This window comes from Borborobacter xinjiangensis, assembly GCF_047739745.1.
Taxonomy (GTDB): domain Bacteria; phylum Pseudomonadota; class Alphaproteobacteria; order Rhizobiales; family Rhizobiaceae; genus Pseudaminobacter.
Map to the genome: position 1 here is coordinate 1 of NZ_JBLLVA010000013.1, position 112,278 is coordinate 112,278.

The following is a 112,278-nucleotide window of genomic DNA, read 5'->3' on the forward strand; positions in this document are numbered from 1 at the left end:
GCGAGGCGTGATCGCCGTCGAATGGTCGAGGACGGGTGACGACAAGTCGCGCCTGCGGCTGACGTGGAAGGAAAGCGGCGGCCCGGCCGTGAAAGAGCCGTCGCGCAGAGGCTTTGGTCGCGTCGTCCTGGAAAGGGTGACGCCGGCCTCGGTGGATGGCGTCGGCCATGTCAGCTATGAGCCGAACGGCATCACATGGACGCTGGATGCGCCCTTGAGCGCACTCACCGAGACGAAGGTCGACTAGTTTCCCGTCAGAAGTGAAGGCCGCCGTAGGTTCCCCTGACCACCCGCGGCTCACGGGGAACGTTTCCGATTTCGGTTTGTTCTAACCATTCGACCCTTCCGGATGGCAGTCGTTTCCATACGCCCGGACGAAAGCGAATTGTTGAGCGCATCGAGACTCAAGGAGAATTCCTATGCCCGCAAGATCACGATTCACAGTTCTCGCCCCCTTTGTCGCCGCGAGCATGACCGTCGTCGGCGCCACGGCACCGGCAATCGCCTTCGAACAACCCGGCATTGCTCTCGCACAGGCGGCTCCGTCGCCAGCACCCGAGGACATGCAGGACGATGGGGACGACGCCCAGTCCGATCAGCCCGATCAACCGGATATGATGCATTCCGGCAAGAGGGGCGATCGCATGAGACGCGGCATGCCGATGATGCGAGGACATATGATGAAGATGATGTTCGTCATCGCCGATACCGACGGAGATCGTGCGCTGTCCTTCGAGGAAGTGTCGGCCATCCACAAGCGGATTTTCGACGCAATCGATGCCGACAAGGACGGCAAGATGACCAGGGAAGAGCTTCAGACTTTCATGCGGGAGTAGCCAGGTTCGGCAAGCGTGGACGTTCTTGTTCGTCGTCGGCTTTTCACGGCTTCCTTGCGACGCACCACGCCTTGTGACATTGCTGATGAGGCAAAATCAGGAGTCTCGGGCGTCGAATGCGGTCGGCCATTCTGTTTCTAGCCGCGCTGGTTCTCTACGGCTGCGGCGCTGGAAAAGCGGTCCGGGACACCGGGCAGCTCTTCGACAAATATGGCTGCATTGCTCGTGATTTTAAGGGTGAGCCGCCATGCGCCCAGCCGGGGCCTTAGGCACGCTCGCTAAGAATTAGAGCGTCCTTGTGCGTCCGATCGGACGCACGGCGCTTTAGCTGCGTTGGATTGCACGCATAGAGCCGCCGCGCCCGCGGCGGCTCTCATATCTTCGGCTCTCATGTCTTCGGCCATTCAAACCGTGCGGAAGCCATAATAGTCGTTGATGGCCCGACCGTTCTCGGTCGACCAGTCATAGTCCTCATCTCTGCTGTAGCGTGGCACTCCCTCGACCTGCTCTTTGGAGATGTCGACGCGAAAGCCGCCAAGACTTTCATCATAGGTAAGCTTTTCCCATGGAAGCGGATAATAGTCTTCGCCCATGCCGAGAAAACCGCCTAAGCTTAGAACCGCGTAGGAGACGCGGCCGCTGCGCTTTTCCAGTATGAGCCTTTCGACTTCGCCTATGTGCTCGCCCCGAGCGTCATATACATTCGTGCCGACGACATCGTCGCTGGCCACCAGATCGCGTGTCCGACGGATGTTTGGGTCCATTGAATGATCCTCCTGTTAGTGGAGGAACAAAACGTCCCTGATCAATGCCGGTTCCGCAAAAGATGAAACCTGTCGGCCGGTGTCGCGTTGACCAACGCTGCGGGCCGTGTCAACCGGGCCAGACGGTACGGTGAACAGGAAGTCTTTTTCCCGGTTTCTCTTCTTGGCCAACGAAATGGCAGACGAGCACCTGTCCCGTCCGGCTCGCAGCGCTCCCCGCGCCTCTCCTCGCCCGCTCGGTGAAAAGCACGTCGCATCTGCATCAGCCATAAGGATGACCACCCTCTTATTGATGAGTTGAGACCCCTGAAGCGAGAACGGAAAATGGCTGGAGGTTTAATGGAACCTGTCGCCTTTCGGCGCATTAGACCGACTCAAGGGAGGACGTTAGCAATGCGATCCAGGCAGTTCCGAAGTGTCATCCGAATCCAGGACCAGGGCTCCGATGCAACTCGCGAGGTGGCCACGATTCAAGATGCACGCGAAGTGCTGACACATTGGCCCCGCGAACGCCGCGGCCCTCGCTACAGAAGAGCACGGGAGATCGTGGAAGCAGCGCTCCGGGGGGAAGCCACCAGCGCTCATGCCCAGGAATCGTTCATGTCGCTCTGCGCTCATTTCCACATTGTTGCGCCTCGCTAGCGCAGTTCCTGCAGTCCGTCGGTCTTAATTCGGGCCCAACGGAGTGAGTGGGCAAAACATGTACACTTGAGCTCGGCGGGCCCGGACAGGAAATGTCCGACCCTCTGGAGTCTGTTGCCTGCTGGAAGGTAGCCAGCGACGGTGCTCGCACAGCGCGACGCCGGAAGGCATCGTATACCTTGGCCGTCACAGAACTCCTTTGCGGGTTATCTGGCGGAGAGAGCGTCCGCCGCAACTGATGGTCTAGAATAGTCCGGACTTGCTTGTCTCATAGGCCAACGCCCTGACATTCCTATACAATATCGAAAGGATAGTCACCCACGTCCATTGCAATTCATCCGCTACCGCCATAATGCATTATGGTTGCGTTTATGGTTTTAGGGGGAAAATGCAGGTGGCAGGGAGTGGAACTGTCGTCAAGATCACGACAGACCGGGCAATGGCTCAACTAGCTGAACCGGGCAAAACATATTCTGACAGCATCAAGGGTACCGGCCTTTATTTGCTCGTCACGAAAGCCGGAACCCGCCGTTGGCTGTTCATCTACAGCCGAAATGGCAAGCGCCGCGAAATGGGGTTGGGGCTTGTCGATGGGCCGAAGGCGGTTTCGCTAAAGCGTGCAAGGGATCAGGCTCGCGCATATCAGCAGATGCTTGCCAGCGGCGCCGACCCGTGGACCGAAAGCCGCCTTGCAAAAGAGCGCGAGGCAAAGGTGCAAACGTTCGGGGACTTCGCCGACGCGTACATTGCCGAGCAAGCGCGGGGGTTCCGCAACGCCAAGCATATCGCCCAATGGAAAATGACTATGAAGGTTTACGCAAAGCGCCTTCGCCCCCTCCCCATCGACAAGATAAAAACCGACGACGTTCTAGCGGTCCTGAAACCGATTTGGCTGACAAGACCCGAAACAGCGAAGCGAACGCAAGGGCGCATTGAACGAATTATGGACGCTGCGAAAGCGCAGGGTTTGCGTACAGGAGAAAACCCGGCACGTTGGCGAGGGCACCTTGATATGTTGCTCGCCCGTCAGAGCAGCCTATCACGCGGCCACCATGCTGCGCTTCCCTATCCCGATCTCCCAAAATTCATGGCGACATTGCGCGCCGCCGATGGCATGTCGGCTCGCGCGCTGGAATTCCTTATCCTGACAGCCGCGCGCACAGGTGAGGTAATCGGCGCGTCGTGGGATGAAATAGACCTCAAAAACGCGCTGTGGACCGTTCCACCTGCTCGCATGAAAGCCGGGCGCGAACACCGCGTGCCCTTGTCGCCCCGAGCGCTGGAAGTCCTCAACGAGGTTTCGCCGTCGCGTGGTCTGCCGGGCGCGTTCGTGTTTCCGGGCGGAAGGGAGGGAGAGGGCCTTTCGCAAATGGCGATGACAATGGCGCTCCGCCGCTGCGGCAAGGGAGAATATACCGTCCACGGCTTCCGCTCCGCTTTCCGAGAGTGGGCGGCGGAAGAAACCAACACGCCTCGCGAAGTCGCGGAAGCGGCACTTGCGCACGTTGTAGGGGATAAGACCGAACAGGCTTATCGCCGGGGAGATGCCCTTCAGAAGCGCCGCGACCTAATGGACGCGTGGGCAATCTTTTGCACGCCGGACGCGTCCGACCCTGCCGGTGCGACGAGTAGTTTGGTGTCACAAACGGCCAAAAATCAAAGGGGAGTGTGTAGCAAGTAACGCGATTGTTACAGATTTTAACAATCCGTGAGTTCACGAAACCGTGATCTGCTACACAAAACCCCCGAAAAGGGCCTTTAGTCTACCAATTTAGTAGACTTAACGTGTAGCGCCTCGAAGCCTTGCGTGGAAAGGGTTTCAGGCTTCCTGCTACATACCGTTACACTGATACATACCCTTTAACCGTTTTTATAATGAAATAGAAAAAAGAGAGAGTATTAGAAAAGAAATAGGGAACGGTGTATCGGCGTAACAGCATGTAGCAGGCTCCCGCCAACCGGTGCGCGTCTTCAACAAAACTTCGCGTATTTTGTGTCTTATATACAAGACACTAGTTCCACCTTTAAAAATGCTATCGTGTATGCCTACACTGTTGCTTATCCACTTCTATCCGAGGACGGCAACGAATGTTTGCACATGGCGAAGCATATGCCCTAACAATTCCCGATTTCGCCCGGCGTTTCGGCGTGGGGCGCTCCAAGGTTTATCTTGAAATTCAGGCCGGGCGTCTGAAACCCCGCAAAGTCGGCACGCGCACCATTATTCCCGTTGAAGAGGCGCGGCGCTGGCTTGAAGCGCTCCCTAAGATGGGGGCGACCTCCCATGGAAAATAGCCAGCACAAGGCACTTCCGTGGGCTAAGGTGGTCCAGAAGCCCGCGTTCCAAGCTCTTTCCGCGCAAGATAAATACGCCGCGCGTGAAGAGTATTTTGACGAGGTTGTCCGCCCGCAACTACTCGAATTTTATCCCGACGTTGATCCGGACCTCGTAAAGGAGGAATTTTACACTGACACGCAGGGGCAGTCGTTCGGGACGGTGGACGAAATCGGCCTTGCTGTCAGCGATATGGGGCGCATTCTAGCCAACGCAGCAACGTTCAATCTTGCCGACAAAGCCGTAGCGGCTGGCCGCGCCGCCTTTGACGGCGAATTGGACTATGCGCAGGCGCTTGAACAAGAGCGTGCCGAAACTCATCGCGGGCGGGAGCGCGCGGGTTGGGCGGGCACCGCTGGCGACGTGATCGGCGGCGGCGTGACAGGCGTGGGGCTGGCGAACAAGGGTCTTACGCTGGTCGGACAAAAGGCAATCCAGAACAGCGGCCCGGTCGGAAAAGCCGTTCTTGGAACGCTCGCAGGAGCAGCAGAAGGTGCGGCCTACGGGGGCGCTTACGCAATAGGCAATGCTGACCAAGGGCTTGACCCTCTTGCCAACGGCGCGGCGTTCGCCGCAGGCGCGATCCCGGGCGCGCTTGGCGGCGCGGTTGCGGCTCCGGCTGCTTCCATCCTTTCGAACACCATGCAGCGGCTGGCAGGGCGCGGCGGCGCGCGTGCTCGCCTTTCAGACGGTACGGCGCTGGCGCCGAACGTACAATCTAGCGCCGAGCGCGCGTTGACAGGCGCGAACAAAAATCAGGTGCTTTCGCGTCTTGACGATATGGGAGCCGACGCGATGGCGCTTAACGCCACTCCCGATATGAAAGGCGCGGCATTGGGCATTGTTGCGAAAGGTGGTCACGGTGGCGAAGTGATCGAGCGCGCGCTGGAGGATCAATTCGCACGGCGTTCCGGTCGTTTGTTTGCTGGCGTTGATGACGCGATTGGCCCCACCGGGCGGGATGCTCGCACCATACAAGACGACTTCGCCATTGGGCGCCGGGCGCTAGCCAGTGATTACGATACCGTCCTTGGTGGCGTGTCTGTCGCTCCTATTCACCGGCAACACATTGCCGAGACCGCCGCGCGCGCGGCGGCGGCGTGGGATGCTAAGTCGCCCGTGGGGAAATTCCTGAAACAGCGTTTTGCAAGCCTTAAATCCTTGCCGGAAAGCGCGGTGCAACTCCGCAATATGAAAATCGAGGTAAACGCCTTCGCGAAGGCAAACCCCGACGCGAAAAGTACCCTCTATCGGCTCAACGGCGCGATTGACGCCGCGTTGGATCGTGCTACCGGCGGCGATTATGGAAAGCTGCAAAAGCAGTTCGCCACCAATCGTTCGTCGGCGGAACAAGCAGCGCGCGGGCACGCCTTCCTGACAGGAAGAAAGACCCGGCAAGGCGGCGTAAAGGAAGTCACGCTTGCCGATATCCGTGCGGACATGGCTCAAAACCCAACACTGACACGGGAGGCGGCGCGCGCTGGCGTGGACGACGTTATGAGGAGCAAGACCAACGAACTGTCAGCAATCCAAAACGTCGTCGGGCGCACCAACAATGCCAAGAACCGCGAAAGCCTCGCGGCGATCTTTGGCGAAAACGCCCGTGACCGGCTCGCCAAGACCGTGGAAGCGGAGGTTCGGAAATCACAGGATTATGCCGACATTCTCCGCAACTCCAATACCGCCCGCAAACAGGCCGCAATGCAGGCCCTCGACGGCGGCGGCTTCGCCGACTTCATTCCCGAAAACCGCACCGCCTTCGGCGCGTTGAGCAGCTTGGGCGCGATCGCATTGCGTAAGTTCGGCGAAGCGTTCGGCAGTCGGAATTCAGCGGCGCGCCGGGTTCTTATGGCCCGTATCGCGACCATGCAGAAACCCGAACTCGTGGAACTCATTCGTGAGTTGGACCGTGCTGCCCGCTCGCGGCGTGTCAACGGGCTTGTCAGCACCGGTGCAGTTGCGGGCGCGGCGAATTCGGGCGGCGAAGCGTTCCGGGGGCGCTGACATGCCTGACAAGAACGCAAGGGCCGAACGCGGGCGCACGCTGGAAATGCTGCGCTCCTATCTTGCGCAGCCGTTGCCCGCCGATGTTTTGCACGAAATCAACGGCACCGCGCCCAAAGCGGTTCTCGAATACCGTGCAGAACGTGGACAGGGAATGTTCACGTTGGAGGATATCGCGACGATGGCGGGCCTTCGCGTCGACGTTCTCTATAGGCGCTTTCGCGAAACCGGCGTGGACCTCCCGCCGCCTTTGGATGGCCCCGTCGCGGCGACAATGGCCCTTGTCTATGGCGGACTTTTTGAACCGACCCGCAACGCCTCTGACTGCCGGTGACTGCCGTCGGGCGATGACAACTCGTTTTCGTAGGAACTACGCCATGCAAACCGCAGCAACGAACGTCCCATATTCAGCCAAGCGCCAGACGCTTCGCGAAATCCGCGACGAACATATTGAGTGCCTAATGTCCACCGACGCGGACATTACCTTTCGCGACGTAATGATTTTAATGTGCAAGCGCCCCGAGGACCATGAGACAATCGCCAAGGCGGTGGGTGTCGACCTCGACGCACCGTTGATGCCTGTGACCGCTTACCTAGAACACCTTGCTAACCAGATACAGCAGCGTATTCATGAGGATCGCGATAGGCTCGACACCGACCGCACGCGGCGTGTTTGCGAGCTTTGGGGCGACTACGCATATAACGCGATCAACGAGCGCGGCAACGTGCGTATTGCCCCCTTCGCTGGTTCCGATTGTTGGGGCATTTACGTCATCAACGGCCCGTTCGATCCCGCCGAGCGCGAATGGCTTCCTGTCGGGCCGTTTAAAACCGCTTACGAAGCGGCGGCATACCTTGCGGAAATAGTCTTACGGGATTTTCTCTATGAGACATTCGGCACTACCTGCCCCGATTTGGACAAAGCACCAAAGCCCGTCCGCACTGTCGTCGGCGGCATCCTTAAGGCGGCAACGGAATTCGATTATCCGCCCGAGGAGCCGGGCGTCCGGAACGCGTTGCCGCACGAGGTTGCGGCGCGGCTGTTGAAAGAACTTCATAAATATCGCCCATCATTCACGTTGCCCTATTGGGCGTTTGCGGAACGCAATGACGGGCTAGCTGTAGCTGCACGCCGCCATATCGCCGAAGAACGGCGCGCCGGGCGCAATCCTTTCACATACCCCCGCAGGAATATCGGGAAAGAGGAAACGCCGTTCTGGCGTGCCGTGCGGGCGGAAGAACGTCGGTTGGCCGGGCGGGGCGGCATTCTTCATCCCTCCGGGCGTCGTTTCGACTAGCGACCGCGCGGCTTCCAACCGTACGAAAAGCGCTGCCATTTGGCGGTGCTGGTCTTCTGTTCTCAAATTTTGGCCCGAACCCGATGATAAACCAAATTCCTGACAGCGCTGACAGCCTGACAATTCTCACTGACAAGCACAAAAGGCGGCTGGCGAAGCGCCATGTGTTTTCGCCCGGTTCCGGCAAATGGGTAACGGAAGGCTACCCCGACAAGCTTGCGTTTTTTGACGTGGAGCAGCACCCCGTACGCTCCCTTGCGGATTTGGAACGGGTGTTGCGGGAAACCGCCGTCGATCCTTCTCGCGTTGTCATCCGCGCGGAGCCGAATGCCAGCGCCTTCGCCGCAATTGCCGAAACCGGGTTCACCCGTCGCAATAAAGAATGCTTCGCCGCGACCCCGCGCCGTTGGGTTTGTGTCGACGTTGACAGCGTGACAGCGCCCGGATTTGACATTCGCACGGACCCGGCGGGCGTGGTCGCATGGCTTGTCAAAACTCAATTCCCGCCAGAATTCCAAAACACTCGCATCCTTTGGCAATTGTCATCCAGCGCGGGGTTGCGCGACCCTGAAGCGGTGAAAGTGCATTTGTGGTGCTGGCTTTCGCGTCCGTTGGGCTTTCAGGAATTGAAGGCTTGGCGGCTGCAAGGCGGTTTTCCTGCCGACGACGCCATGTTTCGCGACGTGCAAATCCACTACGTCGCCGATCCGTCGTTTCAAGGTGCTCCCGATCCCTGTGCCCGTCGCTGGGGGGTCTTGGAAGGGGAGCATGGTGAAATCCATGTTCCTGAAATCGACCTTACCCAAGCACGCCAGAAAGCCGCAGACCGGGGCGAAAGTCTGACAGGATTGGTTTCAGGGAAAGACGTGGCCGAAATCCTGTCAAAGATGGGCGATGGCGACGGCGGACACGGTTTCCACGCGGTCATTATCTCTGCGCAAATGAAATGGGCGCGCACCACGCCGCCAGCGTTTTACGACCGCCAGCGCGCGGCTTTGAAGCAGGCAATCCGCGAAGCCGCCCGCAACGCTCAACGGCGTCCGGGGCGTTCCCTTGCGGACGTAGAGCGCGACTACCTAACTGACGACGTTTTGGACCGTGGCATTGACGGCGCGATCAAACGGGCAAAGGAGCGCCAAGTAGAAGCCGCCGCTGATTTCCCGCCTTTTGTGCCTCTTCGAGAAGCGCAGACCGCGATTTACGCCGCCGCGCGCCAGTTCTTTAAGGAGGCGTTGCGGTGACTGTTCACGAAGGCAGTTTGCGTATCACGGCACGCTCGCGCATGGCGCCAATTAAGGCTCCGCTGCAAGCGGCGGTGCTCGCCACGCCCGGCACCGGCAAAACGGAATTGATGCTTCTCGCGGCGGCTGATTTCGGTGCGGCGCTCGCGGAAAAGCGCGTCCATATTCTCGTCCCCGACAACACCCTTTCGCGTGAGCTTTTGGAGCGTGCCCGCAAGATTTTGCCGCCAGAAGCCAATCCCCGCCTCCATCGCGGGCGGATGGATACCGTGGTGCGCGACGAGCCGCCCTGTCACCCGTCCATGCACGCCACCGTGCAGTTGGTCGAGGCTCTAGGGGCAAGCGCCGCCGAACTGGTTTGCCCCACATGCCCTTTCGCCGAGACGTGCGAATGGCACGCGCAAAACCGCGACGACGCCCCCGGCGTGGTCATCATGCCCCATGCGTACGCCACGCTCCCGGCGGGCGGTCGGTGCGATGCGGCGGTTATTGACGAGGATATAGTGCTCTCGCTTCACCGTGCCGTGCCGGTGCTCGTCAGCCGCCTTGACCCCTCCGAGCATCCGAAGCTGCTCACCGGCCCGCGCGGTTGGGCGTTGGGGAATACGCTGGAATTGAATGCACGCTTCGATTTGCACGACGCGGGGCGCAAGCTTTGGGATGCTTCCCACGGCGGCACGCGTGTTCCTACGCTGCCCGCCTTGCGCGCGGCGGGGCTGACGCCGCAGGCGGCAAAGCTGGCAAAGAGTATCGAATACGGGCGCGCCGAAGGGATCAAAGCCGCGCTAGAAGTCGCCTTTAAGGAAAGCCGCGACCTCGATCAAATCCGGAAACTCACAGCGAAGGCCGTCCGCGATTATGGGGACGCGTGGAAGCACGCCAAGCTGTGGCAATCGCTGGAAGTGCAATTGCAGCTTCCCGACGACGCCCGCGAGACGTTGAATGGCTGGCGGATAGAGGAGAGGCCGAACGAACACGGCGGGAGTGACCGCCTGTTTGTTGTCGGTTATCGCGCGCGGCTGAAATTCGAAGACAAGCCCGTGCTGGCACTAGATGCGACTGGCGACCGGAGTTTGTTGACACTGGCGTTGCCCTATTTCTCGCGTGTCGTCCAGGTTGCCGCCGACGCTCCGCATGCCCATGTCATTCAAGCGATAGATACCAAGAACGGTAAACGCGCATTGGTCGGCAACGGCACAGACGACGACCGCCGTGAGGGCGAAAGCGCGGCGCGCAGGCGCCGTGTCGTGGAAGTCGCGGAAGCTTTGGCGGTGGGGCGCGAGACCGGGCTGATTTCCTACAAGGGCGTTGAAGAAAGTCCCGAGGTACGCAATGCGCCAGAGCATATCATACCGGGGCACTACGGCCTTTTGCGGGGGCAGAACAAGTGGAAAGGCGTTGACGTGCTGCTGGTGGCGGGGCGGATGATGCCACGGGGGGCGGACGTGGAAGATATCGCCGGGGGGCTGTTCTTCGACCAGCCGGAGGCGATTGTGCAGGGCGGTTTCATTGGTGACGGCGAGGGGTCTTACCTCATGCGGAGCGGGGAGCATGTTCCCGCCCGTGTGGAAATGCATTCCTCGCCGGTAGCGGAGAAAATCAGAAGGCAGATTACCGAGGCGGAGCTTGTGCAAGCGGTCGGACGGGCAAGGGGTGTACAACGCACGGCGGAGGAGCCGGTGCTTGTCGCGGTCTTAACGTCGACGCCCGTGCCGGGGCTATTGGTGGATGAAATCGTAGAGTTTGACGACCTCGTGCCGAATAGCATCGAATTGAATTTCGCGCGGACGGGCGTCTACCTCAACAACGCGCGGCACGCGTTCTCCGCCTTTGACGGGCTTTTCAAAACCGAACATGCCGCGAAGCAGGCTTATAAACGGGAGAGGTTGGGTACATTTCCCTATAAGAAGTATATAAAGGGAAATGTACCCAACCTCGCACGCGTTGAATATCAATGCGCGGGCGTCGGCAACAAAAAAGCATCAGCGCTATTTGACCTCTCACGCGTCACAGACCCACGCGCTTGGCTGACACAACGGCTCGGCCCTGTCGCGCATTTCGAAATCAATTCGAGCACGCCTGAAGCCGAAAACGACAATGTGCCGCTAACGCAAACGGCAAAGCCCAACAAAGCCGAATTGCTCCTCGCTGAATTGATCCCGGCCAACCAACGCGCCGAACTTCGCACATTGGCGGCGAACACCTCACCCGACTTGCTTGCAAAACTCACGCCTCATGATTTCGCCTCGTGGCGGCGTTTCGCAAAGAAGTCCGGGCTTGTGTCCGCCGCCGATCTAAAAGAAGCGCGCACATTTTGGGAACGTCACGGGATGCACCCTGATCGCGAGCGCCGGGCGGTTACCCACTTCCTCAACAAGCATCCTCGCGTCCGCGCACTGGCTGCGCTGATATTCGAAACCAAACCGCCTGCTATCAATTGTTTATCAGGCGTAGACAAAGATCACAGCACCGAGCAAGCAGCATGAACACTCGCATCAAAGGGCGTTTCGCCCCCGGCCAATCCGGAAATCCTTCCGGTCGCCCCAAGACGCCAGAGCACGTCAAAGCAATGTTGGACGGGCTGACAGAAAAGGCGGTGCAGGCGCTCGGCGAGGCGCTTGACGGCGATGACCTAAAACTTAAGCTTATGGCCGCGCAAGAGGTCTTGAACCGCTCGCTTGGAAAGCCGCACGCCACTGCGTCACTGGACGTAAATCACAAGAGCGACGGCCCGGCGCATCTTTTGGCCTTAGCTGCGCTCGCTCGTAATGCTGTAACCCTCCCCAAGCCGGGCGATATGATTACGATTGATCCCGAGCCGCACCCCGCGCCGTTGGTATTGCAACGCCCGCTGGAACCGGAATGAGCCGATAAAAAACCCGCCACGCGGCGGGTTTGTTGTTTTTGGCTTCGCTAGTTATGCCGTTGTCAGCCGCTTTGATAGTCGGCTCAACGTCGACCTTGAGCAACCCGTCGCCGCAACAATGCTGCTCCAACTTTGCCCCGATTGGAGCATTTTCAAAATCGCGTTGTTCCGTTCAGTATCTTCGGGCCTTCCCCGGAAAAGTCCTGCCTCTTTGGCTTTGATGATGCCTTGCGCTTGCCGCCGTCGCCTGTCGTCGTAATCTTTGCGCGCAATGGCCGCTAGCATATCGAGCAGCATGCTATTGATCGCGCCGAACATACGCCCGGTAAATTCATCATCGGTTTTCGTCATCATCATGTGCGAGGTCGGGAGGTCGAGTGCCACCACGCGCACTTTGCGGTCCTCCAACTCGCGTTTCAAGCGATCCCAATCCACCGCGTTCAGTCGGCTCAAACGGTCGACCTGTTCGATTAGTAGAATGTCCCCCGGTTTGCAGTCCGCAAGCAGGCGGAACAGTTCGGGGCGGGCAAGGGATGCTCCGCTTTCGTTTTCAACATAGGTGGCAGCAATCGACAATCCTCTGTCCTTCGCAAACGCCTCCAAATCACCTCTCGCGCGATTGGCGTCTTGTTCCTTAGTGGATGCCCGCAAATAAGCCCGAACGAACATGGCCTAATCCCCTTCAGTTCGATTTAACTAGTTCGATTATTGGCAGTTCGTTTTGAGTTGTCAACCGGTATTTATAGAACCGGTCTAGCGCTGGTTCTCTTGGGGTACACCTAAAACGAACGCACGCCTCCAAGCACAACGCCCCTGAATGGAGCGGAACTTGACGTGGATCGGGAATGTACGGAAGATCAAGCCACGCTGTGCTTGGGGGCATTAATTACATGCAAGAATTCAAGCGTACCGAACCGCGCGCAAACGCGGAGCCGATAGAGCGGGCACTGCATTCGTTCTTTGATGTGGTCGGCTACGTTTTTGGAAACGGCGTTTCCATCGCCGGTTACGTATTTGTTCGCCTACTTCTGTGGTGCGCATTCTTCTGGCTGGTTTCACTGATCTTCCCGACGTTCGGTATGATGATGCTCTACCTTCCATTCCTAGCGGTGGAAATGGTGTTCAACTGGCTCGGGAGCATGTTTGCGGGGGCTTAGGGGTTGATTTACCCCCCGCCCCTACCCCAACCCGAGGGGCTAGCTCTAGATCAGCAGGGTATTTCGCTACACAGCGGCACGCCAAAAAATAAAAAATAGAAATTACGGATTGCGTTTCAAAAACCACGCCTTGTTGACGCTGTAGATTGACTTATTCTGGCAAGCGCGAGACTTTCCGGCCCAACCAAAAAATCACAACCGGAAACGCCGAAATGACCCCATCTGCAAAAGCGGTTCAGCACGCCCAGACGGCTTTGGCAGAAGCGCTGCAATTGATGCAGCTAGAGAACGGCAAAGAAATCGCCATTGAAAAACTGGCTTACAGCGTGCCGGAAGCTGCCTACGCTCTATCGCTTTCCATCGACTACGTATGGAAGCTGGTTGCGATGGGAACTATTCCGTCTGTGAAGGTCGGCAAGCGGCGTTTGGTGCCAGCCGCCGCATTAAAAGAGTTTTTCGAGAGCCGCTAGGCTTCGACGCACTTACTGGACATTTTCGGTAGAAGATTTGTGTTTTAAACGCAATTACTTACAGTTAATCTGCGGTTGACTATCTTGCTTGCCCAAGTAAAAGCTTGGCGGTGCTTTGTACAACAAAGCGGCCCGGCTGAAGGTTGCCTCCTTCAGACCGAGCCTAACCACAAACGATCAAGGAAGGATCGAGTTATGGCTTCTGATACCGATATCATGACATCCGACAATTTAAACTCAATTTCTAAAGCGTCCTCGCACCCTCGCCCGCTGGCGGAGATCATTAAAAGGCACCAAAACGCCTACGCCGCTTTCAACGACCATTGCACCAAGATGGCCGAATTTCCTCGCCCCACGGCAGCGATAGAGGCGGAGAACGGAACGCTGGACCGCGCCGAGCGCGATGCAAAACGCGAATTCCTGTGCTACCGCCCCCGCACGCTCGCCGAAGTCAAGGCGAAAGCCGCCTATACTGTGCTCGCCGCCGAAGCGTTCACAGAGGCTGACCACCAAAGCGTGCTGCGCTCATTCCTTTAGGCAACCCAAGGCAGGGCGGCGCTTAGCCGCCCTCTAGCCCCTAAGTGCAGGTCTTCGCGCCGCCCGCCTTCACAAGCGCCTGCCAATCCGGCCCCAAAGCGCCGCGCGCGGAAATCGCCCGCCCGGCGCCCGGATCGGTATCCTTAAACATTTTGATTGCGAACGATTGGCTGTGCCCTCCGGAAACAATCGTCGGGCCGGGCCGGTAGGTAGTGTTCGCGTTTAGGAAACCTCCACCGTATGTTCCGGAAGTCTGGTAACTCCCCGGCATCTGCGTCACACGCACGTCGTTCGCGCTAGCCGCCTCGACAATGATGTAACGGTCGTAACCCGCCTTCAGCGTTTCAATGGCGGCTTGTTTTTGCGCGACATTCGCGGCTCCTACTCCACCGCAAACGGGCGCCGCCCGCGCTTGAATTATCGCTGTGTCGTTTGATGTTCGAATAGCGTTTGATGCCGCGCATCCGACCAACGCCAGACACGGCAACGCGCACAATGCGGCCCTTATCATGTAACCCCCAATTCAATGCCCAAGGCGAGTAACATCACGGGCGCCGGGGCCAGTCAATTGCGGCGTCACGGAAGGCGTTCCGCGTTGGTATGAGCAACACAGATTTCGGGGGGGAACCACGAGCGAAAAGAACCACGCCATGCGCGTTCTTACACTGTGTTACGAGCGCGCCGACTGGGGACATAAGCCCGCCGACGCGCTCGCACTATTACGAGATGCTACGCCGCTATGTCTACGCGCCGCCAAGGCAATTGAGACGGATGCACATTTCGCAGGAAACGAACAATGTCCGACCGGCCATATGTTCGGTGCTGTCGTGCCCCTATGAGCACAACAGGTTGACCAAGCCGGAGGCCGAGGGCCGCAACCAAGCCATCAGCCTGACCGCGATTGTTAATGACGTGATCTTGGACGGAAGCGACCGCGAAGTTCACACCCTGCTCTCTGACAAGAGCTATCTGCCATTGTGCCATTATGCAGCCCTCCGTTTCGCGGCGGCTGTCTGTTCACTTCCGGGGTGTTTCCGCCCTTTCAGAACGTCGTTCACCCTGCCGGGATTTACCCCGTAGGTAGCAGCAATGTGGTGCTGGTATTCACCGGCCAAATGGCGAAGCCAAATATCAACGGCATCGTCATAGGTAAGCTGGTATGGTGGTTCTTGCTCGATAGACATGGGTCGTCAGCCTTATTGAAGGCTTGGGCGACTTGACAGCGAGTCGATTGCGCGTATGTATGCGCGTGTTGTCTAACGACTAGCCGCAAGCCGACCAAGCTACTGCGGTTACCGATACGGAGCCGGGGTTGCAGCCCCGGCTTTGTCGCATCAGGCGACAGAAATTAGTTTCTATCGCAACGATGATATGTGATGACTCGGTCTAGGGTGTCAATAGAAAGCCCCTCGCGTCCCCGCTGAATCACAGGAAGGCGCAGAATTCCTTTATATTCAATGGCTTGCTTGGTTCCTCCCAGAAGCCGAGTTCGGCCTTTATGCCGAACTTCTCTATTGATAACGCGATTCGAGTCGCCCCGTCTAGATTGTGCGCCGCACAAAAGCACAACCATTGATTCGCATTAGGCAAATCGAACCCCACAGCGCTTACTTTATGGCTGTCGTTATGGTTTTCAGCAAATAATCCGAAAAAGACAATTAAATCAGATGGTTCTGGCGGAGAGAGCGGGATTCGAACCCGCGATACGGTTCCCCGTATACACACTTTCCAGGCGTGCGCCTTCAACCACTCGGCCACCTCTCCGCATGCGCGCGCCCAAGGGCACTGCACGCCGGGCTCATCTAGTCGATCCTGCGGCGAATGCCAAGGCCTCGCAAGCCGCATTGTGTGCTGGTTTTTGCTGGAGAGCGCGGTAGTCGCAATTCTCCACCAAAATTCCCAAGCACGATTGCCGAGTCCGCCATCGCACCATATGTGTCTTGCCCGGATCGGCGATCGGAGAGGATGATGCTGCGTTTCCTGTTCAGGCTCGTTGGCATGTTTGCGCTTGCGGTAGCCGTCATCATGTCGGTGCTCGACGCCACCCGTACGGTTGCCGCCTCGCGTCTGGTGATGACGCCACTGAATACAAGCTGGATAACGGTGTCGCCCGACTCGCTGGCGGCCGCGCAGCAATTTGTACAAACCAGGCTTCACCCGCTGCTTTGGGACCCCGTTATAGTCGCAGTTCTGAACCTTCCAGGCTTCGTCGTTTTCGGCATCGCGGCGTTCCTGTTTTTCGCACTCGGCCGCAGGCGGCGGCGCCCCGGTCATTTCGCGATCGAGAGCTGAACGGCTCGTTCCCTCGCCGACATTGCGGTTGCACTGCTGATTTGGCTTGCCTATGCTCGGGCGATGGAACAGTCGACGCTGAACGCAACGCAGACGTCACCTGCGCTGACAATCCGGCGGACCTGCTCCATCAAATTTCGCTAGGGGCGGCCTCGTGCGATGCCAAGGCCCGGTGGGCAGCCTTTCTCCCTCAAGCTCCAGTTCGCCGCGGCCGGCGATCTCGACGTCGCAAAAAGAGTGGTCGAAGCCGCCATTGCCGTATCATCCTGACAGATCGCCGCGAATAATGGCGTTGAGGGAGATGCCGGACCATCGTCGCGGGAGGCGACGGCCGGGCAACAGGGGGATCATCGATAGCGATCGCGTCGGGAATGCGCACGCGCGACCCGCGGGGGGCCATTGCCGTTCCGGCGTCGCGATCAGGAAAACAGGTTTGAGCGCAAGGGTGGCGGTCGGCGCGGTGCTATCGGCCATCCGGGTTTCATCCAACACCGCAAGCAAGGGAAGAGGATATGAAGAAACTACTCGCATCGACGGTTCTCGCGATGGGCGTGTTCGCGTGGGCTGGGCCGGCATCCGCCGAATGCGGAAACGTCACCATCTCCAACATGAACTGGCAGTCCGCCGAGGTTTTGGCCAGCATCGACAAAATCATTCTCGACGCTGGATATGGGTGCAGTTCTGAACTCGTCGTCGGCGACACGGTGCCGACGCTCACCTCGATGACGGAGAAAGGCCAGCCCGACATCGCGCCGGAGGGCTGGGTCGACCTTTTGCCGGACGTGGTGGAGCGCGGCATCAAGGAAGGCAAGCTGGTCTCGACCGTTGAGGCGCTCTCGGACGGCGCGGTGCAGGGCTGGTGGATCCCGAAATATCTCGCCGAAGCTCATCCCGACATCAAGACGATCGCCGACGCGCTGAAGCATCCCGACCTGTTCCCCGCGCCCGAAGACCCCTCCAAGGGTGCTGTGTTCAACGGACCGCAGGGCTGGGGCGGAACGCTGGTGACGACGCAGTTCTTCAAGGCATATGACGCCGAGAAGGCGGGGTTCACCCTGGTCGATACCGGCTCGGCAGCGGGCCTCGACGGCTCGATCGCCAAGGCTTATGAGCGCAAGGAAGGCTGGATGGGCTACTACTGGGCACCGACCGCCATCCTCGGCAAGTACGAGATGGTGAAGCTCGACTACGGCGTTCCCTATGACGAGGCCGAATGGAAGCGCTGCAACACCGTCGCCGACTGCGCCGATCCCAAGCCGAACGAATGGCCGAAGGACAGCGTGCAGACGCTGGTGACGACGGCCTTCGCCGAACGCGCCGGCCCGGCGATGGACTACCTCAAGGCGCGTTCATGGTCGAACGAAACGGTGAACAAGCTGCTCGCCTGGATGACCGACAATCAGGCCACCGGCGAGGAAGGCGCAAAATATTTCCTCGAGAACAATGAGGATATCTGGACCAAGTGGGTGTCGCCCGAGGTCGCCGAGAAGGTCAAGGCTGCGCTTTGACCTTCTGATCGGTGGCGCGCCTGGCGCGCCGCCATTTTGTTCCGGGACGGTCGCCGTGACCATTGCAGCGACCGTCCTGCTCTTTTGGGGAGAAACCCTATGGATTGGCTGACCAGCTTTCCGCATCTCAACGATGATTTCCTGCGTGCCTTGAAGAAGGCCATCGATGAAGGCTTTCGCGCTTTCACGCGCGCCTATGGCGATCTGATCGAAGCCTTTTTCGATCCCCTTCAATATTTCCTGATCCAGTCCGAGCGGTTCATGACCAACACGCCCTGGCCGATCATCATGCTTCTGGTCGCAGCCCTTGCCTGGTTCGGCAGCCGAAGCCTCAAGATCGTCATCGGCTCGCTGCTGACGCTGTTCGTCATCGGCCTGTTCGACATGTGGGACGACACGATGAAGACCATTTCGATGATCTTCGTCTGCACGGTGCTCGCCATCGTGCTCGGCATCCCGATCGGCATATTGATGTCGCGCTCGGACCGCTTCCAGAACATGATCAATCCGGTGCTGGATGTCATGCAGACGATGCCGAGCTTCGTCTATCTCATCCCGGTGGTGATGCTTCTGGGCATCGGCAAGGTGCCGGGCCTGATCGCGGTGGTCATCTACGCCATTCCGCCGATGATCCGGCTGACCAATCTGGGGATAAGACTGGTCGACAAGGATGTGCTGGAGGCCGCCGACGCGTTCGGCTCGTCGAGCTGGCAACGCCTGAAGAACGTACAGATGCCGCTGGCGCTGCCCACAATCATGGCCGGCATCAACCAGACCATCATGATGGCGCTTGCCATGGTCGTCATCGCTTCGATGATCGGGGTCCAGGGGCTCGGCCAGCCGGTGCTGAAGGCCATCAACAACCAGTATTTCACGCTCGGCGTCTTCAATGGCCTGGCCATCGTCGGCATCGCCATCATCTTCGACCGCATCAGCCAGGCCTATGGCAAGCGGCTGCAGAAACATTTGGAGATCGTGCATGGCTGAGCAGCAGGCCGCCGGCCAAGACACCGGCATCCGTATCCGCAACCTTTACAAGATCTTCGGCCACGACCCCGCGGCCTATGTCGACCTCGTGCGGCAGGGGATGAGCAAGGCCGAGCTCAATGAGCGCTATGGCCACGTTCTGGGTCTGAAGGACATCAACATCGAGATGCCTTCCGGCGGAATCCAGGTCATCATGGGCCTGTCCGGCTCCGGCAAGTCGACACTGATCCGCCACATCAACCGGCTGATCGATCCGACCGCCGGCGAGGTGCTGGTCGGCGGCAGCGACGTGGTGAAGATGGACGCGCGGGAATTGCGCCAGTTCCGCCGCAACAAAACGGCGATGGTGTTCCAGAAATTTGCGCTGCTGCCACACCGCAGCGTGCTCGACAACGCCGTCTACGGCTTGGAAGTCCAAGGCCTGCCACGTGCCGCCCAGGTGGACGCGGCGATGCGCTGGATCGAGCGGGTCGGCCTGAAGGGGTTCGAGGACCGCTATCCGAACCAGCTCTCCGGCGGCATGCAGCAGCGGGTCGGGCTGGCGCGCGCGCTCACCAACGACGCGCCGATTCTGCTGATGGACGAGGCCTTCTCCGCGCTCGACCCGCTGATCCGCATGGATATGCAGGGCGTGCTCCTCGACCTCCAGAAGGAAATCAGGAAGACTATCGTCTTCATCACCCACGATCTCGACGAGGCGCTCAGGCTCGGCGACCGCATTGCCATCCTGCGCGACGGCGAGGTGATCCAGCAGGGCACCGGCCAGGAGATTGTGCTGAAGCCCGCCGATGACTATATCAGCAAATTCGTCAAGGAAGTGAACCGAGGGCGCGTCATCAAGGTAGACGCCATCATGAGCAGTCTTAAGACCACAGCCGGCCAGCCGCCGGTGATCGTGCCGTCAGGTACGGTGATCGAGGATGCCGCCCGCCTGCTGACCGAGGCCGACAGGCAAGAAGCGGCCGTCGCCAACGGTTCCGGCGAGATCGTCGGCAGCCTGCGCATGCATGATATCGTCTCGGCCATGTTCTCCACCGACCCGGACAATGCCCGCAAGCTGGAGGTTTCATAACCTCAACCATCTCGGGAGACTGCGATGTTTTTTCTGAGCGACATGCTGAACAAGAAGCTGAACCTGCCAAAACCGGGCGAAGCGTTGCCCGGACGTGACACGCCGATCGCGACTGCCGTCCGGCATTTCGTCAACAAGCGCCCGCTGAAGGGGCCATACCCGGAAGGATTGGAAACGGCGCTGTTCGGGCTCGGCTGCTTCTGGGGAGCGGAGCGCATGTTCTGGCAGATGGAAGGCGTCTGGATAACGGCGGCCGGCTATTCGGGTGGTCTGACACCCAATCCGACCTACCAGGAGACCTGCACCGGCCTTACCGGACATGCAGAAGTCGTTCTCGTGGTTTTCGATCCGAAGATCGTCTCCTACGCCGACCTGCTCAAGGCGTTCTGGGAAAACCACGACCCGACGCAGGGCATGCGCCAGGGAAATGATGTCGGCACCACTTATCGCTCGGCCATCTATACGTTTTCGGACGCGCAGTACGACGCGGCGATCGCCTCGCGCGATGCCTATGAGGCGTCGTTGCGCGGCAAGGGTCTCGGAAAGATCACGACCGAGATCGCGCCGGCTAGCGTGTTCTACTTCGCCGAGGAAGACCATCAGCAATATCTGGCCAAGAACCCGCATGGCTATTGCGCGCTGAAAGGCACCGGGGTCGCCTGCGCCGTGCCGCAACCGGCTGGCACCGGCGCCTGACAGAAGACGTCAATCCCACCCAAGGCCTTCCGATTTGCCGGGATCCAATCCCGGCAAATCGGATCGTTTTCCAATCGGTCAAAATTCCACGTGAGTTTTGCCCTTCGGCGTGCAAGACTTCGCGCCATGTGCCGTCGAGCGCCGGGGCATAGGCCGCCGGTCGGCACGCGGGTGAAGCAAACCGACAGGGGTGGACTCACATGAAGCGCATTGTTCTCGGTCTTCTGGCAGCAGCCGCATTGGCATTTCCAGCTCTTGCCGCCGACATCAAGCCGGCGATCATCTACGATCTTGGCGGAAAGTTCGACAAATCCTTCAACGAAGCCGCATATAACGGCGCCGAGAAATTCAAGCAGGAAACCGGCATCGCCTATCGCGATTTCGAGATCCAGAACGACGCCCAACGCGAACAGGCGCTCCGCAAATTTGCCGAAGATGGCAACAATCCGATCGTTATGGCAGGCTTCTCCTGGGCTGCGGCCCTTGAGAAGATCGCCCCTGAGTTTCCCGATACGAAGTTCACCATCATCGACATGGTTGTCGACAAGCCAAATGTGCGTTCGGTCGTGTTCAAAGACAATGAGGGCTCCTACATTGTCGGCATCCTTGCGGCGATGGCTTCCAAGACCAAGAAGGTCGGGTTCGTCGGCGGCATGGATATTCCGCTGATCCGCAAATTCGGCTGCGGCTATGTCGGCGGCGCAAAGTCGGCCGGCGCGACCGAAGTCATCTACAACATGACCGGCGATACGCCGGCGGCGTGGAACGACCCGACCAAGGGCGGCGAGATCGCCAAGGCGCAGATTTCACAAGGCGCGGACGTCATATATGCGGCGGCCGGCGGCACCGGTGTCGGCGTGCTGCAGGCGGCGGCGGATGCCGGCAAGCTCAGCATCGGGGTCGATTCCAACCAGAACGGCCTGCAGCCGGGCAAGGTGCTTACCTCGATGCTCAAGCGCGTCGATGTCGCCGTCTATAACGCCTTCATGGACACCAAGAACGACAAGTTCACGCCCGGCTTCAACAATCTCGGGCTCAAGGAAGGCGGCGTCGACTACGCGATGGACGAGCACAACAAGGATCTGGTGACCGAGGAGATGAAGGCGGCCGTGGAGAAAGCCAAGGCCGACATCGCTTCCGGCAAGATCGTGGTCCACGACTATATGGCGGACAACTCCTGCCCGTATTGACCACCGGCAGCGGCTGAGGGCATCTGCCCGGCGCAGGCGCCCTCTTCCCGCAGATTTTTCCGGTCACCAGTGCGGCGGCTTGGTAATCTCATGGCCAGGCGCCGTCTGCCCCTCCAATGTCAGGAACCGCTCGGTCAGCGCGTCGAGCTTCTTTTGCAGCCTGTCGATCACCTTCCACTGTTCGACGAGTTGGGAAGACAATTCCTCGATGGTCTTCTCCTGCTCGGCCGAGCGGATTTCGAGCGTGGTGAGGCGGTCGGCGGTTTGTGTCATGTCGAGAACCTTGGTCATGCCGTTCGTGGGAACAGCTACTGCATCGGAAGGCACAATGCTTCGTGCGTCTGATCCTGGAAATTGACAAGCGCGCCGGCTTTTGTCGAGACTGGGAGGATCGGCCCACAGCCGTCAGGAGGTGAATTCGTCACATGACGGAACCGGCAATCGAGCTCATCGGCATCAGCAAGAGCTTTGGCGCGGTGCGGGCCAATCGCGACATAGACCTCAAGGTCGCGCGCGGCACCATCCATGGCATTGTCGGCGAGAACGGCGCCGGCAAGTCCACGCTCATGTCGATCCTCTACGGCTTCTATCAGGCCGATGCCGGCGAGATTCGCGTGGGCAGCGTGCCAACGGCGATCCGAACGCCCAACGACGCCATCGCCGTGGGCATCGGCATGGTGCACCAGCATTTCATGCTGGTCGAGAATTTCTCGGTGCTGGAAAACGTCATCCTCGGAGCGGAAGGCGAGCCGCTCCTGAAAAACAGCATTGCCAAGGCGCGTTCGGAATTGCAGCGGCTCGAGCGCGAATACGGGCTCGAGGTCGATCCCGACGCCATCATCGAGGACCTGCCGGTCGGTTTGCAGCAGCGCGTCGAAATCCTCAAGGCGCTCTATCGCGGCGCCGAAATCCTCATACTGGACGAACCCACCGGCGTGCTGACGCCGGCCGAGGCCGACCATCTTTTCCGCATCCTCAGACAGCTGAAGGAACAGGGCAAGACCGTGGTCCTGATCACGCACAAGCTGCGCGAGATCATGGCGATCACCGACACGGTTTCGGTGATGCGCCAGGGGACCATGGTGGCGACGCGTGAGACCGCCAGCACCACGGTCGAGGAACTGGCCGAGCTGATGGTCGGCCGTCGCGTGCTGTTGCGGGTTGAGAAAGGCGCTTCCAGTCCGGGCGAGGTCAAGCTTTCGGTGAAGAACCTTACAGTGAGGGATTCGCGCGGCGTCACCATGGTCGATAACGTATCCTTCGACGTGCGGGCCGGCGAGATCGTCGGCATTGCCGGTGTCGCCGGCAACGGCCAGTCGGAACTGATGGAGGCGATCTGCGGCGTGCGCAGCGCGGTTTCCGGCAGCGTTTCGCTCGACGGCGGCGCCATCGACGTGATTGGCGTGGCCGACCCGGGCGAGTTGCGCGACCGTGGCCTCGCCCATGTGCCGGAGGACCGCCACCACGTCGGGCTGGTGCTTGCCTTCGAGGAGAACGAGAATTCCATTCTCGGCTACCACGACGAGGAACAATACAGCAAAGGCCCGTTGCTCGACATCGACGCGATCCGCGCCGACGCGAAGGCGAAGATCGAGAAATACGACATCCGCCCCTCCGACTGCCGGCTGAAGACCGCCAATTTTTCCGGCGGCAACCAACAGAAGATCGTGCTGGCGCGTGAGATGGAGCAGGACCCCGGCGTGCTGGTCGTTGGCCAGCCAACGCGCGGCGTAGATGTCGGCGCCATCGAATTCATCCACAAGCGCCTCATTGCCATGCGCGACCAGGGCAAGGCGGTACTTCTGGTTTCTGTCGAACTCGACGAAATCCGCTCGCTGGCCGACCGGATTCTGGTGATGTTTGCCGGCCGCGTCGTCGGCGAGCGCAGTCCCGATGCGACGGAGGGCGAACTCGGGCTCCTGATGGCCGGCGTCGAGCCCCGTCAAGCGGCGGAGTGAGCACGCCGCCCGGCAAAAGCCACATTGTCCGCTATTCCCATCTCCGACTTTTGGGAATCGAAGGGACCGACGTGGCCAGAGCACGACGTGGCGCCGCCCGGCGCATTGCAAATCTCGCGGGCCTCTGCCTGCTTCTTGTTACCGCTGCATGCCGCTCTACCCTGCCGGTCGGCGAGGGTGCCATCGCTTCAGCTGCGGGATCGAACCATCTGGCCGAGATTCGCGCCTCTCACGGTCTCGGCCGGCTGAGCGCCGACCCGAAACTGGAGCGGGCAGCCTTGCAGCAGGCCGGCTACATGGCACGCGCCGGGCGCATGGCGCACAACACCGGGCGCGGCAGGGATTTCGCCTCGCGCATGAATGGCGACGGCATCGCCGCGCCGGCCGCGGAAAATCTGGCGCATGGCCGGATTGACCCGGACCGGCTGTTCGCCATGTGGATGGATTCGCCCGGACATCGCCGCAATATCCTCGACGAGCGCATGAACCGTTTCGGCCTTGCCTATGTCAATGAGGGCGGCAATGGTGGTCAGCGCTATTGGGCGCTGGTGCTGGCGAAATAGGACGCATCGTTCCTGCCGCCGGCGCGTTATGCCGAAGCGGCTGGTTTATCTTCCGGCGCAGAACCTCTATGACCAGGCCCGGAGGGCTAAGCCGATGATGCCGAAAGCCGTATTTTGGGACATGGACGGGACGCTGATCGACAGCGAGCCGCTTCACGAGCAGGCGATGGTCGCCGTGCTCAAGAGCCTTGGCATCACGCCACCCGCCGATCTGCACGACCGCATCATCGGCATCTCGGCCCGGCCGATCTATGACATGCTGCATGAGATGTTCGGCCTCAATCTGTCGTTCGACGACTGGATCGTGCGTAAATACGTCTACTACATGGAGCATGTCGGCCGGCTTAAGCCGCGTGCCGGCGCGGTCGAGATTTTTCGCGACCTGCGAGCGCTGGGAGTGCCGCAAGCAATCGTGTCGAATTCGGACCGGCTGATCGTCGAGGCGAACATGCGCGTCCTCGGCATCGATCGCCCCGGAATGAAGTCGGTCACCCGCAACGATGTGCGCTTCGGCAAGCCGGACCCCGAGCCCTATCTGCGCGCCGCCTGGTTGACCGGGGTCGATCCGGCCGAAAGCGTCGTCGTCGAGGACACCCAGACCGGTTCGTTGGCCGGCATCGCCGCCGGCATGCAAACGCTGTTCTGGCCGCAGCAGCCGATGGAGACGCCGGATGGCGCCATCAGGATAGACAGCGCCGACGAGCTGCGCGATCGTCTCGGCCTCAATGACGATTGAGGGGCATGACAGTGACGATCGACTGGAGCGACCTCACCAAGGACGAGCAGACGGCGCTCAAGCGCTTGAATCGCGGGCCTTATCCGGAGCTGTCGAAAGACATGGCCGAGCGCCTGATCGCGCTCGGGCTGGCGCAGGAACGGCCCGCCGGCGTCGGCATCAACCGGCAGGGACGGGAACTCGTCATCAACGCTTTGCTTGACCCCAGCCATACCTGATGAGCGGCCGTCTACGGCGATCGCCCCCGCGCTGCGGAACGGCACATCGGCACCCTGTCTTGACTTCGCAGCCGGCATCCCCAACTATGGCTGCATGAGTACCGTAGTCAAAATCCTTGGCGATTCCTTTTTCCGGGTTTGCCCCATCGCGGGATCCTAACCCCCGGCTCGGTTGCTTTGCGCCCCCGAGCCGAGGGGGTGAACATGTAGATTTCACATGTGATTTGTGCAGGATTTGATCGCCTGCAATTCGGCGCTTCCAACAAAAACCTCCGCCAGATCGGTGAGCGCTTTCGTCGCTGCCGTTTGCCACGCGCGGACGAAAGTACGGGAATTGACATGCAAGGCAACACGAAGGCCCGGCGCAAGCCGAACATAAAGGTCTCCAAGACCGACCACGGGCGGCTGCTGACGCTCGCCAACGGCGCCGTCGACCGGCTGCCGGAGGTTTCGAACGAATTGCTCAACGAACTCGACCGGGCACGAGTCGTCGATGATGGCGGCGTGCCCGCCGACACCGTACAGATGGGCTCGACGGTCACTTTCAAGCCGGATACCGGCGAAGCAAAGACCGTTACGCTGGTGTTTCCGGGCGAGGCCGACATCTCCCAGGGCAAGGTGTCGATCCTGACGCCGATCGGTACGGCGCTGCTCGGTCTTTCGACAGGCCAGTCGATCAGCTGGACGGCGCGCGACGGACGCCAGCACGAACTTTCCGTGCTCGAAGTCACCCAGACGGCGGCACCGGACGCGAATGGCGCTGCCGGGATAACCTCGGCGCTGGCGGGGTCGTAGGCATGCCTGCCTCGACATCCTCGCGACTTCTCAACCGTGCGGGAAGCCTCGTCACCGGAGATTGACCCCTGCGCCGATGAAGCCGCAAGTGCGTTCCGGCCCAGGGGAGCCTTCCGATTTCAGGTTCAACGGTTGATTCCGGCACCCGCTTCCACGTGGTCCGGTTGGAGATGCGCGATGTCAGACAGCGATTTCTGTCAGCTTACGACGAAGGATTACACCACGATCGAGGTGATGCTGGAGCGGTATGCGGGGCTAGACGACACGATGACGGCTATCCTGCGCCAGAAGATCGCCAAGGCCGTCGTGATGTTCCGCGACGACATTCCCGCGAATGTCGTCACCCTGGACAGCCGCGTGACATTTCGCGTCGATGGCGGTCCGGCCGAGACGCGAATCATCGCCAATGACGAGACGCGCGGCGTGGTCGGCATGGTTCTGGCGATCACCACGCCGCGCGGCGTGGCCCTGCTCGGACTTGCCGAGGGCGATTGCGTGACCATCACCAAGGAGGACGGAAGCCGCGAAACGCTCTCGGTGCAGGAGGTCGTCTATCAGCCGGAGGCTGCTGCCCGCGATGCGGGAAAGCTCGGGCAAGGAGGCGCGCCGGGCGCTGCACGCCGGCCCTTCTTGCGGGTCGTGCACAGCTCCGACGATCTGCCGCAGAAGCCGGCGCCTGCCGGCAGGGCCGCGTTCAGGACCAGCTTCGAGGATCCAGACTACGACCCCGATCCGACGGCGGCGTAAGCCTAGAGCCTTTCGGGGTTCCTGAAAGGCTCTAGCACCTAGATCAGGCGGGCAAGGTGACCCGGCGCAATGTCAGGTTGATCCGCCCGCCCTTCTTCAAAAGCGTCGATGTCGATGGATAGATGCGGTCGACGCCATGGAAACAGAGCCGACCCTCGCCGCCGAGGATCACCACGTCGCCGCTCTCCAGCCTGAAGGAAACCGTGCGGCCTTCCCGCGTCGTCTCACCGACGCGGAACAGGCAGGCATCGCCAAGCGAGACGGAGACGACTGGCGCTGCCAGATCAGTCTCGTCGCGATCCTGATGCAGCCCCATCCTGGCGGTTTCGGTATAGAAATTGACGAGGCAGGCTTCCGGCGGATGCGGATAGCCGGAAACCTCGCGCCAAAGCTCATGCAGCATCTCCGGGATCGGCGGCCAGGGCGCGCCGGTCACCGGGTGCGTCGGCTGGTAGCGGTAGCCGCGATCCCTGTCGGTGACCCAGCCCAGCGCGCCGCAATTGGTCATCCGAACGCTCATCGGCTTGCCGCTGCGCGGCATCGTCGGCACGTAGAGCGGCGCCTTGGCGACGACGTCGCGGATATGCTCGACCAGCGCTTCCTGCGCGACACGGTCGAAGTGACCGGGGATATGGCGCACGCCTCTGGGCAGAACCAGCATGATGTCCAGTCTATAGGTTGAATGTGAAACGGCGGGCTCGCCCGCCGTTTCACATTCTTATCTGCACGTCAGGCCGTTTCCAGATCGGGGATGCGCAGCACCTGGCCGGGATAGATCTTGTCGGGATGGGTCAGCATCGGCTTGTTGGCCTCGAAGATCAGCGTGTGCTTCGCACCCTTGCCTTTGCCATATTGCGCTTCGGCGATCTTCCAGAGGTTGTCGCCCTTCTTCACCGTGTAGAAGACCGGCTTCTTGGCGGGGGTGGCCGCCGCCACAATGGCGGTCATGTCGGCGTTCGCATCGAGCTTCAGCCCGCTTTCGGGCGCCACGACCTTCAGTTCGCCGGCCTCCACCTTGGAAACGCCAAGCGTGTTGCCGATGGCGATGACCGCTTTTTCGAAGATCGACTGATCGGCGACCACGCCCTTGAGAACCGCCTTGTCGCCCTGAACCTCGACTTCGACCTTTTCGGTGCCGAGCTTGTGGGAATCGAGTTCCTTCTTCAGCGTTTCGGCCGAAGCGGGCTCTGCCTCGTCGCCGCCAAACCCCAGTTTCTTGCCGACGTTCTTCACGAAATCGAACATGCTCATGGTCCGGAATCTCCTTGCTGCCGCACTTGTTCGGGCATGCGAACTTCGCATCCACAATTGGCAAATGGAAGGGCGGAATGTTTCCGCAGCGTCAGCGGCACCTTCACTCGCTGTCGACCTTGCCGCGCAGCTTCTTGACGACGGAACGACCCGCCTTGCTCTTGAGCCGCCGTTCCACCGAGCCTTTCGTCGGTTTGGTCTTGCGGCGCGGCTTGGGCGGCGGTTCGGCCGCCTTTGTGACAAGCTCCGCCAGGCGGGCGCGCGCATCCGCCCGGTTCTGCTCCTGGGTGCGGAAGCGTGCGGCCTCGATGACGACCACGCCATCCTTGGTGGCGCGCTGGCCGGCAAGCGCGATCGTGCGCTCTCGTACGCGCTCGGGCAGTCCGGGCGCGTTCCTGGCATCGAACCGCAATTGTACGGCGGTCGCCACCTTGTTGACGTTCTGCCCGCCCGGACCGGAGGAACGGATGAAATTCTCCTCCAGATCATCCGGATAGATCACGACCTCGTCAGTCACGATGATTTTTTCGTCGGCGCTCATCGCCCAGTGATGCCGCGCGAAGGGCAAAAAGAAAAGGCCCGGCACCGGAGTGTCGGGCCTTTCATGCTGGAACGAAATTATTCCGCGGCTGCCTGGATGCGCGGCGCAGCACCGCGCACATTGGCGTCGACATGGGGTTCGAACTTTCCGAAATTGTCGACGAACATGCCGACCAACCGCCCCGCCTGCCGGTCATAGGCGGCTTTGTCCGCCCAGGTCGAGCGCGGATCGAGGATGGCGCTATCGACGCCTGCGACCGCCTCCGGTACCGAGAAGCCGAAATTCGCATCGGTGCGGAACTGCGCGCCATTGAGGGAACCGTCAAGCGCCGCGGCAAGCAGGGCACGCGTCGCCTTGATCGGCATGCGCCTGCCCGTTCCATAGGCGCCGCCGGTCCAGCCGGTATTAACCAGCCAGCAGTCTACGCCGTGCTCGGCGATCAACTGGCGCAGCAAATTGCCGTATTCCGACGGATGGCGCGGCATGAAAGGGGCACCGAAACAGGTCGAGAAGGTCGCCTCCGGCTCGGTCACGCCCTTTTCGGTGCCGGCCACCTTCGCGGTGTAGCCCGACAGGAAATGGTACATGGCCTGCGCCGGCGTCAGCTTGGCGATGGGCGGCAGCACGCCGAATGCATCGGCGGTCAGCATGATGATGTTCTTCGGATGGCCGGCCCGGCCGGTCGCACTGGCATTCGGGATGAAATGCAGCGGATAGGCACAGCGCGTGTTTTCGGTCAGGCTCCCATCGTCGAAGTCCGGAACGCGGTTCTCGTCGAGGACGACGTTTTCCAGAACGGTGCCGAAACGTTGCGTCGTCGAGAAGATCTCCGGCTCGGCTTCCGCCGAGAGGCGGATGGTCTTGGCGTAGCAGCCACCCTCGAAATTGAAGATGCCGTCAGGACCCCAGCCATGCTCGTCATCGCCGATCAGCGTGCGTGACGGGTCGGCCGACAGCGTGGTCTTGCCGGTGCCCGAAAGCCCGAAGAAAACCGCCGCATCCCCATCGGGACCCTCATTGGCCGAGCAGTGCATCGGCATTACGCCGCGTTCGGGCAACAGATAGTTCAGGGCGGTGAAAACCGACTTCTTCATCTCGCCGGCATATGACGTGCCGCCGATCAACACGATCATTCGCGTCAGATCGACCGCGATCACCGTCTCGGTGCGGCAGCCGTGGCGCGCCGGATCGGCCCGGAAAGACGGCAGGTCGACGATCGTCATCTTCGGCAGGAAACCGTCGAGTTGCTCGGGCTGCGGGCGGATCAGGAGGTTACGGATGAACAGGGAGTGCCAGGCATATTCGGTGATGACGCGCGTCGGCAGGTTCTGCGCCGCGTCGGCGCCGCCGATCAGGTCCTGGACGAACAACTCCTTGTCGCCCGCGTGGGCGGCAAAATCGGCCAACAGCAGTTCGAAGCGCTCAGGCGACATGGGCTTGTTGTTGTCCCACCAGACATGCGGCTCGGTTCGCGCATCGCGCACGACGAACTTGTCCTTGGCGGAGCGCCCGGTGTGCTGACCAGTCTCGGCGACCAAGGCGCCATGGGCCGTCAATCGCGCCTCCCCGCGCCCGATCGCTTCCTCATAAAGCGCCGCTTCGCCGAGATTGTAATGAACCGTCCGCGAACTTGAGAAACCTGATTCCTTCACCCCGCAGGCGGGATTGCGTCTGCCAGTTTCGGTCACTTGCGTTCTCCACATCCATGATCCTGCGACTACCCGCGAAACGCAAGCGCCGCATCACCACTATCTAGCGGCGAAACTGGTCAGAACCAGAAATACCAAATGATTTCAAATCATTAATCGATTTAAAAATTTAAATCGTTTATATCCGTTTAAAACTTCATCCTTTCGGGTAGCCGCTTAGCACAACCCTACATAAATGCGCTTAGCCGGCCCTGTGACATTGATGGGATTATGTGCCACATTTTGTACTCAATTTGTCCGCCAATAGCCCCTTCCACGCAGGAAAGGGACCCAAGCTCATGAGGGAGTCGCTTGAAATGGCAACGATCGCGCTTGTCGATGACGACCGCAATATTCTGACCTCCGTATCGATTGCGCTGGAATCCGAAGGCTATCGCGTGGAGACCTACACAGACGGCGCCTCGGCGCTGGAAGGACTTGCGGCGCGGCCGCCGAACCTTGCCATACTCGACATCAAGATGCCCCGCATGGACGGCATGGAGCTGCTGCGGCGCTTGCGTCAGAAGAGCGACCTGCCGGTGATCTTTCTCACCTCCAAAGACGACGAGATCGATGAGCTGTTCGGCCTCAAGATGGGCGCCGACGACTTCATCCGCAAACCGTTCTCGCAGCGCCTGCTGGTCGAACGGGTCAAGGCGGTGCTGCGCCGCGCCAGTGCGCGCGAGGCCGCGGCCAAGACGCCAAACCAGCAGTCGCGGTCGCTTGAACGCGGCCAACTCGTCATGGACCAGGAACGCCACACCTGCACCTGGAAGGGCGAACCGGTAACGCTGACGGTCACCGAATTCCTCATCCTGCATTCGCTGGCGCAACGCCCCGGCGTGGTGAAAAGCCGCGATGCGCTGATGGATTCGGCCTATGACGAGCAGGTCTATGTCGACGACCGCACCATAGACAGCCATATCAAGCGGCTTCGCAAGAAGTTCAAGGCTGTCGATGACGACTTCGAGATGATAGAAACTCTGTACGGCGTCGGCTATCGCTTCCGCGAAGCGTAGTCGCGAGCGATCGGGGCGGCTTCCTTGATACGTGATTGGCCAACGGAGCCGTGACGGCCTATTCGGTTGCGTTCGCCCGTGCCGGGCGTCGAGAGGCTGTATAAGAGACTGTATGCATGGCGATGGAGGGTGAGCTCAGGAAACCGGTGACGGTTGCCAACAGGTCGGGCACCGTTTCGCCCTCGCTGTTGTCCCGGATCACGGTTCCGATGCGCCGCTTTCTCGGGCACCATGTCTTTTCCAGCCTGACGCGGCGCATCCTGTTCCTCAACCTCGCCGGTCTTGCCGTGCTGGTCGTCGGCATCCTCTATCTGAACACTTTCCGCGACGGGCTGATCGACGCGCGTGTCGAAAGCCTGATGACGCAGGGCGAGATCATTGCCGGCGCCATCGCCGCCTCCGCGACGGTCGAAACCGACGCCATCCGCATCGACCCGGAGAAACTGCTCGAATTGCAGGCCGGAGAGAGCCTGGGGCCCGGATCGGATCAGCTCGACAGCCTCGACTTCCCGATCAATCCGGAACGCGTGGCGCCGGTTCTCAGACGTCTTATCTCGCCGACGCGCACACGCGCGCGCATCTATGACCGTGACGCCAATCTACTGCTCGATTCGCGCCATCTCTATTCGCGCGGCCAGATCCTGCGCTACGACTTGCCGCCGGTGCAGGAAGAGGACCCCGACATTTTCGAGCGGATCGAGAAGTTCCTTTCCGGCCTGTTCGGCACAAACGGACTGCCGATCTACAAGGAACAGCCGGGCGGCAACGGCGCGGCATTTCCCGAAGTCATGAACGCGCTGACCGGCAGCCCCTCGACGATCGTGCGGGTAAGCGAGCAGGGCGAACAGGTGGTTTCGGTGGCCGTGCCGATCCAGCGTTTTCGTGCGGTCCTCGGTGTCCTGATGCTGTCGACCGAAGGCGGCGATATCGACAAGATCGTCGCGGCCGAGCGCAAGGCGATCCTGCGCGTCTTCGGCGTCGCGGCGCTGGTCATGGCCATTCTGTCCATGCTTCTCGCTTCCACCATCGCCAACCCGCTGCGCCGGCTTTCGGCAGCAGCCGTACGTGTGCGCCGCGGCGTCAAGAGCCGGCAGGAAATTCCGGACTTCTCCGATCGGCAGGACGAGATCGGCAACCTGTCGGTGGCGGTGCGCGACATGACCAACGCGCTTTATGCGCGCATCGAAGCGATCGAGAGCTTCGCCGCCGATGTCAGCCATGAATTGAAGAACCCGCTGACTTCGCTGCGCAGTGCAGTCGAGACGTTGCCGCTCGCCAAAAACGAGAATTCGCGCAACCGGCTGATGGAAATCATCCAGCATGACGTCAAGCGGCTGGACCGCCTCATCACCGACATTTCGGATGCCTCACGTCTCGACGCCGAATTGGTGCGCGAGGATGCCGGCAGGATCGATCTCGGGAAATTCATCGGCGATCTGGTTTCGGTGTCGCATGAAGTGGGCCGCCACAAGCGCAAGGCCGAGATCGAGTTCAAGCCGGCAAAGCTGCCGCAGGGCGTGAAGGGCTATTTCGTCCTCGGCCACGACCTGCGGATCGGTCAGGTCATCACCAATTTGATCGACAATGCGCGCTCCTTCGTTCCCGAAGACACCGGCAGGATCACCATCAGGCTGGAGCGCGCCGGAAAATTCAACATCGTCACCGTGGACGACAATGGTCCGGGCATCGGAGCCGACGTCGTCGACCGCATCTTCGAGCGCTTTTACACCGATCGGCCGACCAGCGAGGCATTCGGACAGAATTCCGGCCTCGGCCTGTCGATCAGCCGCCAGATCGTCGAAGCGCATGGCGGCACGCTGACGGCCGAGAACATACCCGGCTCCAAGGCGGGCGAGGCAAGGGGCGCACGGTTTGTGATGACCCTGCCTGCCGAAGACTGAGCCGTGGCCGCCGACAATCTCCACGCCACCGCCCTCGTACTGGGCGAGCGCGGCATCCTGATCATGGGTGCATCCGGTTCGGGCAAGACCACGCTGGCGCTCAAGCTCCTTTCACGCGCCAACGCCGCGCACCGTTTTGCCCGGCTCATCGCCGACGACCAGCTTTTCCTGTCTTGCAAGGCAGGGCGGCTGATCTGCCGGGCTCCCGGAACGATCAGGGGTTTGGCCGAGGTTCGCGGGCTGGGCCTACGGCCGCTCCGTTTCGAGCCCGCCGCGATCGTCGACCTTCTGGTCAGGCTGGTGCCGGCGAGTGAGGCAGAACGATTTCCCGAACCCGCCACGACGGAACTTGCCGGCTGCCGGCTGCCATGCCTGATGCTGGCCGAACGCAATGCGAATGGCGCAGCCCTTGCCATCGACGCCTGGCTTGCCGCACCGCCTTTCGGCTGAGCTCGCTTCGGTATTTCCCGGATGGTGCGGCAAAATGGGCGTGAATAGGGCGTTTTTGGGCTTGTCAACGCAATGCGTCTGGCCAAGATAGCGCTCCGCTGCCCGGCTTTGGCCGAAGCGGCCATTATAAAATCTGCTCGTGAACGGGCGATGACGGGAGCCAAAGCAGAATGATCGGACTCGTGCTGGTTACGCACGGTCAACTGGCCGAGGAGTTCCGCAAAGCCGTCGAGCACATTGTGGGGCCGCAGGAACACTTCGAAACCGTGGCCATCGGCGCCGACGACGACATGGAGCAGCGCCGCCGCGACATCATCGATGCGGTGGCACGAACCGACACCGGCGCCGGCGTCATCATCCTGACCGACATGTTCGGCGGCACACCCTCCAACCTGTCCATCTCGGTGATGGAATCGGGGCGTGTGGAAGTGATCGCAGGCATGAACCTGCCGATGCTGATCAAGCTGACGAGCGTTCGCAAGACCGACAACATGGTCCAGGCACTGGACGAAGCGCAGACAGCCGGGCGAAAATACATCAATGTCGCCAGCCAATTGTTGAGCAGCAAATGAGCAGTGCGTCTTTCACCGCCGACGATGGGGAGATCGTCCGGGAGTTCAGGATCATCAACAGGCGTGGCCTGCACGCACGCGCATCCGCGAAATTCGTACAGACCGCCTCGGATTTCAAGGCCACCGTGAATGTGGAGAAGGACGGCATCAAGGTTGGAGGCACCTCGATCATGGGCCTGATGATGCTTGCGGCAAGCCCTGGCTGCACGATCACCGTCACGGCCCAGGGGCCACAAGCCGTCCAGGCGATGGATGCACTTGAAGCGCTGATCACGACACGGTTCGGCGAAGACGCCTGACGCCCGCGGACGCCTTCAGTGGACATATACGGATAAAGATTTCTTTATATCCCATTGTCGGCCGAACGCCGATCTGTTAGGCACGGCCGCACAAGGCGCCTCAGCGAAATTGCGCGGATGGGCGTCGGCAAACCCGTACGACCGGAGCAAAGCCATGCCTGACAATAAAGATTATATCATCGCCGACCTATCCCTTGCCGGCTGGGGCCGCAAGGAAATCGAGATCGCCGAGACCGAAATGCCGGGCCTGATGGCCTGCCGCACCGAATTCGCCAAGGAGCAGCCGCTGAAGGGTGCGCGCATCACTGGCTCGCTGCACATGACTATCCAGACCGCGGTGCTGATCGAGACACTCAAGGCGCTCGGCGCCGAGATCCGCTGGGCCTCCTGCAATATCTTCTCCACGCAGGACCATGCAGCGGCAGCAATCGCCGAAAGCGGCATTCCGGTATTCGCGGTCAAGGGCGAGACGCTCGAGGACTATTGGAACTACACCGACCGCATCTTCCAATGGGCCGACGGCGGCACGTCGAACATGATCCTCGATGATGGCGGCGACGCCACCATGTACATCCTGATCGGCGCGCGCGCCGAAGCCGGCGAGGACGTGCTGTCCAACCCGGGCAGCGAAGAGGAAGAAATACTGTTTGCCCAGATCAAGAAGCGCATGGCGGCGACGCCGGGCTTCTTCACCAGGCAGAAGGATGCGATCCGCGGCGTTACCGAGGAAACCACCACCGGCGTCAACCGTCTCTACCAGCTTCAGAAGAAGGGCCTGCTCCCCTTCCCGGCGATCAACGTCAACGACAGCGTTACCAAGTCGAAATTCGACAACAAATATGGTTGCAAGGAATCGCTGGTCGACGGCATCCGCCGCGCCACCGACACGATGATGGCCGGCAAGGTGGCCGTGGTTTGCGGCTACGGCGATGTCGGCAAGGGCTCGTCTGCTTCGCTGAAGGGCGCCGGGGCACGAGTCAAGGTGACGGAGGTGGACCCGATCTGCGCATTGCAGGCGGCGATGGACGGTTTCGAAGTGGTAACGCTGGAAGACGCGGCGCCGACCGCCGACATCGTCATCACCACCACCGGCAACAAGGACGTGATCACGCTCGATCACATGCGCCAGATGAAGGACATGGTGATCGTCGGCAATATCGGCCATTTCGACAATGAGATCCAGGTGGCGGCGCTGCGCAACCTGAAATGGACCAACATCAAGCCGCAGGTCGACATGATCACGTTTGCCGACGGCAAGCGGATGATCCTTCTGTCGGAAGGCCGGCTGCTCAATCTCGGCAACGCCACCGGCCATCCGAGCTTCGTGATGTCGGCTTCCTTCACCAACCAGGTGCTGGCGCAGATCGAGCTCTGGACGAAGCCGGGCGCCTATGAGAACCAGGTCTATGTCCTGCCCAAACATCTCGATGAGAAGGTCGCGCGCCTGCACCTCGACAAGCTCGGCGCCAAGCTGACCGAACTCAGCAACGAGCAGGCCGCCTATATCGGCGTAACACCTCAGGGGCCGTTCAAGCCGGAACACTACAGATACTGATCCGCGTTAACCAAACCACCAGATATTGAAGCCAGGCGGTTGACTTTCCGCCTGGCTTTCTTTTTGCCCCCGGAGCTTCTTCACGCCGATTCGCGCAACAGGTATGGTGTTGTGATTCGCAACGCTTTGGGCTCCGGAGACGGGGGTACCGAGGGGCAGGCACCAAGGCGGTCTTGCATTCAGGCGGCGGAGAGGAACAAGACATGCCGGGGGAAAACCCGCTGCGCGCGGGAGAGGCCGTTTCCGGCGGCCGGATGGATTCGAACGACGCCGCGGCGCCCGCGAAAAGGCGGCTGCTCGGCTTCCTGCCTCGTCCGGTCGCGCGCGGACTGCTGGCAATGACCGCCTTGTGCAGCCCGTGGATCGTCAACCTCGCCGTTGCGCAGACCGAGGCGGCGCCGGCACGGCTGCCTATGAGCACGGTGGAGGTGATGCAGCTCGCCGTCTTCGTCGGCGTCATGGGAGCGGCGCTGCTTTCGGCAATCGCCCTCATTCGCGAGCGCGCCAGGATATCGGCCGAGAACGTCGAATTGCGCGCCCGGGTCGCCGATCTCAATGCCACCCTGCAGCGCTCCGAAGCACTGCTCAATTTGCGCGACCAGCGCGTCGTGGTCTGGGCGGCCGACAACCAGAGACCCGAGCTCGTCGGCTCGCTGCCGACGGAAGCCGGTGCACCGGAGGAACGCCCGGGATTCCTGGCGTTCGGCCGCTGGCTGATGCCGCGTTCGGCCGCCGCCCTCGACCATGCGTTGGCCGCCCTGCGTGAAAAGGGTGCGGCCTTCGATATTCTGGTCGAATCGCAAACCGGCGCTCCGCTCGAGGTCCAGGGTCGCAAGACCCCATCGCATGTGCTGGTGCGGTTCACCTCGCTTTCCGAAGCGCATCGGAACCTAGCGCGGCTGAAGCTTGAGAACCAGCGCCTGGCCGGCAACTACGAGACCATGCTCCATCTTGTCGATGCATTGAAGCTGCCGTTCTGGCTGCGCGCAGCCGACGGAAAGCTGAAATGGGTCAACCGCGCCTATGCCGACGCGGTAGAAGCGCCTGACGCCGAGACCGCCATCCGCGAGAGCAGGGAATTTCTCGGAACGCCATCGCGCGAGGCGATAGAAAAGCACCATCTCACACGTCCGGTTTTCGCGCAGACGCTTTCCACCGTCATCGGCGGCGACCGGCGCGTGTTCACGGTGACCGACTTCGCCGGCGAGGACGGATCGGCGGGCATCGCCCTCGACATCAGCGGCATCGAAGCACTGCGCGAGGAGTATGAGCGCACCGTGCGCAGCCATGCCGATACGCTGGACCAGCTCACCACCGCCGTCGCCATATTCGACCCGCAGGAAAAGCTGCGTTTCTTCAACCACGCGTTTCAGAAACTGTGGGACCTCGACGCCGGCTTTCTGGACAGCAAGCCCGACAACGCGCTGTTGCTCGACCGCCTGCGCAGCGACGGCAAGCTCGCCGAACAGCCGGAGTGGCGGCGTTTCAAGGAAAATCTCCTCGAAGCCTATCGCGCGGTCGAATCGCGCGAGCATTGGTGGCACCTGCCCGATGGCCGCACCATTCGCGTCATCGCCAATCCACAACCCAAGGGCGGCGTGACCTGGGTTTTCGAGAACGTGACGGAGCGGATCGATCTCGAAAGCCGCTACAACGCCGCCGTGCGCATTCAGGGCGAGACGCTCGACAATCTGGCCGAAGGTGTCGCCGTGTTCGGGTCTGACGGCCGCATCCGCCTTTCCAATCCGGCGTTCGTCACGCTCTGGGGGCTGCCTCCGGAGGCCGTCAATCCGAAGACCCATATTTCGGAGATACGCGCCCGTTGCGACGCACTCGCCAAGGACAGCCCCTGGGGCGGGTTCGTTGCCGCCGTCACCGGCTTCGACGACGAGCGACGCGATGGCCGAGGCCAGGTCGAGCTCGTCAACGGCACGGTGCTGAGCTACGCGCTTGTCCATCTGCCGAACGGACAGGTGATGACGACATTCGTCGACGTCACCGATGGCGTCAATGTCGAGCGGGCGCTGAAGGACAAGAACGAGGCTCTGCAAAGGGCCGATCAGTTGAAGAACGACTTCGTCCAGCACGTCTCCTACGAGCTGCGCTCGCCGCTGACCAACATCATCGGCTTCACCGAATTGCTTTCGCTGCCGGCGACCGGGCCGCTCGCCCCGCGCCAGCGTGAATATCTCGAACATATCGGCTCCTCCTCCTCGGTGCTGCTCACCATCGTCAACGACATCCTCGATCTGGCGACGGTGGATGCCGGGATCATGGAGCTTGAGATCGGCGAGGTGCGCGTCGACCAGACCATCGCGGCGGCGGTCGAACTGATAGCCGACCGGCTCGAGGAACATGGAATCCAGCTTAAGATCGACGCCTCGCAGGCGCCGCGGAATTTCCACGGCGATGAAACCCGCATTCGCCAGATCCTCTACAATCTCCTGAGCAATGCGGTGAATTATGCGCCCGATGCGAGCACGATTTCGCTCGGTTGCCGACAAACCCCGCACGGCGTCGAATTCATGGTTCACGACGACGGGCCCGGCATGACGCCGGACGTGCTCGACACCGTGTTCCGGCGCTTCGAACCGCGGATCAATGGCGGCAGGCGCCGCGGGGCGGGGCTCGGCCTTTCGATCGTCAAGAGTTTCGTGGAGCTTCACGGCGGCAATGTGCGCATCGAAACCGGTGCGGACCGTGGAACGACGGTCATCTGCCTGTTTCCGCTGACACCATCGGGCGCGCGCGCCGCCGCCGAATAAACCCAGTGGACCGAACCATGCCGGCTTCCGTTCTGGAGCGCTTCCTGCCCGACGAGGCCGCGACGAACCGGCTGGGCGAAGACCTGGCGCTTGCCCTGCGTCAAGGCGATGTTCTTGCACTCCACGGCGACCTCGGCGCCGGCAAGACCACTCTGGCGCGCAGTCTGATCCGCGCGCTGGCCGCCGACGCCGATCTTGAAGTGCCGAGCCCGACCTTCACACTGGTCCAGGCCTATGATGCGCGCATTCCCGTGCATCACTTCGATCTCTACCGCCTGTCGTCGGCGGACGAACTGGATGAACTCGGCTTCGAGGATGCGCTCGAACAGGGGATCGCACTGGTCGAATGGCCCGAACGGGCCGGAGACCGCCTGCAGGGCAGTCTCGCGCGTATCGAGCTCGTGGAGAATGACGGCGGTCGCCTCGTCCGCATATCGGCGTCCGGCGGGCTTGGCGAGCGGATCGGCCGATCCTTCGCCATCCGCGATTTTCTCGACGCATCCGGATGGGCCGGCGCCTCTCGCGCATATTTCACCGGCGATGCCTCCGCCCGCTCTTACGAAATCGTCACACAGGAAGGCGATACACCGCGCGTTCTGATGAACGCACCACGGCTGGTGCTCGGGCCGCCGGTGCGCGACGGCAAGCCCTATGCCGAGATCGCCCACATCGCGCAGTCGGTCGTCGCCTTCGTGGCAATTGACAAGGCGTTGCGGAACGCTGGTGTGTCCGTACCCGAGATTTACGCGAAGGATCTCGAAAACGGCTTCCTTCTGACGGAGTATCTCGGCGAAGGGAATTTTCTCAATCGTCAAAACAGGCCGGTTGTCGCGCATTATGCCGCCGCCGCGCGTCTGCTGGCGATGATGCATGGCACGCCGTGGCCGCAACGGATGGAGGCAGCGACCGGTACCTTCCATGAAGTGCCGCCTTTCGACCGGGACGCGCTACTGATCGAGGTCGATCTGCTGCTCGACTGGTACTATCCAACCGTTGCCGGTAAGCCGGCCGACAGCGCGCTTCGCGTCGATTTCCGTGAAGTCTGGAACAGGGTGCTCGACCGGCTCGATCAAGCCGAGACCAGCCTCGTATTGCGCGATTTCCATTCGCCCAACATCATCTGGCGGGAAGACCGCCAAGGCCACGATAAGCTTGGGATTATCGATTTTCAGGATGCGCTGATCGGCCCGGCCGCCTATGATGTAGCGTCTCTTGCAATGGATGCCCGTGTGACCGTCCCCCCCGAAATCGAGGCCGAAACCGTCGCGGCCTATGTGGAAGCGCGCCTCGCTGGCGGCCATTTCGACGCCGAAATGTTCGGCGAAGCTTATGCAATCACAGCAGCGCAGCGCAATTCCAAGATCCTCGGCATCTTCGTGCGGCTCGATCGGCGCGACGGCAAGCCGGCCTACCTGAAGCATCTGCCGCGCATCCGCGCCTATTTGCGCAGGGCGCTGGCGCATCCGGCACTTGCCGAACTGCGCGATTTTTACCAGCGGCACGATCTCGTCCAGGATGGTGCGATTTGACCTCCAAGGACATTGCGAAAACCGCGATGGTACTCGCCGCCGGGCTCGGCAAACGCATGCGGCCGATCACTAACACGATGCCCAAGCCGCTGGTGAAGATCGCCGGCAAGACGCTGCTCGACCGCGGGCTTGACAGCCTGGCCGACGTTGGCGTCGAGAAGGCGGTGGTGAATGTCCACTATTTTCCCGAGCAGATCGCCGCTCACGTCTCGCGCCGCCGCACCCCGACCGTGCTGATTTCCGACGAGAGCGACGGCCTGCTGGATTCGGCCGGCGGCATCGTCAAGGCATTGCCCAAACTCGGTCCGCGGCCGTTCTATATAGTGAACGCCGATACGTTCTGGATTGATCGTGGCGAGCCGAATCTGTTACGCCTTGCGCGGACGTGGGATGCCGCGAAAATGGATATTCTGCTGATGCTAGCGGATCCGGGCTCGGCCACCGGCCACAGCGGCGGCACCGATTTCCTGCTCGAAGCGGATGGCCGGTTGCGGCGCGCCGCCGGCGCTCCCCAAGGCCTTATCTACGCCGGCGCGGCGATCGTCAGCCCGCATATTTTCGCAGGCGCCAAGGCCGAGCCGCATTCGCTCAATGTCTATTTCGACCGCGCCATCGGCGTCGGCCGGCTCCACGGCATGCGCATGGAGGGACACTGGGTCACCGTCGGCACGCCGGAAGCGATCGCGCCGGCCGAAGCGGTGATTGCCGCCGCGGTGGCGGACGCATGAGCGAGCGGCCGCTCGCCCGCGTTTTCTCCATCCCGCCCGGTGCGGCTTTCCTGCCCACGCTCACCGAGGCGCTGTGTTCGGGCCGCCTCATTCCGGATTTCCACGCCAGCGGCGATCCGCTGGCGCTCGCCGACGTGACCATCTATGTGCCGACGCGCCGCGCAGCGCGGGAACTGCGCAGCCTGTTCGTGGCGCGCGCTTCCGGCGGTTCGGCCATTCTTCCGACAATCCGCCCGCTCGGTGAATTCGATGAGGACGCAGCCGTCTTCATGCCGCAAGGCGCTGACGCCATCGAGCTTGCGCCGCCGATCGATCCGATCGACCGCCTGCTGCTGCTTGCACCGCTGGTGCGCGCCTGGAAGCGGCGGCTGCCGGCGCATGTCGCTGCCCTGTTCGAGGAAGAGATCGTGGTTCCGGCCTCCTCCGCCGATGCGATCTGGCTGGCGCGCGATCTGACCGCGCTGATGGACGAGATCGAGACGGAGGGTTCCGATTGGGCAAAGCTTGCCGGCCTCGTCTCGGAGAACCTGGCAAGCTGGTGGCAAGTGACGCTGGATTTCCTCGATATCGTCACGAAAAACTGGCCGGCGCTGCTTGCCGAGCGCGACCGGTCGGACCCGGCCGCCCATCGCAACGCGCTGATCCGGCTGGAGGCTGCGCGCCTGAAGAGCAATCCGCCACCCGGTCCGGTGATCGCCGCCGGCTCGACCGGCTCTATCCCTGCCACGGCCGAACTGCTTGGCGCCATCGCCCGGCTCCCGCGGGGCGCGGTGGTGCTGCCGGGGTTGGACACCCAGATGGACGAGCGTTCGTGGTCGGTCATTTCGGCGCAGACGCCGCATGCTTCGGTGCTCGGCCACCCGCAATACGGGCTGGCGACATTGTTGCAGAAGATCGGCCTGCTGCGCGAAGACGTCGAGGCGATCGGGACGCAGGATCGGGCCCTGCGGTTACGTTCGCGGATCGTCGGTGAGGCGTTGCGGCCAGCCGACACCACCGATGGCTGGGCGACAAGCCGCGCCGGCATCGCCGACAGCGAGATCGCGCAGGCGCTGGCAGATGTCAGCCTGATCGAAGCCGCCAATGAGCGCGACGAGGCGGCCGCCATCGCCATCGCGCTCCGCATGGCGATCGATTCACCCGACAAGACCGCCGCACTCGTCACCGGCGACCGCAATCTTGCCCGCCGCGTCGCCACCGAATTGCTGCGCTTCGGCGTCAAGGCCGACGATTCGGGCGGCGCGCCTCTCCCCACCACGCCGCCCGGCGCGCTGTTGCGGCTGATGCTGGACGCGGCCTTCCGGCCTGGCGACCCCGTTGCCGTGCTCTCGCTGCTGAAGCATCCGCTCACCTCGCTCGGCCTTGAACGCACTGTGGTCCGCGAGGCGGCCGAAACCATCGAGCTGATCGGGCTTCGCGGCGGCACCGGCCGGCCGGATGCGGCGGATCTTGCCAAGCTCTTCGAGAGCCGGCTCGTTTGGGACGACAACCGTCGCGAGCCGTTCTGGTCAGAGCGGATGACAGTGCGACGGATCGAGACGGCGCGCGATGTGCTTGCCCGGCTCCATGCCGCGCTGTCGCCGCTCGCAGCGCTTCGGGGCCAGCCTACGGTCGAACTTTCCAACTGCATACGCGAGACGGTCATTGCACTGGAACAATTCGGGCGCGGCGCCGATGGCAGCCTGACCGGTGTCTATGCGGGCGAGGCCGGCGAAAAGCTCGCGGAGCTTTTGCGCGGACTGGTTTCCTCGACCGCACCGTTTTCCTTCGCCGCTGACGAGTGGCCGGAAATTGTCGATGCCTTGATGGCGCCGGTGGTGGTGAAACCCTCGCATGGCGCTGAAAGCCGCATCTCGATATGGGGCGCGCTCGAGGCACGCCTGATGACGGTCGACACGCTGGTCATTGGCGGTTTGAACGAGGGCACCTGGCCGCGCAAGGCCGAAGCCGACCGGTTCATGTCACGCGTCATGAAAAGCGGCATCGATCTCGATCCGCCGGAGCGGCGGATCGGGCAATCGTCGCATGATTTCCAGATGGCCATGGGGGCGGGCAAGGTCATCCTGGCCCGCTCGGCGCGCGCCGGAGATGCACCGTCGGTTCCCTCGCGCTGGGTCCAGCGCCTGGAAACCTTCGCCGGATCCGAACAGGCCGACGCCATGCGCCAGCGCGGCAACGTCCTGCTTTCTTGGGCACGCGCGCTCGACCACGCCGAGACGATACCGTTCGCGCAACGTCCCGAGCCGAAGCCGCCGGTCACGCTCAGGCCACGCCATTTCTCGGTAACGGAAATCGAGACGCTGCGGCGCGATCCCTATGCGATCTATGCCAGGCGCATTCTTCGCCTGCTGCCGCTTGAGCCGCTGCTGCGCGATCCGGGCGCGGCCGAACGCGGCACGCTCTTTCATGCGATCATGCATCGCTTTTCGGCCTCCGGCGTCGATCCGCGCGAGCCCCGAGCCTTCGAGGCGCTGCTTGCCGAGGGGCGTGCTTGCTTTGTCGAAGCCGAACTGCCCGAAGACGTCGAGTCGGTCTGGTGGCCGCGTTTCGAAAAACTCGCCGGCGACATCATCCGCTGGGAAATCGAGCGAGCGCCTGCCCTCGTCAGCCGCCATCCGGAAGAGCGCGCCGAAAGAACCATTGTCGGATCGTCCGGCGTGACGCTTTCCGGCTATGCCGACCGCATCGACATCCTGCCGGCCGGCATGGCCGACATTCTCGACTACAAGACCGGCTCATCGCCGTCCAAGGCGCAGGCTCACACGCTGCTTGCGCCGCAACTGGCCCTTGAAGGCGCGTTGTTGAAGCGTGGCGGCTTCAAGGCGCTCGGCCGGCGCGAGCCTTCCGAGTTGGCATTCGTGCGCTTCAAGCCGAACGGCAAGGTCGTGCCTGAATCGATCCTGGAGATCAAAGGCAGCCTGAAATCAGCCGCCGAGCTTTCCGAGGAAGCCTGGGCGCGGCTGGAGCAGCTCCTGCTTCACTACGCCAAACCGGCAACCGGCTATCTGTCGCGCGCCCTGCCGTTTCGCGAGGGCGAAACCGATGGCGACTACGATCATCTGGCGCGCGTTCTCGAATGGTCGGCAGGTGGCGACAGCCCCCAGGATGCGGGGGGCGAGGAATGAAAAAGATCGTCACGGTTCCGGAAGAAACCGCCAGGCGGCAGGCGCTCGCCTCCGATCCGCAGAATTCCGTCTGGGTGTCGGCCAATGCGGGGTCGGGCAAGACGCATGTGCTGTCGCAGCGCGTCACCCGTCTGCTGCTCGAAGGCACCGACCCGTCGAAAATCCTTTGCCTGACCTATACGCGGGCAGCGGCCGCCAACATGTCGAACCGGGTTTTCGGCAATCTGTCGAAATGGACGATGCTCGACGATGAGGATCTGCGCGAGGAGATCGAGCGGCTCGACGCACGCCGGCCCGATGCCGACAAGCTGCGGCGAGCCCGCCGGCTTTTTGCGCAGGCGCTGGAAACGCCAGGCGGCCTGAAGATCCAGACCATCCACGCCTTCTGCGAATCGGTGCTGCACCAGTTTCCGCTGGAGGCCAACATCGCCGCGCATTTCCAGATGTTGGACCCGTTGCTCGAAGAAACGCTGTTTGCCGAAGCCCGCCGCGAAATGCTGACGGGCGCTGTGGCAGTCGACAGCCCCGGGCTGGGCGAGGCCTTCGCGCTGGTGCTGGAGCGTGCTGGCGAAGCGGGTCTCGATGCGCTGCTGCGTGAGATCGTCCAGAAACGCGACGGACTGCGCGCCTTCATCGATGCGGCCGGTCACAGCGAGCCTCCCTATGCCGCGCTGTTCGAAGAATTCGGCGTCTCGCCACATGAAACCGCCGAAGACATTGCCGGATCGATCTGGCCCGATCCCTATTTCGATCTTGCGCTGGCGGAAAGTTTCGGAGCCCGGGCAACTGCCGCCGCAAAGAGCACGGCGCAGAAATTCGCCGACGGTCTTGCCGCATCGTGCCGGCAGAGCGATCCGGAAGCGCGGCTGCAATGCCTGCGCGACACGTTCCTGGTCCACAAGAAAGGCGAAGGCTGGCAGCCGCGCAGCAGCGGCCCGATTGCCTCGAAGGGCGTCGGCGAGCATTTCCCGGACTTCGCCGCCCGTTTCGAGCAGACGGCGCTGGCGGTGCGCGATGCCTGCGACCGTCTTGCGCTTTATCGCATGCTGGAAGGTACGCGTGCGGCGCTCACCATCGCCGACTGGCTGATCGCCCGCTACGAGCAGTTAAAGACGGCGCGCGGCTTCCTCGATTTCAACGATCTCATCACCCGCACGGTCCGCCTGCTGGCGCGGCAGGACGCCGGGCCGTGGGTGCAGTACAAGCTCGACAAGGGCATCGACCACATATTGCTGGACGAGGCTCAGGACACCAGCCCGGACCAATGGGAGGTCGTGCGGAAGCTTGCGGAAGAATTCTTCGCCGGACATGGCGCGCGCGACAATGTGAACCGCACCGTCTTCGCCGTGGGCGACGAAAAGCAGTCGATCTATTCCTTCCAGGGCGCCTCTCCCGATTCCTTCGCCACCACCGGAGAACAGTTCCTGCGCCGGATACGCTCAGCCAATGGCAGCTTCGAGCGGGTCGGGCTCAATTTGTCGTTCCGCTCGACGGAAGATGTGCTGCGTGCCGTGGACCTGGTGTTCGAGAGCGAGGAGGCACGACGCAGCATCACGCTCGATCCCGGTCCTGTCCAGCACACCGCGATCCGCGCCGGCGCGCCGGGCTATGTGGAAGTCTGGCCCTCGGTCGGCGCCGAAAGCGTCGACGAACCGGACGACTGGACGCAAGCAATCGACCATGCCCATGCACCGGCGGTGCGGGTTGCCGAGAACGTCGCTGCGACCATCGAAACCTGGATCAGGTCCGGCGAGATCATTGAGGGCAAGGGCAAGACGCTGTCGGCCGGCGACGTCATCGTTCTGGTGCGCAAGCGTGACCGCTTCGTGCACGCACTGGCGCGCAGCCTGAAGAACCGCAACATCCCGGTCGCCGGCGCCGACCGGCTGAGCCTTCCCGGTCACATTGCAGTCAAGGACATGATGGCGCTCGGCCGGCTTCTCATTCAGCCGGAAGACGACCTCTCGCTGGCAGCGGTTCTCAGGAGCCCGATTTTCCAGTTGAGCGAAGAAGCGCTCTTTGAACTCGCAGCCGATCGAAGCCCCAAGACGTCATTGTTCGCGACACTGTCGCGTTCCCCCGACCCTGAGCTTATAAAGGTCGCAGACCGGCTGCGCGACTGGTCATCCCAGGCGGCTTTCAAGCCGGTTTTCGAGTTCTACTCCGGCGTGCTCGGCCGCGACGGCGTGCGCCGGGCGATGATAGCGCGGCTCGGTCGCGACGCCGGCGACATTCTCGACGAATTCCTGAATTTCTGCCTGGCCGAAGAGCGCACCGGCCAGCCGGGCCTCGAAGCCTTTCTCGCCACGCTGGAAAGCACCGGCCCCGAGATCAAGCGCGAAATGGACCAGACCCGCGACGAGGTTCGCATCATGACGGTCCATGCAGCCAAGGGCCTGGAGGCGCCGGTGGTGTTTCTGGTCGACGGTGGGGCCGCACCGTTCCATGACCAGCATCTGCCGCGCCTGATGCCGTTCGAGCCGCGTGGCGAATTGCGGCCAGTCAAAGCCTATCTGTGGCGTTCCGGCAACGATGTCGCCAACGGTTTCTCACAGGATGCCGCGGTTAGCGTGAGACAGCGCGCGGAAGACGAGTATCGCCGGCTGCTCTACGTCGGCATGACGCGCGCCGAAGACCGGCTGATCGTCTGTGGCTATCACGGCAAGCGCGCGCAAAATCCGGCGACGTGGCATGCGCTTGTCAACAACGCCTTGAACGGCAGCCCCTATAGCGAGGCCAGAAAGCATCCCGTCGCCGACGAGACGGTTCACCGTTTCCGTGTGACACCGCTTGGCGAGGTGCCGCTGCCCATCCAGCCCTTCGAGAGCAGAACTGAACCAACGCCGGCTCTACCAGCCGAACTGACCGAGGAGTTGCCCGCGGCGGATGAGCTTCCGCCACCGCTTTCGCCTTCGGGAGCGGCCGCATCGATCGAGGACACTGGCGATGCGGCGATCTCCGACACCTCGCCGGTGCTCGATCCGGATCTCGAGCCGCGCTTTGCGATCGCGCGCGGTCTGGCCATGCACCGTCTGCTGCAAATGCTGCCGGAGATTGTCCGGGATGCCCGGGACGACGCGGCCCGGCGCTATCTCGCGCGCATAGGGGCGCATTGGCCGGACCGTGAACAGGATGCCGCGCTGGCATCCGTCAGCGCCATTCTTGAAGCGCCGCGCTTTGCACCGCTGTTTGCCCAAGGCTCCCGTGCCGAAGTGGCAATCATGGGCACAGTCACCGTCAAGGGTAGCCCACGCTCGGTTTCTGGCAAGATCGACCGGCTGGCGGTGACGGCCGACGAGGTGCTGATCGTCGACTACAAGACCAACCGACCGCCGCCCACCTCACTGGAAACGGTGCCGCTCGCCTATGTGACGCAGCTTGCGCTCTATCGGGCGCTGCTTCAGCCGCTCTACCCCGACCGCCGGGTTTCGGCCGCGCTGCTCTATACCGAGACGCCGCTGCTGATCGAAATCCCGCAAGCGGCGATGGATGAGGCCCTTGTTCGACTCACGCAGGCGTGACACAAGCGCTGCTTGAATACGTCACCAGTTGCCACCACATTTAGCGCGAATACGAAACCGGAAAGGATTTCAGCATGGCCACGGTCAAGGTCGACAAGAGCAATTTTCAATCCGACGTGCTGGATGCCACGGGTCCCGTGGTCGTGGACTTTTGGGCAGAGTGGTGCGGCCCGTGCAAGATGATCGGCCCATCGCTTGAGGAGATTTCGACCGAGCTCGCCGGCAAGGTGAAGATCACCAAGCTCAATATCGACGAAAATCCGGAACTGGCCGCACAGTTCGGCGTGCGTTCCATTCCGACTTTGATGATCTTCAAGGGCGGCGAAGTCGCAGACATCAAGGTTGGCGCACTGCCAAAGACGGCACTTTCGCAGTGGATCGGCGGCAACGTCGCCTAAGCTGAATAACACGCGAAGTTCAAAGCCCGGCCACCGCGCCGGGCTTTTTGCTGTCTGGATATCTGTGCAGGTTGCGTCCGAAAGTCCGGTGTTGGTCCTTTGATGGAAAGGCGCATCTTCGATATTGCTTTAAGTTCCCCAAGGTATAAGACCCTGCCAACCGGGCAATCCGGCCAGAAAAGACGCTTTGGGAACGTCGCATGACGTTTGTGGCCACTGGTAATTGCATCGATTGCACATAATGGATTGCGTTGACGTCTGCTCCATCGACTGTTTCCACGAATGCGTGAACATGCTCGTGCTCCATCCGGTCAAGGCGCAAGCCGTGCCGCGGGCGAAACCGGACGGCCGGCGCCGACTGTTTCTCACTTAAATCGGGTAGAGGCGACTGGGCGGACATGACTGAGAGCGCACACGATCTTTCAACCTTGTATCTGGGCATCGACACCGGCGGCACCTACACAGATGCCGTGCTGTGGTCAGAGGCTGCCGGCATCGTTGCCAAGGCGAAATCCCTCACCACCCGCCATGACCTGGCGCAGGGCATTGCCGGTGCGGTCGATGCTGTGCTGCATGAGGCGGATGTCGATCCGACGGCGATCAAGCTGGTTTCCATGTCCACCACGCTCGCCACCAACGCGCTGGTCGAGGGACAGGGCGGGCGGGTCGGCCTGGTGATGATCGGCTTTTCCGGGGACGACCTGCATCGCAACGGATTGTCGCAGGCGCTCGGCTCCGATCCGGTGATCTTCTGCCCAGGTGGCCACGACGTCCATGGCAATGCGAGCGAACTCGTTCTCGATGCGCTGGAGGCAGCGCTGCCATCGCTCACCGACGCGGTTTCCGGAATGGCGGTTGCCGCCTATTTCGCGGTACGCAACCCAGAACACGAGATTGCCGTGCGCGACCTCATCCGCGAGCGCACCGGCCTTCCCGTCACCTGCTCGCATGAACTCTCCTCAAAGCTTGGCGGCCCACGCCGCGCGCTGACGACCCTGCTCAATGCGCGGCTGATTTCGATGATCGACCGGCTGGTGGCGGCCACCGAAGGATTTCTGGAAAAGCGCGGCGTTCATGCCCCGTTGATGGTGGTGCGCGGCGACGGCGCGCTGGTTACGGCCGAATTCGCGCGCTCGCGCCCGATCGAAACGATTCTTTCCGGCCCGGCGGCAAGCCTTGTCGGCGCGCGCCACATGACTGGCCTCGATGATGCCGTGGTCTCCGACATCGGCGGCACGACCACCGATATCGCGGTGCTCGATGCAGGCCGGCTGCGGCTCGACCCGGACGGGGCAACGGTTGGCGGCTATCGCACCATGGTCGAGGCGGTGGCGATGCGGACATTCGGGCTCGGCGGCGACTCCGAGGTGTCGCTGCACGAGCGTTCGCTGACGTCCTCGATCGTTCTGGGGCCGCGACGGCTGGTGCCGCTAGCGCTCGCTGCGGTGAAGCATGGCGAGATCATCAGCTCGAATTTGGAGCGCCAATTGCTCAGTCCCACCACCAGCCGGCTCGATGGGCGCTTTGCAATGCGTACCGGCGTGCCGGAACGCCTCGCCGCCGGCCTGACCCGCTCCGAAGCCAAGCTTTATGCCGATATTTCGGACATCCCCGCTCCGCTCGACCGTCTGCTCATCTCGACCTCGCAGGTTGCGACGCTCAATCGCCTTGTCGCCCGCGGCCTGGTGCATATTGCCGGCTTCACCCCCTCGGATGCGGCCCATGCGCTTGGCTTGCAGAAAAACTGGGACGCCGCGCCTGCCCGGCTCGGCGCTGAGCTGTTTGCCCGAAGGCGTGACGGCCAGGGCCGTTTCATCGCCGAAAACGCCGATGCCTTCTCGCGCATGGTCCTTGCAGCCGTGACCAGGCGTACGGCAGAGGCGGTGCTGGAGACGGTTTTTGCCGAAGACGGGCTCGATGGCAGCGTATCGGTCGAAAATCCGCTCGTCCAGCGGGCGGTGGACCGGCAGGACGGCATGGCGCGCCTTGCCATCGCGCTCGACCGGCCGGTCATCGGCCTTGGCGCGTCGGCCTGGCTCCACTACGCCGCGCTTCCGCCGCTGGTCGGCAATGAGTGCGCGATCGCCGAACATGCCGATGTCGCCAATGCGCTGGGCGCGGTTGTCGGGCAGGTTCGAATGTCGGCGCAGGCGCGCGTCAGCCAGCCGGAGATCGGGCTGTTCCGCCTCAATGTCGGCGAGCGGCTCGATGATTTCGAGACCGAGGAAGAGGCGATGGAAGCGGCCGAAATCCATATCCGCACGCTTGCCGGCACGCTGGCGCGCGCGGCCGGCACCGATCATGCCCGCATCGAAATCACCCGCGACATCAAGGTGGCGACCATAGAAGGCGAGCGCAGCTTCGTCGAAGCCATCGTCGTTGCGACCGCGACCGGCAGGCCACGCGTCGCCTCCTGACCCGCCGCCTGGCCGGTCGACAGAATTCGTAGGATTTCCGGGAACCTCCGCGCGGCGGCGGCATCCAAAGCACAGACGCCGCGATGTCAGACGGCGCCGTGCAGAAAGGAAATCGACATGAGACTCGTTTCTATCGCGCTTGCCATGGTGCTTGCCGGCTCGCTTCCCGCGCTCGCACAGGATGCCTCCGTCGCCAAGTCCCCGCCGACGGGCGCCTACAAGGCGGTCAGCAGCCTGGTCAAGCTGCCGGACTTCATACCTGGCATGGGGCAGCTCTTCGTCGATCCGGCAACTTTGCCGGCCGGCCCGTTCCTCGCCTACGATCATGACGGCAAGCTGGTCAGCACTATCTACATGCTGCCGGTCAAGGAGCTCAATCCCGACAAGCGTTTCGAGGATCTCGCCGCGCCCGGCGGTAATGTCGACCATGTCGATGTCTACTACAATGCCGGCCACCCCGGTGTGGAAGAGCCGCACGTTCACGTCGTGTTGTGGCATGTTCCTTCGGCTGACGAGACCAAGGTGGCGGCCAAATGATCATAACGCGCAGGCGCGTTCTGGAAACCGGCGGGAGCATACTCGCCGGGCTTCTGGTCGGCCGGTCGTCCGCAGCCGCCGCCGATGTCGTCGAAATCGCCATGCAGGGCAAGGAAGACGGCTCCCATGTCTGGTACGATCCGACCGGGATCCATATCCAGCCCGGCCAGACGATCCGTTGGACCAATCGCGATGCGGGCAATTCACATACGGTGACGACCTATCATCCCGCCAATTTCGACCGGCCGCTGCGAATGCCGAAGGCCGCCAGGCCATTCGATTCCGACTATCTGTTGCCGGGCGAATCCTTTTCCGCCACATTCACCGAACCGGGCGTGTACGACTATTATTGCGTGCCACATGAACATGCCGGAATGGTCGGCCGTATCGTGGTCGGAACACCCGCCCCGCACGGCTGGATCGAAACCGCGGATGCCAAGGGCGACCTGCCCGAAATTGCCCTGGCGGCATTTCCGTCGGTGGAGGAGATCATAAAGAAGGGCATTGTCCGGCCGGCTTAGGGCCTGCTTGTATCAAACATCCAACGGCCGGAGCGGGCGGCAATCCGCTCCAGCCCGAACCTGAAAGCGACGCAGCCATGCCCATGCAACTGGCAGTCTCAACGAACCGGTTCGATCTGGCCGCGGTCGGCGAAGAAACGCTCGTCGACCTTGCGCGGCAAGGTGACGAAGGCGCGATCCGCGCGCTCATCAAGCGCCATAACCAGCTTCTGTTTCGTGTGGCGCGCGGGATCGTGCGCAACGATGCGGAGGCCGAGGACGTCGTCCAGGAAACCTATGTCCGCGCGTTTACCCATCTGGAGACGTTTCGGGGCGAAGCGAAACTGTCTACCTGGCTGACGAGGATTGCGCTCAACGAAGCTCTTGCCCGCGTGCGTCGCCGTCGCCACCTTGTGGAGCTCTCCGAACTCGATACCGCCAATGGCATGAACGAAGGACGTCTGATCATGTTTCCATCGTCGGTAATGCCGGCAAGTCCCGAAACGGAGGCGGCGCGCGGCCATATCAGGCAGGTTCTCGAGGAGACAGTCGACAAATTGCCCGATCCGTTCCGGATGGTCTTCATCCTTCGCGATGTGGAAGGGCTCAGCACCGAGGAAACCGCAATCCACCTGTCGATCAAGCCCGAGACCGTCAAGACGCGCCTCCACCGGGCAAGAAAGCTGATGCGGGCAGCGCTCGAAGAGTCGCTTTCTGCCGCATTCGGCGACCTGTTTCCATTCGACGGCGCACGCTGCACCCATGTGGCGGATCGCGTCGTCGAGCGCCTGCGGCAATTGCAGCGAGACTGACCGGCAGTTCGCTTCATCGTCACGCATAACTCCACGCCGCGTGCCTGAACGGGCATGCGGCGTGATTGCTTTTTGCGTGTTCGAGATGGCTGCACCCCGATTTTTCGGCCGCTTTTGCACCTCCCGGCGAAAAATCCGAAAATAATTTGATGCAAGTTTCGACCCTCTGAAACGCGGTTCTTGGAAGGAACTTCATGTCGTCTCAAAGCTGCGTAGAACGCTGGCCTCCGATCGGCTTTCCAGCAAATTCCTTGCACTTAACTAGCAATATCATTCGTTTGTCAGCCTTAAAACTCGGATGCAAAGGTCACGTCGCACCGGCCAAATCCAAGGAAAATCTATCCTTGTCAGCGATAGCCGGAAAATTGACGGCTACCGCATCGGACCTGGAATCGGGCATCGGTTCCCGGAACCCTGGCGTGCAGCTCCAATGAATCAGAGCGCCCTCTGGTGCGCCCGAGGGGGCGTGGCGCTCCAAAGTGAGAACGCCGAAGGAAGCGGAAACATGGCTGTATTGGAATTCCCAGGACCAGGTTTGACCATAGAGCAGTGGAACCAGCTCGGTGCTTTGGCGACCTCCGTCAAGCCCGGGCAGGCACTTTGGATCAGCGGCTATTTCGCCGGTATCGAACACAGCGCGCGGGCTTTCAGCGGCGAGGCGTTGACGCCGGCGACCGCCGACTTTCTGCCCCCGCAGCCTGCCGCCGCGGCCCCTTTGCGCACGCTCACCATCCTTTACGGCAGCGAGACCGGCAACAGCTCGGCTTTGGCCAAGGCATTGGCCGAGGCCGCACGAGCCCAGGGCCTCCAGCCGACGGTGGTCGACATGGCCGACTACAAGCCGCGCGTCCTCAAGGAGGAGCAGGATTTCATCATCGTCACCAGCACCCATGGCGAGGGCGAGCCGCCGCTTTCGGGCATGTCCTTCTTCGAGTTCATCGAAGGGCGGAAGGCGCCGCGCCTGCCGCAGGTGCGGTTTGCCGTCCTCGCGCTCGGCGATTCCACCTACGAGCATTACTGCGGAGCCGGCAAGCGCCTCGACCAGCGGCTGGAGGAACTTGGCGCCGTGAGGCTTGCCGATCGCGTCGATTGCGACGTCGACTATGACAAGGCGGCCGCAGGCTGGACCGAGACGGTGCTGGCCGCTCTGAAGCCGGCCTCGGACGCCGGACCGACAACGGAAAGCCGGAACGGCCTGCCTGCCGCCGCCATCGCGGCGGCACCCTCCGCGTCCACCTACGACAAGCGCAATCCATACCCCGCCAGGATCATCGACAATTTCTTGCTGACCGGGCGCGGATCGACCAAGGAGACCCGCCACATCGAGCTGTCGCTCGACGACTCGGGGCTCATCTTCGAGCCGGGCGATGCGCTCGGCGTGATGCCGCGCAACGATCCCGCACTTGCCGAGACGCTACTTCAGGCCCTGGGCCTTTCGGCTGACGCGCCGGTCACCGTGAAGGATCGCACCACCACGCTTGGCGAGGCGCTGGTCGAAGCCCTCGAGATCACGGCGGCGACGCCTCGTTTCCTCGAACACTGGACGGGGCTCAGCGCCGCGGCGGACCTTGAGGCTCTGGCAGGCGACGACCGCAAAGCCGAGCGCACCGCCTTTTTGCGCGGGCATCATGTCACCGACATCGTCCGCCGCTTTCCGGTGAAGGGCATCGATGCCCAGACATTCGTCGCCGGCCTGCGGCCGCTGCAGCCGCGGCTTTATTCGATCGCTTCCAGCCTGGCGATCGCGCCGGACGAGGCGCATCTGACGGTGAGCACGGTTCGCTACGAACTGCATGGTGAAGGGCGCGCAGGAGTCGCTTCCGGACATTTCGCCGAGCGCGCCGAACCCGACACGATCGTTCCGGTCTATATCCAGGCCAATCCCCATTTCCGCCTGCCCGCCGACGACGCATCCATACTGATGATCGGCGCCGGCACCGGCATTGCCCCTTACCGCGCCTTCCTGCAGGAACGCGAGGCAAAAGCCGCAAGCGGCAGGTCCTGGCTGTTCTTCGGCGAACGCAATTTCAGCAGCGACTTCCTCTATCAGACCGAATGGCAAGCCTATCTGAAGGAGGGCGTGCTTAGCCGGATGAACGTCGCCTTCTCGCGTGACGGTTCAGCCAAGACCTATGTCCAGCATCGCCTGATCGAACATGGGCGCGACGTCTATGCCTGGCTGGAGGAAGGCGCGCATCTCTATCTGTGCGGCGACGCCACCCATCTGGCGCCCGACGTTCATGCGGCACTGCTGAAGATCGTGCAGCAGCATCGGGGCTGCGGGGAGGAAGCCGCCGTCGCCTATCTCGACGCGTTGCGCCGCGACCATCGCTATCTCACCGATGTCTACTGAGGCATGCCGATGACTTACGCCCGTACCATCCCCGACCGCAGCCACGACCTCTCGCAGCCGCTGGAGAAGCTTGGCCCCGACGAAACGATGAAGGCCAACAGCGACCAGCTGCGCGGCACCATCGCCAAGGGCCTGCTGGACGAGATAACCAGTGCGGTGCCGGGCGACGACATCAAGCTGATGAAATTCCACGGCGTCTACCAGCAGGACGACCGCGACATCCGCGACGAGCGGCGCAGGCAGAAGCTGGAGCCGGCCTACACCTTCATGGCGCGCGTGCGGCTTCCCGGCGGCGTCCTGACACCGGCGCAATGGCTGAAGCTCGACGAGCTTGGCCGTGCCTATGGCGGCGAAACGCTGCGCCTGACCACGCGTCAGACCTTCCAGTTTCACCGGGTGCTGAAGCGCAATCTGCGGCCCCTGATGCGAGGTTTGCACGAGGTGCTGCTCGACACCAGGGCGGCCTGCGGCGACGATTCACGCGGTGTGATGTGCTCGGTCAACCCACAACTGTCGGCCCTCCACGCGCAGGTTTCCGCCCTTGCCAAGCAAGCCAGCGACCATGCCATTCCCAAGACCGGCGCCTATCAGGAAATCTGGTACGGCGAGGAAAGAAAGTCGGTAACCGGTGCCGAAGAGCCGCTTTACGGCCGCACCTATATGCCGCGCAAGTTCAAGATCGGCTTCGTCATTCCGCCGATCAACGACATCGACGTCTATGCGCAGGACCTCGGTTTCATCGCCATAATCGCCGAGGGCAAGCTCCAGGGCTTCAATGTCGCGATCGGCGGCGGCATGGGTCGCACCGATCAGGCGCCGCATACCTATCCGCGACTTGCCGATGTGATCGGCTTCATCGGCGTCGAGCACGTGCTGGCGACCGTCGACGCGGTGATGATGGTGCAGCGCGACTATGGCGACCGCGTCGATCGGGGGCGTGCCCGTTTCAAATACACTATCGACGACAAGGGCCTCGACTGGATCAAGACCGAGATCGAAGCGCGCCTCGGCTTTGCACTTCAACCGGCCCGTGCTTATGAGTTCACGTCGAACGGCGACCAGCTCGGCTGGACCCGCGGCGAGGACGGCCGCGAACATTGCACGCTGTTCATCGAAAACGGCCGCGTCATCAATCGCGATGACTGGCCGATCATGGACGGGTTGCGTGAGATCGCCCGGGTGCATGAAGGCACGTTCCGGGTCACGCCCAACCAGAATCTGGTGATCGCCGACATCGCGCCAGCCGCGCGGGCCGGCATCGAAAAACTCATCAAGCAGTTCGGCCTTGGCCGCCTGCATAGCGGCAGCGGGCTGCGCCTCAACTCGATGGCCTGCGTGGCGCTGCCGACCTGCGGGCTGGCAATGGCCGAAAGCGAGCGCTATCTGCCGAGCCTCGTCGGCAAGATCGAGGCCATCCTCGCCGCGCACGGGCTTGCCGAGGAGCCCATCACCATCCGCATGACCGGCTGCCCCAATGGCTGCTCACGACCCTATATCGCCGAAATCGGGCTGACCGGCCGCGCGCCGGGCAAGTACAATCTCTATCTCGGCGGCGGCTTCCACGGGCAGCGGCTCAACAAGATGGTGCTGGAGAATGTCGCCGAACCGGCGATCCTCGAGCTGCTCGAACAGGTGATCGCGCGCTTCGCCGCCGAGCGGTTGCCGAACGAACGGTTCGGCGATTTCGCAATCCGCGCCGGCTTCGTCGCCGAAGTCACCGAAGGTCGGTCCTTCAACGATTAACTGACTTGCCGAAATCGGGTTTGCTTAAACCGGCGGCGTGCCGTTTTCGGCAAGCACCGCTCCCGCAAGGTAAAGCGAGCCGCCGATCAGGATGCGGGGTGCAATCTCCGTATCCGTCCAAAGGTCGCGCAAAAGCATCAACGCATTGGCGACGGAATTGACCGGTTCGGCCGAGAGCCCGGCCTCGATGGCGCGCGCGGCCAGTTCGCCGTTGGGCACGCCGGCGTCGCTCATGCTGACCGGAACCGTATAGACATGGCGGGCAATGCCGTGGAACGAGCGGAAATAGCCCTGCTGGTCCTTGGTGTTGATCATTCCGCAGATCAGGAACAGCGGGCGCGCCATCTTCTCTTCCTGCTCGGTCAATGCTTCGGCGATGACTACGCCGGCGCTTGGATTGTGTCCGCCGTCAAGCCAGATATCGGAGCTGGGCGGCGCCAGATCGACCAGCGCCCCATGGGTCAGTCGTTGCATCCGGCCCGGCCAGGCGACGCTTTCCATCGCGTCACTTGCCGCCTTCGCGCCGAGCCGAAAGCCGGCCGCCTTGCAGGCAGCGATCGCAGCCGCCGCATTGGCATATTGGTGGCGCCCCCGCAAACGAGGCAAGGGCAGATCCATCAGTCCGGTCTCATCCTGATAGACCAGCCGCCCATGTTCTTCGGCCGCCAGAAAATCCTGGCCGTAGAGTTGCATCGGGCAACCCAGACGCTCGGCCGTCTCGATCAGCACTTCCTGGGCGACGCCGCTCTCCTGCGCGCCGATGACGACCGGGCAGCCGGGCTTGATGATGCCGGCCTTTTCGGCGGCGATCAGTTCCACACGGTCGCCGAGATAGGCTTCGTGGTCCAGCGAAACCGGCATGATCACCGAAACCGCCGGATTCTTGATGACATTGGTTGCATCGAAGCGACCGCCAAGCCCGACCTCAAGAACCGCCGCGTCCGCCTCATGCTCGGAAAACAACAGGAAAGTCACGGCAGTGAGTATCTCGAAAACCGTGATCATCTCGCCGCCATTGGCTTCAGCGACGCGCAGGATGGTATCGGTAAGCACATCGTCGGCGACGAACTTCCCGCCGCCTTCGGCCCCCAGCCTGTAGCGCTCGTTCCAGTGAACGAGATGCGGTGAGGTGTGGACATGCACGCGGTAGCCTTCCGCTTCCAGCAGGGCGCGGCAGAAGGCCACCGTCGAACCCTTGCCGTTGGTACCGGCAACGTGAATGACCGGCGGAAGCTTGTCCTGCGGGTTGCCCAGGCGACCCAGTACTCGCAGGATCCGATCGAGCGAAAGATCGAAACCTTTCGGGTGCAACGCCATGAGGCGTTCGATTTCACGTTCGGCCGATAGGGTAGTCATCGCGGGCTCCTCCCGGGAGCAAAGGTGGCAGGCGATCTACAACGCCTGCCTTCGAGGATCGTGCTAAAAAATCTTCAACAGCTTTCGCAAAAACGACGCGGTTCTAAAAAAGTTACGCCGAAGGCCGGTGTTCAGCGGCTGAGGTTGCCACCGGCATGGCTTCAGCCGTGCGGGCTTCCGTCTCGGGGACCTTCATCAGGATCTTCAGCAGCCGGGCAATGGTCGATTTCAGTTCGAGGCGTGAAACGACCATGTCGACCATGCCGTGATCCATCAGATATTCGGCGCGCTGGAAACCGTCGGGCAGCTTCTCGCGGATCGTCTGCTCGATGACGCGCGGACCGGCAAAGCCGATCAGCGCGCCGGGCTCGGCAATGTGAACATCGCCCAGCATCGCATAGGACGCGGTGACCCCTCCCGTCGTCGGATTGGTGAGCACGACGATATAAGGCAGCCCGGCTTCCTTGAGCCGGTCGACCGCAACCGTGGTGCGCGGCAACTGCATCAGCGACAGGATTCCCTCCTGCATGCGGGCGCCGCCGGATGCGGCGAACAGGATCAGCGGGCGGCGCTTTTCGACCGCCGTCTCGAAGGCGCGTATGATGGCGTCGCCCGCCGCCATGCCGAGCGAACCGCCCATGAAGGCGAAATCCTGCACGGTGGCAACCACCGGCAGCCCCTCGATCGTGCCCAGCGCATTGAGGATCGCATCCTCCATGCCGGTCTTGGTGCGGGCGTCCTTGAGCCGGTCGACGTAACGCTTTTCGTCGCGGAACTTCAGCGGGTCGACGGCCACCCTTGGATTGTCGAGCGTTTCGAACCTGCCATCGTCGAAGAAGAATCTCAGCCGCTCCCTGGCTGAAATCTTCATGTGGTGGCCCGAGGAGGGAATGACGAACTGGTTGCTCTCCAGGTCCTTGTGGAACACCATTTCGCCGCTCTCCGGATCCTTGATCCAGAGATTTTCCGGCATTTCGCGCCGGCCGAGCATCGAATTGATCTTCGGACGGACGTAGTTGGTTATCCAGTTCATGGGATTTTTCCCTGTGAAGTCGAAGACATGGGAGTTCTATCGGGCAACAGCAAGGCGAGCCGAACGAACGCCCTCAGCCAATTCGCCGACCAGCACGGCCACCGCCTCGACCGGATCGGCTGCCTCAGCCACCGCATTGACGATAGCGGTCCCGACCACCACGCCATCGGCCGCGGCGCCGATCACGCGCGCCTGCTCGGCGGTCTTCACGCCGAAACCGACGCAGACAGGCAGGTCGGTGTGGCCCTTGATGCGGGTGACGGCCTCGGAAACCGCAGTCGTGTTCGACAGCGCGGCCCCGGTTATGCCGGTCATCGACACATAGTAGACGAAGCCGGACGTGTTTTCGAGCACTTTGGGCAGGCGCTTGTCGTCGGTGGTGGGCGTTGCGAGGCGGATGAAATTCAACCCCGCCTTCAGAGCGGGCACGCAGAGTTCCTCATCCATTTCCGGCGGCAGGTCGACCACGATCATGCCGTCTATGCCGGCGTCGATCGCATCGGCGAGGAAGCGCTCGACCCCATAGACATAGATCGGGTTATAATAGCCCATCAGCACGATCGGCGTTTCGTCGTCGCCGGCGCGGAAGTCGCGCGCCATCTGCAGGGTCTTCTTCAGCGTCTGCCCGGCCTTCAGCGAGCGCAGGCCGGCCGCCTGGATTGCCGGGCCATCGGCCATCGGGTCCGAGAACGGCATGCCAAGCTCGATCACATCGCTGCCGGCCTTGGCCAGGGTCTTCATGATCGCAAGCGAGGTTTCATAGTCGGGGTCGCCGCCCATGAAATATGTGACCAGCGCCGGGCGGCCCTCGGCCTTCAGCTTTTCGAAACGACGATCAATACGGGTGCTCATGGTCAGATCTCCATGCCCAGCATCTTGGCAACCGTGTGGACGTCCTTGTCGCCGCGGCCGGAGAGATTGACGATCATGATCTGGTCCTTGCCCATCGACGGTGCGACCTTGACCGCGTGAGCGATGGCATGGGCCGATTCCAGCGCCGGGATGATGCCTTCGACGCGCGTCGTCAACTGGAAAGCCTCCAGCGCCTCGTCGTCGAGAATCGGCAGATAGTCGACGCGGCCGGTGTCGCGCAACCAGGAGTGTTCGGGCCCCACACCGGGATAGTCGAGCCCGGCCGAGATCGAATGGCCGTCGAGAATCTGGCCGTCATCGTTCTGCAGGAGATAGGTGCGATTGCCATGCAACACGCCCGGCTTGCCTGCGTTCATCGAAGCGCAATGCTCGATGCCGGCAAGACCGCGCCCGCCGGCCTCAATGCCGACGATCTTGACGCCGCGATCATCGAGGAAGGAGTGGAACAGGCCAATGGCATTGGACCCGCCACCGACGGCGGCGACGATCATATCGGGCAGCCTTCCTTCCTGCTCCAGGATCTGCGCTCGCGCTTCCGTGCCGATCACCGACTGGAAGTCGCGCACCAGTTCCGGATAGGGATGCGGGCCGGCTGCGGTTCCGATCAGGTAATAGGTGTCGTGGACATTGGTCACCCAATCCCGAAGGGCTTCGTTCATCGCGTCTTTCAGCGTGCCGTGGCCGGCACTGACCGGACGCACTTCGGCGCCGAGCAGCTTCATGCGGAAGACGTTGGGCTTTTGCCGCTCGACGTCCGTCGCTCCCATATAGACGAAGCAGGGGAAGCCGAAGCGCGCCGCGACGGTGGCCGAGGCGACGCCATGCTGGCCGGCGCCGGTTTCGGCGATGATCCGCGTCTTGCCCATGCGCTTGGCCAGCAGGATCTGCCCCAGGCAGTTGTTGATCTTGTGGCTGCCGGTGTGATTCAGATCCTCGCGCTTGAAATAGATCTTGGCGCCGCCGAGATGCCGGGTCAGACCTTCAGCGAAATAGAGCTTCGATGGGCGGCCGGCATAAAAGGTCGAAAGTTCCTGCAATTCCGCGCGGAACGTCGGATCGTTCTTTGCCTCGTTCCAGTGCCTCTCCAGCTCAAGGATAAGCGGCATCAGCGTTTCGGCAACGAAACGGCCACCGAAAATGCCGAACATGCCCTGTTCGTCGGGACCCGTGCGGAAGGAATTAGGTTCTGCCGGCTGGTTCACTGCCGAACTCCTTGACTCGTTAGGCATTATCTATCGGAAAATCGGTTTCCACCTTGCCGTAACATGCCTGTGCATGGGATCAGGCGGCACGATTGCTGGTCGCCGCCCGCACGGCCCGGAAAAAATTGTCGATCAGCGCCACATCCTTGACGCCGGCTGCGCTTTCCACGCCGGACGAGACATCGATGCCGGGCGGGTTGGCGAAACGAATGGCGTCGCCGATATTGGCGGCGTTCAATCCACCCGAAAGCATGTAATCGACTCCAGCGTCAAGGCCCGCAAGCAGGCGCCAGTCGAAGGAAACGCCGTTGCCGCCCGGGAGCTCCGAGCCGGCGGGCGGTTTGGCATCGAACAGGAAGCGATCGGCAATACCGCGATAAGGCTCGATCGCGCCAAGGTCAGCGGCTTCACGAATAGCTAAGGCCTTCACGACCGGCAGGCCGTAGCGCGCCTTCACCGTGGCGACGCGTTCCGGCGTTTCACCTCCGTGAAGCTGCAGCATGTCGGGCGCCATCGACGCGACAATATGATCCAGCAGGCGGTCGTCGGCGTCGACGGTCACAGCCACCGCCCTGGCGCGGCCGAGGGCTGCCTGCCGCAAGCGTCCGGCCTCGACGGGCTCGATGTTGCGCGGGCTCCTGGCGAAGAAAATGAAGCCGACATGGCTGGCGCCGCTGGCAAGGGCTGCTTCCAGTGACAGATCGGTTTTCAGGCCGCAAATCTTGATATCGAGCGCCATGGCGGGGAAGTGCCACGAAATGGCGGCGGAGTCGAGGAAAAGAGAGAAAGGAGCGAATAGGGAATGGCGAGTAGCGAATAGGGGGCTCGGAAAGCACCGCGCGCCTTTATTCCCTATTCGCTACTCCCTATTCGCTATTCACTCTCAAACATAATCGCCTGCAGCGCACCGCCGTTTCGCCGCAGCCAGCTCTTGCAGCGCTCCGTGTCGGGGCAGAGTTCCTCGCACAGCTTCCAGAAATTGGGTCCGTGATTCATTTCCTTGAGATGGGCGACCTCATGCGCCACCAGGTAATTTATGACAGGCGTCGGTGCCATCATGATACGCCAGGAGAAGGAAAGCGCGCCATCCGCGGTGCAGGATCCCCAGCGGCTCGACGTATCGCGAAAGCGGATCGCCTTGGCACGCTTGCCGATGGTGGTGCAATGCCTGGCGACCAGCATTTCGATGTCACGCCTTGCCTCGCGCTTGAGGAAATCGGCGATGCGGCGCGGCAGGTGAACCCGGTCGCCATTGACGAGGAGGATCGGGCCGCGCTCGTCATGGCTGACCGTCACCGTGCCTCGCCTCGCAGGCTCATGCACGATCAGATGCGGCACGCCGCGTAAGGGAATCTTTATGTCCGGCCGCACCTGAGGCCGGAGAGGCACCTTGGCGAGGCGCTGTTCGAGCCAGCCTTGATGGCGGGTGAGAAAGCGCTCCACCTCGCCCTGCCCCAGCCCTGGCGGGATCGTTATCCGCAAGCCTCGCCCGCCGGCATCTATGCGCAGCGTCAGTCGTCGGGCGCGATCGTTCTCGACGATGCGCAGCGGCAGAGCGCGGCCGGCAACCACGTGTTCCCGCTGCAGAACCGGAGCGGACTGGGGGGCCGGCGGCTTTTTGAAGAACCCGAGCATGGCGATGAGATTATGTGATTCGATGGGACGTTTGTCGAAGCAGGCGCAACAAAAACGGCGCCGCGAACGGCGCCGTTTTCCATGCGGGTTCGTGCCGCTTACTCTTCGTCGAGCAAGCCGGGGTTCGATTTCCCGTTGTTGTTGTTCGTCGTCGGCGCGGCTGGCTTGTTGCGGTTGGCCATGAAGCGATCGAACTCTTCCTGGTCCTTGGCGCGGCGCAGTTCGCGCGCGTAATCGTCGAATTCGCCAAGCATCTCATCGAGCTTGCGCCGCTCTTCGGCCAGGCGCTCCAGCTCTTTTTCGCGCCACTCGTCGAACGCGACATTGCCGGTGCGGCGGGCATGGGTCCTGTGGGAGGCCCTGCGGCAGCCGGCAAAGACGCCGTCCGTCGCACGGTTGACATCGCGCTTGAAGCCCTCAAGCCGGTCGCCCCAGATGATGTAGGCAAGCATGGCGAGGCCGAGCGGCCAGAACACCATGAAGCCGATCACCATCAACGCGATGGTCGCCGGCGTCCAGGCCGGGCGGATCAGTGCAGTCGTGTTCATGTTTCTTCGCGTCCTTCAGTTGATGGCAGCCGGCGGCTGCTCCATTCGACATGGGAAGGGCGCGGCCCGCCTTCAAGGCGGCGCCTGTCAAAACCGTGCAAACCACGGATTTAGCTAAGATTTTTTGAGACGCTCGACGCCTATGACGATCATGCCGGCAACCAGCCCCCAGAAGGCCGAACCGATGCCGAAGAGCGTCAGGCCGGAGGCGGTGACCGCGAAAGCGGTGGTCGCCGCCATACGCTCGCGCTCGTCGCCGAGCGCGATGCTCAGCGCATTGGCAAGCGGCGCCATCAGCGCCAGGCCGGCGACCAGCACGATGAGGCTGGGCGGCAGCACGATGAAGATCGCCACCAGAGAGGCGCCGAACACGGCGAAGATCAGGTAGGTGAGCGCATAGAACGGTCCCGTCAACCAGCGCTGGGCCGGATCGGGATGGGTGTCCGGTCCGGTGCAGATCGCCGCGGAAATGGCGGCCAGGTTGGTGGTCAGCGCGCCGAAGGGTGCTGAAGCCAGCGAAAACAGCCCGGTGACCGAAATCAATGGTCCAGGCACCGGCTCGTAGCCGGCTGCCTTGAGCACGGCGAGACCCGAAAGGTTCTGCGATGCCATCGTCACCAGATAGAGCGGAACCGCAAGGCCCATGACGGCCGCCATGGAGAAGGACGGCTCGATCAGAGTCAGCACGGAAAACTCCAGCGCCGGCAGTCCGCCGACGCGGCCGGTCAGGAAGGCGATCACGCCGCCGGCAACCAGTACGGCAAGCACCGAGAGGGCCGGATTGAACAGACGCATGACGAAGAACATCGCCACAAGCGGCAGGATCAGCCAGGGGTCGACCGGAACCGTCATCACGGCGCCCGTGGCGAAGGTGACGACGATGCCGGCCAACATGCCGGACGCGACTGACGCCGGGATTTTCGAGATCAGGCGCATCAGCGGCTTGAACAGGCCGGTGGCGACAAGCAGGGCCGCAGTGACGATGAACGCGCCGACGGCCTCGTTCATGGAAAAGCCTGAACTCGCCGCGACCAGCGCCGCCCCCGGCGTCGACCATGCGGCGATCACCGGCATGCGGCTGCGCCAGCTCAGCCACGCGGTTTCGAACGCAATGGCAAGGCACATGGCGGTGACCCAGCTCGCGGTCTGGCCGGGCGTGGCGCCGAGCGCATTGGCGGCGGCGATGATGAGCGCCAGCGTGCCGCCGAAGCCGACGATTGCGGCAACAAAGGCGGAAGCCGGAATGGAGGACCGCATCCGATCAACCCGCCTGCACGATGATCGCTTCGACCGCCCGAACCAGCATTTCGAGGTCTTGCGGGCGCGACAGCCTGTGGTCGCCGTCCGGGATCAACGAGAGCGTGACATCGTCGGCGGGCAGGCACGAGACGAGCTTGAGCGCGTGGCTGTGCGGCACGTCGGGATCGGCCAGTCCCTGCAGGATGTGGACCGGACAATGAGTGTCGATGGGCCTCCCCATCACCTGGTTCCGCCGCCCGTCCTCGATCAGCGCCGCGGTATAGATGTTCGGCTCCGGCGAATATTCAGACGGTTCCGCGAAGAAGCCGTTCTCAGCCAACTCCCGCCTTTGCGCATCGCTGAGCTGCGGCTCGACCAGCTCAACTGTGAAGTCGGGAGCCGGCGCCAGCAGCACAAGACCGGCAACCCGCTCGCCCTCGCCCGCCTTGCGCAGTTCCTGCACCATCCGAAGCGCAATCCACGCCCCCATGGACGATCCCACCAGTATTTGCCGGCCTTGGCCGAACCGCCGCAGCACCGCGAGGCTTTCGCCGAGCCATTTCGATATCGTGCCATCGGCGAAAGCGCCGCCCGACTCGCCATGTCCCGAATAATCGTGGCGCAGAAAGGCACGGCCGTTGTCGGCCGCCCATTGGCTCAAGGTTTCGGCCTTGGTGCCCAACATGTCCGAGCGGTAGCCGCCCAGCCAGACGATGCCGGGCTCTGCGCCGGCAAGCCGCCGCACCGCGATGGCGTTGCCGCCCACGTCGAGAAACTCCGGCGGTGTGTCGGTCATGTCGTCTCCTTTGAGCGCTGCCTGTTCGGCGGACGCTGCTTCTTGGCATAGCTCGAATCCGGCGAAAAGACCTCAATCCCGAGGCCCGGAACTTGCAATCGGACGCTCGGACACAGGTGATTTATTCTATTCCCTATGGTATTGACACCCTTCGATTTGTGCCGACATAGGCGCAGATCGACGCAAAAAACGTCAACGGTTCAAGGAGACAACGACCATTCGCAGACCTTTCAAAGCAGCAGCGCCCACCAAGGACGGGCCGCGCTCCAATCGCGACATCCGGGTTCCCCGGGTCCAGCTCATCGATGCAGACGGAAGCAATCGCGGCGAGGTTTCGATCGACGACGCGCTGCTGGCCGCCGAAGAGGCTGGATTGGATCTCGTCGAGATTTCCCCCAACGCAACGCCGCCGGTCGCCAAGATTCTCGACCTCGGCAAATTGAAATACGCCAACCAGAAGAAGGCCGCCGAGGCTCGCAAGCATCAGAAGACCATCGAGATCAAGGAGATCAAGATGCGTCCCAATATCGACAGCCACGATTACGACGTGAAGATGCGGGCGGTGCGCCGGTTCTTCGAGGAGGGCGACAAGGTCAAGCTGACGCTGCGCTTTCGTGGCCGCGAGATGGCGCATATGGAACTCGGCATGCAGCTTCTGAACAAGGTGCGCGATGAAGTCGCCACCATCGCCAAGGTCGAGGCCGAGCCCAAGCTCGAAGGTCGTCAGATGATGATGGTTCTGGCGCCGCGCTGAGTCGCGCGACCCGCAACGGGACTGCCGACGCCTGGCGCCTCGTCCGGCGAGCCGCTGTGTTTTGGGTGTTGAAGGCCCTCCTCCCTGCTGTTGAAATCCGACCGCTTCCGGCGGCGACCGTAGCTGCGCTATCAGGAGGAGGCGCCACCCTTCTTTCAGCGTAATTCACGTTGCGCTTTGTTTCGACCATCGCTATAAGGCCGCGTCCAGAACCGTCCGGCAGGGCATGCCGTGGCGGTTTCTAATGCTTTTCGGGCGTTGGTCTGCCCGAAGCGAACATAGGAAGCGCGGCGTGCCAAGGGCATGTCCCGGAGCTTCCCGAAAAAACGGAGTAGCAAAATGCCCAAGATGAAGACCAAATCGGCCGCCAAGAAGCGGTTCAAGATCACCGCGACCGGCAAGGTCCTGTCGGCCGCTGCCGGCAAGCGTCACGGCATGATCAAGCGCACCAACAAGTTCATTCGCGATGCCCGCGGCACCATGGTTCTGGCCGAACCCGATGCCAAGAAGGTCGTCAAGAATTTTCTGCCGAACGGCCTTTGAGCCCGGCTGCGCTGTTTTAAGGAGATCATGACATGGCACGTGTAAAAAGAGGCACAGTCGGCCACGCCAAGCACAAGAAGGTGCTGAACGCCGCCAAGGGCTTTTACGGTCGTCGCAAGAACACCATCCGCATCGCCAAGCAGGCGGTGGAGAAGTCGCTGCAATACGCCTATCGCGACCGCAAGAACCGCAAGCGCAATTTCCGCGCTTTGTGGGTCCAGCGCATCAACGCCGCCGTGCGCGAGCATGGGCTGACCTATGGCCGCTTCATCGACGGCCTCAACAAGGCCGGCATCGAGATCGACCGCAAGGTGCTCTCCGACATGGCTATCCACGAGCCGCAGGCCTTCGCCGCGCTCGTCGGCAAGGCCAAGGTCGCGCTGGAATATCTGAAGGATACCACGCCGAACGCTTTTGAAAGCGCTGTCTCCTAGTCAGCGCCCTCTCAAGCAGTTCGATACTTGATTTGAGGAACCCGCGCTGGCAAGGCTGGCGCGGGTTTTTCTTTGGACCGGAAAATCAGGTCGGCATCGGCCTGACCGAGAACGAGCGGATAGGAATCGTGAACGAGAACCTGAGCAACCTCGATACGCTCGAAGCCACCCTCCTGGCCGACATAGCGTCGGCGGCCGACGAACAAGCGATCGAAGCGGTGCGTATTTCAGCACTCGGCAAAAAGGGCTCCGTGTCCGAAATGCTGAAGACGCTGGGATCGATGACGCCGGAGGAACGCCAGAGCAAGGGCCCGGCCATCAATGGCTTGAAGAACCGGGTCACGGAAGCGCTTGCATCGCGCAGGGCCGACCTGAAACATGCCGCCGTAACCGCGCGTCTTGCCGCCGAAAAGCTCGATGTGACGCTGCCGGTACGCCAGTCACCGGCCGAGCGCGGCCGCATCCATCCGATCAGCCAGGTCATCGACGAGATCGCAGCGATTTTCGGCGATATGGGATTTGCGATCGCCGAAGGGCCCGACATCGAGACCGACTATTATAACTTCACCGCGCTGAATTTCCCCGAGGGGCATCCGGCGCGCGAGATGCATGACACCTTCTTCTTCCAGCCGGACGAGAAGGGCGAGCGCAAGGTGCTGCGCACCCACACTTCGCCGGTGCAGATCCGCACCATGGAAGCGCAGAAACCGCCTATCCGCATCGTCATTCCGGGCAAGACCTACAGGCAGGACTCCGACGCCACCCATTCGCCGATGTTCCATCAGGTCGAGGGGCTGGTGATCGACAAAACCGCCAATGTCGCCAACATGAAGTGGGTGCTCGAGGAATTCTGCAAGGCCTTCTTCGAGGTGCCAAGCGTGAAGATGCGCTTCCGCCCGTCCTTCTTCCCGTTCACGGAACCGAGCCTCGAAGTCGACATCCAGTGCGACCGTTCGCGGCCGGGTGAAGTGCGCTTCGGCGAGGGCTCGGACTGGATGGAAATCCTCGGCTGCGGCATGGTTCACCCGAACGTGCTGCGCCATGGCGGCCTCGATCCAGACGAATATCAGGGCTTTGCCTGGGGCCTCGGCATCGATCGCATCGCCATGCTGAAATACGGCATGCCGGACCTGCGCGCCTTCTTCGACGCCGACGTACGCTGGCTGTCGCATTACGGTTTCCGCCCGCTCGACATGCCGACGCTGTTTGGCGGGTTGAGCAGCTAGGCGATGCCGACCGTTCTAAGGGCAGCAGGCCTTCGGTTCCATTTTTATTCCGCCGATGGACATGAGCCGCCTCATATTCATATCGAGGGGACAGGCCGCAAGGCCAAAGTCTGGTTGCAGGAGGTTCGCGTTGCGAAGAATGGCGGCTTCAGCGAAATCGAGTTGAGCCGTATACTGGAAATCGTGTCGAAGAACCGCGCGAAGCTACTGGAGGCCTGGAATGACTTCTTCGCATGACTATCCGGAGAAGGACCGCCCGGTGGAGGCCTGGTGCGATCTGCATCATCTCCATGTCAGACTCGCCGATGGCAGGGAGTTGTCGACACCGCTTTGGTGGTACCCACGGCTACTCAAAGCCAGCCCCGCACAGCGCAATACCGTGGAGTTGATGCTGGATGGTGTCCATTGGCCGGATCTGGACGAGGATCTATCAATTGAAGGCATGCTAAGAGGCCGCAAGGCACCTGGCGCAGTCGAACCGTCTGTCGCCGCGGAGTGATCAGAATTTTAGGCGAATGGTTGCTGAGAGTTGCACCATCAGGGGTGCCGACTGCTTCGAGGTATCCATCTGATTGGTGGCCTTTTAGCGACAGTTTGAAGAATGGTTGAATCATGAAATTCACGCTTTCCTGGCTCAAGGATCACCTGGAAACCGACGCCACGCTCGACGAAATCGTCGAGCGGCTGACCATGATCGGTCTGGAAGTCGAAGCCGTCGACGACAAGTCGGCGCTGAAGCCCTTCGTCATCGCCAAGGTGCTGACGGCCGAACGGCATCCGGATGCCGACAAGCTGCAGGTGCTGAGCGTCGATACCGGCGACGGCAAGCCGGTGCAGGTGGTGTGCGGCGCGCCCAACGCGCGTGCCGGGCTGATCGGTGCGTTCGCCGCACCCGGCACCTATGTGCCCGGCATCGACGTGACGCTTGCCGTCGGCAAGATCAGAGGCGTCGAGAGCCATGGGATGATGTGCTCGGAGCGCGAACTTCAACTCTCCGACGAGCACACCGGCATCATCGACCTGCCCGCGGATGCGCCGATCGGAACTGCTTTCGCCGCTTACGCCAAGCTCGACGATCCTGTTATCGAGATCAACCTCACACCGAACCGCCCGGACGCGACGGGCGTTCACGGTATTGCGCGCGATCTGGCCGCGAGCGGCCTCGGCACATTGAAGACCGGATCTGTCGCCAGGATAGAGGGCGAAGGCGAATGCCCGGTGAAGGTGACGATCGAGGCGCCGGAACTTTGCCCAGGCTTTGCGCTTCGCCTGGTTCGCGGCGTCAAGAACAGCCCTTCGCCGAAATGGCTGCAGCAGCGGCTGATCGCCATCGGGCTTCGCCCGATCAACGCGCTGGTCGACATCACCAACTATCTCACCTTCGATCGGGGCCGACCGCTTCACGTCTATGACGCCGGGAAGGTGAAAGGCAATCTCGTCGTGCGTCGGGGCCGTGACGGCGAAAAGGTGCTGGCGCTCGACGGGCGCGAATACACGATGACGCCCGAAATGTGCGTCATTGCCGACGCGGAGGGCGCCGATTCCATCGCCGGCGTCATGGGCGGCGAGCACACCGGCAGCGACGAAGGCACCACGGATGTGCTGATCGAATCCGCGCTGTGGGAGCCGCTGAACATCGCCCGCACCGGCCGCACCCTCGGCATCATCACCGATGCGCGCTACCGCTTCGAACGCGGCGTCGACCCCGAATTCATGGCGCCGGGGCTGGATCTCGCCACTCAGATGGTGCTCGACTTCTGCGGCGGCACGCCTAGCCGCGCCGAAGTGACCGGCTATGCCGGTCATACGTCAAAAATCGTCTCCTTCCCGCTGTCTGAGGTAAAACGGCTGACAGGCGTAGAGGTCTCCAAGGATGAGAGCCTGGCGATCCTGTCGCGACTCGGCTTCATCCCGAAGGGCACGGGCGACATCGTCGACGTGGTAGTGCCGTCTTGGCGGCCGGACGTGGACGGCAAGGCCGATCTTGTGGAAGAAGTGATGCGCATCCACGGCGTAGACAACATCGCGCCGCAGCCGCTTACCAGCCATGACGCGGTCAATGGCAGGATATTGACCACGATCCAGATCCGCACCCGTGCCGCCAAGCGGGCGCTCGCCGTGCGCGGCATGATGGAGGCCGTCACCTGGTCGTTCATACCGGCAAGGCATGCCGAGCTGTTCGGCGGCGGCCAGGCAGAGCTGAAGCTCGCCAATCCGATTGCCGCCGACATGTCGGACATGCGGCCCTCGCTGCTGCCCGGTTTGATTGCGGCGGCGCAGCGCAATGCCGATCGCGGCATCGGCGATGTGGCGCTGTTCGAGGTTTCGGGCACCTATGAGGGCGACAGTGCGGAGCGGCAGCGCCGGGTGGCGTCTGGCATTCGACGCGGCACCGCCAGACTTGAAGGCGCTGGTCGTCATTGGGCCGGAAATGCCGCAAGCGTCGGCGTGTTCGACGCCAAGGCAGATGCAATTGCGGTGCTGGAAGCCTGTGGCGCCCCGGTGGAAAAGCTCCAGATCGAGGCCGGCGGTCCCTCCTGGTATCATCCGGGGCGTTGCGGCACCATCAAGCTCGGACCCAAGCTCGTGCTCGGACATTTCGGCGAGTTCCACCCCGCCACTTTGGAGGCACTTGACGCAGCGGGGCCGCTCTGCGGTTTCGAAGTGTTTATCGATGCCATTCCCGAGCCAAAGGCCAAGCCCACCCGCACCAAACCAAAGCTGGAGCTTTCGGCGTTTCAGGCGGTGAAGCGCGATTTCGCCTTCGTGGTCGACAAGGCGGTCGAAGCCGGCACCTTGACGCGTGCGGCGGCTTCCGCCGACAAGAAGCTCATCACCGGCGTTTCGGTCTTCGACATTTTCGAGGGCGCGTCACTCGGAGAGGGCAAGAAGTCGGTGGCGATCGAAGTATCGATCCAGCCGATGGAGCGGACGCTGACGGATGAAGATTTCGAGGCGCTCGCCGCCCGCATCGTCGAGAATGTCGGAAAGCAGACCGGCGGAGTGCTGAGGGCATAGGGAGCGGCACGCTGCGTGACTCAGCGCTGCTTCCTGCGCTTGCGTGCTTTCGCTTCAACGCGCTCCAGATCCTTCAGCAATTCGAGCATTTCGGCCGGCGTGTCAAAATCCGGTTCGAACATTGGCAGCGTTCGGACATATCTTGCCATCGCTGCCGCGCCGAATTGACGTCTTATTTCTTTTGCCAGTTCCATCGAATTCCTTCGGCTACTGCAGCGCATTGTTGCAATACCTTCTGCCGGTAAAAACTCCTCCCGGTCGGAAATGGTTCCTCTTGCGGCCCGGCGTTGCAACCTGGGAGGAAAAACAAGGTAAAGTTTTAATTAAGTTGCAATCATCTCAAGGGGGCGCGCGCATCGAGGCTTATAGCCACGCCCTGCCCCTTGATTTTTGCTGGCCGAACCTCGATATCGGACCCAACCTCCCAAATCCCGAAGAACAACGGAACATGCGATGAGCGACCACGAAAAGCACGAAGGCGCGCCCGACGAGACCGAGGCGGCTGCCAACGCAAACGCGGCCGGCGCACCGGACGACTACGAAGCCTTGATACGGTTGATGAAGGAAAACGAGGAACTCAACGACCGCGTGCTGCGCACCGCCGCCGATATGGAGAACCTGCGCCGGCGCACCGCGCGCGACGTTCAGGACGCGCGCGCCTATTCGGTGGCGAATTTCGCCCGCGACATGCTGTCTGTGTCCGACAATCTGCGCCGCGCCCTCGAAGCTATCCCCGCCGAAGCGCGAAATTCCGGCGATGCCGGTTTCGCGGCATTGATCGAAGGCGTCGAGATGACCGAGCGCGCGATGCTCGTCGCGCTCGAACGGCATGGCGTCAAGAAGCTGGAGACGGAAGGCGCGAAGTTCGATCCGCATTTCCATCAGGCCATGTTCGAGGTGCCCAACCCCGATGTGCCCGCAGGCACGATCGTGCAGGTGGTCCAGCACGGCTACACGATCGGCGAGCGCGTTCTGCGGCCGGCCATGGTGGGCGTCGCCACCGGCGGACCCAAGCAGAACGCGACCGCCGAGGCGTCCGCCGAGCCGGGCCCCATCAACGAACAGGCTGAGAAAGACGCCTAGCGGAACCCGCGAGAAACCCTCTAGCTCAGGGCAGCGAAGTTGCTTGCGGCGAGCCGCAATTCTTCTCCGGTGAAGCCGGAAAAGCCGATGACGAGGCCTTTTTGGGCCGGCCGCGACAGATACATGGAAGAGAGCGGCCGGGCGCCCAAGCCAACGGCATTTGCCTGTTGCGCAACGTCGGTATCGGAGGTTTCCGCCGGCAATTTCGCGATCAGGTGGAGACCTTGATCGGGCACGGCCACGTCAATATCAGCGTTCGGATTGGAACGAAGGCCGCGGACGAGCTCGTCACGCGCTGATTGGGCCCGGCGGCGCGCCCGCCGAAGATGCGCCGCGAAATGCCCTTCCCTCAGCAGATCGGTCAACGCCGCCTCGGCAAGTGTTGGCGGATACCGGTCAGAGCGATGTCGCAACTCGACGATCGTGCTGAGCAAGGGTTCGGGAACGACCGCGTAGCCGATCCGCAATCCCGGGAAAAGCACCTTGGAAAAGGTGCCAAGATAGATGACGCGTCCGGCATCGTCGATGCCCTGTAAGGCGGTAAGCGGCGGCCCGGCGAAACGGAACTCGCTATCGTAGTCGTCTTCGACAATCCAGGCATCGTTCCGCTTGGCCCAGTCGATCAGCGCAAGCCGTCGCCGCATCGTCATCGTCACGCCAAGCGGGAACTGATGGGAGGGCGTGACATAGACGGCGCGCGCCCTCGGCGCCAGCATCTCGCCGCGAGCAGGATCGATGCCTTCCTCATCCACAGGAACGCCGACAATCCGAATGCCGGAGCCGGCGAAGGCTGTCCGTGCCATGGGATAGCAGGGATCCTCCATCCAAACTTCATCGTCCGTCCTTAGAGCGGCCCGGATCACAAGGTCCAGCCCCTGTTGCGTGCCCGTTGTGATGATGATCGACTCGGCGCTGCAACGAACGCCTCTGGCCGTGCGCAGATAGGAAGCGACAGCTTCGCGAAATCCGATCCCGCCACGCGGGTCGCCATAGCGGAAGTGCTCGGGGCCAGGCCGCGCGAGGTGCCGCGACAACAAGCTGCGGAATATCCGCAATGTCCGCGCATCGGAGGCACCTACTCCCAACGTGCCCGGAAGTGTAGCCGGCGTTTCCGGCGCCTGTATCACATCGGCAGCGGGTCGCCGAAGCAGGGGAACTCTTTCGGCAACATAGGTGCCCGATCCAACCCTCGCCTCGGCAAAACCATCGGCAATCAGCATCTCGAACGTCGCCACCACGCTGGCGCGCGAAATATGCAATCTTTTCGCCAGGTCGCGCGTCGGGGGAAGTTTGCCGCGCGACGGGACCGCGCCCGTTTCGATCAACCGGCGGATTGCAGCGTAAAGGGCGGCCGTGCGCGGCCCGCTATCCGGCAATACGGGAATCAGCGCCGACCAGTCGGCCGAATTGGTCCGGAGTTTTACCATCGGATTGGAGCTTTTTCATACCAATACAATTCGCACAATGGGCGAGTTCAAATCGAAAAGGCAAGTTCATGGACAGCGCCCAGACCATTTCCGATTCTTTCCCGATCACCGCACGCAATCGGGTCAAGCGCCTGCACGAGCGAGGCAGCTACGATCACGCTTCAGTCTACGCAGTGCTGGACGCGGGAATCTTGTGCCATGTCGCCTATTCGATCGACGGCCAGCCCTATTGCACGCCGACAATTTACTGGCGCGAAGGCGATGTTCTTTACTGGCATGGGTCTTCGGCAAGCCGGATGCTTCGCCATTTCAAGCCAGGCATGCCGGCGTGCCTGACGGTATCGCATCTTGACGGCCTGGTGCTTGCGCGATCGGGATTCAATCATTCAGCGAATTATCGCTCCGCCATGTGCTTCGGCACTGCTCGCATCATTGATGACCCGAAGGAAAAGGCGGTCGCCCTGGACGCGGTCGTCAACCGCCTCTATCGCGGACGGTCGGAGGACCTGCGTCCAATCACTGCGCAGGAGGTCAAGGCCACCACCGTCATCGGCATGCGCATCGACGACGCCTCGGCAAAGGTGCGGGCCAAGGGTGTGGGTGACAATGAAGAGGACTATGATCATCCGGCCTGGGCCGGCGTCATTCCGGTCCGAACCGTCATAGGGGACGAGGAGCCTTGCCCCCGTTTGCTGCCGCATATTTCCAGGCCAGACAAGCTATCCGCCTACAGTTCAGGGCGGACACTCGATGAGGTGCTGGTGGAAGCTCAGCATCTCTATGAGAGCGACGTCGATCGCGAAACAGCCAGTGGCTGAAGGTGCAAATCTTATGAGGCGCCGCCCATATAGATATCCATGAGTTGCCGGTCGTCGCGAACATCGCCTGGCGTGCCTTCGAAACGTTTTTCGCCGGCGGCAAGGATGTAGAGCCGGTCGGCGATCGGCATCGCCTCGCGGATGTTTTGCTCGACCATGAGAATGCCGATACCGCGCGCGGTGAGCACCTTGATGCGTTCCAGTGTCTCGATCACCATGGCCGGCGAAAGGCCGGCGGATGGTTCGTCCAGCAGAATGAAGCGCGGCTCCGACACCAGAGCGCGCGCCAGCGCCAGCATCGCCTGTTCGCCGCCCGAAAGAGAGCCGGCCGTGTTTTTTCGCCGACGCGCCAGAGACGGATATTGGTCGATGAGACTTTCGATGCGCGTCTCCACCAGCCTCCGGTCGGCAATGGCATAACCGCCCATGCGCAGGTTTTCCATGACCGACAGCCGCGGAAACACGCCGCCGCCTTGCGGCATCAACACCAGCCCTTGCCGAACGACCTCGTGCACGGGCAGGTTGCTGATTTTCTCGCTGCCAAGGGTGACATCGCCGTTCCACACCGGCAGGGCGCCGGCCACCGCCTTGAGCAGGGTCGACTTGCCGCAACCGTTGGGGCCGAAGATGCAGGTGATCTTGCCGGCCTCGGCCGCCAGCGAAATGCCATGGACGATTTCCTGCTTGCCGTAGCCGGTAACGACGCCGTCGGCGACGAGCGCATTCATTGCGGACGCCCCAAATAGGTCTGCATGACTTCGGAATTGCGCACGATGTCGTCGAACGTGCCGCTGGTGACGACCCGGCCCGAATCCATAACGATGATGCGGTCGCAGACGTTACGCACCATCTCCATGTCATGCTCGATGACAAAGAAGCTGGTGCCCTCCTTGCGCAATCTGGCGATGGCCTCGAGGATGATCTTGCGGATATTGGGATGCACCCCCGCCGTCACCTCGTCGAGCAGGATCAGCGATGCCCGGCGCATGATCACGCGTCCGAATTCGAGCAGTTTCTGCTGACCACCGGAAAGATCGGAGGCGCGGTTGCCGGCGACCGCCTCCAGGTGGAGCAGCGCCAGCGTTTCGTCGGCACGTTGTCGGGCACCGTCCCACTGGCCTTCCGCCGCGGCGGCGAGCAGGTTTTCCGTAACCGTCATGTTGTCGAACAATGCCGGGATCTGAAAAGTGCGGGCAAGGCCGAGCCGGGCGATCGTATAGGCCTTGCGGCCGGCAATGTCATGGCCGTCGAAGCGTATCTGGCCGCGATCCGGCGCCACCGTGCCGGCCACGAGGCTGAACAGCGTGGACTTGCCGGAGCCGTTGGGACCGATGAGGCCGGCGATCTCGCGCCGGCCTACTTCCAGATCGACGCCGTTGGAGGCCTTGATGCCGCCGAAGTGCTTGTGAACGTCGCGGACGACGAGAATGGGATCGTCGATCGCGGCCACCGCCCGGCTTTGCGCCTGCACCTGTGCCGTCCCGCTCACAAGCGCCCTCCCGTGCCGGAGCCAAGCAGGCGACCGACCACCTTGTCGAGAACGGTGGTGCCCGATTTGCCGTTTCGCCTCGAAAACAACCCCGCTATGCCATTGGGCAGGAACAGCACCACGAGAATGATGGCGGCTCCCAGGATGGCGATATAGAAGGCGGTGTCGCCCCAATACATCCAGATCAGCCGATTGACGAAGAACAAGGCTACACCGCCGATTGCCGGCCCCCACAGGCTGCCCAGTCCGCCAAGCAGAACCATGACCACCATCTGGTCGGTGATATCGCCGCCAAACACGCTCTTCGGATTGATGAAGGTTACCCAATAGGCAAAAATGCTGCCGAACATGGAGGCAACGACGGCGCTGAGCACGAAGGTCTGCAGCTTGACCAGCGAGGTGTTGATGCCCATCGCTTCGGCCGCCGGTTCATGATCGCGCAAGGCCTTGACCTTGAGACCGAAGCGCGAGCGCTCGAACAGCGACCAGGTGAGGAAATAGGCAAGGATCGCCCCCGCCAACATGGCGAAGTAGAAGAAGCGCTCGTTGAGGAAGGGTGGAAGCCCAAGCCCGCCGATGCCGCCGGTGAACTCGACCACGGCCGCAAACTGCATGAGAACCTCGGCGAAGGCCCAGGTGGCGATAGCGAAATAGGCGCCGCGCAGGCGTAGTGTCGGCGCGCCGATGATCACCGCGAACAGCGCAGTAACGACGAGGCCGATCGGGATGGTCGCGACGAAGGGTAGTGCGAAGTTCTCGCCCATCAGGATGGCGGTGGCATAGGCACCGATGCCGAAGAACGCCGAATGGCCGAAATTGATGTATCCGGCATAGCCGCCGAGGATGTTCCAGGAACAGGCCAGCCCCGCCCACATCAGCGCACCGGTGGCGATGCGCAGCCAATAGTTGTTGACCAGAGTCGGGAGCAGGGCCAGAACGGCCAGCGCGATGATGAGGAGAAGCAGCGCGAGCCAAGATCTTTTCATGGTTCGAGCCGCCACCTCACAGACCGCGCCGCAATATCCCGCGCGGGGATACCAGAAGAACCAGAAACAGCGTCACGAAGATGGCGAGATGCGAATAGCTCGCCCCCGCATAGGTCGCGACGAAGGCCTCTATCACGCCCAGAAGCAGCGCCGCGACAAGCGCGCCGCCAAGTGACCCAAGCCCCGCGAGCACCGCGACGAAAAAGGCAAACAGCGTATAGCGAAGCCCGACCTCCGGATTGACCGAGTAAATGGCGCCCATGAGCACGCCGGCCATGGCGGTGATGCCTGCGTAGAGTCCGTAGACATTGGCGCTGAGACGCCGGATGTTGACCCCCATCAAGGCCGCGTTCTGGCGGTTCTCGGCCGTTGCGCGGATCGCCAGCCCGTAGCGCGTGCGGTAGAGAAAGAAGAACAGGCCGCCCGCGATGAGCACCGCGAAAAGGGCCGCCGCGACACGTATCAGCGGCACGGTGACCGGACCTATCATGATGCTCTGGCCACTGAGCGCCGTCGGCACGCTGTGCGTGTTGAAGCCCCAGGCCGTCAGCATGCCGCCGCGCAGAAAGGTGAAGACGCCGAAGGTCAGCGCCAGAGCCATCAACTCCGGCCGCGCCGTGCGGCTGTTGCGGACATTGTAGATGACCGGCCCCATGAAATAGCCGATAGCGCCGAACAGCACGAAAGCCAGAGGCATGGCGAGGAAGCCGTCGATGCCAAGGAGAACGGCGAGGTAGTAGGCAAAATAGCCGCCAAGCACCACCCACGCGCCGACCGCGAAATCGATGACGTGGAGCACGCCGAAGGTCAGCTGGAAGGCGACCGAATAGGTTGCAACGACCCCGCCGATCAGCAGTCCGTTGAGCAATGTCTGAAGAAGAAGATCCAATGGCAACCTGCCGGTCGTTCAGGATGAGAAGAACCCGCGTTCGGCGAGTGGAGGCATCGCTCCACCCGCCGCAATCGCGGTCATTTCCAGGACGGCAGCGGGTAGATGAATTCGGCCGCGGCCGCCTCCTTTGGCCCGACGGCGACGGTCTTGCCGCCCTGGATCTGAATCATGACGGGCACCGGCTGGATGTTGTCATGATAGTGATCGCCCTCCTTCTCGAACTTGATCGGCCCGTAGAAGGTGGTGATGTCGGTATCGGCGATCGCGTCCTTCAGCGCCACCCTGTCCTCGGGCGAAAGCGAGGGTTTCTTGCCGAGCCGCTTGGCCGCGTCGGCAAAGACGAGGCCGCTGGCCGAGCAGCCGGCTTCCGTGTAGTCGGGCTCGTGGCCGCTCTTCTTCTGCGCCAGCGCCGCATAGTCCTGCGCGGTTCCGAACACATCGTCCTTGTAAGGCACGGTCGGCAGCCATACCGCCACACCGGACGTACCATCGGCATCGGCGCCGAGCGTCTGGGCAAAGGCCGGATTGGTCACGCCATAATGCATGATCAGCGCCTTCGGCCGGTAGTTCAACGATTTCGACGTCTTGACCACATTGATCAGCGGCTCCTCATGACCGCCCACCGCGACGATATCGGGATTGAGTGCGGCGATCTTGGACATGACCGGGGTGAGGTCGCCGGCCGCCGGCACCAGCTCGTAGGCGACGACTTCGAGGCCCGCCTCCTTAGCGCCGCGCTGGAAGCCCTCGCCCGTCTCCTTCGAGAACGGTTCGTTGACGCCGATCACCGCGATGGTCTTGGCCTTGGGGTTGGTCATGCCGACCAGGACGCCTAGCGAAAGACCCGAGGTCGTATCGACGGAGGGGATGATGCCGAAATTGAATTCGGGCTTGGCTTTCCAGACATTGGGAGATTCCGCCGAGCCGGAGATCATCGGGACCTGATACTTCTGGCAGATCGGCTGGACGGCTATGGTGGAGCCGCTTGTGTAGGGGCCGAACAGCACGTCGACCTCGTTCTGAACGATCAGCCGTTCGGCCGCATCGGCACCGGTGGCCGGATTGCTCTGGTCATCGCCATAGAACATGTCGACCTTGAACCGCTCACCGCCAACCTCGACCCCACCCTTTTCGTTGACGACTTCGGCCCAAAGATCGTAACCGCGCTTGGTCAGGTTGCCGCCGAAGATGTTCTCCCCCGACAGAGAGGTGATGACGCCGGCCTTGAAGGTTGGTGCCTGGGCATGCGCGGTTCGAACGAAAGGCATTGAAAGCGTGCTGCCGGCCAGTGCCACGGCGCTGCCGCCGAGAAACGTGCGGCGGGAAAATCTTGCATTGTTCTTCGACATATTGACCCTCCCTTGGTTTTGTTCATTCTCCCGATTGCATGCTGGTATTTTCTTCATACCAGCACATGTAGATTGATGACGCAAGGACGACATTCCCCTGCGGAATCAGGCATGAGCGAGCAGGCTCGCAGCTTTGAGGGAAGGCAATCTTTCGCCGGGAGAGCCGATTCAGGGAGTGCTCGCCGCCTGCACGACGGTCAACGCGATCATGTGGTAGACGTCGTCGGCGCTGCAGCCGCGCGACAGGTCATTGGCCGGCCTGGCGAGACCTTGCAGAACCGGCCCTATCGCCTTCGCCCCGCCTATACGCTGGGCGATCTTGTAGCCGATATTGGCGGCTTCGAGATTGGGAAACACGAACACGTTCGCCGCGCCCCCCGTAGCCGAGCCCGGCGCCTTGGCCATGTTGATCGTTTCCACGAAGGCGGCATCGAACTGCAACTCGCCGTCGATCAGCAGATCTGGGGCCGCGGCTCGGGCAAGCCTCGTCGCCTCGACCACCTTGCTTACGCGTTCATGCGCGGCGCTGCCGCTGGTGGAGAAGGAAAGCATGGCGACCTTGGCGCGCGCGCCAGTCAGCACCTCATAGGAGCGGGCAGACGCCGTCGCGATATCGGCGAGCTCGCGGGCGTCGGGCTCCACGACAAGGCCGCAATCGGCAAACACGAAAGCACCCTTCTTCTGGTGATAGGGCTCGCAAAGCATCATCAGGAAGAAGGAAGAGACGATGCCGCTGCCTGGCGCGCGGCCAATGACCTGAAGGGCGGTACGGACCGTGTCGGCGGTCGTGGCGACCGCCCCGCCGACGGTGCCGTCGGCATCGCCCTGGCGCACCATCATCGCGGCAAAGCCCAATGGCGAGGTGACCGCCTGATGCGCCTCTATCGCGCTGACGCCCTTGGCCTTGCGCATCTCATGATAGACCGCCGCATAGCCGGCAATGCGTGGCGAACAGGAGGGATCGGCGATCGAGAAGGCGGAGAGGTCACCTTCTTGCTCGGCAAGCCTCGCCGCCACCACCGACTTCCGGCCGACCAGGGTGATGCGCGCCAGTCCCTCACGCACGGCGCGGATCGATCCCTCGATGATGCGCGGGTCTTCGCCCTCCGACATCACGATATGCTTCGGCCTGGCGCGCGCGGCCTCGATGATGCGATCCAGCGGTTTCATGTGTTCGACCCCGGATGAAATGAACTTGCCTGTCGGTCGGGCGGCGGAACCGACATCGGCCCGCCGCCCGACTGCTCAGCCTTGCGGGCGCATGTCGGCGCGGTCGATGCCGGCCACGGCGACGGGCTTCTTCATCGCATCGCGGCGGAACGGTTCGCCGAGTTCCTGGTTGAGAACCACCTCGATGAAGGTCGTAACACCCTTGGCCTGTTCCTCGCAGGCCTTCTTCAGCGCTGTCGTCACCTCTTCGGAGGTGGCCGCGACGACGCCCTTGAAGCCGCAGGCTTCCGCCAGCTTGGCATAGCTGAAATTGCGGTTGAGCTCGGTGCCGACGAAATTGTTGTCGTACCAAAGCGTGGTGTTGCGCTTTTCAGCACCCCACTGGTAGTTGCGGAAAACGACCATGGTAATCGCCGGCCATTCCTCACGGCCGATGGAGGTCATTTCGTTCATCGAGATGCCGAAGGCTCCGTCACCGGCAAAACCGACCACCGGCACGTCCGGGCAGCCGATCTTGGCGCCGATGATGGACGGGAACGCATAGCCGCAGGGACCGAACATGCCCGGCGCCAGATATTTGCGGCCCTTCTCGAAGGCCGGATAGGCGTTGCCGATGGCGCAATTGTTGCCGATGTCCGTCGAGATGATCGCGTCCTTCGGCAGACCCGCCTGAATGGCACGCCATGCCTGGCGCGGGGACATCAGGTTCGCGTCGCGCCGGCGCGCTTCTTCGTTCCAGCGAGTGCCTGGATCGTCCTCCTCATGATCCATCGAAGACAGCAGTTGCAGCCAGGCGGAGCGGGTCTGGTGGATGAGCGCCTTGCGCGCCTCGCGGCCGGAATCACCGGCATCAGCCGCCAACTGCTCCAGAATCTGCTGCGCAACCTGCCGAGCGTCGCCACAGATGCCGACGGTAATCTTCTTGGTCAGGCCAATCCGATCCGGATTAATGTCGACCTGGATAATCCGAGCATCCTTCGGCCAGTAGTCGATGCCGTAGCCTGGCAAGGTCGAGAACGGGTTGAGCCGGGTGCCCAGTGCCAGCACGACATCGGCCTTGGAGATCAGTTCCATGGCCGCCTTCGAGCCGTTGTAGCCGAGCGGGCCGACCGCCAGGCGGTGGCTGCCGGGGAAGGCATCATTGTGCTGGTAGCCGCAGCAGACCGGCGCGTCGAGGCGCTCGGCCAATGCCACGGACTCGCCGATCGCACCGCCGATCACCACGCCGGCGCCGTTGAGGATGACCGGGAACTTCGCCTCCGAGAGCAGCTTGGCGGCCGCCGCAATCGCCTCCCTGCCGCCGGCTGGCCGCTCGAGACGCACGATCTGCGGCAGGTCGACGTCGATAACATGGGTCCAGAAGTCGCGCGGCACGTTGATCTGCGCCGGCGCGCAGCCGCGCCATGCCTTTTCGATCACGCGGTTCAGCACCTCGGGAATGCGGGCGGGGTCGCGCACCTCCTCCTGATAGCACACCATGTCCTCGAACAGAGCCATCTGCGGCACTTCCTGGAAACCACCCTGGCCCAGTGTGCGGTTTGCGGCCTGCGGCGTCACCAGAAGCATCGGCGTGTGATTCCAGTACGCGGTCTTGATCGCCGTGACGAAGCCGGTCACGCCCGGGCCGTTCTGCGCGATCGCCATCGACATCTTGCCGGTAACGCGGGTGTAACCATCGCCAATCAGGGCGGCATTGGTTTCATGCGCGCAGTCCCAGAAGGTGATGCCTGCCTTGGGGAACAGGTCCGACACCGGCATCATGGCCGAGCCGATGATGCCGAATGCGTGCTCGATGCCATGCATCTGCAGCACCTTCACGAAGGCTTCTTCCGTTGTCATCTTCATTGTCAGAGTTCCTTTCATTCTTTCGCGGCCGCCATTTTCCGGGCGGTCAAAACCGTTCGTCCTTGAGGTAATACCAACGATACATGGCGCGCTGGCCGAGACGCCGGAACGGCGTCAGCAAGCCATGATGCGGCAGGGCGGAGGTGAAGATCGGCAGGTCGAGGCCCTGCCCCGTGCCGGCGACCAGTTGCGCCAGGCGCCGGCCGGCCTGCGCCGAATACATGACGCCGTTGCCGCCATAGCCCATGGCGTAGAAGATCGTCTGCGCCGGATCGGGCTGGAAGATGCGTGGCATCATGTCGTGGCTGACATCGACCCAGCCCCACCAGGAGTAATCGATCTGGATGCCGCGTAGCGCCGGGAACTTGCGGTTCATGCCCGCCAGAAGCAGGTCGAGATGCTTTTGGTTGGTGGCATCCGCCCCGGTGATGGCGCTGCGGCTGCCGATCTGGAGCCGGTTGTCGGGCATCAGCCGATAGTAATGGCGCAGCGTGCGCGTGTCCGTCAGCGGAATCTTGGTCCTGAAGTTGAGCGTCTCACGCTCGTCTTCGGTCAGCGGGCGGGTGACGACCGAGTTCGACAATATGGGCATCAGCCGGTGCCGGGTCAGCGGATGCAGTCCGGGCGAGGTGTAGCCGGCGGTGGCGAAGGCGACGGCGCGCGCGCGCACCGTGCCTCCCGGCGTGGTGAGATGGTGGACGCCGTTGCGCATGCCATAGCCAATGACGGGGCTCGCGGTGTGGACCTTGGCACCCAGCTTGCGCGCCAGCCTGAGATAGCCGAAGGCGAGCCTGGCCGCATGGATGCCCATGCCGTCCGGCTCCAACATGGCCCCCTTCGCTTCCTCGTCGCGCACGAAGTCTCTATGTATCTCGTCGCGGCCGAGAATGCGGGTCGGATAGCCGAACACCTCGTTCAGGAGCTTCGATTCCTTTTCCAGCGCCGGCATCATCTTGGCGCGATGGGCGATATAGAGATGGCCGCCGTCCTGCGGCAGGCAGTCGATCTCGGGTTCGCGGATCAGGGCGCGGAACAGGTCGAAGCCCTCGGCGATCTCCTTGTGCAGCTTCCTGGCGACGTCGACGCCCCAGCGCTCGATCCATTGCGACCGCTTCAGCCGGCCTGCGGAAATCTGGGCCTGCCCGCCATTGCGCGTCGAGCAGCCCCAGGCAACACCATTGGCTTCGAGCACCGTCGCCCGGATACCGTGCTCACGGGCCAGATGGATGGCACAGGAGAGCCCCGTATAGCCCGAGCCGACGATGACGACGTCGACATCCACGTCGCCCCGCACCGGCCCGTCATCGGCGGGCGGCTCGCCGGCAGTGCCGATCCAATAGGTTGGCGCATAGTCGCGCCCATGACCGGGATCAGGCGCCACGACCGGATCATAGGTCGGGTCGTAGGGCTTTCTCGGCTGGTTGATGTTGATTGCCTGATGTTCCATGTTCGATCCTCCGCCCGTCCGGACGGTCTGTTTCAGGCCGCAATGAGGGGCCGGTTCTTGCGGAACGCCTGCTTCTTGACGATCTTGCCGTCGCTCAGCGTGAACAGGTCGCAACCTTCGGCCTCGATCCGGGTGCCGTCGGCATTGGTGCCGGAGAAGGTCCATTCCGAAACGGCGCGGTCGCCATGCACGAAGTGGCTGTGATGGTCCCAATGCGCATCGGCCATCGCGCCCCATACGCCGGAAAATGCCGCGGCGATCGCCTCGGCACCCTCGATGCGCGTGCCGCAGGCATCCGGGCCGCCAACTGCGTTGAACACACAATCCGAGGCAAAGAACGCCATCACGCCGTCGATGTCGTGCCGGTTGAAGGCGTCGAACAGAGCCGCGAGGTCGGTTGCGGTGAGTTGCGGTTTCGTCATTCTTGAGTTCCTTGTCTGCGTCATGCGGCTGCGTATGGACGCATGCCGGGGATCGGGTGGCCCAGCCACCCGCTGTTCATCTGTTGGAATTCCCTTTGCCTGCGGTCCGCCTCTAGGGCGGGGGCGAGGCTCCCGCTCGCGCCATCCGTTTCATCAGATGCGTCCCTTCCAGGGGATGAAGATCCGTTCCAGGTAGCGGATCAGCAGATCGAAGGCGAAAGCGAAAACGCCGATCACGATAATGCCCATGATGACCGTATCGCTCGCCAGATATTGCGCGGCATTCAGCACCATGAAGCCGAGACCGCGGCTGGCCGCGACCATTTCGGCCGCCACCAGCGTCGTCCAGCCAACGCCGATGCCGATGCGCATGCCGGTGAAGATTTCAGGCATGGCGGCCTTCATGATGACCTGCGTGATGACCTGGCTGCGGGTGGCGCCCATCGCATAGGCGGCATGGATTTGTTCGGTGGACACGGAGCGCACGCCGGCGCGGGCGGCAATCGCCATGGGCGCGAAGATCGCCAGGAAGATCAGGAAGACCTTCGGGAACTCGCCGATGCCCAACCAGATGATGACCAGCGGCAGATAGGCCAAAGGGGGCAGCGGACGGTAAAACTCGATGATCGGGTCGAAGAGGCCGCGCACGACACAGTTCACGCCCATCAGGATGCCGAGGGGAATGGCGGTGATGCAGGCCAGCGCGAAGGCGCCGAACACGCGGCCAAGGCTGGCGAGAGTATGCTCAAGCAGCGTCGAGTTGGCCACTCCCTCGGTCATTGCCAGGATGAACTTGTCGTAGACGGCAAATGGGGAGGGCAGGAAGAGCGGCCTCACCCAGCCCATGCCGGTGACAAGGAACCAAAGCCCGATCAGCACCAGGGCGGTGAGCAGGCTGATATGCCCGCTGCTGCCCTCGCCGGGCGCACCGTAGATTTTTCCGGGCTTTGCCGACTTCGCCCTGGAAAGTCGTTCAAGCATTGACCAGCTCCGGATTTCCTGCAGCTCGCTCGTCGCCATAGATGATCCCCAGAATGGTTTCCCGCATTTGGATGAAATCGGGACTTGATTTGATTGCGCGCGCATCCCCGCTTTCGAGGAAACGGCGGTTGAATTCGAGTTCGTAGGTGTGGGTGATGCGGCCGGGGCGCGGCGACATCACGATCAGCCGCGACCCCAGGAACAGCGCCTCTTCCACGCTGTGCGTGATGAAGAAGAACATCTTGTGGGTGTGCTGCCATACGCGCAGCAAAAGTTCCTGGATGGTTTCGCGCGTCAGCGCATCGAGCGCGGCCATCGGCTCGTCCATCAGAAGCATGGCCGGATCGCAGGTGAGCGCCCGGGCGATGCCGACGCGCTGCTGCATGCCGCCTGAAAGCTGATAGATCATGTGCCGGTGGAAGTCCTGAAGGCCGACCAGCGCCAGGTTGCGGACGGCGCGCTCGCGCCGTTCTTCCTTGGCAACGCCCTGCAGCTTCAGGCCGAATTCCGTGTTGTCGATGACGTTCAGCCAAGGCAGCAGCGCATGCTTCTGGAACACGACGCCGCGGTCCGCGCCGGGGCCGGTGATAAGCCGGCCGCCCAGCGTGATCTCGCCGGCGGTCGGGGCCATGAAGCCCGCCATCAGGTTGAGCAGCGTGGTCTTTCCGCAGCCGGAAGCCCCAAGCGCCACCACGAAGTCGCCGCTGTTGATCGTGACGTTGACGCCCTTCAGCGCGATGACGGCCTCGTCTGAGTGCAGGCCCGGATAGGTCAGGTTCACATTGCTGACGTTGAGGGTTTCCATGTTACGCCTCTTTGGATCACGCCTCTCGGGTCGTACCCTTCGGGGCACGCGCCAGGGAACAGGCCGCCCGGCCTGTGCGGGAAGATTGCCGGCGGCAGCGCGCCGCCGACACGCATTTCCAAACCGTTACTGCGCGGCCGCTTTCGCGAATTCGCCGTTCACGAAGCCGCTATAGTCCGGCAGCGCGGCGTCGATCTGCTTCTGCTCTGCCAGGAACTTGGCGCTTTCGGTAAGGGCCCGCACCGCGCCGCCATTGGCGCCGCCGCCGAGCCACGTGTCCGATGCCTGTTCCTCAGGGGTCGGGAAGACCAGCAGCTTCAGCGCTTCGACGACGTCCTCGGGCTTGCCGCCGATCATCTTGACGATGCCCTGGACTTCCGGCGAGTCCGCGGTCCAGCCTGCTCCCTTGGCCTTGTAGTCAGCATATGCCTCGGCAAGTACCTTGGTAAAGGCCGCCATGAACTTCGGATTGTCGGCCGCCCACGCCTTGTCGACGACGATGCCGTCGAAGGTCGGCACGCTGGCCTCGCCGATGACCTCGGAGTCTGAGACCACCTTGCCGCTCTTCAATATTTCGGAAAGCGCCGGCGGCCAGACATAGGCTGCGTCGATGTCGCCGCGCTGCCAGGCGGCAACGATCTGCGGCGGCTGCATGTTCAGGATTTCGACCTCGCGCGGATCGACCTTCCAGACCTTTTCCAATCCGACCAGAAGGTGAAAATGAGAGGTCGAGACGAACGGCACGCCGACCTTCTTGCCCTTTATGTCTTCCGGCTTTTCGATGCCGGATCCTTCGCGTGCAACCAGCGCCTCGGACTTGCCGATATTGTCGAGGATCCAGAAAAGCTGGAGATCGACGCCGCGCGTTGCCGCCGCCGCCGTGCCCGTCGAGCCGAGCACGCCGACCGGCACGTTGCCGGAAGCGAGCGCGGTGGAGATGTCGCCGCCGGAGCTGAACTGCCGCCAGTCGACCGTGTAGCCGGCGTCCTTCAGCGCTGTGTCGAAGCGGCCGTCGGCAATGGCGCTGACGAAAGGACCGACGATCTGCTGATAGCCGACGACGACCGCGGTCTGGGCAAATGCCGTGCCGGCATAGAACACAGTCGCCGCAAGTGCGGCCGCGCACGAAAATCCTTTGAGTGCCTTCAATAGATCCATCGAATCCTCCCGATTGAAACCGCGCGGAACCCATCTCCGCGACCGACGATGACTCTCTCATTCGGTCATACTTCCGGTCTGAATAGTGTTATGGGAGGAAACCCGCTTGTCTTATATCCAATCTGGAACTTGAATGAGTCCACCTTGAACGGAGCCGATCCGCTTGCGACCTCATGCAGTACCGGAAACCATCTTCTTCATCGACAGGACGAGCCGGCTCGGCCTCCAAAGCCAGATTCGCGAGATTCTCGTCTCGGCGATCCTTTCGGGAAGGCTCTTTCCCGGCGCGCGCCTGCCTTCGACGCGCAAGCTTGCCGACTATCTCAACATCTCGCGCATCACCGTGACGCTCGCCTATCAGGAGCTTGCGTCCCAAGGCTATCTGGAAACGAAAGGGCGCAGCGCCTATCTTGTCGCCGGCGCCCCGCCGCTGACAGGCATGGAAACCAGCGACTGGTCCGAGGCCGCGAATGCGGTGGACTGGAAGAACAAGCTGAGGGCAAGGTTTTCCATCGCCAAGCCGATCCAGAAGCCACTGGACTGGCGGCGCTACCCGTTTCCGTTCCTGTATGGCCAGATGGACCCATCGCTGTTCGATCTCGCCGGCTGGCGCGACTGCGCGCGGCGCGCGCTGGCACGCGAGGATTTCGAGCTGATGGCGGGCGACTTCGCCGCCGCCGACGATGTCCAGCTGGTCAACTATATCTGCACGCGCACTCTGCCCAGCCGCGGCATCAGGGCGCGGCCGGACGAGATACTCGTGACGGTGGGGGCACAGAACGCGCTTTGGCTGGTTATCCAGCTCCTGCTTCAGCGCGGCTCCAGCGCGGTGTGCGAAAACCCGTGTCATCCCGACCTGTCGGCGGCGCTGCGCCTGAGCGGTGCGCGCGTCACAGCGATCGATGTTGACGAGGGCGGCTTGCCGCCGTCGCGGCTGCCTCCCGCCACCGACGTCGTCTTCGTGACGCCGAGCCACCATGCCCCGACCGCCGCCACCATGCCGATGCAGCGCCGGCTGGAATTGCTTCGGGATGCCGAGGAGCGCGACTTTGTCATCGTGGAGGACGATTACGAATTCGAGATGAGCTTCCTGAAACCGCCCTCGCCGGCGCTCAAATCCCTCGATCGCAACGGGCGCGTCCTTTATGTCGGAAGTTTCTCGAAATCGCTCTTCCCCGGCCTGCGTCTCGGCTATCTCGCCGCGCCCGCCCCGGTCATCCGTGAGGCGCGGGCGCTCAGGGCGCTGATGCTCAGGCATCCGCCAGGCCACCTGCAACGCACGGCCGCCTATTTCCTGGGGCTCGGCCATTATGATGCCGTGATCCATCGCATGCGGGCCGAATACCAGAACCGTCACGAAGTGATGGCGGCGGCACTCGAGCGGGAGGGGCTGGTGATCGCCGGGGCGGCCGATTTCGGCGGCAGCTCCTTCTGGATCGAAGGACCGCCGGGGCTCGATGCCACGGCGCTGATGCACGAATTGCGCGGCGATGGCGTGCTGATCGAATCGGGTTTCCCCTTCTTCGCCCATGACGACAGGCCCTGCCGCTATTTCCGCATGGCTTATTCCTCGATCCCCGCCAGCCGGATACCGGAAGGGGTGTCCCGCACCGCCGCGCGCATCAGAGCCATGGTCAAATGACGAATGGCGCGTCATCGAGGTGACCGGCCTCACCATTGTTGGCGGATTGTCACCCGCGCCTGCTGTTGCGGGTGTCGTCCGGATCGATCATGGTCCGGCAAAACGGTGCGGACGCGATGAACCCGATTCTGCTGCTCGACTATGCGGGCGTTGCGGTATTCGCCGCCACGGGTGCGCTTGCGGCTTCGCGCAAGCAACTCGACATCATCGGCTTCCTGTTCCTGGCAAGCGCCACCGGCATCGGCGGCGGCACCGTCCGCGACCTCATCCTCGGCGCACCGGTATTCTGGGTGCAGAACCCGGCCTATGTGCTGGTCTGCGCCGGAATCGCCGTTCTCGTCTTTTTCTCCGCCCATCTGGTCGAATATCGCTACAAGCTGCTTCTTTGGCTCGACGCCATCGGTCTCTCGGCCTATGCGGCGATGGGCGCGGCCAAGGGCCTCGCTGCCACGGGGTCACCCACGGTGGCGATCGTCACCGGCATGTTGACGGCCACTTTCGGCGGCATTCTCCGAGACCTCCTCGCCGGCGAGCCATCGGTGCTGCTGCGCCCGGAAATCTACGTGACCGCCGCAATGACCGGCGCGGCGATATTCACGCTTGCCGATCTGGCCGGATTGCCGGTCTTTGCTTCAGCGCTTCTGGCCTTTGCCATGGCGTTTTTCGTTCGGGGCGGCGCGCTGCGCTATGGCTGGACTTTTCCGGCCTATAAGAGCCGACCAGGGCGCTCTCCCGACGAGATGCCCTGAGTCGGTCAAAGCGTGTCGAGCGGCACCTTCGCTCGGCTCCGCCGCGGCCGGAACCTTGCCGGCTGGGCATCGTTCCTCCCCGGCAATGTTCCTGCGCCCGGCGATATTCTACCTGGCTTTCGTCACCGTCATCGTGGCGGCTCTCAGCCTTGGTCCCTCCTTTGCGCATGTATTGGAGGCGCCGCCCAGGCTGAAGGTGTGGTCTCCGGACCTGTGGCGGGAGACTACGGTCTTCAATGCGCAATTCTGGACCTTCGCCGCGGTCGGCGCACCGCTCGACCTCTCCGCCATCGCGCTTACCGCCGTTTTGGCAGCGCTGCTGCGCGACGACCACCCGGCTTTCGGTTTCGCGGCCATCGCAGCGGTCCTCTACGCCCTGTCCCTGGTCGCATGGTTTGCCCTCGTGGCACCCGTCAACGGCGAACTGGCGACCTGGGTGCCGGGTCCCATTCCCGGCAATTTCGAAGCGGTTCGGCTGCGCTGGGAAATCGGCCACATGGTGGTCGCGGCACTGAAGCTCGCCGGCTTCGCCGCACTCGCCTTCGCATTGCTTTATGCCGGGCGCCAATCCTCAAGCTGAGCGCCGCGCCCAGCATCGGTTGCGTGGCAAGACCGGCTATGGCAGAAGCGCGACTGCCGCCTTCGGAGTGTCGATGAAATCCTCGCGTGAAAGACGTCGCGACAAGCGCCCGCAGCCTGATCGGCCGGCCATTCAGCCGCGCGCCGAGGCTCGCGACGCCCCGCGTCGTGCGCTTGCCGAAAGCGCCGAGCCGAAGGCCGCCTCGCGCACTCTTCGCCGCCGCGAAGGCGCGCTGCCTGCCGAGAAGCTGCCGCTCATCCTCGAAGTCGCGCCCAATGCCGACTATGCCTTGCTCGACAGCGGCGACGGCGAGAAGCTCGAGCAATATGGACCTTACCGCATCGTTCGCCCGGAAGGCCAGGCGATCTGGCAGCGCGCGCTGCCGGCGCATGAATGGGACAAGGCCGACGCGCTGTTTACCGGCGACACCGACGAGGAAGGCATGGGGCGCTGGCGCTTTCCCAAGGCGCCGCTCGGCGAAACCTGGCCGATGCGCCATGACGGCATTTCCTATCTCGGGCGCTTCACCTCGTTTCGCCATGTCGGCGTTTTTCCCGAGCAGGCCTCGCATTGGGAGCACATGGAAAGGCTGATCCGCGACGCCGGGCGCCCGATCAAGGTGCTCAATCTGTTCGGCTATACCGGCCTTGCCTCGCTGGTAGCGGCGCGCGCCGGTGCGGAGGTCACCCATGTCGATGCTTCGAAGAAGGCGATCGGCTGGGCGCGCGAAAACCAGCAGATGGCCGGATTGTCGCAAAAGCCGATCCGCTGGATCTGCGAGGACGCGATGAAGTTCGCCGAGCGCGAGGAGCGGCGCGGCAATGGCTACGACATCATCCTGTTCGATCCGCCCGCCTACGGGCGCGGGCCCAAGGGTGAGGTCTGGCAGTTGTTCGAGGACCTGCCGGCGCTGGCCGACATCTGCCGCTCAATCCTTTCGCCGAAGCCGCTTGCCGTGGTGCTGACCGCCTATTCGATCCGCGCCTCGTTCTTCGCCATTCATGCCCTGATGCGCGACACCTTCGCCGGCATGGGCGGCTCGGTCGAATCGGGCGAGCTCATCATCCGCGAAAAATCCGCCGGACGGGCACTGTCGACCTCGTTGTTTTCGCGATGGGTCGGAGGTTCGCGATGAACGAGCATCGCCAGAACGCGCCGGGCCAGGTCAAGGAAGTCACCAGCCTCGCCAACCCGCTGATCAAGTCGATCAAGTCGCTGGCGCTGAAGAAATTTCGCGACCAGCAGAATGCGTTCATGGCCGAAGGCCTGAAGCTGGTCATCGACGCGCTTGACCTCGGCTGGTCGATCCGCACGCTGGTGTTTGCCAAGTCCGGGATCGGCAATCCGGCGGTCGAGAGGGTCGCGGCGCGCACCGTGGCTGCCGGCGGGACGGTGCTGGAAGTTTCGGAGAAAGTGCTTTCGGCGATCACGCGCCGCGACAATCCGCAGATGGTGGTCGGCGTGTTCGCGCAGCGCTTCGTGCCGTTGAAGGACATTCGCCCGCAAAACGGCGATGTCTGGGTCGCGCTCGACCGTGTGCGGGACCCCGGCAATCTCGGCACAGTCATCCGCACGGTCGATGCCGTCGGCGCCAGGGGCGTCATCCTGGTCGGTGAAACGACCGACCCGTTTTCGCTGGAAACGGTACGCGCCACCATGGGCTCGATCTTTGCCGTGCCGGTGGCGCGTGCGACCGAGGATGCCTTCCTGGCATGGCGCAAAGGCTTTCATGGCCTCCTCGCCGGGACCCATCTGAAGGGCGCGGTCGACTACCGCTCGGTCGACTTTTCCGGCAGGCCGGTGCTGCTCATGATGGGCAACGAACAGCAGGGGCTGCCCGATGCACTGGCGCAGGCCTGTGACCGGCTGCTGCGCATTCCCCAGGCAGGCCGGGCCGATTCGCTCAATCTCGCAGTCGCCACCGGAATCATGCTTTTCGAAATCCGGCGCGCGGCGCTGACGCTGGACGCAGGCCCCGCATGAAGCTGAAATCCCCCTGGCTCCTCGCCGTGATCGTCGTCGTCGCCATAGTCCTCGACCAATGGATCAAGCTCCTGGTCGAATCGGATCTTGTCATGCATGAGCGGGTCGACCTGCTGCCGTTTCTGGCGCTCTACCGCACCTATAATACCGGCGTCGCCTTCTCGATGTTTTCGTCGGTGGGCGACAAGGGGCTGATCGTGCTGTCGCTCGTTGTGATCGCCTTTGTCCTTTACCTCGCCGCGCGCTCTACCCCGCAGCAATGGCTGGCGCGTGCAGGATTTGCCCTGATCGTCGGGGGCGCTGTCGGCAACCTCATCGACCGCGCCGTTTACGGCCATGTCATCGACTACATTCTGTTTCATACGCCCGTCTGGTCGTTTGCCGTCTTCAATCTTGCCGATGCCTTCATCACTGTCGGGGCCGGCCTGGTGCTGATCGACGAGTTCCTTGCCTGGCGCCGCGGCACCGAGACGGCGCGCTCCGGCGATTGAGCGCTCGAGCATCGAACCGAAAAGTGGAATCCGGTTTTCGGACCGATCCGATGCTCCATCAAAGCGTTAGAGCCTCTTTTGTGCGTCTGATAGGTCGCACGGCGCTCCAAGATTAAAATTCGAGCGATCCCCCAAAAGCTTCCCTAAGGCTTCCGGACTATGATCGCGCCATGATCAGGCATCGCGTCCAGGCCGAACACGAGAGCGACGAAGAGGGTGCAGTCTCAGGGCAACTCGAGACGCCTGCTCGACGTCGTATCGTGCCGCCTTCGCTCGACCACGATGAGCTTGAGGCCGCGCGATCGCTTCCGGACCTCACCCCGCATCTTCCCCACGGCCGATCCCATGCGCTGATCTATGCGGCTTTCGCCGCTGTCCTTTTGTTTGCCGGGCTGGCCAGGCTGAGCGGGTCGCCGGATTTCATCAGCATCGGACTGCTGGTGATCGGCCTTGCCGGACTGGCGATATTCGCCTGGCGTTTCCGCGCCGCCAGCAAGGCGATCTCGCTGGTCGGCGAGACAGCCGCCCGCCGCCATGCCGAGGTCGAAATCCTCGCCGACCGGATGTGGGAGCTTCAGGAGCGTGAGGAGCACTTCCACGGCCTGATCGATGCACTTGGCGATCTCGTCGTTCACCGCGACCGCGAAGGACGGATCGTCTATGTCAACAAGGTGTTTGCGGACCTGCTGGCGACCGAACCGCAGGACCTCTGCGGCCGCACGCTGTTTGAGATCGGCGTCGAGGTCGGGGTCGTCCCGGACGCGGCATTCGCCAGTGGCCAGTGCCTGAGTTCGACCGATGTCGTGATCCGGGCACCGGGCAGTCCGCGCTGGTTCTCCTGGATCGAACTCTCGGTGCGCGACAAGGACAGCGGTGTCGTCTCGCACCGGGCGATCGCGCGTGACATCACAGCGCGCAAGCGCGCTGAAACCGCGCTCATCAACGCCCGCGAGCGGGCGGAATACGCCAGCCAGGCCAAATCGCGCTTCCTGGCGACCGTCAGTCACGAGATCCGCACGCCGATGAACGGCATCATGGGCATGGCCAAGCTTTTGGCCGATACCGGCCTGTCGCCGGAACAGCGTACCTATGTCGGCGCCATCTCCACCTCCGCCAGCGCGCTACTGGCGCTGATCGAGGACCTGCTCGACTATTCCAAGATCGAGGCGGGAAGGTTCGAGCCGGAACCGCAGCCGATGTCGCCGCGCGAAATCGGCGACAATGTCGTCGAATTGCTTGCCGCGCGGGCCTTCGGCAAGGGCATCGGCCTCGGCTGTCACGTCGCGCCCGACGTTCCGCAGATGATCACCGCCGATCCCGGCCGGGTTCGCCAAGTGCTGCTCAATCTGATCGGGAACGCGATAAAGTTCACCGATTTCGGAGGCGTTCTGGTGGTGATTTCGAAGGAAGTCGACGGGAAATCCGAAATGATCCGGTTTTCGGTCGCCGATACCGGCCAGGGCCTGCTCAAGAGCGATATGAAGCGCATCTTCGCCGAATTCGAGCAGGCCGATGGAACCTCGACCCGGGCGCATGGCGGGGCGGGGCTGGGTCTGGCCATATCCAAGCGCATCGTCGAATCGATGGGCGGCATGATCGGCGTCGCCAGCGACTACGGAAAGGGTTCCGAGTTTTTCTTCACCATCCCCGCCGCCGAACCAATCGAGGGGGCAAATGTGCGTGGGCGGGTGCTCGCCGGTCGCCGGGCGGTGATCGTGACGCCGAACAGGGTCGAGGCCGAGGCCATCGCGCTTTCCATCCGCGCGCATGGCGGCGCAATCAGCATCGCCGAAAATGTTGCGGCGGCGGTCAAGCTTGCCGAAGGCTGCGATACGCTGCTCATCGACGCCTCGCTGGAAAAGCGTGACGGCCGAACGCTCAAGCAACTGCGCCGCTCGGGCTTTTCCGCCTGCGAGGCGATCACGCTGATTGCGCCGACCGACCGGGGCAGACTCGGCGACTTCAGGAAGAGCGGCTATGCAACGTTCCTGGCCCGGCCGGTGCGCGGCGAAACTCTGCTGCGCGTGCTCCTGACCTCCATGTCGCCGGTTAGCGCGCTCGATCCGTCGAGCCGGCGCGCAACCGTCGAAAGCGCTGGCACGCGTCAGTCCAGACTGTCGGTTCTGGTCGCCGAAGACAATGAGATCAATGCGATGCTGGCACGTGCCTCGCTGGTGAAGGCGGGGCACAGCGTCGATGTCGTCGCAAACGGCAAAGCTGCGGTCGAAGCCGTCACCGACCCGAAGCGGAAGCGACGCTACGACGTTATTCTGATGGACCTGCACATGCCGGTCATGGACGGGCTGGATGCCATAGCGGCCATTCGCCGCCATGAAGAGCAGGAAGAGCTTGCGCCTATTCCGATCATGGTGCTTTCGGCCGACAGCCAGGAAAAGACGCGGCACTCCGTGCTGGCCCACGGCGCGAGCGGCTTCGTTACCAAGCCGATTGACCCCGGAACCCTAGTGGAGGCGGTCGCAAGCCACCTTGCCGCGTGACCGTCGCGTCGGCGCCTGACCGATGAACCACATCGACCGCCCCCTCCTGATCGCCTTGCCATCGGCAAACAGAACCGTTTCAATCTGACCGGGAAACGCTCTAAGGTCATATTCCTGTAGCACTGTTCCTTTATTTCCCGTTTGTGGGATCGTCGCAGGAGAGTCACCCGTGCAGACAGCGTCGCCGCAGCATGATGCCTTCGCCAAACCGCATTGCGGACCAATCGCGACACAGCGCGAGGAGCACGCTTTCCAGTTCGATACGCTCGGCCGGATCGGATCGCTGCAAGTGCGGCTCGCCCGCGATGCCGCCGAAATCGCCGCCGCCCAGGAAGTGCGCTATCAGGTGTTCTACGACGAGCTCGGCGCGCGCCAGGACCTCGTTCAGGGGCCGGAACGTCGCGACGCCGACCGCTTCGATGCCGTCTGCGACCATCTGCTGGTCTTGGACACGGCTCTGCCCGGCCCCGAACACCGCCGGATCGTCGGCACCTACCGCCTGCTCCGGCAGGAGGCGGCGGAAGCCGCCGGTGGCTTCTATTCGGACGACGAATTCGAACTGAAACAGCTTATCGCCCGTCATCCCGGCCGGCGCTTCCTTGAACTTGGCCGTTCCTGCGTGCTGCCGCAATATCGGTCGAAACGCACCATCGAAGTTCTGTGGCAGGGCATATGGGCCTATACGAAACGCCACCAGATCGGCGTCATGGCCGGCTGCGCCTCATTTCACGGAACCGTGCCGGCCGCCCACGCCGAGGCCCTCTCCTATCTGGCTCACCATTGCCGGGTAAAGCCCGCCTACGACGTGCGGGCCGTGGCCGGGCGTTATCGCAGCATGGACCTGATGCCTGCGGAGGCCATCAATCTCAAATCCGCTATCTTGGCGCTGCCGCCGCTGATCAAGGGTTATCTGCGCCTTGGCGCGCGCATCGGCGATGGCTGCGTCGTCGACGAGGATTTCCGCACCATCGACGTCTTCATCGTGCTGCCTGTCGGCGAAATCCAGGCGCGCTATATCAGCTATTACGGCGCCGACGCCCAACGCTTCGCCGCCTGACGGGCCTGACAGACGCATATCTTTGTTGGAGCATCGGATTTTTCCGAAACTCTGCGTCAGTCGGATCCGCGTCTGCCAAGCTGCTCGTAAACGGCGATGCCGGCCGCCAGATCTTCCAAGGCCGCGCCCACCGACTTGAACAGCGTGATCTCATCGGGCGCCTGGCGTCCGGGCTTCTCGCCGCGCGCCAGTTCGTGCAGATCGGCGACGATCGCGTCTGCCTTCAGAACGCCTGATGCCCGCGGCTGAACGATGTCGCCCGCCTCTTTGGTGGCACCGGCGCGCGTATCGACAAAGACGCGGGCGCGTCGGATGGCATCGTCGTCGCTTTCGCGCATGTCGGGCGTAAAGCCGCCGACCAGATCGACATGAGTTCCGGGTCGCAGCAGCGCCCCCTTTATCAGCGGGGTGGTGGAGATGGTGGCGCAGGACACGATGTCGGCCGCGGACAGTTCGGCGTCGAGATCGCCTGCCGCCTCGGCGCCAAACCCTTGCTCCCGTAGTTCGGCGGCAATCTTTTCGGCATTGGCCATGGTGCGGTTCCAGACGCGGATTTCGCTGATCGGCCGCACCGCCGCGTGCGCCCTGGCCAGGAATGGCGCCAGCGCGCCGGCACCGACGACAAGCAGGCGTGACGCGTCCTCGCGCGCCAGATAGGTTGCGGCGAGAGCGGAGGCGCAAGCCGTGCGCCACTGCGTCAGCCGCTGGCCGTCGATCAGCGCCTGCGGCTCGCCGGTTGTGCCGTCGAGAAGCAGGTAAAGCCCCATCACCGCGGGTTTGTCGATGACGTTGTTGTCGGGCGAGACCGTCACGATCTTGACGCCGATATGGCCGCTGCCCGCAACTCCGCCTGAATTGAAATCGCTCCAGGCCGGCATCAGCAGCAGCGTCGAGGCGGCACCAGTCGGCCGCTCGATCGTGTGATGATGGCGCACCGGCTGGACGGCGCCTTCGCGAAACGCCGTCCGCAATGTCTCCACAAGCCCGGGAAATGTCAGTGCCTCATCGACATCGCCCGCGGAGATCATTTGCATCGGAATTCCCCTTTCAATGCCGCGCAAGCTCAATGCTTGGCGGCGGGCAAATTCGCGTTGGAGGGGCCATTCGGCGAGAGCGCGCCTGCCGCCTGCAGGTCCTGGCCGCGCTGGCGGGCGAGCTTGCGATAACGACCCTGCTTGAACCATGTCGCCAGGCTGCCGATGATCATGCCGAGCGCCAGCGCTGCAAACAGCAGGAAAAACAAGGGGAGCTGTACGGTAAGCCCCGGATTGCCAGGGTTGAACGGGTCAAGGGTGAAGACCGCAGGCGCGCGGTTGGCCACGGCCAGCGCGATCAGGATAATGGCGAGCGGCACAAACACCACAATGAGCAGGAAGCGATTGAACATGTCGATTTCCGAAGCAGCCGGGAGGAGGCCGCTTATTTCGCCCCGTTCAGCCGCTCGCGCAATTCCTTGCCGGTCTTGAAGAACGGCACCCATTTCTCCTCGACTTCGACCGAATCGCCGGTGCGCGGATTGCGTCCGGTGCGCGCCGGACGGTTTTTCACCGAGAACGCGCCAAAGCCGCGCAGTTCCACCCGGTTGCCATCAGCCAGCGCGTCGGTGATCTCGTCGAATATTGCGCCGACGATATTTTCCACGTCCCGCAGGAAAAGATGCGGATTGCGTGTGGCAATGATCTGCACAAGTTCGGATTTGATCATGAGCGCGTTCTCCGCCAACGGTTGAACAGAAGGGGTATGCGGATGATTTTATTTCGCTTTTACGCCAGCTCGCCGGATTTTCAAGGGTGCCAGAGCGACACCAGACCGTCAAGGAATAAGCGGTCGGCGCCGATTTCGCGCATGAAATCCGCCCCGGCACGCGGCAGGCCGAGCGCTTGACCAACGGCCTGGGCAAGCGAACTGCCGAGGAAGAGCCCGCCGCTGCCCTTGGCTTTCCACTCCACTACCTTGAGATCGGCGGCCACGCCTTTGGTCTTTACCATCCAGCCGACCGCCTCGTTCTCGCCGCCGAGTTCATCGACCAGCTTCCTTTCGAGCGCCTGGCGGCCGGTGAAGATAGAGCCGTCGGCGAGCGCCATGACTTCGGGTTTCGTCAGAGGCCGGCGCTCTTCCACCAGGTCGACGAACCAGTCATAGCTGTCGAGGATCATCGAGCGGATCATGGCGCGCTCCTCCTCGCTGGTCGGGTTGAACGGCGAAGGCTCAGCCTTCAAGGGCGAGGATTTGATTTCCTCCAACTTGATGCCGAGCTTGTCCATAAGCCCGGTGATGTCGGGAAACTGCACCAGCACGCCGATCGAACCGACGATCGACGACTGGCGCGCGACGATGTGATCGGAAGCCGAGGCAACCATGTAGCCGGCCGAGGCCGCCAGCGTGCCGACCTGCGCCGCCACCGGCTTTTCCGCGGCAAGCCGGCGAACCGCCTCGAATATCGCTTCGCCGCCCGCCGTAGTGCCGCCGGGCGAGTCGATCGCCAGGATCACACCCTTGACGGATGCGGACTGGCGAAGCTTCTCAAGCCGCTCAAGCAGCTCGTCGTCCTCGGTGATGGTGCCTTCGATCTTGACCTTGGCAATATGGTTGGCGGCGGTGACGCCGAGTTCGCCGCCGTAAATCCATGCCGAGGCGACCACTATGCCGACAGCCGCAATGACAATAGCGGCCACGCGCCAGAAGGTGAGCTTGCGCCGCAGATGGCGGCGGTCGATCAGATCGTCGGCTCTCGTGCTCATGCTTGCCTCGCATCGGGGGAACAGCTCGTTTTAGAGCAACTGCCGGGCAAGGGCCACAGCTTTCGCGCCTGCGAGGCTGCTGCCCTTGGGGCAACCGCAACCGGGCTGACTTTTCACCTGTAAGTAACCATATTATGAGAGCACGGAGGACCACAGTCACCGCCAGGCATGGGCGGATCGTACGACGGCCCCAACCATAGGCGGCGTGGTCAGCACGATTGTGGCCGATCGCACGGCGGCGGCATCACGTTAATTTGCAGCGTGGCGTCACAATTGCGTGGTTTTCGATGACTTGATGCGCACAGCACTATGACACGCCCGGCCGGGCTCAGGGAAAAGGCTTCGAGTGGCACCACCGACAGATACGAACAGCGGTCAACCCGCTTCAACACCTGCGGCATCCCAAAGGTTGAGCAGCGCATTCGCGCGCGCCGAGCGGCATTCGAACAGGGTCCGCGTGCTGAAGACCGCGCTGCCGGTGCTCGCAGTCGCCATGGCGGCTGCTTTCTTCGGCTATTCCTATATCGTCACACCCGCGGCGATCTCGGTCACGGCGGAAGGATCGGCCTATTCGGATGGCAAGCTGGTCATGGCCAATCCCAAGCTTGACGGCTTCACCAGCGACGACCGGCCCTACAACATGACGGCCGCACGAGCCATCCAGGACCTTGCCAGCGAATCCGTCATCGAACTCGAGGGCATCGATGCGAAGCTCCCGATCGACGCCGACAACTGGGCGACCGTGATTGCGCCTAAGGGCACTTATGATCGTGACAAGAACACGCTCGACATCACCGACGGCATGACGATCAAAACCGCCGACGGCATGCTGGCGACCTTGGAGTCTGCCCGTCTCGATATCGAAAAGGGCGACATGACAACGACCGATCCGGTCGCTATTCAACTCAAGGGTGCCAAGATCACATCCGATTCGATGACGGTCCTTGAAAATGGCAAGGTAATGATATTCGAGAAGCGGGTACGCATGAATATCGATCCCCAGCGGTTGAAAACCGCGCAAAACGCGAGCGGAGGCCAGGATGTCGTGCAATAGGATGCTTCTGCCGTTGGGCGCGGCTGCCGGACTGGCGATGCTCGCGGCCGCGGCAGGCCAGTCTTTCGCCCAGGAAAGCACGCAAGGGCGACTTTCGGGCTTGAGCCTTTCCGGCAAGGAGCCGATCCAGATCGAAAGCGACAAGCTGGAAGTTCGCGAATCCGAGAACGTGGCGATCTTCACCGGCAATGTCAGCGTGGTGCAGGGCCCGACTCTGCTGAAGTCGGGCAAGATGACCGTGTACTATGCAAAGGACGGCGGCTCGGCCACGACCGGTTCGGCCAATATCGACCGGCTCGAAGTGGACGGCAAGGTTTATGTCAAATCCGAAACGCAGGTCGCGACCGGCGATCGCGGCACGTTCGACATGAAAACCGAGATCCTGGTGCTTTCAGGCAAGGAAGTGGTTCTCTCGGAGGGCGACAACGTGCTGGTCGGCTGCAAGCTCACCGTCCAGATGAAGTCGGGCGAGGCGCAGGTCGATGGCTGCAAGAAGGGCGAGTCCGGCAGCGGCCGGGTCATGATGTCGATCACCCCCGGCTCGACGCCCGAAGCGAAGACACCGTAATGGTTGAGCGCATATCGTTCCTGTCGCGTCTGGGCGGTCGCGCGCGAGCCGCGCCGGCTGCTCCGGCGCTGCGCAAGGACGCTTCGAACTTCAAGGGTACTCTGATAGCGCAGGGGCTGACCAAGGCCTACAAGGGCCGCACGGTCGTGAACGGCGTTTCGCTGGGCGTGCGCGCCGGCGAGGCGGTCGGTCTTCTCGGCCCCAATGGCGCGGGAAAAACCACCTGTTTCTACATGGTCACCGGACTGGTGCCGGTGGACAAGGGCACCATCGAAATCGACGGCTTCAATGTCTCCTTGATGCCGATGTACCGTCGCGCCCGCCTCGGCGTCGGCTATCTGCCCCAGGAAGCATCGATCTTCCGCGGATTGAGCGTCGAGGACAATATCCTCGCGGTGCTCGAGGGCGTCGAGAAGAGCCGCAAGGAACGCGCGCGCAACCTCGATGCGCTGCTGGACGAGTTCCACATCGCCCATCTCAGGAAAGCGCCGTCCATGTCGCTTTCGGGCGGCGAGCGGCGTCGCCTCGAAATCGCCCGCGCGCTCGCCAGCCGGCCGAACTACATGCTCCTCGACGAGCCCTTCGCCGGCGTCGACCCGATCGCCGTCTCCGACATCCAGCAACTGGTGCGCCACCTGACCAAGCGCGGCATCGGCGTGCTGATCACCGACCATAATGTGCGCGAAACGCTCGGTCTCATCGATCGCGCCTATATCATCCATGCCGGCGAAATCCTGAAACATGGCTCCGCGGCCGACATTGTCGGCGATGACGATGTGCGGCGGCTCTATCTGGGCGAAGGCTTTACGCTCTAACATCCAGCCCCGGCCCCTTGACAAGCAAAAGTCAGGCCAGTTTCAATGCCCGGCAGAACCGCAGGCGCTCCCGGCCGCGCGGAACGGGCAAAGTTCACCCATGGCGCTTGCGGCCAAATTGCAGCTCAGGCAATCCCAGTCGCTGGTGATGACGCCGCAGCTCATGCAGTCCATCAAGCTGCTGCAGATGACGCATGTCGAGCTCGAGCGTTTCATCGACGACGAGATCGAGCGCAATCCTCTTCTCGATCGCGCCGAGCCGCGCGACGACGCGGCCGCCGAACGGCGCCGTCAGGATGGTTCCGAACCCATTTCGACAGGCGGCGAGCAACCTGACGCCGACGCGCCCTGGAGCGCGGCCGCCATGTCGGAGAAACTGGATACATCGCTCGAAAACGTCTTCCCGGACGATCCTGGCGTCGTTCAGAGACTCGGACCGGACCTTGCCGCCCAGTGGAAGTCGGTGCGTGGTGCGAATGGCTCGGCGGGCGCCGAAGGCTTCGACATCGACGACATGGCGGCAGCAGCCGTCACGTTGCACGAGCATGTCGGCGAGCAGATCGCCTTTGGTTTGGCTGATGTGGGCGAGCGCATGATTGCCCGCGAACTGGCCGACGGCCTCGATGAGGCCGGCTACATGCGTGCCGATATCGACGAGATGGCCGCGCGCCTGGGAGTGGAGCGCACCGCCGTGCTTCATGTGCTCGGCGTGTGCCAGAGCTTCGATCCGCCGGGGATTTTCGCCCGGGACCTCGCCGAGTGTTTGGCGCTCCAGCTCGCCCGCAACGACAGGCTCGATCCGGCGATGCAAGCGATGATCGACAATCTCGATCTTCTGGCGCGCCGCGATTTTCGGACGCTGAGGGGTCTGTGTGCGGTCGACGAGGAGGATTTGGTCGACATGATGGCGGAAATCCGCCGGCTCGATCCCCGCCCCGGACTGGCCTTCGGTGGCGGCAATGTCGACACCATCGTTGCCGATGTCGAGGTGCGCGCCGCCGCGGACGGAAGCTGGACGGTCGAGCTCAATCCCGAAACGCTGCCGCGGGTGCTTGTCGACCAGGTTTATTTCGCGCAGGTGCAGTGCCGGACAGAGGCGCTGGCAGAGCGGGAATTCCTCGCCGAATGCCTGCAGAGCGCCAATTGGCTGGCGCGCAGCCTGGACCAGCGGGCGAAGACGATCCTCAAGGTCGCCACCGAGATCGTGCGCCAGCAGGACGCCTTTCTCGTGCATGGCATAAGGCATCTGCGCCCGATCAATCTGCGCACCATCGCCGACGCGATCGGCATGCATGAGTCGACCGTCAGCCGTGTGACCGCCAACAAATATATGCTGACGCCGCGCGGCGTGTTCGAGCTGCGCTATTTCTTCACCGCCGCGATTGCCTCGGCTGACGCTGGCGATGCGCACTCATCCGAATCCGTGCGTGACCGCATCCGCCAGCTCATCGACGAGGAAAAGGCCTCGGAGGTATTGTCCGACGACGCAATCGTCGACATGCTGCGCGAAAATGGCGTCGACATTGCCCGCCGCACGGTCGCCAAGTATCGGGAAGCAATGAATATTCCCTCTTCCGTGCAGCGGCGGCGGGAAAAGCGCGCGCTGGCGGCGGCGGCCCGATAATTCACAGGCAGAATCGGCTCTGGCGGCCCTTCATTGACAAGCCCCGGTGAAGTGACTAGAAGCCCGCCGACATGAACGGGCAGTGGCCCGCAGGCAAAATGTTCCGTCTGGAGACGGCTTGTGATCAACCGGAAAGTTAGGACCTGAATTCGGCTGGAAAGCCGCCCTGAACCTTGTGTGCGCCGCCCACGGGTATAAACTCAAGAAAGTTTGAAGTCTGAACAGGGAAGGTCAGTTTTCAGATGAATTTACGTATCTCGGGAAAGCACATGGACATTGGCGATGCGTTCCGCACGCGCATCGAGGGCAGGATCGGAGAAGCGGTCGACAAATATTTCGACGGCGGATTTTCCGGCCACGTGACCGTGGTGAAATCGGGATCGCGCTTCTCGGCCGACTGCATGATCCGGTTGGATACCGGCACCTCCCTTCAGGCGGCCGGCGAAGCACAAGAGCCGACCGCCGCCTTCGACGCGGCCGCCGAGCGCTTCGAAAAGCGCCTGCGGCGCTACAAGCGCAGGCTCAAATCACACAGCCCCGGCGCGGGCAACGGTGCGGCCACCGACATCGCCTACACCGTGATGGCGCCGCTTGCGGAGGACGAAGAGGACCTGCCTGACGATTATGCGCCGGCGATCGTGGCCGAATCGAGCATGACGCTGAAGACCCTTTCGGTGGCTTCCGCGGTGATCGAACTCGACACCAGCGACAATCCGGTGTTCGTCTTCCGCAATGCCGGGAACGACCAGATCAACATCGTCTACAGGAGGCCGGACGGAAATATCGGGTGGATCGACCCTTCGACGACAAAAGTCGCGCAGGGATAGGCAGACCTTCTGACCGAACGCCGACCTGGGGTTTGGCGCGGGCAGAGAAAGGATATTTGGCATGGATCTCAGCGATCTGATCGAGGTGCCGGCAATCATGCCGGCCCTGAAGGCGAATTCCAAGAAACACCTGTTGCAACTCCTGGCTGAGCGGGCAGCCTTGGTGACAGGCATCCCCGAGCGCGAAGTGTTCGACACCATCCTTCAGCGGGAACGGCTGGGATCGACCGGCGTAGGCAACGGAATCGCCATTCCGCATGGCAAGCTTGCGGGCGTCAAGCACATCACCGGCGTGTTCGCACGCCTGGAGACGCCCGTGGAGTTCGAGGCGCTGGACGACCAGCCCGTCGATCTGGTGTTCCTGCTTCTGGCCCCGGAGGGCGCAGGCGCCGACCATCTCAAGGCGCTGTCGCGCATTGCGCGCATCCTTCGCGACGCCGACACGGTTGCCAAGATACGCGGCACGCGCGACGCAGCAGCGATTCATACGCTTCTATCGGATACGCAGGCCTCGCACGCGGCCTGATTTTCAATGGATGAGATTGCGGGGCGGCCAGTGGCCGCCCTTTTTTTTTAGAACTGAATTAGTGGATCGCGACCGGCGTGAGGTCGTTCTCCAGGGCACCTGCCAGCGCGCGGTCGCGCTCGTCCGACAAAAGGATCGGCTGGCCATTGGCGGCAAACAGCGCCCACAGCTTGGTTCCCGGCGCGATCTCAGGCAGACCGGGGAACTTGCCCTTCAACTCGTCGCTACCGATTTCGCGCAGATAAGCCAGCGTGCCCTCGCCAAGATGAGCGAGTTCAGCTTCTGTCAACGCAGGATGCCTGGGGTCGTGATATGTCATCTGAGCCTCCTTTTGCGGGGCGTCCTAGTGACCAACCCGCCGTAGAGCTGTTTGTTCCGGCGAGCGACGATCAGTCTTTCACCGAAATGTTTATTTTTCGTACGAAACGCTCGGGCTCCGGCCGGTCGAGATCGACGGACAGAAGCCCGTTCTTGAGTTCGGCGCCAATCACCCGCATTCCATCCGCCAGTACGAAAGTCCGCTGGAACTGCCGCGCGGCGATGCCGCGATGCAGGAATTCATGTTCGGTGGCGTCGCTTTGCCTGCCCCGCACGACCAGTTGGTTTTCCTCGGTCGTGACCTCCAGATTTTCCTCGCAAAAGCCCGCCACGGCGAGCGTTATGCGCAAGGTTTCGGGCTTGCCCTCGGCACCGCGAATCCGTTCGATATTATAGGGCGGGTAGCTGTCGCCCGATTTCGCGAGGCGCTCGAGCGTTTTTTCCATTGCGTCGAACCCAAGCAGAAGCGGGCTCGAAAAGGGCGTCATGCGACTCATCTTCCATGTCCTCTAAGAGCGACCTGACCGGAAAACCCGGATGGCGTTTTTCCCGTCGATGCTGATATGGTCCGTCGCGCAAACAAGTTCAAGACCGCAACGAAATGCGCGGGGGGAGCGGCCATGGCCGACAAACGCAAGATCATCATCGACACGGATCCGGGGCAGGATGATGCGATCGCCATACTGCTGGCGCTGGCCAGCCCGGAAGTCGACATGCTGGGGATTACCGCGGTTGCCGGCAACGTGCCGTTGCGGCTGACGGAAAAGAACGCACGCAAGATCTGCGAACTGGCAGGGCGGCCGGACATCAAGGTTTATGCCGGGGCAATCCGGCCGCTGCTGCGGACGCTGGTCACCGCCGAGGAGGTGCATGGCGAAAGCGGCCTGAACGGCCCGCAACTGCCAGAACCGACAATGCCGCTGCAAGCGCGGCATGCTGTCGATTTCATCATCGAAACGCTGCTGGAGGAGGAGGCCGGAACGGTGACGCTGTGCCCGCTCGGGCCGCTCACCAATATTGCGCTGGCGCTGATCCGCGAGCCGCGGATTGCCCCGCGCATCCGGGAAATCGTGCTGATGGGCGGCGGCTTTTTCGAGGGCGGCAACGTCACGCCGGCGGCCGAGTTCAACATCCATGTCGATCCGCACGCGGCCGACATCGTGCTGAGGGCCGGAGTGCCAACGGTGATGATGCCGCTCGACGTCACCCATAAGGCGCTGACGACGGCCAGGCGGGTCGCCGCTATCAGGGCACTCGGCAACAGGGTGGGCATCGCCACCGCCGAGATGCTGGAATTCTACGAGCGCTTCGACGAGGAGAAATACGGCACGGATGGCGGGCCGCTGCACGACCCTTGCGTGATCGCCTATCTCATCAAGCCGGACCTCTTCAGGGGCCGGCACTGCAATGTCAGCGTCGAGATCGCCTCGGAACTGACCATGGGAATGACCGTCGTCGACTGGTGGGGCGTGACCAGCCGGGCGAAGAATGCAACCGTGATGCGCCATATCGACGATGACGGGTTCTTCGCCCTTCTGACCGAGCGGCTCGGCCAGCTTTAACTCATGCCTTCACTTGCTCCAGAGCCGCATCGAGCGCGCGCTTGACCGCCTCGACCATCTGGTCGATCTGAGGCTTGGTGATGATCAGCGGTGGGCAGAATGCGAGCGCGTCGCCCATGTTGCGGGAAATGACGCCGTTCTTCAGAAGCAGGCCGTTCGCCAGCCCGCCGAGCCCGCCGACCTGTCCCCAGGGCTCCTTGGTCGCCTTGTCGCCGACGAGTTCGACCGCCGCGATCAGGCCTATGCCGCGCACTTCGCCGACAAGTTCATGCGACGCCAGTTCGCGCAGGCGCTGCTGCATATGGGCACCGACCTCGCGTGCGTTCGCTACCAGGCCGCGCTCCTCGATCAAGCGCAGGTTTTCAAGGGCCACCGCAGCCGCCACCGGATGGCCGCCGGCGGTAAAGCCATGGCCGAAGGTGCCGATGCGGTTGCTTTCGTCGGCCAGCGGCTCGAAAACCCGCTCATTGACCATCACCGCCGAGATCGGCAGGTAGGACGAGGAAAGTTGCTTGGACATCACCATGATGTCGGGCTTCATGCGGAACGTTTCGGAGCCGAACATCTCGCCGGTGCGGCCGAAGCCGCAGATCACTTCGTCGGCTACAAGCAGAATATCGTATCTGGACAGAACCGCCTGGACCTTTTCCCAGTAGCCGGCGGGCGGAACAACGACGCCGCCCGCGCCCATCAAGGGCTCGCCGATGAAGGCGGCGATGGTTTCGGGTCCTTCGGCAAGGATCAGCTTCTCCAGATCGTCTGCAAGCCGGGTCGAGAACTGTTCCTCGCTTTCGCCAGGCAGCGCTTCGCGCCAATAGTGCGGCGAAGAGGTATGCAGGACATTGGCGATCGGCAGGTCGAAGGAGAGATGATTGTTCGGCAGGCCGGTGAGGCTGGCCGAAGCGATGGTCACGCCATGATAGCCGCGCATGCGGCTGATGATCTTCTTGCGCTGCGGCTGCCCCAGTGCATTGGAGCGATACCAGATCATCTTCATGGCCGAATCGTTGGCCTCGGATCCGGAATTTGTGAAGAACACCTTGCTCATCGGCACCGGCGCCATATTGACCAGTTTCTCAGCCAGATCGATCGGCGGCGAATGGGTTTTGTGAGTGAAGGTGTGATAGAAGGGCAGCTTGGCCAATTGCCGAGTGGCCGCATCCACGAGACGCTGTTCCGAAAAGCCAACGGCGACGCTCCACAGGCCGGCCATCGCCTCGATATAGCGATTGCCCGCATTGTCCTCGACGTAGATGCCGTCTCCCTTTTCGATGACCAGCGGGCCGGTCTCCTGGTGGCGCCGCGCGTCGGTATAGGGATGCAGATGGTAACGAATATCGCGGGCTTCGGCGGAGTTGGGATGAGCGTCCATAACGACTTCCTGTATTCGCGCATGATTGCGCAGGCATCAATCGGCGGGAAGAACCAGCGCAGACTATTGCAAACCTGGTAATTTGCTGTTTGCTGCATCATGTTTTTCCCGACACCGCAGTGTCAAGGCGGTACCATAGAAGACCATGGCGACAATCGCGAACCCATGAAAGTGCCGACCGACAATGAACGCCAACTTCCGCTTGCAAGCCACATCCGCGAAGGCGGCAAGGTGATCGCCGAACGGATCGCCGCCTCCAGACGGCATGAAGTGGGCTGATGGAACAGGTCGACTGTATCGTGGCGGGTGCGGGCGTCATCGGCCTGGCGATTGCGCGCGAAGCGGCACGGCGCGGCTGGGAGACGCTCGTTCTGGAAACCGCCGATGCAATCGGCACGGAAACCAGTTCACGCAACTCCGAGGTCATCCATGCCGGGATCTACTATCCGGTGGGTTCGCTCAAGGCCCGACTTTGCGTGGATGGCCGCGACAGGCTCTACCGTTTCGCCGAGGAGCATCATGTCGCTCACTCGCGCTGTGGCAAGCTCATTGTCGCTACAGTGCGCGAGCAGGAACCGACCCTTTCAGCCATCGTCGCCAAGGCTCGCTCATGCGGCGTCGACGATCTCGTCCTGCTGAGTGCCGCGCAAGCGCAAAAACTGGAGCCGGCACTGCGTTGCACGGCGGCGGTCCTGTCGCCCTCGACCGGCATCATCGACAGTCACGGCCTGATGCTCGCCCTCATGGGAGAGGCCGAAGAACATGGCGCCATCATCTGCTGCAACACCAGGATCATATCGGGCCGCATCGAGCCGGATCGCGTGGTCCTGCAGACGCTGGACCGCACCAGCAACAGCCAATATGAAGTTGCGGCGACACGCTTCATCAATGCGGCCGGGCTCGGTGCCAATGCCATCGCAAGCGCGCTCGACGGGTTCGATCAGCGCTTCGTGCCGCTGCTTCGCTATGCAAAGGGCAACTATTTCTCGGTGGCCGGTAGAGCGCCCTTTTCCCGGCTGATCTACCCCATTCCGGAACCCGGCGGCCTGGGGGTCCATCTGACGCTGGACCTCGACGGCAACATGCGCTTCGGTCCCGACGTCGAATGGATCGATTCCGTCGACTACCGGGTCGATCCGCTCCGGGCCGATCATTTTTACGGTGAAATCCGAAAATATTGGCTGCACCTAGCCGACGGCAGCCTGCAGCCTGCCTATTGCGGCATCCGTCCCAAATTGTCGGGGCAAGCTAACGCCGATTTCATGATCCAGGGACCGGAAGTGCACGGGATAAAAGGCGTCGTTAACCTATTCGGCATCGAAAGCCCGGGCCTGACCTCCTGCCTGACGATCGCCGAACATGCCGTAAGCCTGGCGGCGGCCGACCATACCTGAACTGCGCCACCGCCTAAAGCATCGGACCGAAAAGTGGAATCGGTTTTCGGTCCGATGCTCAACCAAAGTGTTAGAGCGTCCTTTGTGCGTCCGATTGGGCGCACGGCGCTCTAGGTCGTGAACTCATAAATCTGGTCGAAATGGTGTGAGCCCTCAGGCCGGCTACAGCGTCGCGAAGGACTTGAAAATGCTCGACATTTCCTGCGCCTTCGCTCCTCGTATCCGGCCAGATGACCTCACACCATTTCGACCAGATTTATGAGTTCACGACCTAACCCCTCACCCAGCGTTCTTGCGCTCCCTCAGCACCTCGTCGGTGCCCTTCACCGGCTTGCATCTGCCGGCGATGGTCGTCGAGACAACCGCGGGAGGATCGCTCGCCGGAAACGAATCCTCCAGCCCTTCCTCCAACTGCTGTTCCAGGGTTTCCGGCTCTTCGGAGCGTCCAGGCGTACGCCGGGTCATGATGTCCTCTGTGGGGCCTTCCCGTTCGGCCATGGGATCCGGCTTTCCGGGCGGCGGGGGCTTTTCAAGATCAGGCATTGGCGAACACCTTTCCGTTTCGAGCTTTATTTCATGATATGGATGATCTTGCGTGTGCCGGGGTCGACGAGGACCGTCTGTCCGTCGACGACTATGTAGCTGTATTGCGTGTCGATATCCGGTGCCTCGACAGCTTGCAGTTCGGTGGTCTCGGGAAGCACCGTGCCCACAGTGACCTGCACATCCCCCGGGAGCTCGATCGGCGCCACTTTCTCCCTCACGACATATTCGCGGATCACCGTCTCCTGCTCGGGGGCAATAATGATATCTTGCGCGAACGCGGTGCTGGCGCTGGCAACAATCAGCAGGCCCGCGGCAAGTTGGATTTTCATGGCTCACTCCGGGGTTCGAGGTTAGCAGGTAACCCCTCCAGGGCCGAAACGTTCCATCGCGCAATCAGCTCGAGCTACGCCAACCGCCCTATCGCGAAAGCTCTTGCAGTTTGGCCTCGTCGACTATGTCGGCCGGACAGCCGGGCGAGATGATGATGGCGCGGACGGCCCGCGGCGCCGGCCGCATGCGGAAATAGCGCTTCAGGCGCCAAACGTAGTGGTCGAGCGTCGTCCTCAAGACCGGCTGCTCGGGATATATGTTTCCGGCAAAGGCGTAGACGAGCTTCTGTCCGGCGGCACTTTGTGCGATGACGGACCGGTGCCAGCCCTGAGGCGAGACATCGGTGACCTCTACCTGGCAGCGATCCATTATTCCGGTTATGGGTGCGCCTGCCTCCCCCTGCCTTACCGCGAACCCCTGCGCGGTCAGAAAGGTGGCGATTTCGCCGTCATTTTCGTGCATGCCGGAACTATATGCTTCCACCGAGCCGGAAAACTTGATCGCCAGGCTGAGCCCCAGAAGCAGGGCAAACGCAAGGCTATACAGGAGCCGGTGCATTTGGCCGCATTCCACCGAAACATATGCCAAGAATCGCCGCGAGTGAGAGCCATCCGGCAAAACTCGCGCCGATCGGACCATGGATCAGCCAATAATAGTCTGGATAAAGGCCGATCAGGCCCATTCTCACGACATTGATGACAATTGCTGCGGCGCACGCCAAAACGCCGATAAAAATCGTGCCTGCCGACCAGCTCAGGTCATAAACCTTGACGAAGAGCACGGCACACAGGATCGCGATCGAGACGTTGCTGAGGGACGAACAGGCCGGCTCGAAGAACAACAGGCCCGATCCGTCGGCAAGGGGCACGGTGTTGGCGGCGCTGTCGGTGCCGACAATCTGGCTGACGAGTGCGGCGTCCACTTCCAACACGATGTTGCTCGTGGCGGCAAGCAGGAGCCGGGCCCAGAACATCGGGATGGTCATGGCCAGGAGAACGGCGCCGGCACGCGCGAAAGCGCGGGACGATTGCCGCGAGATGGAGAGATAAACGGCCAGACCCGAGATAGCCAACCAGCTCAAGGATGGAACCGGTACGAGAAAGGCCACCGACGTCAGGGCCGCCACCGCGAAATCTACGGCTCCGATGGGCTGCGGTTCGGCACGCAGCAGCATCACGATTGCGATGACGGCCGCGCTCCACACGATCACGCTAATGCCGAAAGTGTCGAAAACCGCCAGCACCAGCCCCTGTCCTTCAAGCTGGCTGGCAAGCTTTTCACCGATGCCGTTGGCAAAGCCAACGACGACGAGGGCCGCAAAGAATTGATTTCGGGAAAAAGGCCCGGCATTAATAAAGTGACGCCCCGGAAGCATTTCACTCATCACTTGCGGGCGCGGAGCGATTTCCACGCCCGCTCACGCCTTGTCTGCCCGACAAAGCCATGGCAGCACCGCGCCTACTGCTTGCCCTGGCGCCTCCGGCGACGAATCCAGAAATAGCCGCCGGCTGCGACCACGACCGGCAAGCCCACTCCGGCCACCGACCCGGGTACCGCCAAGGCTTTGGAGCCGCCCTGGCCCCAGCCGAGGCCCGGCGTATCGCCTCTATCCGGGGGCTGTGCCGCCCCGGCAGAAGACAGCGCCAACATGCAGAGCGCCCCCGTACAGACCAGCAGTTTCACCTTGAACATGGCGTCCTCCTCGTCATGTCTAAACGACTAGGATCGCACGATGACGCAGGCTCTCAAACTATGCCTTATTGGTAAGACCCACCCCCAATGAGCGGATACCACATACCCCGTGCCGGCTTCGATGGTCGATTTCGGCGGATTTCAATCGAAGTCGAAAATGTCGCCGAGGAACGATTTCTTTTTCTTACGGTAGGGCTGCTGATAGGATCGATCATGCTGGGGGGCGGCGTGGTGCTCCCTCGGCGGCTCGCGATACGACGTGGCCTCGCTGCCGGACCGATCTATGATCTTGTCAAGCTCGCCGCGATCCAACCAGACGCCCCGGCAACTCGGGCAGTAGTCTATTTCGATCCCTTGGCGCTCGCTCATCACCAGTTCGGATCCATCGATCGGACATTTCATTGTCATCTCCTCGCAGTATTCGACTGAACCTGCCCGTAGATGGAGGGCGGTCGCTCCGCGCACAAGAGGCGCCGCCTTGCGAAACGTGAAAAGCCCGCCACCAGGCGGCGGCGGGCTTCTCATATATCTGGCGCTTTACTGTACGAACAACGTCACAGTGCCATCAGCCTCGATATTGGTGGCAACCACGTTTGAGGCCTGAACCTGCTGCTTGTCGAGTTCCGCCTTCAATGCGGCATTGGCCTCGACGGCAGTCTGCAATTCGGTCACCTGCTCCTTGTTTTCGCTCAAGGCTTTCTCCAGCTCGGCTGCGTCCTCGCCGGCAGCCAGGTCGCTGACGCGGACGATCTTGACCTTCGAAG

115 protein-coding genes, 1 tRNA gene and 1 pseudogene (1 of these 117 only partly in view) are annotated in these 112,278 nt (G+C 62.4%); 71 read left to right on the top strand and 46 right to left on the bottom strand.

From position 1 onward, the window contains the following. Together ACLKMW_RS14825 and ACLKMW_RS14830 are read left to right on the top strand one after the other, a co-directional pair. Window positions 1-247, top strand: a pseudogene (locus ACLKMW_RS14825) (histidine kinase); the annotation flags it as partial. 172 nt (window positions 248-419) lie between these two features. Then, window positions 420-836, top strand: coding sequence for an EF-hand domain-containing protein (locus ACLKMW_RS14830; protein WP_415725239.1), 417 nt, complete (start codon window positions 420-422; stop codon window positions 834-836). 404 nt (window positions 837-1,240) lie between these two features. Here the strand turns inward: ACLKMW_RS14830 and ACLKMW_RS14835 are convergent, their stop codons facing one another. Beyond that, a complete protein-coding gene (locus tag ACLKMW_RS14835; protein ID WP_415725240.1) occupies window positions 1,241-1,600 on the bottom strand; it encodes a PRC-barrel domain-containing protein in 360 nt (119 codons plus the stop codon). Between the two features lie 393 nt (window positions 1,601-1,993). On the opposite strand from ACLKMW_RS14835, the gene ACLKMW_RS14840 reads away from it, so the two are divergent. The 9 genes from ACLKMW_RS14840 to ACLKMW_RS14880 all read left to right on the top strand — a co-directional run bounded on the left by ACLKMW_RS14840 (window position 1,994) and on the right by ACLKMW_RS14880 (window position 11,986). Beyond that, window positions 1,994-2,242, top strand: a complete 249-nt coding sequence (locus ACLKMW_RS14840) for a DUF982 domain-containing protein (RefSeq protein WP_415725241.1) — start codon at window positions 1,994-1,996, stop codon at window positions 2,240-2,242. Between the two features lie 439 nt (window positions 2,243-2,681). Then, window positions 2,682-3,923 carry a tyrosine-type recombinase/integrase gene (locus tag ACLKMW_RS14845; protein ID WP_415725242.1) on the top strand — a complete coding sequence of 414 codons (1,242 nt, stop codon included), beginning with the start codon at window positions 2,682-2,684 and terminating at the stop codon, window positions 3,921-3,923. A 407-nt stretch (window positions 3,924-4,330) separates the two neighbouring features. Further along, complete coding sequence (locus tag ACLKMW_RS14850) at window positions 4,331-4,537, top strand: helix-turn-helix domain-containing protein (RefSeq protein ID WP_415725243.1); 207 nt, start codon at window positions 4,331-4,333, stop codon at window positions 4,535-4,537. Next, on the top strand, window positions 4,527-6,581 hold the full coding sequence (locus tag ACLKMW_RS14855; protein WP_415725244.1) for a hypothetical protein: 2,055 nt from the start codon (window positions 4,527-4,529) through the stop codon (window positions 6,579-6,581). The genes ACLKMW_RS14850 and ACLKMW_RS14855 overlap by 11 nt, the downstream gene beginning before the upstream one ends. Window position 6,582: 1 nt before the next feature. Then, the gene (locus ACLKMW_RS14860) at window positions 6,583-6,915 is read left to right on the top strand and encodes a hypothetical protein (protein ID WP_415725245.1); all 333 of its coding nucleotides are present in this window, start codon (window positions 6,583-6,585) and stop codon (window positions 6,913-6,915) included. Between the two features lie 43 nt (window positions 6,916-6,958). After that, a complete protein-coding gene (locus tag ACLKMW_RS14865; RefSeq protein ID WP_415725246.1) occupies window positions 6,959-7,879 on the top strand; it encodes a hypothetical protein in 921 nt (306 codons plus the stop codon). Window positions 7,880-7,962: 83 nt separating this feature from the next. Further along, entirely contained in the window at window positions 7,963-9,120 is a 1,158-nt protein-coding gene (locus tag ACLKMW_RS14870) for a hypothetical protein (RefSeq protein WP_415725247.1), read from the top strand. Then, window positions 9,117-11,606, top strand: coding sequence for a hypothetical protein (locus tag ACLKMW_RS14875; protein WP_415725248.1), 2,490 nt, complete (start codon window positions 9,117-9,119; stop codon window positions 11,604-11,606). Before ACLKMW_RS14870 ends, ACLKMW_RS14875 begins: the two co-directional genes overlap by 4 nt. Further along, complete coding sequence (locus ACLKMW_RS14880; protein WP_415725249.1) at window positions 11,603-11,986, top strand: DUF5681 domain-containing protein; 384 nt, start codon at window positions 11,603-11,605, stop codon at window positions 11,984-11,986. The genes ACLKMW_RS14875 and ACLKMW_RS14880 overlap by 4 nt, the downstream gene beginning before the upstream one ends. Before the next feature lie 51 nt (window positions 11,987-12,037). Here the strand turns inward: ACLKMW_RS14880 and ACLKMW_RS14885 are convergent, their stop codons facing one another. Beyond that, window positions 12,038-12,655 carry a recombinase family protein gene (locus ACLKMW_RS14885; protein ID WP_415725250.1) on the bottom strand — a complete coding sequence of 206 codons (618 nt, stop codon included), beginning with the start codon at window positions 12,653-12,655 and terminating at the stop codon, window positions 12,038-12,040. 221 nt (window positions 12,656-12,876) lie between these two features. On the opposite strand from ACLKMW_RS14885, the gene ACLKMW_RS14890 reads away from it, so the two are divergent. The 3 genes from ACLKMW_RS14890 to ACLKMW_RS14900 all read left to right on the top strand — a co-directional run bounded on the left by ACLKMW_RS14890 (window position 12,877) and on the right by ACLKMW_RS14900 (window position 14,150). Further along, window positions 12,877-13,143 (top strand): hypothetical protein, encoded by a 267-nt coding sequence (locus ACLKMW_RS14890; RefSeq protein WP_415725251.1) that lies wholly within the window; start codon window positions 12,877-12,879, stop codon window positions 13,141-13,143. Window positions 13,144-13,355: 212 nt separating this feature from the next. Beyond that, window positions 13,356-13,613, top strand: a complete 258-nt coding sequence (locus ACLKMW_RS14895) for an excisionase family DNA-binding protein (RefSeq protein ID WP_415725252.1) — start codon at window positions 13,356-13,358, stop codon at window positions 13,611-13,613. A 195-nt stretch (window positions 13,614-13,808) separates the two neighbouring features. After that, the gene (locus ACLKMW_RS14900; protein ID WP_415725253.1) at window positions 13,809-14,150 is read left to right on the top strand and encodes a hypothetical protein; all 342 of its coding nucleotides are present in this window, start codon (window positions 13,809-13,811) and stop codon (window positions 14,148-14,150) included. A 40-nt stretch (window positions 14,151-14,190) separates the two neighbouring features. Here ACLKMW_RS14900 and ACLKMW_RS14905 read toward each other — a convergent pair whose 3' ends face one another. After that, a complete protein-coding gene (locus ACLKMW_RS14905) occupies window positions 14,191-14,661 on the bottom strand; it encodes a hypothetical protein (protein ID WP_415725254.1) in 471 nt (156 codons plus the stop codon). A 260-nt stretch (window positions 14,662-14,921) separates the two neighbouring features. Here ACLKMW_RS14905 and ACLKMW_RS14910 point away from each other — a divergent pair, with 260 nt between their 5' ends. Continuing rightward, on the top strand, window positions 14,922-15,230 hold the full coding sequence (locus tag ACLKMW_RS14910) for a hypothetical protein (protein WP_415725255.1): 309 nt from the start codon (window positions 14,922-14,924) through the stop codon (window positions 15,228-15,230). Window positions 15,231-15,824: 594 nt separating this feature from the next. Here ACLKMW_RS14910 and ACLKMW_RS14915 read toward each other — a convergent pair. Beyond that, window positions 15,825-15,914 (bottom strand) — tRNA-Ser (locus tag ACLKMW_RS14915). A gap of 204 nt (window positions 15,915-16,118) precedes the next feature. Here ACLKMW_RS14915 and ACLKMW_RS14920 point away from each other — a divergent pair. The 6 genes from ACLKMW_RS14920 (at window position 16,119) to ACLKMW_RS14945 (ending at window position 21,895) form a co-directional block, all read left to right on the top strand. Continuing rightward, window positions 16,119-16,442, top strand: a complete 324-nt coding sequence (locus tag ACLKMW_RS14920; RefSeq protein ID WP_415725371.1) for a hypothetical protein — start codon at window positions 16,119-16,121, stop codon at window positions 16,440-16,442. Between the two features lie 512 nt (window positions 16,443-16,954). Further along, window positions 16,955-17,950 carry an ABC transporter substrate-binding protein gene (locus tag ACLKMW_RS14925; protein ID WP_415725256.1) on the top strand — a complete coding sequence of 332 codons (996 nt, stop codon included), beginning with the start codon at window positions 16,955-16,957 and terminating at the stop codon, window positions 17,948-17,950. 99 nt (window positions 17,951-18,049) lie between these two features. Next, the gene (locus ACLKMW_RS14930) at window positions 18,050-18,937 is read left to right on the top strand and encodes an ABC transporter permease (protein WP_415725257.1); all 888 of its coding nucleotides are present in this window, start codon (window positions 18,050-18,052) and stop codon (window positions 18,935-18,937) included. Continuing rightward, window positions 18,930-20,009 carry a quaternary amine ABC transporter ATP-binding protein gene (locus ACLKMW_RS14935; RefSeq protein WP_415725258.1) on the top strand — a complete coding sequence of 360 codons (1,080 nt, stop codon included), beginning with the start codon at window positions 18,930-18,932 and terminating at the stop codon, window positions 20,007-20,009. Before ACLKMW_RS14930 ends, ACLKMW_RS14935 begins: the two co-directional genes overlap by 8 nt. A 24-nt stretch (window positions 20,010-20,033) precedes the next feature. Then, a complete protein-coding gene (gene msrA, locus ACLKMW_RS14940) occupies window positions 20,034-20,705 on the top strand; it encodes a peptide-methionine (S)-S-oxide reductase MsrA (protein WP_415725259.1) in 672 nt (223 codons plus the stop codon). 200 nt (window positions 20,706-20,905) lie between these two features. Beyond that, a complete protein-coding gene (locus ACLKMW_RS14945) occupies window positions 20,906-21,895 on the top strand; it encodes a BMP family lipoprotein (protein WP_415725260.1) in 990 nt (329 codons plus the stop codon). Window positions 21,896-21,958: 63 nt separating this feature from the next. Here the strand turns inward: ACLKMW_RS14945 and ACLKMW_RS14950 are convergent, their stop codons facing one another. Continuing rightward, the gene (locus tag ACLKMW_RS14950) at window positions 21,959-22,168 is read right to left on the bottom strand and encodes a SlyX family protein (RefSeq protein WP_415725372.1); all 210 of its coding nucleotides are present in this window, start codon (window positions 22,166-22,168) and stop codon (window positions 21,959-21,961) included. Window positions 22,169-22,320: 152 nt separating this feature from the next. Between ACLKMW_RS14950 and ACLKMW_RS14955 the strand changes: the two genes are divergently transcribed. The 6 genes from ACLKMW_RS14955 (at window position 22,321) to ACLKMW_RS14980 (ending at window position 26,912) form a co-directional block, all read left to right on the top strand. Continuing rightward, entirely contained in the window at window positions 22,321-23,853 is a 1,533-nt protein-coding gene (locus ACLKMW_RS14955; protein ID WP_415725261.1) for an ABC transporter ATP-binding protein, read from the top strand. 71 nt (window positions 23,854-23,924) lie between these two features. After that, window positions 23,925-24,416, top strand: a complete 492-nt coding sequence (locus ACLKMW_RS14960) for a CAP domain-containing protein (RefSeq protein WP_415725262.1) — start codon at window positions 23,925-23,927, stop codon at window positions 24,414-24,416. A 94-nt stretch (window positions 24,417-24,510) separates the two neighbouring features. Next, on the top strand, window positions 24,511-25,152 hold the full coding sequence (locus ACLKMW_RS14965) for an HAD family hydrolase (protein ID WP_415725263.1): 642 nt from the start codon (window positions 24,511-24,513) through the stop codon (window positions 25,150-25,152). A 5-nt stretch (window positions 25,153-25,157) separates the two neighbouring features. Beyond that, window positions 25,158-25,370 (top strand): hypothetical protein, encoded by a 213-nt coding sequence (locus ACLKMW_RS14970; RefSeq protein ID WP_415725264.1) that lies wholly within the window; start codon window positions 25,158-25,160, stop codon window positions 25,368-25,370. Between the two features lie 339 nt (window positions 25,371-25,709). Next, entirely contained in the window at window positions 25,710-26,165 is a 456-nt protein-coding gene (rnk, locus tag ACLKMW_RS14975; protein ID WP_415725266.1) for a nucleoside diphosphate kinase regulator, read from the top strand. A 177-nt stretch (window positions 26,166-26,342) separates the two neighbouring features. Continuing rightward, the gene (locus ACLKMW_RS14980) at window positions 26,343-26,912 is read left to right on the top strand and encodes a GreA/GreB family elongation factor (protein ID WP_415725267.1); all 570 of its coding nucleotides are present in this window, start codon (window positions 26,343-26,345) and stop codon (window positions 26,910-26,912) included. A gap of 43 nt (window positions 26,913-26,955) precedes the next feature. Here the strand turns inward: ACLKMW_RS14980 and ACLKMW_RS14985 are convergent, their stop codons facing one another. From ACLKMW_RS14985 to ACLKMW_RS15000, 4 genes are all read right to left on the bottom strand, one after another. Next, on the bottom strand, window positions 26,956-27,573 hold the full coding sequence (locus ACLKMW_RS14985) for an alpha-ketoglutarate-dependent dioxygenase AlkB family protein (RefSeq protein WP_415725269.1): 618 nt from the start codon (window positions 27,571-27,573) through the stop codon (window positions 26,956-26,958). A gap of 68 nt (window positions 27,574-27,641) precedes the next feature. After that, a complete protein-coding gene (gene lysM / locus ACLKMW_RS14990) occupies window positions 27,642-28,163 on the bottom strand; it encodes a peptidoglycan-binding protein LysM (protein ID WP_415725270.1) in 522 nt (173 codons plus the stop codon). Window positions 28,164-28,266: 103 nt separating this feature from the next. After that, window positions 28,267-28,704, bottom strand: coding sequence for an alternative ribosome rescue aminoacyl-tRNA hydrolase ArfB (arfB, locus tag ACLKMW_RS14995; RefSeq protein WP_415725271.1), 438 nt, complete (start codon window positions 28,702-28,704; stop codon window positions 28,267-28,269). 77 nt (window positions 28,705-28,781) lie between these two features. Next, window positions 28,782-30,392 carry a phosphoenolpyruvate carboxykinase gene (locus ACLKMW_RS15000; RefSeq protein WP_415725272.1) on the bottom strand — a complete coding sequence of 537 codons (1,611 nt, stop codon included), beginning with the start codon at window positions 30,390-30,392 and terminating at the stop codon, window positions 28,782-28,784. Window positions 30,393-30,709: 317 nt separating this feature from the next. On the opposite strand from ACLKMW_RS15000, the gene ACLKMW_RS15005 reads away from it, so the two are divergent. The 18 genes from ACLKMW_RS15005 to ACLKMW_RS15090 all read left to right on the top strand — a co-directional run bounded on the left by ACLKMW_RS15005 (window position 30,710) and on the right by ACLKMW_RS15090 (window position 56,616). Further along, window positions 30,710-31,411, top strand: a complete 702-nt coding sequence (locus tag ACLKMW_RS15005; RefSeq protein ID WP_415725273.1) for a response regulator transcription factor — start codon at window positions 30,710-30,712, stop codon at window positions 31,409-31,411. A gap of 122 nt (window positions 31,412-31,533) precedes the next feature. Next, on the top strand, window positions 31,534-33,312 hold the full coding sequence (locus tag ACLKMW_RS15010) for a stimulus-sensing domain-containing protein (protein ID WP_415725373.1): 1,779 nt from the start codon (window positions 31,534-31,536) through the stop codon (window positions 33,310-33,312). A gap of 3 nt (window positions 33,313-33,315) precedes the next feature. Beyond that, a complete protein-coding gene (locus tag ACLKMW_RS15015) occupies window positions 33,316-33,762 on the top strand; it encodes an HPr kinase/phosphorylase (RefSeq protein ID WP_415725274.1) in 447 nt (148 codons plus the stop codon). Window positions 33,763-33,932: 170 nt separating this feature from the next. Beyond that, a complete protein-coding gene (locus ACLKMW_RS15020; RefSeq protein ID WP_415725275.1) occupies window positions 33,933-34,334 on the top strand; it encodes a PTS sugar transporter subunit IIA in 402 nt (133 codons plus the stop codon). Next, on the top strand, window positions 34,331-34,633 hold the full coding sequence (locus ACLKMW_RS15025; RefSeq protein WP_415725276.1) for an HPr family phosphocarrier protein: 303 nt from the start codon (window positions 34,331-34,333) through the stop codon (window positions 34,631-34,633). Before ACLKMW_RS15020 ends, ACLKMW_RS15025 begins: the two co-directional genes overlap by 4 nt. Window positions 34,634-34,787: 154 nt before the next feature. Then, window positions 34,788-36,188, top strand: coding sequence for an adenosylhomocysteinase (gene ahcY / locus ACLKMW_RS15030; RefSeq protein WP_415725277.1), 1,401 nt, complete (start codon window positions 34,788-34,790; stop codon window positions 36,186-36,188). A 203-nt stretch (window positions 36,189-36,391) separates the two neighbouring features. Beyond that, window positions 36,392-38,953, top strand: coding sequence for a sensor histidine kinase (locus ACLKMW_RS15035; protein WP_415725278.1), 2,562 nt, complete (start codon window positions 36,392-36,394; stop codon window positions 38,951-38,953). A 17-nt stretch (window positions 38,954-38,970) separates the two neighbouring features. After that, entirely contained in the window at window positions 38,971-40,482 is a 1,512-nt protein-coding gene (gene tsaE, locus ACLKMW_RS15040) for a tRNA (adenosine(37)-N6)-threonylcarbamoyltransferase complex ATPase subunit type 1 TsaE (protein WP_415725279.1), read from the top strand. A 26-nt stretch (window positions 40,483-40,508) separates the two neighbouring features. After that, a complete protein-coding gene (locus tag ACLKMW_RS15045; RefSeq protein WP_415725374.1) occupies window positions 40,509-41,210 on the top strand; it encodes a nucleotidyltransferase family protein in 702 nt (233 codons plus the stop codon). Next, a complete protein-coding gene (gene addB, locus ACLKMW_RS15050) occupies window positions 41,207-44,335 on the top strand; it encodes a double-strand break repair protein AddB (RefSeq protein WP_415725281.1) in 3,129 nt (1,042 codons plus the stop codon). Before ACLKMW_RS15045 ends, addB begins: the two co-directional genes overlap by 4 nt. Next, window positions 44,332-47,856 (top strand): double-strand break repair helicase AddA, encoded by a 3,525-nt coding sequence (gene addA, locus ACLKMW_RS15055; RefSeq protein ID WP_415725282.1) that lies wholly within the window; start codon window positions 44,332-44,334, stop codon window positions 47,854-47,856. Before addB ends, addA begins: the two co-directional genes overlap by 4 nt. A gap of 74 nt (window positions 47,857-47,930) precedes the next feature. After that, window positions 47,931-48,254 carry a thioredoxin gene (gene trxA / locus ACLKMW_RS15060; RefSeq protein WP_415725283.1) on the top strand — a complete coding sequence of 108 codons (324 nt, stop codon included), beginning with the start codon at window positions 47,931-47,933 and terminating at the stop codon, window positions 48,252-48,254. Between the two features lie 398 nt (window positions 48,255-48,652). Next, complete coding sequence (locus ACLKMW_RS15065) at window positions 48,653-50,671, top strand: hydantoinase/oxoprolinase N-terminal domain-containing protein (RefSeq protein WP_415725284.1); 2,019 nt, start codon at window positions 48,653-48,655, stop codon at window positions 50,669-50,671. Window positions 50,672-50,788: 117 nt separating this feature from the next. Continuing rightward, on the top strand, window positions 50,789-51,208 hold the full coding sequence (locus ACLKMW_RS15070; RefSeq protein ID WP_415725285.1) for a DUF5602 domain-containing protein: 420 nt from the start codon (window positions 50,789-50,791) through the stop codon (window positions 51,206-51,208). Beyond that, the gene (locus tag ACLKMW_RS15075; RefSeq protein ID WP_415725286.1) at window positions 51,205-51,729 is read left to right on the top strand and encodes a plastocyanin/azurin family copper-binding protein; all 525 of its coding nucleotides are present in this window, start codon (window positions 51,205-51,207) and stop codon (window positions 51,727-51,729) included. The genes ACLKMW_RS15070 and ACLKMW_RS15075 overlap by 4 nt, the downstream gene beginning before the upstream one ends. Before the next feature lie 83 nt (window positions 51,730-51,812). Then, complete coding sequence (locus ACLKMW_RS15080; RefSeq protein WP_415725375.1) at window positions 51,813-52,520, top strand: RNA polymerase sigma factor; 708 nt, start codon at window positions 51,813-51,815, stop codon at window positions 52,518-52,520. Between the two features lie 505 nt (window positions 52,521-53,025). Next, a complete protein-coding gene (locus ACLKMW_RS15085) occupies window positions 53,026-54,873 on the top strand; it encodes an assimilatory sulfite reductase (NADPH) flavoprotein subunit (RefSeq protein ID WP_415725287.1) in 1,848 nt (615 codons plus the stop codon). A gap of 9 nt (window positions 54,874-54,882) precedes the next feature. After that, entirely contained in the window at window positions 54,883-56,616 is a 1,734-nt protein-coding gene (locus tag ACLKMW_RS15090) for an NADPH-dependent assimilatory sulfite reductase hemoprotein subunit (RefSeq protein ID WP_415725288.1), read from the top strand. 24 nt (window positions 56,617-56,640) lie between these two features. On the opposite strand, the gene ACLKMW_RS15095 is transcribed toward ACLKMW_RS15090, so the two are convergent. The 9 genes from ACLKMW_RS15095 to ACLKMW_RS15135 form a co-directional block, all read right to left on the bottom strand. Continuing rightward, window positions 56,641-57,972, bottom strand: a complete 1,332-nt coding sequence (locus ACLKMW_RS15095) for a bifunctional folylpolyglutamate synthase/dihydrofolate synthase (RefSeq protein WP_415725289.1) — start codon at window positions 57,970-57,972, stop codon at window positions 56,641-56,643. Window positions 57,973-58,084: 112 nt separating this feature from the next. Beyond that, window positions 58,085-59,005: an acetyl-CoA carboxylase, carboxyltransferase subunit beta gene (gene accD, locus ACLKMW_RS15100; protein ID WP_415725290.1), complete on the bottom strand. Its 921-nt coding sequence runs from the start codon at window positions 59,003-59,005 to the stop codon at window positions 58,085-58,087. A gap of 36 nt (window positions 59,006-59,041) precedes the next feature. After that, window positions 59,042-59,857 (bottom strand): tryptophan synthase subunit alpha, encoded by an 816-nt coding sequence (trpA, locus tag ACLKMW_RS15105; RefSeq protein ID WP_415725291.1) that lies wholly within the window; start codon window positions 59,855-59,857, stop codon window positions 59,042-59,044. Window positions 59,858-59,859: 2 nt separating this feature from the next. Beyond that, window positions 59,860-61,080, bottom strand: coding sequence for a tryptophan synthase subunit beta (gene trpB / locus ACLKMW_RS15110; protein WP_415725293.1), 1,221 nt, complete (start codon window positions 61,078-61,080; stop codon window positions 59,860-59,862). Between the two features lie 79 nt (window positions 61,081-61,159). Beyond that, the gene (locus ACLKMW_RS15115) at window positions 61,160-61,819 is read right to left on the bottom strand and encodes a phosphoribosylanthranilate isomerase (protein WP_415725295.1); all 660 of its coding nucleotides are present in this window, start codon (window positions 61,817-61,819) and stop codon (window positions 61,160-61,162) included. Between the two features lie 134 nt (window positions 61,820-61,953). Then, window positions 61,954-62,715, bottom strand: coding sequence for a M48 family metallopeptidase (locus ACLKMW_RS15120; protein ID WP_415725296.1), 762 nt, complete (start codon window positions 62,713-62,715; stop codon window positions 61,954-61,956). Between the two features lie 98 nt (window positions 62,716-62,813). Continuing rightward, the gene (locus ACLKMW_RS15125) at window positions 62,814-63,263 is read right to left on the bottom strand and encodes a DUF2852 domain-containing protein (protein ID WP_415725297.1); all 450 of its coding nucleotides are present in this window, start codon (window positions 63,261-63,263) and stop codon (window positions 62,814-62,816) included. 114 nt (window positions 63,264-63,377) lie between these two features. After that, the gene (locus tag ACLKMW_RS15130; protein WP_415725298.1) at window positions 63,378-64,520 is read right to left on the bottom strand and encodes a benzoate/H(+) symporter BenE family transporter; all 1,143 of its coding nucleotides are present in this window, start codon (window positions 64,518-64,520) and stop codon (window positions 63,378-63,380) included. 4 nt (window positions 64,521-64,524) lie between these two features. Beyond that, the gene (locus ACLKMW_RS15135) at window positions 64,525-65,298 is read right to left on the bottom strand and encodes an alpha/beta hydrolase (RefSeq protein ID WP_415725299.1); all 774 of its coding nucleotides are present in this window, start codon (window positions 65,296-65,298) and stop codon (window positions 64,525-64,527) included. 217 nt (window positions 65,299-65,515) lie between these two features. On the opposite strand from ACLKMW_RS15135, the gene infC reads away from it, so the two are divergent. The 7 genes from infC (at window position 65,516) to pheT (ending at window position 71,273) form a co-directional block, all read left to right on the top strand. Next, window positions 65,516-66,052, top strand: coding sequence for a translation initiation factor IF-3 (infC, locus tag ACLKMW_RS15140; protein ID WP_415725376.1), 537 nt, complete (start codon window positions 65,516-65,518; stop codon window positions 66,050-66,052). Between the two features lie 339 nt (window positions 66,053-66,391). After that, window positions 66,392-66,595 carry a 50S ribosomal protein L35 gene (rpmI, locus tag ACLKMW_RS15145; RefSeq protein ID WP_415725301.1) on the top strand — a complete coding sequence of 68 codons (204 nt, stop codon included), beginning with the start codon at window positions 66,392-66,394 and terminating at the stop codon, window positions 66,593-66,595. Between the two features lie 32 nt (window positions 66,596-66,627). Continuing rightward, on the top strand, window positions 66,628-67,029 hold the full coding sequence (rplT, locus tag ACLKMW_RS15150; RefSeq protein ID WP_415725302.1) for a 50S ribosomal protein L20: 402 nt from the start codon (window positions 66,628-66,630) through the stop codon (window positions 67,027-67,029). 140 nt (window positions 67,030-67,169) lie between these two features. Continuing rightward, a complete protein-coding gene (gene pheS, locus ACLKMW_RS15155) occupies window positions 67,170-68,255 on the top strand; it encodes a phenylalanine--tRNA ligase subunit alpha (protein WP_415725377.1) in 1,086 nt (361 codons plus the stop codon). A gap of 3 nt (window positions 68,256-68,258) precedes the next feature. Then, on the top strand, window positions 68,259-68,492 hold the full coding sequence (locus ACLKMW_RS15160; protein ID WP_415725303.1) for a DUF4160 domain-containing protein: 234 nt from the start codon (window positions 68,259-68,261) through the stop codon (window positions 68,490-68,492). After that, window positions 68,476-68,754 carry a DUF2442 domain-containing protein gene (locus ACLKMW_RS15165; protein WP_415725304.1) on the top strand — a complete coding sequence of 93 codons (279 nt, stop codon included), beginning with the start codon at window positions 68,476-68,478 and terminating at the stop codon, window positions 68,752-68,754. Before ACLKMW_RS15160 ends, ACLKMW_RS15165 begins: the two co-directional genes overlap by 17 nt. A 113-nt stretch (window positions 68,755-68,867) precedes the next feature. Further along, complete coding sequence (gene pheT, locus ACLKMW_RS15170) at window positions 68,868-71,273, top strand: phenylalanine--tRNA ligase subunit beta (protein WP_415725305.1); 2,406 nt, start codon at window positions 68,868-68,870, stop codon at window positions 71,271-71,273. Window positions 71,274-71,293: 20 nt separating this feature from the next. Here pheT and ACLKMW_RS15175 read toward each other — a convergent pair whose 3' ends face one another. Continuing rightward, window positions 71,294-71,422, bottom strand: a complete 129-nt coding sequence (locus tag ACLKMW_RS15175) for a hypothetical protein (protein ID WP_415725306.1) — start codon at window positions 71,420-71,422, stop codon at window positions 71,294-71,296. On the opposite strand from ACLKMW_RS15175, the gene ACLKMW_RS15180 reads away from it, so the two are divergent. Together ACLKMW_RS15180 and grpE are read left to right on the top strand one after the other, a co-directional pair. After that, window positions 71,416-71,730 carry a hypothetical protein gene (locus tag ACLKMW_RS15180; RefSeq protein ID WP_415725307.1) on the top strand — a complete coding sequence of 105 codons (315 nt, stop codon included), beginning with the start codon at window positions 71,416-71,418 and terminating at the stop codon, window positions 71,728-71,730. The genes ACLKMW_RS15175 and ACLKMW_RS15180 overlap by 7 nt on opposite strands. Continuing rightward, window positions 71,727-72,356: a nucleotide exchange factor GrpE gene (grpE, locus tag ACLKMW_RS15185; protein ID WP_415725308.1), complete on the top strand. Its 630-nt coding sequence runs from the start codon at window positions 71,727-71,729 to the stop codon at window positions 72,354-72,356. The genes ACLKMW_RS15180 and grpE overlap by 4 nt, the downstream gene beginning before the upstream one ends. Before the next feature lie 20 nt (window positions 72,357-72,376). Here grpE and pdxR (ACLKMW_RS15190) read toward each other — a convergent pair whose 3' ends face one another. Next, window positions 72,377-73,783: a MocR-like pyridoxine biosynthesis transcription factor PdxR gene (gene pdxR / locus ACLKMW_RS15190; protein ID WP_415725309.1), complete on the bottom strand. Its 1,407-nt coding sequence runs from the start codon at window positions 73,781-73,783 to the stop codon at window positions 72,377-72,379. 68 nt (window positions 73,784-73,851) lie between these two features. Here pdxR (ACLKMW_RS15190) and ACLKMW_RS15195 point away from each other — a divergent pair, with 68 nt between their 5' ends. Further along, window positions 73,852-74,601: a pyridoxamine 5'-phosphate oxidase family protein gene (locus tag ACLKMW_RS15195; protein WP_415725310.1), complete on the top strand. Its 750-nt coding sequence runs from the start codon at window positions 73,852-73,854 to the stop codon at window positions 74,599-74,601. 11 nt (window positions 74,602-74,612) lie between these two features. Here the strand turns inward: ACLKMW_RS15195 and ACLKMW_RS15200 are convergent, their stop codons facing one another. From ACLKMW_RS15200 to tauA, 12 genes are all read right to left on the bottom strand, one after another. Next, window positions 74,613-75,329 carry an ABC transporter ATP-binding protein gene (locus tag ACLKMW_RS15200; protein WP_415725311.1) on the bottom strand — a complete coding sequence of 239 codons (717 nt, stop codon included), beginning with the start codon at window positions 75,327-75,329 and terminating at the stop codon, window positions 74,613-74,615. Further along, complete coding sequence (locus ACLKMW_RS15205; RefSeq protein WP_415725312.1) at window positions 75,326-76,090, bottom strand: ABC transporter ATP-binding protein; 765 nt, start codon at window positions 76,088-76,090, stop codon at window positions 75,326-75,328. Before ACLKMW_RS15205 ends, ACLKMW_RS15200 begins: the two co-directional genes overlap by 4 nt. Next, window positions 76,087-77,076, bottom strand: coding sequence for a branched-chain amino acid ABC transporter permease (locus ACLKMW_RS15210; RefSeq protein WP_415725313.1), 990 nt, complete (start codon window positions 77,074-77,076; stop codon window positions 76,087-76,089). Before ACLKMW_RS15210 ends, ACLKMW_RS15205 begins: the two co-directional genes overlap by 4 nt. 16 nt (window positions 77,077-77,092) lie before the next feature. Further along, window positions 77,093-77,965 (bottom strand): branched-chain amino acid ABC transporter permease, encoded by an 873-nt coding sequence (locus ACLKMW_RS15215; protein ID WP_415725314.1) that lies wholly within the window; start codon window positions 77,963-77,965, stop codon window positions 77,093-77,095. 80 nt (window positions 77,966-78,045) lie between these two features. Next, a complete protein-coding gene (locus ACLKMW_RS15220) occupies window positions 78,046-79,317 on the bottom strand; it encodes an amino acid ABC transporter substrate-binding protein (RefSeq protein ID WP_415725315.1) in 1,272 nt (423 codons plus the stop codon). 168 nt (window positions 79,318-79,485) lie between these two features. Next, on the bottom strand, window positions 79,486-80,487 hold the full coding sequence (gene pta / locus ACLKMW_RS15225) for a phosphate acetyltransferase (protein WP_415725316.1): 1,002 nt from the start codon (window positions 80,485-80,487) through the stop codon (window positions 79,486-79,488). 75 nt (window positions 80,488-80,562) lie between these two features. Continuing rightward, window positions 80,563-82,332, bottom strand: a complete 1,770-nt coding sequence (xsc, locus tag ACLKMW_RS15230; protein WP_415725317.1) for a sulfoacetaldehyde acetyltransferase — start codon at window positions 82,330-82,332, stop codon at window positions 80,563-80,565. 46 nt (window positions 82,333-82,378) lie between these two features. Then, window positions 82,379-83,779 (bottom strand): NAD(P)/FAD-dependent oxidoreductase, encoded by a 1,401-nt coding sequence (locus ACLKMW_RS15235; protein WP_415725318.1) that lies wholly within the window; start codon window positions 83,777-83,779, stop codon window positions 82,379-82,381. Between the two features lie 32 nt (window positions 83,780-83,811). After that, window positions 83,812-84,201 (bottom strand): nuclear transport factor 2 family protein, encoded by a 390-nt coding sequence (locus ACLKMW_RS15240; protein WP_415725319.1) that lies wholly within the window; start codon window positions 84,199-84,201, stop codon window positions 83,812-83,814. Between the two features lie 153 nt (window positions 84,202-84,354). Continuing rightward, entirely contained in the window at window positions 84,355-85,182 is an 828-nt protein-coding gene (locus tag ACLKMW_RS15245; protein ID WP_415725320.1) for an ABC transporter permease subunit, read from the bottom strand. Then, window positions 85,175-85,987 carry a taurine ABC transporter ATP-binding protein gene (locus ACLKMW_RS15250; protein WP_415725321.1) on the bottom strand — a complete coding sequence of 271 codons (813 nt, stop codon included), beginning with the start codon at window positions 85,985-85,987 and terminating at the stop codon, window positions 85,175-85,177. Before ACLKMW_RS15250 ends, ACLKMW_RS15245 begins: the two co-directional genes overlap by 8 nt. Window positions 85,988-86,113: 126 nt before the next feature. Then, window positions 86,114-87,145, bottom strand: a complete 1,032-nt coding sequence (gene tauA / locus ACLKMW_RS15255; RefSeq protein WP_415725322.1) for a taurine ABC transporter substrate-binding protein — start codon at window positions 87,143-87,145, stop codon at window positions 86,114-86,116. A 163-nt stretch (window positions 87,146-87,308) separates the two neighbouring features. Here tauA and pdxR (ACLKMW_RS15260) point away from each other — a divergent pair, with 163 nt between their 5' ends. From pdxR (ACLKMW_RS15260) to olsB, 8 genes are all read left to right on the top strand, one after another. Continuing rightward, complete coding sequence (gene pdxR / locus ACLKMW_RS15260) at window positions 87,309-88,787, top strand: MocR-like pyridoxine biosynthesis transcription factor PdxR (RefSeq protein ID WP_415725323.1); 1,479 nt, start codon at window positions 87,309-87,311, stop codon at window positions 88,785-88,787. Between the two features lie 116 nt (window positions 88,788-88,903). Beyond that, on the top strand, window positions 88,904-89,536 hold the full coding sequence (locus ACLKMW_RS15265) for a trimeric intracellular cation channel family protein (RefSeq protein WP_415725378.1): 633 nt from the start codon (window positions 88,904-88,906) through the stop codon (window positions 89,534-89,536). A gap of 85 nt (window positions 89,537-89,621) precedes the next feature. Then, entirely contained in the window at window positions 89,622-90,116 is a 495-nt protein-coding gene (locus ACLKMW_RS15270; RefSeq protein WP_415725324.1) for a DUF1772 domain-containing protein, read from the top strand. A gap of 73 nt (window positions 90,117-90,189) precedes the next feature. Beyond that, window positions 90,190-91,251 (top strand): class I SAM-dependent methyltransferase, encoded by a 1,062-nt coding sequence (locus ACLKMW_RS15275; protein WP_415725325.1) that lies wholly within the window; start codon window positions 90,190-90,192, stop codon window positions 91,249-91,251. Further along, on the top strand, window positions 91,248-92,099 hold the full coding sequence (locus ACLKMW_RS15280; protein WP_415725326.1) for a TrmH family RNA methyltransferase: 852 nt from the start codon (window positions 91,248-91,250) through the stop codon (window positions 92,097-92,099). Before ACLKMW_RS15275 ends, ACLKMW_RS15280 begins: the two co-directional genes overlap by 4 nt. Then, window positions 92,096-92,590 carry a signal peptidase II gene (gene lspA, locus ACLKMW_RS15285; RefSeq protein WP_415725327.1) on the top strand — a complete coding sequence of 165 codons (495 nt, stop codon included), beginning with the start codon at window positions 92,096-92,098 and terminating at the stop codon, window positions 92,588-92,590. The genes ACLKMW_RS15280 and lspA overlap by 4 nt, the downstream gene beginning before the upstream one ends. 170 nt (window positions 92,591-92,760) lie before the next feature. Beyond that, complete coding sequence (locus tag ACLKMW_RS15290; protein WP_415725328.1) at window positions 92,761-95,088, top strand: response regulator; 2,328 nt, start codon at window positions 92,761-92,763, stop codon at window positions 95,086-95,088. A 223-nt stretch (window positions 95,089-95,311) separates the two neighbouring features. Next, window positions 95,312-96,145, top strand: coding sequence for a l-ornithine N(alpha)-acyltransferase (olsB, locus tag ACLKMW_RS15295; RefSeq protein ID WP_415725379.1), 834 nt, complete (start codon window positions 95,312-95,314; stop codon window positions 96,143-96,145). A 56-nt stretch (window positions 96,146-96,201) separates the two neighbouring features. Here the strand turns inward: olsB and lhpI are convergent, their stop codons facing one another. From lhpI to sppA, 4 genes are all read right to left on the bottom strand, one after another. After that, on the bottom strand, window positions 96,202-97,179 hold the full coding sequence (gene lhpI / locus ACLKMW_RS15300; RefSeq protein WP_415725329.1) for a bifunctional Delta(1)-pyrroline-2-carboxylate/Delta(1)-piperideine-2-carboxylate reductase: 978 nt from the start codon (window positions 97,177-97,179) through the stop codon (window positions 96,202-96,204). Between the two features lie 29 nt (window positions 97,180-97,208). Next, on the bottom strand, window positions 97,209-97,532 hold the full coding sequence (locus ACLKMW_RS15305) for a lipopolysaccharide assembly protein LapA domain-containing protein (protein ID WP_415725330.1): 324 nt from the start codon (window positions 97,530-97,532) through the stop codon (window positions 97,209-97,211). A gap of 32 nt (window positions 97,533-97,564) precedes the next feature. Continuing rightward, complete coding sequence (locus ACLKMW_RS15310) at window positions 97,565-97,849, bottom strand: integration host factor subunit beta (protein ID WP_415725331.1); 285 nt, start codon at window positions 97,847-97,849, stop codon at window positions 97,565-97,567. Window positions 97,850-97,929: 80 nt separating this feature from the next. Next, on the bottom strand, window positions 97,930-98,886 hold the full coding sequence (sppA, locus tag ACLKMW_RS15315) for a signal peptide peptidase SppA (RefSeq protein ID WP_415725332.1): 957 nt from the start codon (window positions 98,884-98,886) through the stop codon (window positions 97,930-97,932). A gap of 409 nt (window positions 98,887-99,295) precedes the next feature. Between sppA and lptC the strand changes: the two genes are divergently transcribed. The 6 genes from lptC to ptsN all read left to right on the top strand — a co-directional run bounded on the left by lptC (window position 99,296) and on the right by ptsN (window position 104,300). Next, a complete protein-coding gene (gene lptC / locus ACLKMW_RS15320) occupies window positions 99,296-99,940 on the top strand; it encodes an LPS export ABC transporter periplasmic protein LptC (RefSeq protein ID WP_415725333.1) in 645 nt (214 codons plus the stop codon). 1 nt (window position 99,941) lies between these two features. Further along, on the top strand, window positions 99,942-100,508 hold the full coding sequence (locus tag ACLKMW_RS15325) for an LptA/OstA family protein (protein ID WP_415725334.1): 567 nt from the start codon (window positions 99,942-99,944) through the stop codon (window positions 100,506-100,508). Continuing rightward, on the top strand, window positions 100,508-101,323 hold the full coding sequence (lptB, locus tag ACLKMW_RS15330) for an LPS export ABC transporter ATP-binding protein (protein ID WP_415725335.1): 816 nt from the start codon (window positions 100,508-100,510) through the stop codon (window positions 101,321-101,323). The genes ACLKMW_RS15325 and lptB overlap by 1 nt, the downstream gene beginning before the upstream one ends. Before the next feature lie 100 nt (window positions 101,324-101,423). Continuing rightward, window positions 101,424-102,947 (top strand): RNA polymerase factor sigma-54, encoded by a 1,524-nt coding sequence (rpoN, locus tag ACLKMW_RS15335; RefSeq protein WP_415725336.1) that lies wholly within the window; start codon window positions 101,424-101,426, stop codon window positions 102,945-102,947. A gap of 242 nt (window positions 102,948-103,189) precedes the next feature. Continuing rightward, entirely contained in the window at window positions 103,190-103,774 is a 585-nt protein-coding gene (gene hpf, locus ACLKMW_RS15340) for a ribosome hibernation-promoting factor, HPF/YfiA family (protein WP_415725337.1), read from the top strand. 61 nt (window positions 103,775-103,835) lie between these two features. Further along, window positions 103,836-104,300 (top strand): PTS IIA-like nitrogen regulatory protein PtsN, encoded by a 465-nt coding sequence (gene ptsN / locus ACLKMW_RS15345; RefSeq protein ID WP_415725338.1) that lies wholly within the window; start codon window positions 103,836-103,838, stop codon window positions 104,298-104,300. 58 nt (window positions 104,301-104,358) lie between these two features. Here ptsN and ACLKMW_RS15350 read toward each other — a convergent pair whose 3' ends face one another. Together ACLKMW_RS15350 and ACLKMW_RS15355 are read right to left on the bottom strand one after the other, a co-directional pair. Further along, window positions 104,359-104,619 carry a BQ00720 family protein gene (locus tag ACLKMW_RS15350; protein WP_415725339.1) on the bottom strand — a complete coding sequence of 87 codons (261 nt, stop codon included), beginning with the start codon at window positions 104,617-104,619 and terminating at the stop codon, window positions 104,359-104,361. A gap of 70 nt (window positions 104,620-104,689) precedes the next feature. Beyond that, window positions 104,690-105,115, bottom strand: a complete 426-nt coding sequence (locus ACLKMW_RS15355; RefSeq protein ID WP_415725341.1) for an Hsp20 family protein — start codon at window positions 105,113-105,115, stop codon at window positions 104,690-104,692. A 123-nt stretch (window positions 105,116-105,238) separates the two neighbouring features. Here ACLKMW_RS15355 and ACLKMW_RS15360 point away from each other — a divergent pair, with 123 nt between their 5' ends. Next, window positions 105,239-106,180, top strand: a complete 942-nt coding sequence (locus tag ACLKMW_RS15360; protein ID WP_415725342.1) for a nucleoside hydrolase — start codon at window positions 105,239-105,241, stop codon at window positions 106,178-106,180. 1 nt (window position 106,181) lies between these two features. Here ACLKMW_RS15360 and ACLKMW_RS15365 read toward each other — a convergent pair whose 3' ends face one another. Continuing rightward, a complete protein-coding gene (locus tag ACLKMW_RS15365) occupies window positions 106,182-107,552 on the bottom strand; it encodes an aspartate aminotransferase family protein (protein WP_415725343.1) in 1,371 nt (456 codons plus the stop codon). Between the two features lie 278 nt (window positions 107,553-107,830). On the opposite strand from ACLKMW_RS15365, the gene ACLKMW_RS15370 reads away from it, so the two are divergent. Further along, complete coding sequence (locus tag ACLKMW_RS15370; RefSeq protein WP_415725344.1) at window positions 107,831-108,946, top strand: NAD(P)/FAD-dependent oxidoreductase; 1,116 nt, start codon at window positions 107,831-107,833, stop codon at window positions 108,944-108,946. Between the two features lie 279 nt (window positions 108,947-109,225). Here ACLKMW_RS15370 and ACLKMW_RS15375 read toward each other — a convergent pair whose 3' ends face one another. The 7 genes from ACLKMW_RS15375 to ACLKMW_RS15405 form a co-directional block, all read right to left on the bottom strand. Next, the gene (locus ACLKMW_RS15375; RefSeq protein WP_415725345.1) at window positions 109,226-109,489 is read right to left on the bottom strand and encodes a hypothetical protein; all 264 of its coding nucleotides are present in this window, start codon (window positions 109,487-109,489) and stop codon (window positions 109,226-109,228) included. Between the two features lie 26 nt (window positions 109,490-109,515). Next, a complete protein-coding gene (locus ACLKMW_RS15380; RefSeq protein WP_415725346.1) occupies window positions 109,516-109,821 on the bottom strand; it encodes a DUF1236 domain-containing protein in 306 nt (101 codons plus the stop codon). An 88-nt stretch (window positions 109,822-109,909) separates the two neighbouring features. Continuing rightward, entirely contained in the window at window positions 109,910-110,380 is a 471-nt protein-coding gene (locus tag ACLKMW_RS15385) for a hypothetical protein (protein WP_415725347.1), read from the bottom strand. Then, complete coding sequence (locus ACLKMW_RS15390; protein ID WP_415725348.1) at window positions 110,361-111,206, bottom strand: hypothetical protein; 846 nt, start codon at window positions 111,204-111,206, stop codon at window positions 110,361-110,363. Before ACLKMW_RS15390 ends, ACLKMW_RS15385 begins: the two co-directional genes overlap by 20 nt. A 74-nt stretch (window positions 111,207-111,280) precedes the next feature. Further along, on the bottom strand, window positions 111,281-111,514 hold the full coding sequence (locus tag ACLKMW_RS15395; protein ID WP_415725349.1) for a hypothetical protein: 234 nt from the start codon (window positions 111,512-111,514) through the stop codon (window positions 111,281-111,283). 141 nt (window positions 111,515-111,655) lie between these two features. After that, window positions 111,656-111,916, bottom strand: a complete 261-nt coding sequence (locus tag ACLKMW_RS15400) for a TFIIB-type zinc ribbon-containing protein (RefSeq protein WP_415725350.1) — start codon at window positions 111,914-111,916, stop codon at window positions 111,656-111,658. Between the two features lie 135 nt (window positions 111,917-112,051). Next, on the bottom strand, window positions 112,052-112,278 hold the 3' end of the coding sequence (locus ACLKMW_RS15405; protein WP_415725351.1) for a hypothetical protein. The gene runs 256 nt beyond the window's last position; the window shows 227 of its 483 coding nt (coding positions 257-483); its start codon lies off the right edge, out of view — the gene reads right to left on this strand; the stop codon is at window positions 112,052-112,054.

Coding starts and splice junctions, on each gene's coding strand:
- pdxR (WP_415725309.1), bottom strand. CDS start 73,783: ATGGTAAAACTCCGGACCAATTCGGCCGACTGGTCGGCGCTGATTCCC.
- arfB (WP_415725271.1), bottom strand. CDS start 28,704: ATGAGCGCCGACGAAAAAATCATCGTGACTGACGAGGTCGTGATCTAT.
- ACLKMW_RS14900 (WP_415725253.1), top strand. CDS start 13,809: ATGGCTTCTGATACCGATATCATGACATCCGACAATTTAAACTCAATT.
- ACLKMW_RS15220 (WP_415725315.1), bottom strand. CDS start 79,317: ATGTCGAAGAACAATGCAAGATTTTCCCGCCGCACGTTTCTCGGCGGC.
- tauA (WP_415725322.1), bottom strand. CDS start 87,145: ATGGATCTATTGAAGGCACTCAAAGGATTTTCGTGCGCGGCCGCACTT.
- pta (WP_415725316.1), bottom strand. CDS start 80,487: ATGAAACCGCTGGATCGCATCATCGAGGCCGCGCGCGCCAGGCCGAAG.
- rpoN (WP_415725336.1), top strand. CDS start 101,424: ATGGCGCTTGCGGCCAAATTGCAGCTCAGGCAATCCCAGTCGCTGGTG.
- ACLKMW_RS15375 (WP_415725345.1), bottom strand. CDS start 109,489: ATGCCTGATCTTGAAAAGCCCCCGCCGCCCGGAAAGCCGGATCCCATG.
- ACLKMW_RS15135 (WP_415725299.1), bottom strand. CDS start 65,298: ATGACCGACACACCGCCGGAGTTTCTCGACGTGGGCGGCAACGCCATC.
- ACLKMW_RS15165 (WP_415725304.1), top strand. CDS start 68,476: ATGACTTCTTCGCATGACTATCCGGAGAAGGACCGCCCGGTGGAGGCC.
- ACLKMW_RS14910 (WP_415725255.1), top strand. CDS start 14,922: ATGCACATTTCGCAGGAAACGAACAATGTCCGACCGGCCATATGTTCG.
- ACLKMW_RS15325 (WP_415725334.1), top strand. CDS start 99,942: ATGCTTCTGCCGTTGGGCGCGGCTGCCGGACTGGCGATGCTCGCGGCC.
- ACLKMW_RS15010 (WP_415725373.1), top strand. CDS start 31,534: ATGGAGGGTGAGCTCAGGAAACCGGTGACGGTTGCCAACAGGTCGGGC.
- ACLKMW_RS14840 (WP_415725241.1), top strand. CDS start 1,994: ATGCGATCCAGGCAGTTCCGAAGTGTCATCCGAATCCAGGACCAGGGC.
- ACLKMW_RS14930 (WP_415725257.1), top strand. CDS start 18,050: ATGGATTGGCTGACCAGCTTTCCGCATCTCAACGATGATTTCCTGCGT.
- ACLKMW_RS15020 (WP_415725275.1), top strand. CDS start 33,933: ATGATCGGACTCGTGCTGGTTACGCACGGTCAACTGGCCGAGGAGTTC.
- ACLKMW_RS15310 (WP_415725331.1), bottom strand. CDS start 97,849: ATGATCAAATCCGAACTTGTGCAGATCATTGCCACACGCAATCCGCAT.
- ACLKMW_RS15035 (WP_415725278.1), top strand. CDS start 36,392: ATGCCGGGGGAAAACCCGCTGCGCGCGGGAGAGGCCGTTTCCGGCGGC.
- ACLKMW_RS15120 (WP_415725296.1), bottom strand. CDS start 62,715: ATGCTCGGGTTCTTCAAAAAGCCGCCGGCCCCCCAGTCCGCTCCGGTT.
- ACLKMW_RS14980 (WP_415725267.1), top strand. CDS start 26,343: ATGTCAGACAGCGATTTCTGTCAGCTTACGACGAAGGATTACACCACG.
- ACLKMW_RS15275 (WP_415725325.1), top strand. CDS start 90,190: ATGAAATCCTCGCGTGAAAGACGTCGCGACAAGCGCCCGCAGCCTGAT.
- xsc (WP_415725317.1), bottom strand. CDS start 82,332: ATGAAGATGACAACGGAAGAAGCCTTCGTGAAGGTGCTGCAGATGCAT.
- ahcY (WP_415725277.1), top strand. CDS start 34,788: ATGCCTGACAATAAAGATTATATCATCGCCGACCTATCCCTTGCCGGC.
- ACLKMW_RS15075 (WP_415725286.1), top strand. CDS start 51,205: ATGATCATAACGCGCAGGCGCGTTCTGGAAACCGGCGGGAGCATACTC.
- ACLKMW_RS15390 (WP_415725348.1), bottom strand. CDS start 111,206: ATGAGTGAAATGCTTCCGGGGCGTCACTTTATTAATGCCGGGCCTTTT.
- ACLKMW_RS14920 (WP_415725371.1), top strand. CDS start 16,119: ATGCTGCGTTTCCTGTTCAGGCTCGTTGGCATGTTTGCGCTTGCGGTA.
- ptsN (WP_415725338.1), top strand. CDS start 103,836: ATGGATCTCAGCGATCTGATCGAGGTGCCGGCAATCATGCCGGCCCTG.
- sppA (WP_415725332.1), bottom strand. CDS start 98,886: ATGAGCACGAGAGCCGACGATCTGATCGACCGCCGCCATCTGCGGCGC.
- ACLKMW_RS15090 (WP_415725288.1), top strand. CDS start 54,883: ATGACTTACGCCCGTACCATCCCCGACCGCAGCCACGACCTCTCGCAG.
- ACLKMW_RS15210 (WP_415725313.1), bottom strand. CDS start 77,076: ATGAAAAGATCTTGGCTCGCGCTGCTTCTCCTCATCATCGCGCTGGCC.
- ACLKMW_RS15080 (WP_415725375.1), top strand. CDS start 51,813: ATGCAACTGGCAGTCTCAACGAACCGGTTCGATCTGGCCGCGGTCGGC.
- pheT (WP_415725305.1), top strand. CDS start 68,868: ATGAAATTCACGCTTTCCTGGCTCAAGGATCACCTGGAAACCGACGCC.
- ACLKMW_RS15095 (WP_415725289.1), bottom strand. CDS start 57,972: ATGACTACCCTATCGGCCGAACGTGAAATCGAACGCCTCATGGCGTTG.
- lptB (WP_415725335.1), top strand. CDS start 100,508: ATGGTTGAGCGCATATCGTTCCTGTCGCGTCTGGGCGGTCGCGCGCGA.
- ACLKMW_RS14860 (WP_415725245.1), top strand. CDS start 6,583: ATGCCTGACAAGAACGCAAGGGCCGAACGCGGGCGCACGCTGGAAATG.
- ACLKMW_RS15305 (WP_415725330.1), bottom strand. CDS start 97,532: ATGTTCAATCGCTTCCTGCTCATTGTGGTGTTTGTGCCGCTCGCCATT.
- lspA (WP_415725327.1), top strand. CDS start 92,096: ATGAAGCTGAAATCCCCCTGGCTCCTCGCCGTGATCGTCGTCGTCGCC.
- ACLKMW_RS14950 (WP_415725372.1), bottom strand. CDS start 22,168: ATGACACAAACCGCCGACCGCCTCACCACGCTCGAAATCCGCTCGGCC.
- ACLKMW_RS15385 (WP_415725347.1), bottom strand. CDS start 110,380: ATGCACCGGCTCCTGTATAGCCTTGCGTTTGCCCTGCTTCTGGGGCTC.
- ACLKMW_RS15365 (WP_415725343.1), bottom strand. CDS start 107,552: ATGGACGCTCATCCCAACTCCGCCGAAGCCCGCGATATTCGTTACCAT.
- ACLKMW_RS15005 (WP_415725273.1), top strand. CDS start 30,710: ATGGCAACGATCGCGCTTGTCGATGACGACCGCAATATTCTGACCTCC.
- ACLKMW_RS15025 (WP_415725276.1), top strand. CDS start 34,331: ATGAGCAGTGCGTCTTTCACCGCCGACGATGGGGAGATCGTCCGGGAG.
- ACLKMW_RS15245 (WP_415725320.1), bottom strand. CDS start 85,182: ATGCTTGAACGACTTTCCAGGGCGAAGTCGGCAAAGCCCGGAAAAATC.
- rnk (WP_415725266.1), top strand. CDS start 25,710: ATGCAAGGCAACACGAAGGCCCGGCGCAAGCCGAACATAAAGGTCTCC.
- ACLKMW_RS14985 (WP_415725269.1), bottom strand. CDS start 27,573: ATGCTGGTTCTGCCCAGAGGCGTGCGCCATATCCCCGGTCACTTCGAC.
- ACLKMW_RS14865 (WP_415725246.1), top strand. CDS start 6,959: ATGCAAACCGCAGCAACGAACGTCCCATATTCAGCCAAGCGCCAGACG.
- trpA (WP_415725291.1), bottom strand. CDS start 59,857: ATGAGCACCCGTATTGATCGTCGTTTCGAAAAGCTGAAGGCCGAGGGC.
- ACLKMW_RS14955 (WP_415725261.1), top strand. CDS start 22,321: ATGACGGAACCGGCAATCGAGCTCATCGGCATCAGCAAGAGCTTTGGC.
- ACLKMW_RS15395 (WP_415725349.1), bottom strand. CDS start 111,514: ATGTTCAAGGTGAAACTGCTGGTCTGTACGGGGGCGCTCTGCATGTTG.
- ACLKMW_RS14835 (WP_415725240.1), bottom strand. CDS start 1,600: ATGGACCCAAACATCCGTCGGACACGCGATCTGGTGGCCAGCGACGAT.
- ACLKMW_RS15175 (WP_415725306.1), bottom strand. CDS start 71,422: ATGGCAAGATATGTCCGAACGCTGCCAATGTTCGAACCGGATTTTGAC.
- ACLKMW_RS15265 (WP_415725378.1), top strand. CDS start 88,904: ATGAACCCGATTCTGCTGCTCGACTATGCGGGCGTTGCGGTATTCGCC.
- ACLKMW_RS14885 (WP_415725250.1), bottom strand. CDS start 12,655: ATGTTCGTTCGGGCTTATTTGCGGGCATCCACTAAGGAACAAGACGCC.
- ACLKMW_RS15125 (WP_415725297.1), bottom strand. CDS start 63,263: ATGAACACGACTGCACTGATCCGCCCGGCCTGGACGCCGGCGACCATC.
- ACLKMW_RS14945 (WP_415725260.1), top strand. CDS start 20,906: ATGAAGCGCATTGTTCTCGGTCTTCTGGCAGCAGCCGCATTGGCATTT.
- ACLKMW_RS14925 (WP_415725256.1), top strand. CDS start 16,955: ATGAAGAAACTACTCGCATCGACGGTTCTCGCGATGGGCGTGTTCGCG.
- lysM (WP_415725270.1), bottom strand. CDS start 28,163: ATGAGCATGTTCGATTTCGTGAAGAACGTCGGCAAGAAACTGGGGTTT.
- lhpI (WP_415725329.1), bottom strand. CDS start 97,179: ATGCAAATGATCTCCGCGGGCGATGTCGATGAGGCACTGACATTTCCC.
- ACLKMW_RS15350 (WP_415725339.1), bottom strand. CDS start 104,619: ATGACATATCACGACCCCAGGCATCCTGCGTTGACAGAAGCTGAACTC.
- ACLKMW_RS15360 (WP_415725342.1), top strand. CDS start 105,239: ATGGCCGACAAACGCAAGATCATCATCGACACGGATCCGGGGCAGGAT.
- ACLKMW_RS14965 (WP_415725263.1), top strand. CDS start 24,511: ATGATGCCGAAAGCCGTATTTTGGGACATGGACGGGACGCTGATCGAC.
- ACLKMW_RS15240 (WP_415725319.1), bottom strand. CDS start 84,201: ATGACGAAACCGCAACTCACCGCAACCGACCTCGCGGCTCTGTTCGAC.
- ACLKMW_RS15115 (WP_415725295.1), bottom strand. CDS start 61,819: ATGGCGCTCGATATCAAGATTTGCGGCCTGAAAACCGATCTGTCACTG.
- rplT (WP_415725302.1), top strand. CDS start 66,628: ATGGCACGTGTAAAAAGAGGCACAGTCGGCCACGCCAAGCACAAGAAG.
- rpmI (WP_415725301.1), top strand. CDS start 66,392: ATGCCCAAGATGAAGACCAAATCGGCCGCCAAGAAGCGGTTCAAGATC.
- trxA (WP_415725283.1), top strand. CDS start 47,931: ATGGCCACGGTCAAGGTCGACAAGAGCAATTTTCAATCCGACGTGCTG.
- ACLKMW_RS14935 (WP_415725258.1), top strand. CDS start 18,930: ATGGCTGAGCAGCAGGCCGCCGGCCAAGACACCGGCATCCGTATCCGC.
- hpf (WP_415725337.1), top strand. CDS start 103,190: ATGAATTTACGTATCTCGGGAAAGCACATGGACATTGGCGATGCGTTC.
- ACLKMW_RS14870 (WP_415725247.1), top strand. CDS start 7,963: ATGATAAACCAAATTCCTGACAGCGCTGACAGCCTGACAATTCTCACT.
- ACLKMW_RS14880 (WP_415725249.1), top strand. CDS start 11,603: ATGAACACTCGCATCAAAGGGCGTTTCGCCCCCGGCCAATCCGGAAAT.
- ACLKMW_RS14830 (WP_415725239.1), top strand. CDS start 420: ATGCCCGCAAGATCACGATTCACAGTTCTCGCCCCCTTTGTCGCCGCG.
- ACLKMW_RS15195 (WP_415725310.1), top strand. CDS start 73,852: ATGGACAGCGCCCAGACCATTTCCGATTCTTTCCCGATCACCGCACGC.
- addB (WP_415725281.1), top strand. CDS start 41,207: ATGAGCGAGCGGCCGCTCGCCCGCGTTTTCTCCATCCCGCCCGGTGCG.
- ACLKMW_RS15380 (WP_415725346.1), bottom strand. CDS start 109,821: ATGAAAATCCAACTTGCCGCGGGCCTGCTGATTGTTGCCAGCGCCAGC.
- ACLKMW_RS15355 (WP_415725341.1), bottom strand. CDS start 105,115: ATGAGTCGCATGACGCCCTTTTCGAGCCCGCTTCTGCTTGGGTTCGAC.
- ACLKMW_RS15200 (WP_415725311.1), bottom strand. CDS start 75,329: ATGAATGCGCTCGTCGCCGACGGCGTCGTTACCGGCTACGGCAAGCAG.
- addA (WP_415725282.1), top strand. CDS start 44,332: ATGAAAAAGATCGTCACGGTTCCGGAAGAAACCGCCAGGCGGCAGGCG.
- ACLKMW_RS15070 (WP_415725285.1), top strand. CDS start 50,789: ATGAGACTCGTTTCTATCGCGCTTGCCATGGTGCTTGCCGGCTCGCTT.
- grpE (WP_415725308.1), top strand. CDS start 71,727: ATGAGCGACCACGAAAAGCACGAAGGCGCGCCCGACGAGACCGAGGCG.
- ACLKMW_RS14855 (WP_415725244.1), top strand. CDS start 4,527: ATGGAAAATAGCCAGCACAAGGCACTTCCGTGGGCTAAGGTGGTCCAG.
- ACLKMW_RS15045 (WP_415725374.1), top strand. CDS start 40,509: ATGGTACTCGCCGCCGGGCTCGGCAAACGCATGCGGCCGATCACTAAC.
- ACLKMW_RS15290 (WP_415725328.1), top strand. CDS start 92,761: ATGATCAGGCATCGCGTCCAGGCCGAACACGAGAGCGACGAAGAGGGT.
- ACLKMW_RS15270 (WP_415725324.1), top strand. CDS start 89,622: ATGTTCCTGCGCCCGGCGATATTCTACCTGGCTTTCGTCACCGTCATC.
- ACLKMW_RS15065 (WP_415725284.1), top strand. CDS start 48,653: ATGACTGAGAGCGCACACGATCTTTCAACCTTGTATCTGGGCATCGAC.
- ACLKMW_RS14970 (WP_415725264.1), top strand. CDS start 25,158: ATGACAGTGACGATCGACTGGAGCGACCTCACCAAGGACGAGCAGACG.
- msrA (WP_415725259.1), top strand. CDS start 20,034: ATGTTTTTTCTGAGCGACATGCTGAACAAGAAGCTGAACCTGCCAAAA.
- ACLKMW_RS14895 (WP_415725252.1), top strand. CDS start 13,356: ATGACCCCATCTGCAAAAGCGGTTCAGCACGCCCAGACGGCTTTGGCA.
- ACLKMW_RS15160 (WP_415725303.1), top strand. CDS start 68,259: ATGCCGACCGTTCTAAGGGCAGCAGGCCTTCGGTTCCATTTTTATTCC.
- accD (WP_415725290.1), bottom strand. CDS start 59,005: ATGAACTGGATAACCAACTACGTCCGTCCGAAGATCAATTCGATGCTC.
- ACLKMW_RS14905 (WP_415725254.1), bottom strand. CDS start 14,661: ATGATAAGGGCCGCATTGTGCGCGTTGCCGTGTCTGGCGTTGGTCGGA.
- ACLKMW_RS15280 (WP_415725326.1), top strand. CDS start 91,248: ATGAACGAGCATCGCCAGAACGCGCCGGGCCAGGTCAAGGAAGTCACC.
- ACLKMW_RS15130 (WP_415725298.1), bottom strand. CDS start 64,520: ATGCGGTCCTCCATTCCGGCTTCCGCCTTTGTTGCCGCAATCGTCGGC.
- ACLKMW_RS14890 (WP_415725251.1), top strand. CDS start 12,877: ATGCAAGAATTCAAGCGTACCGAACCGCGCGCAAACGCGGAGCCGATA.
- ACLKMW_RS14845 (WP_415725242.1), top strand. CDS start 2,682: ATGGCTCAACTAGCTGAACCGGGCAAAACATATTCTGACAGCATCAAG.
- ACLKMW_RS15085 (WP_415725287.1), top strand. CDS start 53,026: ATGGCTGTATTGGAATTCCCAGGACCAGGTTTGACCATAGAGCAGTGG.
- ACLKMW_RS15400 (WP_415725350.1), bottom strand. CDS start 111,916: ATGAAATGTCCGATCGATGGATCCGAACTGGTGATGAGCGAGCGCCAA.
- ACLKMW_RS15235 (WP_415725318.1), bottom strand. CDS start 83,779: ATGGAACATCAGGCAATCAACATCAACCAGCCGAGAAAGCCCTACGAC.
- ACLKMW_RS14850 (WP_415725243.1), top strand. CDS start 4,331: ATGTTTGCACATGGCGAAGCATATGCCCTAACAATTCCCGATTTCGCC.
- ACLKMW_RS15250 (WP_415725321.1), bottom strand. CDS start 85,987: ATGGAAACCCTCAACGTCAGCAATGTGAACCTGACCTATCCGGGCCTG.
- ACLKMW_RS15370 (WP_415725344.1), top strand. CDS start 107,831: ATGGAACAGGTCGACTGTATCGTGGCGGGTGCGGGCGTCATCGGCCTG.
- tsaE (WP_415725279.1), top strand. CDS start 38,971: ATGCCGGCTTCCGTTCTGGAGCGCTTCCTGCCCGACGAGGCCGCGACG.